The organism is Streptomyces sp. NPDC042100 (assembly GCF_055582325.1).
Genome location: NZ_JBVJDK010000008.1, coordinates 281,671 through 393,807, shown reverse-complemented (window position 1 = coordinate 393,807; position 112,137 = coordinate 281,671). Strand labels below are relative to the sequence as shown.

Annotated in this window: 100 protein-coding genes, 1 tRNA gene and 1 riboswitch (2 of these 102 cut by a window edge); of the genes, 43 read left to right on the top strand and 58 right to left on the bottom strand. The window is 73.2% G+C overall.

Annotated elements, in window-relative coordinates; all coding sequences use genetic code 11:
* From ACZ6J5_RS20765 to ACZ6J5_RS20750, 4 genes are all read left to right on the top strand, one after another.
* Nucleotides 1–1,008 carry the 3' portion of an LCP family protein gene (locus ACZ6J5_RS20765; RefSeq protein ID WP_469393529.1) on the top strand. The gene continues 129 nt to the left of window position 1, outside the view, so only the last 1,008 of its 1,137 coding nucleotides appear in the window; the start codon falls outside the window, past its left edge; the stop codon is at nucleotides 1,006–1,008.
* Nucleotides 1,009–1,264: 256 nt separating this feature from the next.
* Nucleotides 1,265–3,028 (top strand): LCP family protein, encoded by a 1,764-nt coding sequence (locus tag ACZ6J5_RS20760; protein WP_469393527.1) that lies wholly within the window; start codon nucleotides 1,265–1,267, stop codon nucleotides 3,026–3,028.
* A gap of 50 nt (nucleotides 3,029–3,078) precedes the next feature.
* The gene (locus ACZ6J5_RS20755) at nucleotides 3,079–4,872 is read left to right on the top strand and encodes an LCP family protein (protein WP_469393525.1); all 1,794 of its coding nucleotides are present in this window, start codon (nucleotides 3,079–3,081) and stop codon (nucleotides 4,870–4,872) included.
* 263 nt (nucleotides 4,873–5,135) lie between these two features.
* Nucleotides 5,136–6,614, top strand: coding sequence for an LCP family protein (locus ACZ6J5_RS20750; protein WP_469393523.1), 1,479 nt, complete (start codon nucleotides 5,136–5,138; stop codon nucleotides 6,612–6,614).
* Nucleotides 6,615–6,666: 52 nt separating this feature from the next.
* Here the strand turns inward: ACZ6J5_RS20750 and ACZ6J5_RS20745 are convergent, their stop codons facing one another.
* The gene (locus tag ACZ6J5_RS20745) at nucleotides 6,667–7,200 is read right to left on the bottom strand and encodes an acyl-CoA thioesterase (protein ID WP_469393521.1); all 534 of its coding nucleotides are present in this window, start codon (nucleotides 7,198–7,200) and stop codon (nucleotides 6,667–6,669) included.
* 131 nt (nucleotides 7,201–7,331) lie between these two features.
* Here ACZ6J5_RS20745 and ACZ6J5_RS20740 point away from each other — a divergent pair, with 131 nt between their 5' ends.
* On the top strand, nucleotides 7,332–8,651 hold the full coding sequence (locus ACZ6J5_RS20740) for an LCP family protein (protein WP_469393519.1): 1,320 nt from the start codon (nucleotides 7,332–7,334) through the stop codon (nucleotides 8,649–8,651).
* A 74-nt stretch (nucleotides 8,652–8,725) separates the two neighbouring features.
* Nucleotides 8,726–10,063 carry a UDP-glucose dehydrogenase family protein gene (locus tag ACZ6J5_RS20735; RefSeq protein ID WP_469393517.1) on the top strand — a complete coding sequence of 446 codons (1,338 nt, stop codon included), beginning with the start codon at nucleotides 8,726–8,728 and terminating at the stop codon, nucleotides 10,061–10,063.
* Between the two features lie 96 nt (nucleotides 10,064–10,159).
* Here ACZ6J5_RS20735 and ACZ6J5_RS20730 read toward each other — a convergent pair whose 3' ends face one another.
* The 4 genes from ACZ6J5_RS20730 to ACZ6J5_RS20715 form a co-directional block, all read right to left on the bottom strand.
* Entirely contained in the window at nucleotides 10,160–11,083 is a 924-nt protein-coding gene (locus ACZ6J5_RS20730) for a membrane dipeptidase (protein WP_469393515.1), read from the bottom strand.
* A 128-nt stretch (nucleotides 11,084–11,211) separates the two neighbouring features.
* Nucleotides 11,212–12,405, bottom strand: a complete 1,194-nt coding sequence (locus ACZ6J5_RS20725; protein WP_469393513.1) for a dipeptidase — start codon at nucleotides 12,403–12,405, stop codon at nucleotides 11,212–11,214.
* Nucleotides 12,402–12,899, bottom strand: a complete 498-nt coding sequence (gene purE / locus ACZ6J5_RS20720; RefSeq protein WP_469393598.1) for a 5-(carboxyamino)imidazole ribonucleotide mutase — start codon at nucleotides 12,897–12,899, stop codon at nucleotides 12,402–12,404. The genes ACZ6J5_RS20725 and purE overlap by 4 nt, the downstream gene beginning before the upstream one ends.
* A 19-nt stretch (nucleotides 12,900–12,918) precedes the next feature.
* Nucleotides 12,919–14,037, bottom strand: coding sequence for a 5-(carboxyamino)imidazole ribonucleotide synthase (locus tag ACZ6J5_RS20715; protein ID WP_469393596.1), 1,119 nt, complete (start codon nucleotides 14,035–14,037; stop codon nucleotides 12,919–12,921).
* A 208-nt stretch (nucleotides 14,038–14,245) separates the two neighbouring features.
* On the opposite strand from ACZ6J5_RS20715, the gene ACZ6J5_RS20710 reads away from it, so the two are divergent.
* Nucleotides 14,246–14,761 (top strand): GtrA family protein, encoded by a 516-nt coding sequence (locus tag ACZ6J5_RS20710; protein ID WP_469393511.1) that lies wholly within the window; start codon nucleotides 14,246–14,248, stop codon nucleotides 14,759–14,761.
* Nucleotides 14,762–14,823: 62 nt separating this feature from the next.
* On the opposite strand, the gene ACZ6J5_RS20705 is transcribed toward ACZ6J5_RS20710, so the two are convergent.
* Both ACZ6J5_RS20705 and ACZ6J5_RS20700 read right to left on the bottom strand, forming a co-directional pair.
* Nucleotides 14,824–16,095 carry an ATP-binding protein gene (locus ACZ6J5_RS20705; RefSeq protein WP_469393509.1) on the bottom strand — a complete coding sequence of 424 codons (1,272 nt, stop codon included), beginning with the start codon at nucleotides 16,093–16,095 and terminating at the stop codon, nucleotides 14,824–14,826.
* A gap of 52 nt (nucleotides 16,096–16,147) precedes the next feature.
* On the bottom strand, nucleotides 16,148–16,825 hold the full coding sequence (locus ACZ6J5_RS20700; RefSeq protein WP_362477558.1) for a response regulator transcription factor: 678 nt from the start codon (nucleotides 16,823–16,825) through the stop codon (nucleotides 16,148–16,150).
* 424 nt (nucleotides 16,826–17,249) lie between these two features.
* Here ACZ6J5_RS20700 and ACZ6J5_RS20695 point away from each other — a divergent pair, with 424 nt between their 5' ends.
* Nucleotides 17,250–18,767 (top strand): peptide MFS transporter, encoded by a 1,518-nt coding sequence (locus ACZ6J5_RS20695; RefSeq protein WP_469393507.1) that lies wholly within the window; start codon nucleotides 17,250–17,252, stop codon nucleotides 18,765–18,767.
* A 93-nt stretch (nucleotides 18,768–18,860) separates the two neighbouring features.
* On the opposite strand, the gene ACZ6J5_RS20690 is transcribed toward ACZ6J5_RS20695, so the two are convergent.
* The 6 genes from ACZ6J5_RS20690 to ACZ6J5_RS20665 form a co-directional block, all read right to left on the bottom strand.
* On the bottom strand, nucleotides 18,861–20,228 hold the full coding sequence (locus ACZ6J5_RS20690) for a hypothetical protein (protein WP_469393594.1): 1,368 nt from the start codon (nucleotides 20,226–20,228) through the stop codon (nucleotides 18,861–18,863).
* Between the two features lie 47 nt (nucleotides 20,229–20,275).
* Nucleotides 20,276–21,352 (bottom strand): hypothetical protein, encoded by a 1,077-nt coding sequence (locus ACZ6J5_RS20685; RefSeq protein WP_469393505.1) that lies wholly within the window; start codon nucleotides 21,350–21,352, stop codon nucleotides 20,276–20,278.
* A complete protein-coding gene (locus ACZ6J5_RS20680; RefSeq protein WP_469393504.1) occupies nucleotides 21,349–22,131 on the bottom strand; it encodes a COG1470 family protein in 783 nt (260 codons plus the stop codon). Before ACZ6J5_RS20680 ends, ACZ6J5_RS20685 begins: the two co-directional genes overlap by 4 nt.
* A complete protein-coding gene (locus tag ACZ6J5_RS20675) occupies nucleotides 22,131–22,772 on the bottom strand; it encodes a peptidase (RefSeq protein ID WP_469393593.1) in 642 nt (213 codons plus the stop codon). Before ACZ6J5_RS20675 ends, ACZ6J5_RS20680 begins: the two co-directional genes overlap by 1 nt.
* A 142-nt stretch (nucleotides 22,773–22,914) precedes the next feature.
* Nucleotides 22,915–23,346, bottom strand: a complete 432-nt coding sequence (locus ACZ6J5_RS20670; RefSeq protein WP_469393502.1) for an ATP-binding protein — start codon at nucleotides 23,344–23,346, stop codon at nucleotides 22,915–22,917.
* Nucleotides 23,347–23,470: 124 nt separating this feature from the next.
* Nucleotides 23,471–23,836: an STAS domain-containing protein gene (locus ACZ6J5_RS20665; RefSeq protein ID WP_469393500.1), complete on the bottom strand. Its 366-nt coding sequence runs from the start codon at nucleotides 23,834–23,836 to the stop codon at nucleotides 23,471–23,473.
* Between the two features lie 172 nt (nucleotides 23,837–24,008).
* On the opposite strand from ACZ6J5_RS20665, the gene ACZ6J5_RS20660 reads away from it, so the two are divergent.
* Nucleotides 24,009–24,854 (top strand): RNA polymerase sigma factor SigF, encoded by an 846-nt coding sequence (locus ACZ6J5_RS20660; RefSeq protein ID WP_469393498.1) that lies wholly within the window; start codon nucleotides 24,009–24,011, stop codon nucleotides 24,852–24,854.
* Between the two features lie 66 nt (nucleotides 24,855–24,920).
* Here ACZ6J5_RS20660 and hutI read toward each other — a convergent pair whose 3' ends face one another.
* From hutI to hutU, 4 genes are all read right to left on the bottom strand, one after another.
* Nucleotides 24,921–26,096, bottom strand: a complete 1,176-nt coding sequence (hutI, locus tag ACZ6J5_RS20655; RefSeq protein ID WP_469393496.1) for an imidazolonepropionase — start codon at nucleotides 26,094–26,096, stop codon at nucleotides 24,921–24,923.
* Between the two features lie 66 nt (nucleotides 26,097–26,162).
* Complete coding sequence (locus tag ACZ6J5_RS20650) at nucleotides 26,163–27,497, bottom strand: formimidoylglutamate deiminase (RefSeq protein ID WP_469393494.1); 1,335 nt, start codon at nucleotides 27,495–27,497, stop codon at nucleotides 26,163–26,165.
* Nucleotides 27,488–28,687 carry an allantoate amidohydrolase gene (locus tag ACZ6J5_RS20645; protein WP_469393591.1) on the bottom strand — a complete coding sequence of 400 codons (1,200 nt, stop codon included), beginning with the start codon at nucleotides 28,685–28,687 and terminating at the stop codon, nucleotides 27,488–27,490. The genes ACZ6J5_RS20650 and ACZ6J5_RS20645 overlap by 10 nt, the downstream gene beginning before the upstream one ends.
* A gap of 17 nt (nucleotides 28,688–28,704) precedes the next feature.
* Entirely contained in the window at nucleotides 28,705–30,408 is a 1,704-nt protein-coding gene (gene hutU, locus ACZ6J5_RS20640; protein ID WP_469393492.1) for a urocanate hydratase, read from the bottom strand.
* Nucleotides 30,409–30,511: 103 nt separating this feature from the next.
* Here hutU and ACZ6J5_RS20635 point away from each other — a divergent pair, with 103 nt between their 5' ends.
* The 6 genes from ACZ6J5_RS20635 to ACZ6J5_RS20610 all read left to right on the top strand — a co-directional run bounded on the left by ACZ6J5_RS20635 (nucleotide 30,512) and on the right by ACZ6J5_RS20610 (nucleotide 34,662).
* Nucleotides 30,512–31,858: a type III PLP-dependent enzyme domain-containing protein gene (locus tag ACZ6J5_RS20635; RefSeq protein WP_469393490.1), complete on the top strand. Its 1,347-nt coding sequence runs from the start codon at nucleotides 30,512–30,514 to the stop codon at nucleotides 31,856–31,858.
* Entirely contained in the window at nucleotides 31,855–32,334 is a 480-nt protein-coding gene (locus ACZ6J5_RS20630) for an SRPBCC family protein (RefSeq protein ID WP_469393488.1), read from the top strand. The genes ACZ6J5_RS20635 and ACZ6J5_RS20630 overlap by 4 nt, the downstream gene beginning before the upstream one ends.
* Before the next feature lie 269 nt (nucleotides 32,335–32,603).
* Nucleotides 32,604–33,017 carry a hypothetical protein gene (locus ACZ6J5_RS20625; protein ID WP_469393487.1) on the top strand — a complete coding sequence of 138 codons (414 nt, stop codon included), beginning with the start codon at nucleotides 32,604–32,606 and terminating at the stop codon, nucleotides 33,015–33,017.
* Nucleotides 33,014–33,772, top strand: a complete 759-nt coding sequence (locus tag ACZ6J5_RS20620; protein WP_469393485.1) for a transcriptional regulator — start codon at nucleotides 33,014–33,016, stop codon at nucleotides 33,770–33,772. Before ACZ6J5_RS20625 ends, ACZ6J5_RS20620 begins: the two co-directional genes overlap by 4 nt.
* Entirely contained in the window at nucleotides 33,772–34,206 is a 435-nt protein-coding gene (locus ACZ6J5_RS20615; protein WP_469393483.1) for a roadblock/LC7 domain-containing protein, read from the top strand. Before ACZ6J5_RS20620 ends, ACZ6J5_RS20615 begins: the two co-directional genes overlap by 1 nt.
* A gap of 87 nt (nucleotides 34,207–34,293) precedes the next feature.
* Complete coding sequence (locus ACZ6J5_RS20610; RefSeq protein ID WP_469393481.1) at nucleotides 34,294–34,662, top strand: hypothetical protein; 369 nt, start codon at nucleotides 34,294–34,296, stop codon at nucleotides 34,660–34,662.
* A 35-nt stretch (nucleotides 34,663–34,697) separates the two neighbouring features.
* Here the strand turns inward: ACZ6J5_RS20610 and ACZ6J5_RS20605 are convergent, their stop codons facing one another.
* Nucleotides 34,698–35,543 (bottom strand): MurR/RpiR family transcriptional regulator, encoded by an 846-nt coding sequence (locus ACZ6J5_RS20605; RefSeq protein WP_469393479.1) that lies wholly within the window; start codon nucleotides 35,541–35,543, stop codon nucleotides 34,698–34,700.
* Between the two features lie 170 nt (nucleotides 35,544–35,713).
* Entirely contained in the window at nucleotides 35,714–36,577 is an 864-nt protein-coding gene (locus ACZ6J5_RS20600; protein ID WP_469393477.1) for a ketose-bisphosphate aldolase, read from the bottom strand.
* A gap of 156 nt (nucleotides 36,578–36,733) precedes the next feature.
* On the opposite strand from ACZ6J5_RS20600, the gene ACZ6J5_RS20595 reads away from it, so the two are divergent.
* A complete protein-coding gene (locus tag ACZ6J5_RS20595; RefSeq protein WP_469393475.1) occupies nucleotides 36,734–37,576 on the top strand; it encodes a DeoR/GlpR family DNA-binding transcription regulator in 843 nt (280 codons plus the stop codon).
* A gap of 129 nt (nucleotides 37,577–37,705) precedes the next feature.
* Here the strand turns inward: ACZ6J5_RS20595 and ACZ6J5_RS20590 are convergent, their stop codons facing one another.
* The 4 genes from ACZ6J5_RS20590 to ACZ6J5_RS20575 form a co-directional block, all read right to left on the bottom strand.
* Nucleotides 37,706–38,857 (bottom strand): PTS fructose transporter subunit IIC, encoded by a 1,152-nt coding sequence (locus ACZ6J5_RS20590; RefSeq protein ID WP_469393473.1) that lies wholly within the window; start codon nucleotides 38,855–38,857, stop codon nucleotides 37,706–37,708.
* Between the two features lie 5 nt (nucleotides 38,858–38,862).
* Nucleotides 38,863–39,174 (bottom strand): PTS fructose transporter subunit IIB, encoded by a 312-nt coding sequence (locus ACZ6J5_RS20585; RefSeq protein ID WP_469393471.1) that lies wholly within the window; start codon nucleotides 39,172–39,174, stop codon nucleotides 38,863–38,865.
* A 15-nt stretch (nucleotides 39,175–39,189) separates the two neighbouring features.
* The gene (locus ACZ6J5_RS20580) at nucleotides 39,190–39,669 is read right to left on the bottom strand and encodes a PTS sugar transporter subunit IIA (protein ID WP_469393469.1); all 480 of its coding nucleotides are present in this window, start codon (nucleotides 39,667–39,669) and stop codon (nucleotides 39,190–39,192) included.
* Nucleotides 39,670–40,305: 636 nt separating this feature from the next.
* Nucleotides 40,306–41,703 (bottom strand): cystathionine beta-synthase, encoded by a 1,398-nt coding sequence (locus ACZ6J5_RS20575; RefSeq protein ID WP_469393467.1) that lies wholly within the window; start codon nucleotides 41,701–41,703, stop codon nucleotides 40,306–40,308.
* A 162-nt stretch (nucleotides 41,704–41,865) separates the two neighbouring features.
* Here ACZ6J5_RS20575 and ACZ6J5_RS20570 point away from each other — a divergent pair, with 162 nt between their 5' ends.
* The 3 genes from ACZ6J5_RS20570 (at nucleotide 41,866) to ACZ6J5_RS20560 (ending at nucleotide 45,407) form a co-directional block, all read left to right on the top strand.
* Nucleotides 41,866–42,936: an SGNH/GDSL hydrolase family protein gene (locus ACZ6J5_RS20570; RefSeq protein ID WP_469393466.1), complete on the top strand. Its 1,071-nt coding sequence runs from the start codon at nucleotides 41,866–41,868 to the stop codon at nucleotides 42,934–42,936.
* A gap of 157 nt (nucleotides 42,937–43,093) precedes the next feature.
* Nucleotides 43,094–44,314 carry an acetyl-CoA C-acetyltransferase gene (locus ACZ6J5_RS20565; RefSeq protein WP_469393464.1) on the top strand — a complete coding sequence of 407 codons (1,221 nt, stop codon included), beginning with the start codon at nucleotides 43,094–43,096 and terminating at the stop codon, nucleotides 44,312–44,314.
* Between the two features lie 211 nt (nucleotides 44,315–44,525).
* A complete protein-coding gene (locus ACZ6J5_RS20560; protein ID WP_469393462.1) occupies nucleotides 44,526–45,407 on the top strand; it encodes a hypothetical protein in 882 nt (293 codons plus the stop codon).
* A 74-nt stretch (nucleotides 45,408–45,481) separates the two neighbouring features.
* Here ACZ6J5_RS20560 and ACZ6J5_RS20555 read toward each other — a convergent pair whose 3' ends face one another.
* Nucleotides 45,482–45,811, bottom strand: coding sequence for a hypothetical protein (locus ACZ6J5_RS20555; RefSeq protein ID WP_469393460.1), 330 nt, complete (start codon nucleotides 45,809–45,811; stop codon nucleotides 45,482–45,484).
* Between the two features lie 230 nt (nucleotides 45,812–46,041).
* Here ACZ6J5_RS20555 and ACZ6J5_RS20550 point away from each other — a divergent pair, with 230 nt between their 5' ends.
* A complete protein-coding gene (locus tag ACZ6J5_RS20550; protein WP_469393458.1) occupies nucleotides 46,042–46,602 on the top strand; it encodes a TetR/AcrR family transcriptional regulator in 561 nt (186 codons plus the stop codon).
* Nucleotides 46,603–46,678: 76 nt separating this feature from the next.
* On the opposite strand, the gene ACZ6J5_RS20545 is transcribed toward ACZ6J5_RS20550, so the two are convergent.
* Nucleotides 46,679–47,581, bottom strand: a complete 903-nt coding sequence (locus tag ACZ6J5_RS20545) for a Bax inhibitor-1/YccA family protein (RefSeq protein ID WP_469393456.1) — start codon at nucleotides 47,579–47,581, stop codon at nucleotides 46,679–46,681.
* A gap of 277 nt (nucleotides 47,582–47,858) precedes the next feature.
* Nucleotides 47,859–47,940: transfer RNA gene (locus tag ACZ6J5_RS20540), tRNA-Leu, on the bottom strand.
* Nucleotides 47,941–48,306: 366 nt separating this feature from the next.
* Between ACZ6J5_RS20540 and ACZ6J5_RS20535 the strand changes: the two genes are divergently transcribed.
* Together ACZ6J5_RS20535 and ACZ6J5_RS20530 are read left to right on the top strand one after the other, a co-directional pair.
* On the top strand, nucleotides 48,307–49,077 hold the full coding sequence (locus ACZ6J5_RS20535) for an ABC transporter ATP-binding protein (RefSeq protein ID WP_469393454.1): 771 nt from the start codon (nucleotides 48,307–48,309) through the stop codon (nucleotides 49,075–49,077).
* Between the two features lie 57 nt (nucleotides 49,078–49,134).
* Complete coding sequence (locus ACZ6J5_RS20530) at nucleotides 49,135–51,663, top strand: ABC transporter permease (RefSeq protein ID WP_469393453.1); 2,529 nt, start codon at nucleotides 49,135–49,137, stop codon at nucleotides 51,661–51,663.
* 59 nt (nucleotides 51,664–51,722) lie between these two features.
* Here the strand turns inward: ACZ6J5_RS20530 and ACZ6J5_RS20525 are convergent, their stop codons facing one another.
* The 11 genes from ACZ6J5_RS20525 to ACZ6J5_RS20475 all read right to left on the bottom strand — a co-directional run bounded on the left by ACZ6J5_RS20525 (nucleotide 51,723) and on the right by ACZ6J5_RS20475 (nucleotide 67,262).
* A complete protein-coding gene (locus ACZ6J5_RS20525; protein WP_469393451.1) occupies nucleotides 51,723–52,934 on the bottom strand; it encodes a phospholipase D-like domain-containing protein in 1,212 nt (403 codons plus the stop codon).
* Nucleotides 52,935–53,046: 112 nt separating this feature from the next.
* On the bottom strand, nucleotides 53,047–54,390 hold the full coding sequence (locus tag ACZ6J5_RS20520; RefSeq protein ID WP_469393449.1) for a class I SAM-dependent methyltransferase: 1,344 nt from the start codon (nucleotides 54,388–54,390) through the stop codon (nucleotides 53,047–53,049).
* A 167-nt stretch (nucleotides 54,391–54,557) separates the two neighbouring features.
* Nucleotides 54,558–55,943 (bottom strand): NAD(P)/FAD-dependent oxidoreductase, encoded by a 1,386-nt coding sequence (locus ACZ6J5_RS20515; RefSeq protein WP_469393447.1) that lies wholly within the window; start codon nucleotides 55,941–55,943, stop codon nucleotides 54,558–54,560.
* Between the two features lie 380 nt (nucleotides 55,944–56,323).
* Complete coding sequence (locus ACZ6J5_RS20510; RefSeq protein ID WP_469393445.1) at nucleotides 56,324–57,244, bottom strand: Ppx/GppA phosphatase family protein; 921 nt, start codon at nucleotides 57,242–57,244, stop codon at nucleotides 56,324–56,326.
* Nucleotides 57,241–57,780 (bottom strand): DUF501 domain-containing protein, encoded by a 540-nt coding sequence (locus tag ACZ6J5_RS20505; RefSeq protein ID WP_469393443.1) that lies wholly within the window; start codon nucleotides 57,778–57,780, stop codon nucleotides 57,241–57,243. Before ACZ6J5_RS20505 ends, ACZ6J5_RS20510 begins: the two co-directional genes overlap by 4 nt.
* Before the next feature lie 14 nt (nucleotides 57,781–57,794).
* On the bottom strand, nucleotides 57,795–58,265 hold the full coding sequence (locus ACZ6J5_RS20500; RefSeq protein WP_362477668.1) for an FtsB family cell division protein: 471 nt from the start codon (nucleotides 58,263–58,265) through the stop codon (nucleotides 57,795–57,797).
* Between the two features lie 97 nt (nucleotides 58,266–58,362).
* Nucleotides 58,363–59,649 (bottom strand): phosphopyruvate hydratase, encoded by a 1,287-nt coding sequence (eno, locus tag ACZ6J5_RS20495; protein ID WP_469393441.1) that lies wholly within the window; start codon nucleotides 59,647–59,649, stop codon nucleotides 58,363–58,365.
* A 263-nt stretch (nucleotides 59,650–59,912) separates the two neighbouring features.
* Nucleotides 59,913–60,653: a transglycosylase family protein gene (locus ACZ6J5_RS20490; RefSeq protein ID WP_469393439.1), complete on the bottom strand. Its 741-nt coding sequence runs from the start codon at nucleotides 60,651–60,653 to the stop codon at nucleotides 59,913–59,915.
* A 3-nt stretch (nucleotides 60,654–60,656) separates the two neighbouring features.
* Nucleotides 60,657–60,830: riboswitch (cyclic di-AMP (ydaO/yuaA leader) on the bottom strand.
* 257 nt (nucleotides 60,831–61,087) lie between these two features.
* A complete protein-coding gene (locus tag ACZ6J5_RS20485; protein WP_469393437.1) occupies nucleotides 61,088–62,140 on the bottom strand; it encodes a LysM peptidoglycan-binding domain-containing protein in 1,053 nt (350 codons plus the stop codon).
* Between the two features lie 172 nt (nucleotides 62,141–62,312).
* Nucleotides 62,313–63,569 (bottom strand): cytochrome P450 family protein, encoded by a 1,257-nt coding sequence (locus ACZ6J5_RS20480; protein WP_469393435.1) that lies wholly within the window; start codon nucleotides 63,567–63,569, stop codon nucleotides 62,313–62,315.
* 36 nt (nucleotides 63,570–63,605) lie between these two features.
* Nucleotides 63,606–67,262: a LamG-like jellyroll fold domain-containing protein gene (locus ACZ6J5_RS20475; protein WP_469393433.1), complete on the bottom strand. Its 3,657-nt coding sequence runs from the start codon at nucleotides 67,260–67,262 to the stop codon at nucleotides 63,606–63,608.
* 101 nt (nucleotides 67,263–67,363) lie between these two features.
* Between ACZ6J5_RS20475 and ACZ6J5_RS20470 the strand changes: the two genes are divergently transcribed.
* Nucleotides 67,364–68,575 (top strand): globin domain-containing protein, encoded by a 1,212-nt coding sequence (locus ACZ6J5_RS20470; protein ID WP_469393431.1) that lies wholly within the window; start codon nucleotides 67,364–67,366, stop codon nucleotides 68,573–68,575.
* 15 nt (nucleotides 68,576–68,590) lie between these two features.
* Here ACZ6J5_RS20470 and ACZ6J5_RS20465 read toward each other — a convergent pair whose 3' ends face one another.
* The 4 genes from ACZ6J5_RS20465 to ACZ6J5_RS20450 form a co-directional block, all read right to left on the bottom strand.
* Nucleotides 68,591–69,565, bottom strand: a complete 975-nt coding sequence (locus ACZ6J5_RS20465) for a nucleoside triphosphate pyrophosphohydrolase (protein WP_469393429.1) — start codon at nucleotides 69,563–69,565, stop codon at nucleotides 68,591–68,593.
* Between the two features lie 26 nt (nucleotides 69,566–69,591).
* Nucleotides 69,592–70,230, bottom strand: a complete 639-nt coding sequence (locus ACZ6J5_RS20460; RefSeq protein WP_469393427.1) for a SurA N-terminal domain-containing protein — start codon at nucleotides 70,228–70,230, stop codon at nucleotides 69,592–69,594.
* An 81-nt stretch (nucleotides 70,231–70,311) separates the two neighbouring features.
* The gene (locus ACZ6J5_RS20455) at nucleotides 70,312–70,728 is read right to left on the bottom strand and encodes a GtrA family protein (RefSeq protein ID WP_469393425.1); all 417 of its coding nucleotides are present in this window, start codon (nucleotides 70,726–70,728) and stop codon (nucleotides 70,312–70,314) included.
* Nucleotides 70,725–71,711, bottom strand: coding sequence for a glycosyltransferase family 2 protein (locus ACZ6J5_RS20450; protein ID WP_469393423.1), 987 nt, complete (start codon nucleotides 71,709–71,711; stop codon nucleotides 70,725–70,727). The genes ACZ6J5_RS20455 and ACZ6J5_RS20450 overlap by 4 nt, the downstream gene beginning before the upstream one ends.
* Before the next feature lie 136 nt (nucleotides 71,712–71,847).
* On the opposite strand from ACZ6J5_RS20450, the gene ACZ6J5_RS20445 reads away from it, so the two are divergent.
* From ACZ6J5_RS20445 to ACZ6J5_RS20420, 6 genes are all read left to right on the top strand, one after another.
* A complete protein-coding gene (locus ACZ6J5_RS20445) occupies nucleotides 71,848–74,199 on the top strand; it encodes a YfhO family protein (protein WP_469393421.1) in 2,352 nt (783 codons plus the stop codon).
* Between the two features lie 49 nt (nucleotides 74,200–74,248).
* Nucleotides 74,249–74,872: a DUF6232 family protein gene (locus tag ACZ6J5_RS20440; RefSeq protein WP_469393419.1), complete on the top strand. Its 624-nt coding sequence runs from the start codon at nucleotides 74,249–74,251 to the stop codon at nucleotides 74,870–74,872.
* Nucleotides 74,869–75,219 (top strand): hypothetical protein, encoded by a 351-nt coding sequence (locus ACZ6J5_RS20435; RefSeq protein WP_469393417.1) that lies wholly within the window; start codon nucleotides 74,869–74,871, stop codon nucleotides 75,217–75,219. Before ACZ6J5_RS20440 ends, ACZ6J5_RS20435 begins: the two co-directional genes overlap by 4 nt.
* A 231-nt stretch (nucleotides 75,220–75,450) precedes the next feature.
* Complete coding sequence (locus tag ACZ6J5_RS20430; RefSeq protein ID WP_469393415.1) at nucleotides 75,451–76,101, top strand: dihydrofolate reductase family protein; 651 nt, start codon at nucleotides 75,451–75,453, stop codon at nucleotides 76,099–76,101.
* An 87-nt stretch (nucleotides 76,102–76,188) separates the two neighbouring features.
* Nucleotides 76,189–76,683, top strand: a complete 495-nt coding sequence (locus ACZ6J5_RS20425; RefSeq protein WP_469393413.1) for a MarR family winged helix-turn-helix transcriptional regulator — start codon at nucleotides 76,189–76,191, stop codon at nucleotides 76,681–76,683.
* The gene (locus ACZ6J5_RS20420; protein ID WP_469393412.1) at nucleotides 76,680–77,150 is read left to right on the top strand and encodes a MarR family transcriptional regulator; all 471 of its coding nucleotides are present in this window, start codon (nucleotides 76,680–76,682) and stop codon (nucleotides 77,148–77,150) included. The genes ACZ6J5_RS20425 and ACZ6J5_RS20420 overlap by 4 nt, the downstream gene beginning before the upstream one ends.
* Nucleotides 77,151–77,237: 87 nt before the next feature.
* Here the strand turns inward: ACZ6J5_RS20420 and ACZ6J5_RS20415 are convergent, their stop codons facing one another.
* Nucleotides 77,238–77,558, bottom strand: coding sequence for a hypothetical protein (locus ACZ6J5_RS20415; RefSeq protein ID WP_469393410.1), 321 nt, complete (start codon nucleotides 77,556–77,558; stop codon nucleotides 77,238–77,240).
* A gap of 197 nt (nucleotides 77,559–77,755) precedes the next feature.
* Here ACZ6J5_RS20415 and ACZ6J5_RS20410 point away from each other — a divergent pair, with 197 nt between their 5' ends.
* The 4 genes from ACZ6J5_RS20410 to ACZ6J5_RS20395 all read left to right on the top strand — a co-directional run bounded on the left by ACZ6J5_RS20410 (nucleotide 77,756) and on the right by ACZ6J5_RS20395 (nucleotide 79,627).
* Nucleotides 77,756–78,598, top strand: coding sequence for a DUF5753 domain-containing protein (locus ACZ6J5_RS20410; protein WP_469393408.1), 843 nt, complete (start codon nucleotides 77,756–77,758; stop codon nucleotides 78,596–78,598).
* Entirely contained in the window at nucleotides 78,580–78,789 is a 210-nt protein-coding gene (locus ACZ6J5_RS20405) for a DUF397 domain-containing protein (protein WP_469393406.1), read from the top strand. The genes ACZ6J5_RS20410 and ACZ6J5_RS20405 overlap by 19 nt, the downstream gene beginning before the upstream one ends.
* Before the next feature lie 96 nt (nucleotides 78,790–78,885).
* Nucleotides 78,886–79,266, top strand: coding sequence for a glycine cleavage system protein GcvH (gcvH, locus tag ACZ6J5_RS20400; RefSeq protein ID WP_469393404.1), 381 nt, complete (start codon nucleotides 78,886–78,888; stop codon nucleotides 79,264–79,266).
* An 88-nt stretch (nucleotides 79,267–79,354) separates the two neighbouring features.
* Nucleotides 79,355–79,627, top strand: coding sequence for a hypothetical protein (locus ACZ6J5_RS20395; protein ID WP_469393403.1), 273 nt, complete (start codon nucleotides 79,355–79,357; stop codon nucleotides 79,625–79,627).
* A gap of 4 nt (nucleotides 79,628–79,631) precedes the next feature.
* Here ACZ6J5_RS20395 and ACZ6J5_RS20390 read toward each other — a convergent pair whose 3' ends face one another.
* Entirely contained in the window at nucleotides 79,632–80,516 is an 885-nt protein-coding gene (locus tag ACZ6J5_RS20390; protein WP_469393401.1) for a helix-turn-helix domain-containing protein, read from the bottom strand.
* Nucleotides 80,517–80,899: 383 nt separating this feature from the next.
* Here ACZ6J5_RS20390 and ACZ6J5_RS20385 point away from each other — a divergent pair, with 383 nt between their 5' ends.
* Nucleotides 80,900–81,148 carry a hypothetical protein gene (locus ACZ6J5_RS20385; RefSeq protein WP_469393399.1) on the top strand — a complete coding sequence of 83 codons (249 nt, stop codon included), beginning with the start codon at nucleotides 80,900–80,902 and terminating at the stop codon, nucleotides 81,146–81,148.
* A 68-nt stretch (nucleotides 81,149–81,216) separates the two neighbouring features.
* On the opposite strand, the gene ACZ6J5_RS20380 is transcribed toward ACZ6J5_RS20385, so the two are convergent.
* From ACZ6J5_RS20380 to ACZ6J5_RS20365, 4 genes are all read right to left on the bottom strand, one after another.
* Nucleotides 81,217–81,609 carry an LppU/SCO3897 family protein gene (locus ACZ6J5_RS20380; protein WP_469393397.1) on the bottom strand — a complete coding sequence of 131 codons (393 nt, stop codon included), beginning with the start codon at nucleotides 81,607–81,609 and terminating at the stop codon, nucleotides 81,217–81,219.
* 138 nt (nucleotides 81,610–81,747) lie between these two features.
* Nucleotides 81,748–83,286 (bottom strand): protein kinase domain-containing protein, encoded by a 1,539-nt coding sequence (locus ACZ6J5_RS20375; protein WP_469393395.1) that lies wholly within the window; start codon nucleotides 83,284–83,286, stop codon nucleotides 81,748–81,750.
* Entirely contained in the window at nucleotides 83,283–83,921 is a 639-nt protein-coding gene (locus ACZ6J5_RS20370) for a hypothetical protein (protein WP_469393393.1), read from the bottom strand. The genes ACZ6J5_RS20375 and ACZ6J5_RS20370 overlap by 4 nt, the downstream gene beginning before the upstream one ends.
* A 121-nt stretch (nucleotides 83,922–84,042) precedes the next feature.
* Nucleotides 84,043–86,325, bottom strand: a complete 2,283-nt coding sequence (locus ACZ6J5_RS20365; protein ID WP_469393391.1) for an N-6 DNA methylase — start codon at nucleotides 86,323–86,325, stop codon at nucleotides 84,043–84,045.
* Nucleotides 86,326–86,504: 179 nt separating this feature from the next.
* Here ACZ6J5_RS20365 and ACZ6J5_RS20360 point away from each other — a divergent pair, with 179 nt between their 5' ends.
* The gene (locus tag ACZ6J5_RS20360) at nucleotides 86,505–87,311 is read left to right on the top strand and encodes a DUF4352 domain-containing protein (protein ID WP_469393389.1); all 807 of its coding nucleotides are present in this window, start codon (nucleotides 86,505–86,507) and stop codon (nucleotides 87,309–87,311) included.
* Between the two features lie 143 nt (nucleotides 87,312–87,454).
* On the top strand, nucleotides 87,455–88,243 hold the full coding sequence (locus ACZ6J5_RS20355) for a hypothetical protein (RefSeq protein WP_469393387.1): 789 nt from the start codon (nucleotides 87,455–87,457) through the stop codon (nucleotides 88,241–88,243).
* Nucleotides 88,244–88,425: 182 nt separating this feature from the next.
* Here ACZ6J5_RS20355 and ACZ6J5_RS20350 read toward each other — a convergent pair whose 3' ends face one another.
* From ACZ6J5_RS20350 to ACZ6J5_RS20340, 3 genes are all read right to left on the bottom strand, one after another.
* Nucleotides 88,426–89,169 (bottom strand): N-acetyltransferase, encoded by a 744-nt coding sequence (locus tag ACZ6J5_RS20350; RefSeq protein WP_469393385.1) that lies wholly within the window; start codon nucleotides 89,167–89,169, stop codon nucleotides 88,426–88,428.
* 46 nt (nucleotides 89,170–89,215) lie between these two features.
* A complete protein-coding gene (locus tag ACZ6J5_RS20345) occupies nucleotides 89,216–89,929 on the bottom strand; it encodes an HNH endonuclease family protein (RefSeq protein ID WP_469393383.1) in 714 nt (237 codons plus the stop codon).
* Nucleotides 89,930–90,063: 134 nt separating this feature from the next.
* Complete coding sequence (locus ACZ6J5_RS20340) at nucleotides 90,064–90,927, bottom strand: SCO6745 family protein (RefSeq protein ID WP_469393589.1); 864 nt, start codon at nucleotides 90,925–90,927, stop codon at nucleotides 90,064–90,066.
* A 197-nt stretch (nucleotides 90,928–91,124) separates the two neighbouring features.
* Between ACZ6J5_RS20340 and ACZ6J5_RS20335 the strand changes: the two genes are divergently transcribed.
* Complete coding sequence (locus ACZ6J5_RS20335; protein WP_469393381.1) at nucleotides 91,125–91,706, top strand: TetR/AcrR family transcriptional regulator; 582 nt, start codon at nucleotides 91,125–91,127, stop codon at nucleotides 91,704–91,706.
* 73 nt (nucleotides 91,707–91,779) lie between these two features.
* A complete protein-coding gene (locus tag ACZ6J5_RS20330) occupies nucleotides 91,780–93,054 on the top strand; it encodes an SGNH/GDSL hydrolase family protein (RefSeq protein ID WP_469393379.1) in 1,275 nt (424 codons plus the stop codon).
* Nucleotides 93,055–93,123: 69 nt separating this feature from the next.
* On the opposite strand, the gene ACZ6J5_RS20325 is transcribed toward ACZ6J5_RS20330, so the two are convergent.
* Together ACZ6J5_RS20325 and mfd are read right to left on the bottom strand one after the other, a co-directional pair.
* Entirely contained in the window at nucleotides 93,124–95,103 is a 1,980-nt protein-coding gene (locus ACZ6J5_RS20325) for an NACHT domain-containing protein (protein WP_469393377.1), read from the bottom strand.
* Between the two features lie 55 nt (nucleotides 95,104–95,158).
* Nucleotides 95,159–98,689: a transcription-repair coupling factor gene (mfd, locus tag ACZ6J5_RS20320; protein ID WP_469393375.1), complete on the bottom strand. Its 3,531-nt coding sequence runs from the start codon at nucleotides 98,687–98,689 to the stop codon at nucleotides 95,159–95,161.
* 142 nt (nucleotides 98,690–98,831) lie between these two features.
* Between mfd and ACZ6J5_RS20315 the strand changes: the two genes are divergently transcribed.
* Entirely contained in the window at nucleotides 98,832–99,008 is a 177-nt protein-coding gene (locus tag ACZ6J5_RS20315) for a type II toxin-antitoxin system prevent-host-death family antitoxin (protein ID WP_469393373.1), read from the top strand.
* Between the two features lie 79 nt (nucleotides 99,009–99,087).
* Here ACZ6J5_RS20315 and ACZ6J5_RS20310 read toward each other — a convergent pair whose 3' ends face one another.
* A complete protein-coding gene (locus tag ACZ6J5_RS20310; RefSeq protein WP_469393371.1) occupies nucleotides 99,088–101,661 on the bottom strand; it encodes an ABC transporter permease in 2,574 nt (857 codons plus the stop codon).
* On the bottom strand, nucleotides 101,658–102,446 hold the full coding sequence (locus tag ACZ6J5_RS20305; protein WP_469393369.1) for an ABC transporter ATP-binding protein: 789 nt from the start codon (nucleotides 102,444–102,446) through the stop codon (nucleotides 101,658–101,660). Before ACZ6J5_RS20305 ends, ACZ6J5_RS20310 begins: the two co-directional genes overlap by 4 nt.
* Before the next feature lie 257 nt (nucleotides 102,447–102,703).
* Between ACZ6J5_RS20305 and ACZ6J5_RS20300 the strand changes: the two genes are divergently transcribed.
* Together ACZ6J5_RS20300 and ACZ6J5_RS20295 are read left to right on the top strand one after the other, a co-directional pair.
* Complete coding sequence (locus ACZ6J5_RS20300; RefSeq protein WP_469393367.1) at nucleotides 102,704–104,302, top strand: MFS transporter; 1,599 nt, start codon at nucleotides 102,704–102,706, stop codon at nucleotides 104,300–104,302.
* Nucleotides 104,303–104,342: 40 nt separating this feature from the next.
* Nucleotides 104,343–105,065 carry a 2-phosphosulfolactate phosphatase gene (locus tag ACZ6J5_RS20295; protein ID WP_469393365.1) on the top strand — a complete coding sequence of 241 codons (723 nt, stop codon included), beginning with the start codon at nucleotides 104,343–104,345 and terminating at the stop codon, nucleotides 105,063–105,065.
* Here the strand turns inward: ACZ6J5_RS20295 and ACZ6J5_RS20290 are convergent.
* The 3 genes from ACZ6J5_RS20290 to ACZ6J5_RS20280 form a co-directional block, all read right to left on the bottom strand.
* The gene (locus ACZ6J5_RS20290; RefSeq protein WP_469393364.1) at nucleotides 105,062–105,955 is read right to left on the bottom strand and encodes a cellulose-binding protein; all 894 of its coding nucleotides are present in this window, start codon (nucleotides 105,953–105,955) and stop codon (nucleotides 105,062–105,064) included. The genes ACZ6J5_RS20295 and ACZ6J5_RS20290 overlap by 4 nt on opposite strands.
* A 148-nt stretch (nucleotides 105,956–106,103) precedes the next feature.
* Entirely contained in the window at nucleotides 106,104–108,602 is a 2,499-nt protein-coding gene (locus ACZ6J5_RS20285; RefSeq protein WP_469393362.1) for an SUKH-4 family immunity protein, read from the bottom strand.
* 7 nt (nucleotides 108,603–108,609) lie between these two features.
* Complete coding sequence (locus tag ACZ6J5_RS20280) at nucleotides 108,610–109,608, bottom strand: HNH endonuclease (RefSeq protein WP_469393360.1); 999 nt, start codon at nucleotides 109,606–109,608, stop codon at nucleotides 108,610–108,612.
* Between the two features lie 276 nt (nucleotides 109,609–109,884).
* On the opposite strand from ACZ6J5_RS20280, the gene ACZ6J5_RS20275 reads away from it, so the two are divergent.
* Entirely contained in the window at nucleotides 109,885–110,397 is a 513-nt protein-coding gene (locus ACZ6J5_RS20275; protein ID WP_469393358.1) for a YwqJ-related putative deaminase, read from the top strand.
* Nucleotides 110,398–110,462: 65 nt separating this feature from the next.
* Nucleotides 110,463–110,954, top strand: a complete 492-nt coding sequence (locus tag ACZ6J5_RS20270; RefSeq protein WP_469393356.1) for an SUKH-3 domain-containing protein — start codon at nucleotides 110,463–110,465, stop codon at nucleotides 110,952–110,954.
* A 78-nt stretch (nucleotides 110,955–111,032) separates the two neighbouring features.
* Here the strand turns inward: ACZ6J5_RS20270 and ACZ6J5_RS20265 are convergent, their stop codons facing one another.
* On the bottom strand, nucleotides 111,033–112,137 hold the 3' portion of the coding sequence (locus tag ACZ6J5_RS20265; RefSeq protein ID WP_469393354.1) for a sensor histidine kinase. It continues 329 nt past the right edge of the window; 1,105 of the gene's 1,434 nt are visible here — the last part of the coding sequence; its start codon lies beyond the right edge, outside the window — the gene reads right to left on this strand; it ends in the stop codon at nucleotides 111,033–111,035.

Here is a 112,137-nt window from a genome sequence, read left to right as displayed (position 1 = left end):
CTGGACGCCAACATCACCACGGACACGACCGCCGAGGCCGAGCTCCTGAAGTACGAGAAGGAGCGCCCCTCCCCCGCCGTGAACGCGGCGCGGAACATCCTGCTGATCGGCTCCGACACCCGGGCCGGTGCCGGGAACGGGAAGTACGGGCAGGACGAGGGCAGCCAGCGCTCGGACACCACGATCCTGCTGCACCTCTCGGGCGGCGGCTCCTCGGCGACCGCCGTCTCCATCCCGCGCGACCTGATGACGACCGTCCCCAGCTGCGCCAAGCCGGACGGGACCCGGACCAAGGAGCAGTTCGCGCAGTTCAACTGGGCCTTCGAGTTCGGCGGCACGGCCTGCACGATCCGCACCCTGGAGAAGATGACCGGGATCCGGGTCGACCACCACATGGTGATCGACTTCCGGGGCTTCAAGAAGATGGTGGACGCGGTCGACGGGGTCGAGATCTGCCTCAAGGAGCCGATCGACGACGCCGACGCCCACCTGAAGCTGCCCGCCGGGCGCCAGACGCTCCACGGCGAACAGGCGCTCGGCTTCGTCCGGGCCCGCAAGTCGATCGGCAACGGCAGCGACACCGAGCGGATGGACCGCCAGCAGCAGTTCCTCGGCGCGCTGGTCAGCAAGGTGCAGAGCGACGGCGTGCTGCTCAACCCGACCCGGCTCTACCCGGTGCTCGACGCGGCCACCAAGTCGATCACGACCGACCCGGGGCTCGACTCGCTGCGGGACCTCTACGACCTGGCGCGGTCGATGCGGGCGATCCCGACGCAGAAGGTGCAGTTCCTGACGGTGCCCCGGCGCCCGTACACGCACAACGCGAATCGGGACGAACTAGTACAGCCGGACGCCGACCGGCTGTTCGCCGCGCTGCGCGCCGACAAGCCGGTGACCGTACGGCCCGGCGGCAACGAGAAGCCCGACCGGGCGGACGGCGGCCCGAGCCCCTCGGAGACCCCGTCCTTCGCCGGGCGGAACGCCGCGGAGGGGGGTTGCGCGGGATGACCTGGGAGGGCACGGAGTGACACGAATGGCAAAGCGGGACCCAAGGGGAGGGACGCGCAGCATGAGGTTTGAGCAAATTGCCCGGTTGTAAGGGGCGTGGAATTTGTCACGGACGTCGCCCCACGCTGAACTGGGCGGATAGTGTGACGCGATCCGGTGCTACCGACCGCGTGGTCGCGCACTCTTTGGATCGAAGGACCGAGCGCCCATGGGGGAGGCGTCTCGCGTGTGGCACCGACGGAGGACTCGAGTAACCGTGGACGCGCACAGCCGTGGACGGGCGGACGAGATCGACCCCGCCGACCAGTGGGTGCTCAACCCGCAGACCGGCAACTACGAACTGCGACTGGACCGCTCCGCTGGGCAGTCGCCGCAGGCTCCGTCCCACCCGCGCCCGGGTGCCCGCAGCGCCGCCGCGCCCGGCCAGAGAGGCCGCGGCGGCCCCGAGCCGCAGGGCGCCGGGAGCCAGGCCCCGGCGCCGGAGACCATGCCGCCCGTGCCCGGCCAGCGGCGCCGGCGTCCCGTCGACGCGGGCGGTCAGCCGCCCGTCGGCCGGCGCAAGCGCAGACCCGGGACGTCGCGGAAGAAGAAGGTCCTGCTCTGGACCGGCGGCACGATGGCCTTCGTGCTCGTCGGCGGCGCCGCGGGCGCGTACGCGCTCTACAACCACTTCGACGGCAACCTGAAGACCATCGACGTGCCCGGCGCGGGCAGCGGCGGCTTCCGCAAGGACGAGGCCTTCAACATCCTCGTCATCGGCACCGACAAACGGACCGGCGAGGGCAACGCGGGCTACGGCGACAAGGACAGCCCCGGCCACGCGGACACCACGATCCTCTTCCACGTCTCCAAGGACCGGACCAACGCCACGGCGATGTCCATCCCGCGCGACCTGGTGACCACGATCCCCGAGTGCCAGAGCAAGATGCCCGACGGCACCGTCAAGACCATCCCCGGCCAGGCCAAGACCCGCTTCAACGTCAGCCTCGGCCAGTCCGACCGCGACCCCGGCTGCACCATGCGCACGGTCAAGGAGCTCACCGGCCTGACCGTGGACCACTTCATGATGGCCGACTTCAACGCCGTCAAGGAGATGTCCACGGCCGTCGGCGGCGTGAAGGTCTGCCTGGCGAAGCCCGTCAAGGACAAGGACTCCAAGCTGGACCTGCCGGCGGGCGAGTCGACCGTCCAGGGCGAACAGGCCCTCGCCTTCGTCCGCACCCGGCACAGCTTCGGCAACGAGAGCGACCTGGACCGGATCAAGGTCCAGCAGCAGTTCCTCAGCTCGATGATCCGGCAGATGAAGTCGGACGACACCCTCAGCTCCCCGACCAAGATGTACGGGCTGGCCGAGGCGGCGACCAAGGCCCTCACCGTCGACACGGGCATAGGGAGCATCAAGAAGCTCACGTCGCTCGCCGAGGAGCTCGCCAAGATCGACACCAAGAACATCACGTTCCTGACGCTGCCGGTCATCGACAACCCCGACGAGCCCAAGCCGATCACCGTGGTCCCCGACCCGGTGAAGGCCCCGCAGCTCTTCTCGATGCTGCTGTCCGACACCTCGCTCACCGAGGTGAAGAAGAAGCAGCAGGACGCCAAGAACGCCCAGGCGCAGGCCCAGGCGGAACTCCTGAAGGGTGCCCGCTCCACCGCGCGCGACGTCCGCGTCGACGTCTACAACGGCAGCGGGATCCGAGGCGCGGCCCAGTCCACCATCAACTGGCTGCAGAACGAGCACGGCGTGACGAGGTCGACCAACAAGAGCAACGCCCCCGAGAAGGCGGCCGCGACCACGCTCACCTACGCACCGAACCAGGCCGACCAGGCCCGCAAGCTCGCGGACCTGATGGGCCTGCCCGCCACGGCGCTCAAGCCGGGCACGCAGGACGCCGGGGAGCGCGAGCCCATGACGCTCGTCCTCGGCGCGGACTTCAAGGGCGCGGGGGTGCCCCTCACCGGTCCGGCGAAGGCGCCGGAGGGTGCGCAGACGGCAGACAAGCAGGTGTGCGCGAAGTGACCCGGAACGATCGGGCCTCGGGCCGCACCTGAATGACGAGGAGACCTGGGGTGGGACAGAGCAGCGTGCGACGGGAGGGGGCGCGAGAACGCGCCCCGCACGCCCGCGACTTGGGCTGGGACGAGACGCTCTACGAAGGCACCGCCGGCACCGACGGCACCGACGGTGCCGACAGTGCCGAGGGCGCCGAGGACGGCTCCGGGGAGGCCGGCGCGCGCGCCGGCGTGCCCCGGTCCCGGCGCGCGGGCGGCGGCTCCGGCGACGGTGACGGCGGCGACGGCGGCGAGGGCGGCAAACGCTCCGGCCACCGGCGCGGCGGTCCGCGCCGGCGCGCCAAGAAGTCCGGCAAGCGCAAGGTGCTGCGCTGGGTGGCGGCGACGCTGTCGCTGCTGATACTCGGCACGGCCGGCGCCGGATACCTGTACTACGAGCACCTCAACGGAAGCATCCGCAGCGGCGGGCGCGCGGGCGGTGAGAGCGGCGTGAAGAAGGCCGCCCCGAACGCGCTGGGCGACACCCCGCTGAACATCCTGCTGATCGGTTCGGACAGCCGGGCCGACGCCAAGAACGTGGCCCTCGGCGGCGGCAAGGACGACCGCGACCGCGCGGCCCTCGCCGATGTGCAGATGCTGCTGCACGTGTCGGCGGACCGGAAGAACGCCTCGCTGGTCTCCATACCCCGCGACACCATCGTGCCGATCCCCCAGTGCAAGGGCGACGACGGCAAGACCTACGCGGCCACCACCAACGCGCCGATCAACGAGACCCTGGCGCGGGGCGGCCCCGGCTGCACCCTCACCACCTGGGAGAAGCTCACCGGGGTCTACATCGACCACTGGATGATGATCGACTTCGCCGGTGTGGTGTCGATGGCCGACGAGGTCGGCGGCGTGCCGGTCTGCGTGAAGACCGGCGTGTGGGACCGGCCGACCCGGCTGGTGCGCGGCGGCTCCGGCCTCAAGCTCCGGGCCGGCACCAGCGAGGTGCAGGGCGAGCAGGCCCTCCAGTGGCTGCGCACCCGGCACGCCTGGGGCAACGACCAGGGCCGCGCCAAGGCCCAGCACATGTACCTCAACGGCCTGATGAAGAAGCTCCAGGGGCAGAACGCCTGGACCGACACCGGGCGGCTCATCGGGCTCGCCGAGGTCGCGGTCAAGGCCTTCAAGGTCTCGGACGAGATCAGCAGCGTGAAGGAGCTCTTCGACCTGTCGATGCAGCTCAAGAACGTGAAGATGGACCGGCTCACGACGGCGACGGTGCCGACGGCCGAGTGGTCGCAGAACCGCGACAAGCTGGTCCTGGTGCAGAGCTCCGCCGACAAGATGTGGTCGATGCTCCGCGACGACGTGGCCTTCGACAAGAACGGCGACGCGGCCGGCGACAAGCCGAAGTCCACGGCCTCGGCCACCCCGAAGACGGCGGCCGAGGAGCCGGGCTCCTTCGGCGTCACCGTCGTCAACGGCACCGCGGGCGACGGGCAGTCCGCCGCCGGGGGCCGGGCCGGCACGATGGCCGAGCACCTGCGCGGCAAGGGCTTCGCCAAGGCCGAGTCCTCGCGGACCGCACAGCCGCGCAAGGACACCGTGGTCCTCTACCCGAAGGGCGCGGGCGACCAGGGCAAGGCGAACGCGGCCTCCCTGGCCAAGGCGCTGGGCCTGCCGGACTCGGCGGTGCGCGCCGACGCGAAGGCCGAGGGCGTGACGCTGGTGGTCGGCGCGGACTGGCGCGAGGGCACCACATACAAGAAGCCGAAGATCACGGCGGGCGATCTGCCCGAGGGCGCCGACGACAAGGTGACCTGCATGGACGTCTACTCGGTCTACAAGTGGGACGGCAAGAGCTGACGGCCCCGCACCGCCGGTGACGCCGACGGCCGGGCCCCGCGGGGGGTCCGGCCGTCGCGCGCGTTCCGGCGGGGGCCGCCGGGAGTCTCGGGCCGCCGTGGGACGCCGGGCAGCGGCGACGGGGGTGTGGCGTCCATCCGCCGCACGTTACCGCGAACGGGGGACACGGACGCGTGCCAACGGGGGTCTTCCGGGTGGCGCTGATCGTATGGGCCTACGGTGCTACACGGTTCCCCCTTGTCACACCGCGGAGGTGTCCCCCGGTGCCCACACCGCCCCGCACGCCCCGTCCCCGGCCGGCCGCCCCGCCCGTACCTCCCCGCCGGAGGCCGGCGGGCACGCGGAGGAGGCCGAGGCGGCCGAGGTGGGGGATGCGGATGGCGACCACGCTCTCCGTCGTCGTGCTGGCCGCCGGGGGGATCGGGCACGCCGTGGTGACGAGCCTGGACACCGGGATCAGCCGCGTCGACCCCTTCAAGGACATGAAGAACCGGCCGCAGGGCGGGCACGGGATGAACGTGCTGGTCGTCGGCACGGACGGCCGGGACCGGATCACCCCGGAGGAGAAGGCGAAGTACCGCCTGGGCGGCGCCCCCTGCCACTGCACGGACACCGTGATGCTGGTGCACATCTCCGAGGACCGGGAGCGCGCGAGCGTCGTGTCGCTGCCCCGCGACTCGTACGCCGAGATGCCCGAGCACACCGACCTGACCACCGGACGGCACCACCACGGCCACCCGGTGAAGCTGAACGCCGCCTACGCGGAGGGCGGGCCCTCGCTGACCGTGCGGACCGTCGAGTCGATGACCGGGGTGAAGATCGACCACTATCTGGAGGTCGACTTCACCAGCTTCATGAAGACGGTGGACGCGGTCGGCGGGGTGCAGATCTGCACCGCCAAGCCGATGAAGGACTCCTACACCGGGCTCGACCTGCCGGCCGGGACGCACGAGCTCGACGGCGGGCAGGCGCTGCAGTACGTGCGTTCCCGCCATGTCGACGGCGCCGCGGACATCGGGCGGATGCAGCGGCAGCAGAAGTTCCTGGCGGCCCTCATCGACCGGCTCACCAGCGGCGGGGTCCTGCTGAACCCGGTGCGCTTCCGGGAGGTCGCCACGGCCGCGCTGGGCTCGGTCCGGGCCGACCAGGGCTTCGGCTCGGAGCAGATGCTGGCGCTGGCCAAGGCGATGCACGGCTTCACGCCGGCCTCGTCGGAGTTCGTGTCCGTGCCGATCGGCGACATGAGCTTCCCGGTCAAGGGGATCGGCTCCACGGTGAAGTGGGACGCGGCCAAGGCGCAGAAGCTCTTCCAGTCGCTGCGCGAGGACCGGCCGCTGGCCGCGCAGCCGGCCGCCCCCAGGGGACCGAAGCCGGTGGACGTGGACGTGGCGCCGAAGTCGATCCGGGTGCAGGTCTACAACGGGACCCGGACGGACGGGCTCGGCGGGCGGGCGGACGCGGCGCTGCGGGCGGCCGGCTTCGACACCACCCGGGAGCCGCGGACCGGCACGGGGCCGCAGCGGGCGCGGACCCTCGTCGAGTACGACCCGCGCTGGGACCGCTCGGCCCGCTCCCTGGCGGCGGCCCTGCCGGGCGCGGAGCTGCGGCAGGTGCCGGGCCAGGGCGCGACCCTGCGGGTGACGGCGGGCGCGGACTTCAAGGGCGTGACGCCGGTGCGGGCGCGGGAGGCGCAGTCGGGGCAGTTCGAGGCGGTGCGGGGGGACCAGGTGGTGTGCCCGTGAGCACGCCGCGCTCCGGGCCCCCGCCGTTCCCGCCTCCCGAGTCCCCGTACCTCTAGTCCTCGTAGCCCTCCGCCGCGCGGCGCTCCCGCAGCTCCTTGATCGCGCGGCGGCGGGCCAGCCGGTGGGTGCGCCGGATCTGGGCCTCCTGGTAGCGGCGCTCGTCCCGCTCGGTCTCGGGGATGACGGGCGGCACCGGGCGGGGCTTGCCGTCGCCGTCCACGGCGGCGAAGACGAGGTAGGCGGAGCCGACCTGGGTGGCGGGCGTGGACTCGTTCCAGCGCTCGGCCAGGACCCGGACGCCGACCTCCATGGAGGACCGGCCGGTCCAGTTGACCTGGGCCTTCACATGCAGCAGGTCGCCGACCCGGACCGGCTCCAGGAACGCCATCTCGTCCATGGAGGCGGTGACGGCGGGGCCGCCCGAGTGCCGGCCCGCGACGGCGCCCGCGGCGTCGTCCACCAGCTTCATGATCACGCCGCCGTGCACCGTGCCCAGGAGGTTGGTGTCGTGGGCGGTCATGATGTGGCTCAGCGTGGTGCGGGACGCCGAGGTGGGCTTGCCCGGGATGTCGCCCTGATCTGTCATGCCCTCTACCTTATGCCTGGTCCGCCGGCCGGTCCCGACACCGTCCGCTTTGCATCAGCTTGGCAACAGCGCCGACCCGATTCCCCACCCGGCCTGTCGGCGCGACCTGGCCGGACGGCAGACTGGTCCCCATGAATGACTGGCCCGACGCCCAGCCCGAGGGACCCCGCCGGATGCGCCACGTGCAGCGCCCGCAGGTCCCCCCGCAGCAGCCGCAGCAGCCCTCCCGGCAGCGGCAGCAGCAGTACGGCCAGGGGCAGCGGGGCCAGGGGCAGGGCCAGGGCCAGTACGGCGGCCAGGGCTACGACCAGGGCTACAACCCCAGCTTCACCCAGGCGCAGGGCCAGGGCTACGACTCGGGCTACGGCGACGCCCAGGTGTACGGCGCCCCGCAGGGCGGCGGCCGGGGCGGCGGGCACGGCACCGTACCGCCGCAGTACGCGCCCCGCCCGGGCGGGCCCTCGGCGCGGCCCGACTGGCGGCGCCGGATCAAGATCGGTTCGATCGTCCTCGTGGTCGCCGTCGTCGGCTGGAGCGTCGGCACCTACGCCTGGGCCAGCTCCCGGATGCGCAACGAGGTGGACCTGGCCAAGGTCATCGAGCGCCCGGCGGAGGGCGACTGCACCACGTATCTGATCGTCGGCTCGGACTCCCGCGAGGGCATGTCGGCCGAGGAGAAGAAGAAGCTCCACACCGGCTCCGCCGAGGGCAAGCGGACCGACTCGATGATGATCCTCGCGGCCTGCTCCAGCGGGAACACGATGATCTCGCTGCCCCGCGACTCCTGGGTGACCATCCCGTCCTTCGTGGGCTCGGAGTCCGGCAAGAAGTACGGCGAGCGCGGCGGCTCCAAGCTGAACGCCGCGTACGCCATGGACGGCCCCGAGCTGCTGGTGCGCACGGTGGAGTTCAACACCGGGCTGCGCATCGACCACTACGCGGAGATCGGCTTCGCCGGCTTCGCGAACATCGTGGACGCGCTCGGCGGCGTGGACATGAACATCGAGAAGGGCTTCAAGGACAAGAAGTCCGGCGCCGACTTCCAGGCGGGCGAGCAGACCCTCAACGGCGAGCAGGCGCTGGCCTTCGTCCGCACCCGCTACGCCTTCGCCGAGTCGGACCTGGCCCGCACGAAGAACCAGCAGAAGTTCCTGTCGGCGCTCGCCAACCAGGCGGCGACCCCGGGGACGATCATCAACCCGTTCAAGCTGTACCCGACGCTGGGCGCCGGCCTGGACACGCTGATCGTGGACAAGGACATGTCGCTGTACGACCTGGCGAAGATGTTCTTCGCGATGAAGGGCATCAACGGCGGCGACGGCAAGTCCATGAACATGCCGATCAACGGCACGGCCCCGCAGAACTCGCTGCGCTGGGACATGCCGAAGGTGAAGCAGCTCGTCGAGCAGATCCGCAACGACCAGCCGGTCACGGTCACCTCGGAGCGCTGACGCGTACGGGGCTCCCTCGGGGGCCCGACTATGCTCGGGCAGGCATTCACGAGCGTACGCACAGGGAGTCCCGCATGGCCCTCAAGATCACCGTGATCGGCACCGGATACCTCGGGGCCACCCACGCCGCGGCCATGGCTGAGCTCGGCTTCGAGGTGCTCGGGCTCGACGTCGTGCCGGAGAAGGTCGAGCTGCTCGCCTCCGGGCGGGTGCCCATGTACGAGCCGGGGCTGGAGGAGCTGCTGGCGCGGCACGTGGCGGGGATCGAGGGATCCAGCGGGCGGCTGCGGTTCACCACCTCCTGGGAGGAGGTCGGGGCCTTCGGCGACGTCCACTTCGTCTGCGTGAACACCCCGCAGAAGCACGGCGAGTACGCCTGCGACATGTCGTACGTCGACGCCGCCTTCGGCTCGCTGGCCGCCGTGGTGCGCGAGGGCGCCCTCGTCGTCGGCAAGTCGACCGTGCCCGTCGGCTCCGCCGAGCGGCTCGCCGGGCTGCTGCCCGAAGGTGTCGAACTGGCCTGGAACCCCGAGTTCCTGCGCGAGGGCTTCGCCGTCCAGGACACCCTGCGCCCGGACCGGGTCGTGGTCGGCCTCGCCGGGGGCGAGGGCGGCGAGCGGGCCGAGCGGCTGCTCCGCACCGTCTACGCGGTGCCGGTCGCCGAGGGCTCGCCCTTCGTGGTGACCGACTTCCCCACCGCCGAGCTGGTGAAGACCTCCGCCAACTCCTTCCTCGCCACCAAGATCTCCTTCATCAACGCCATGGCCGAGGTCTGCGAGGCGGCCGGCGGCGACGTCGCCAAGCTGGCCGAGGCCATCGGCCACGACGAGCGGATCGGGAACAAGTTCCTGCGGGCCGGCATCGGCTTCGGCGGCGGCTGCCTGCCCAAGGACATCCGCGCCTTCATGGCGCGCGCCGGCGAGCTCGGCGCCGACCAGGCGCTGACCTTCCTGCGCGAGATCGACTCCATCAACATGCGGCGCCGCGCCTCCATGGTCGAGATGGCCCGTGAAGCGCTCGGCGGCGGCTTCCTCGGCAAGCGGGTCGCGGTGCTCGGCGCCGCCTTCAAGCCCGACTCCGACGACGTGCGCGACTCCCCCGCGCTCAACGTGGCCGGCCAGATCCACCTCCAGGGCGGCCAGGTCACCGTCTACGACCCCAAGGGCATGGCCAACGCGCGGCGCCTCTTCCCCACGCTGGGGTACGCGGACTCCGCGATCGAGGCCGCCCGGGGCGCGGACGTGGTGCTCCACCTCACCGAGTGGCGGGAGTTCCGGGACGCGCTCGACCCGAAGGAGCTGGCGGGGGTCGTCTCCTCGCCCGTGATCCTCGACGGGCGCAACGCCCTGGACCCGCGGCGCTGGCGGGAGGCCGGGTGGACGTACCGCGCGATGGGGCGTCCGCGCGCCTGACCCGGAGCCGTACGCGGAAGGGCCCGCACCCGGGTGACCGGGTGCGGGCCCTCTCCTCGTCCGGGGCCTCGCGTCACACGGCCGGGGCCCCTCGCGTCACGCCGCCCTGAGGCGGCTCGTCCGCGCGTGGAACTCCGTCTCGCGCAGCACCCGCGTGGCGTTGCCGTGGGCCAGCGCCACCAGGTCCTGGGCCGGCCAGGCCCTGCGCAGGAGTTCCGCGAAGAGCGGGACGTAGCCGCCGGCCGGCTCGGTCGCGTGGGAGATGCCGGTCGCCCCGGGGCCCGCGAGGGTGCGCAGGCGGTCCAGGGAGTCGGCCGTCGCCGCCGCGTCCGGGGTGACCGGGACCATGCAGACGCCGTCGTTCTCGCCCAGCAGGCGCAGCACGTCGTCCGGCAGGGCGTCGGGCTCCGCGCGGGTCAGCAGGACCGGGGCCCGGCCCACCGCGAGGGTCTGCCGGACGGTGTCCGGGTCGGCTCCCGCGAGGTCCACGGTGAGCCCGAGGCGGTTCATCTCGCGCACCGCCTCGCGGGCGAAGCGGTCGAAGCGGGTGAGGCCGACCGCCCGCGCCCCGAGCGCGTGGTACGCCCGGAGCGCGGCGACCGAGCCGCCGACGGCCTCCCAGCTCACCGGCCCCAGCAGGGCGGCGACCCGGCCGCAGTTGCGGGCGTGGGCCATCTCCGAGGTGGTGTGCGCCAGGCGCAGCTCCTCGGGGAAGGCGGCGACCAGCGCGCGGACCGCGTCGATCCGGCGCAGGGTACCGAGCGCGCCCTCGTCCGCGCCCACGCGCAGCGACCAGAGCTGGGCTCCCGCCTCCGGCGCGCGGACCGGCGGACGGTCGTCCGGGTCGAGCACGCGGGGCGGTTCCGTGTGCCCCTCGACGACCGGCTGCGCCGCGAGCAGGGCGCGCGCACGGGTCGACTCGTCGAGAGGCCGGGGATGTTCGGGGGGATCCTGGTCGCCCTCGGACGCGGCGTGGGCGACGGTGAACGTCAGGGTGGGTTCGTCGAGCAGATCTGCCATGGGTGACTCAACTCCGTACTACTGGGCAGTACGTTCACCGTGTCACCGTCCGCGGCGGCGGGCGCGGTGGGCTGCGCCGTTCGGGTGGCCCCGCCGACGGTGGCGGGGCCCCCGCGTACGGCGGGCCGCTACGCCTCCAGCGAGGCGATCGTCGCGATCGACGGGCCGCGCCGCGCCCGCTGCTCGCGCGCCACGGCCTCCGCGTCGCGCAGCACCCGGACCGTGTTGGACCAGGTCAGCTTGGCCAGGTCGGCGGCCGACCAGCCTCGGCTGAGGAGCTCCGCGACCAGGTTCGGGTAGCCCCCGACGTCGTCGAGGCCGGCCGGGGTGAAGGCGGTGCCGTCGTAGTCGCCGCCGATGCCGATGTGGTCGATGCCCGCGACCTGCCGCATGTGGTCGAGGTGGTCGGCCACGGTGGCGGCCGTCGCGACCGGGCGCGGGGTCCCCGCCTCGAAGGCGCGGTGGATCTCCATCGCCTCCGGGGTGGTGTCGAGGTGGTCGTAGCCGTGGGCGCGCAGGTTGGCGTCGGCCAGGGCGGTCCACTCGACGGCCGCGGGCAGGATGAACTTCGGGACGAAGGTCGCCATCGCCACGCCGCCGTTGCCGGGCAGCCGCTCCAGGACGTCGTCCGGGATGTTGCGCGGGTGGTCGCAGACCGCGCGGGAGGAGGAGTGCGAGAAGATCACCGGCGCCGCGGAGGTGTCCAGCGCGTCGCGCATGGTGGTGGCGGCGACGTGCGAGAGGTCGACCAGCATCCCGGCGCGGTTCATCTCGCGGACGACCTCGCGGCCGAAGGCGGTCAGTCCGCCGTGCCGGGGCACGTCGGTGGCCGAGTCGGCCCAGTCGTTGTTCTCGTTGTGGGTGAGCGTCATGTACCGCACGCCCAGGGTGTGCAGGGCGCGCAGGGTGGCCAGCGAGTTGTTGATCGAGTGGCCGCCCTCGGCGCCCTTGAGGGAGGCGATCCGGCCCTGCGCGCGGGCGGTCTCCAGGTCGTCCGCGACGAGCGCGGGCGCGAGGTCCCCGGGATAGCGGGCGAGGAGCTGGTCGACCACGTCGATCTGCTCCAGGGTGGCGCTGACCGCAGCGTCGCCGGTCAGCCGGCCGGGCACGTACACCGACCAGAACTGGGCGCCCACGCCGCCGGCCCGCATCCGGGCCAGGTCGGTGTGGAGCGAACCCCTCAGGTCGCCGGCGATGTCCAGCTTGTCGAGGTCGTAGCCGCACTGCTCGCGCAGCGCCCAGGGCAGGTCGTTGTGCCCGTCGACGACGGGCGCGGCGGCGAGGAGCTCACGCGCCTCGGCGAGCCGGTCGGCCGCGGTCACCGGGCGAACCCGAAGGACTCGGCGCCCTCGACCTTGGCCCGCAGCCGCTTGCCCTTCTCGGTCGCCTGGTCGTTCAGCTCCCGCTGGAACTCCCGCATCCGGTCGAGGAGCGCGGGGTCGTGCGCGGCGAGCATCCGGACCGCGAGGAGGCCCGCGTTGCGGGCGCCGGCGACCGAGACGGTGGCGACCGGCACGCCCGCCGGCATCTGCACGATGGAGAGCAGCGAGTCCATGCCGTCCAGGTACTTCAGCGGGACGGGGACGCCGATGACGGGCAGCGGGGTCACCGAGGCGAGCATCCCCGGCAGGTGGGCGGCGCCGCCCGCGCCCGCGATGACCGCCTTCAGACCGCGCCCGGCGGCCTGCTCGCCGTACGCGATCATCTCGCGCGGCATCCGGTGCGCGGAGACGACGTCGACCTCGTACGCGATCTCGAACTCGTCCAGGGCCTGCGCCGCGGCCTCCATGACGGGCCAGTCCGAGTCGGACCCCATGACGATGCCAATGAGCGGATTACTCAACGATCGTTCCTCGCAGGTAGTCGGCGGCGTGGCGGGCGCGCTCCAGCACCTCGTCCAGGTCGTCGCCGTAGGTGTTGACGTGGCCCACCTTGCGACCGGGCTTCACGTCCTTGCCGTACATGTGGATCTTCAGCTGCGGGTCCCGGGCCATGCAGTGCAGGTATGCCTGGTACATGTCCGGGAAGTCGCCGCCGAGGACATTGCACATCACGGTCCACTTCGCGCGGGGGCGCGGGTCGCCCAGCGGAAGGTCCAGGACCGCGCGGACGTGGTTGGCGAACTGCGAGGTGACCGCGCCGTCCTGGGTCCAGTGGCCGGAGTTGTGCGGGCGCATGGCGAGCTCGTTGACGAGGATGCGGCCGTCGCGGGTCTCGAACAGCTCGACGGCCAGGTGCCCGACGACGTCGAGCTCCTTGGCGATCCGCAGGGCGAGCTCCTGGGCCTGGCCGGCCAGCTCGCCGGAGAGGCCGGGGGCGGGCGCGATGACCGTGTCGCAGACCCCGTCGACCTGGCGGGACTCCACCACCGGGTAGGCGACGGCCTGCCCGTGCGGGGAGCGGACGATGTTCGCGGCGAGCTCGCGCGCGAAGTCGACCTTCTCCTCGGCGAGGACCGGGACACCCGCCTTGAAGGCGTCGTGGGCGTCCTCGGCGGAGCGCACGAACCAGACGCCCTTGCCGTCGTAGCCGCCGCGCACGGTCTTCAGGATGATCGGGAAGCCCTCGCCCTCGGCGGCGAAGGCCGCCGCGTCGGCCGGGTCCGCGACCAGGCGGTGCCGCGGGCTCGGCGCGCCGATCTCGTCGAGCCGCGCCCGCATCACCCCCTTGTCCTGGGCGTGCGCGAGGGCCGCGCGGCCGGGCCGGACGACGACGCCGTCCGCCTCCAGGGCCGCGAGGTGCTCCGCGGGGACGTGCTCGTGATCGAAGGTGATCACGTCGCAGCCGCGCGCGAAGTCACGCAGCGTGTCCAGGTCGCGATAGTCGCCGAGCACGACCTCGCTCACCACCTGGGCCGCCGAGTCCTGCGGGGTGTCACTGAGCAGCTTGAACTTGATGCCGAGGGGGATGCCCGCCTCGTGGGTCATTCGGGCGAGCTGACCGCCACCGACCATGCCGACTACCGGGAACGTCACCCTCTTAGGGTATCCGCACAAGTTCCGGACACTCGTCCGGCTGTGTTTTGTCACAGCCGGGGTGGCTTCCCCTACAGATCGACCGCAACACAGGCGGGCGACAGGAGGGCTGGTTAGCATGGGTTGGTTGACGCCGTCGGGGCGTCGGCCGGAACGCCTCCGAAACGGACGGGACAGAGCCACCACGATGAGTGAACCCGGCGCGTTGCGCACCCGTGTGGACCAGCTCGTCCGCGAGGTCGCCAAGTTCGGCGTGGTCGGCGGTCTGGGCGTCCTGGTGAACCTGGGCGTCTTCAACCTGGTCCGCCACTTCACCGACCTCCCGGTGGTCCGGGCGAGCATCATCGCCACGGTCGTGGCCATCGCCTTCAACTACGTGGGGTTCCGCTACTTCACGTACCGCGACCGCGAGAAGTCCGGCCGCACGAAGGAACTGACGCTGTTCCTGCTGTTCAGCGCGGTCGGCATGGTGATCGAGAACGGCGTGCTCTACACAGCGACCTACGGCTTCGGCTGGGACACCCCGCTGGCCAGCAACTTCTTCAAGTTCTTCGGCATCGGCGTGGCGACGCTGTTCCGCTTCTGGTCCTACCGGACCTGGGTCTTCAAGGCGCTGCCCGCGAAGGAGGCGGTGCAGACCGCCGAATCGTTCCTGGAGCAGGCGCCCCGGCAGGGCTCCCGCAAGCAGCCCGACCGGGTCTGATCCTCCCCGGTCGCTCCCGGTCGGTCCCGGTCGGTCCCGGTCGCTCCCCGCGCCCGGTCCGCTCAGCGGACCGGGCGTTCGGCTTCCGGCTCCGTGCGGCCGCGCACCTCGCGGCTGAGGAAGAGCGCGAAGACCGGCGGCTGCTGCTGGAGCAGCTCCAGGCGGCCGCCGTCGGCCTCGGCGAGGTCCCGGGCGACGGCGAGGCCGATGCCGGTGGAGCTGCGCCCGCTGACCGCCCGCTCGAAGATCCGGGCGCCGAGGTCGGTGGGGACGCCGGGCCCCTCGTCGGTGACCTCGATCACGGACTGGTTGCCGGTGACCCGGGTGCGCAGGGCGACGGTGCCGCCGCCGTGCATGAGCGAGTTCTCGATGAGCGCGGCGAGGACCTGGGCGACCGCGCCCGGGGTGCCCACGGCCCGCATGTGCTGCTTGCCGGAGTGGACGATGGCCCGGCCGGCGCTGCGGTAGGCGGGGCGCCACTCCGCGATCTGCTGCTTGATGACCTCGTCGAGGTCGAAGGCGACGGCGGAGCCGGTCCGGGGGTCGCGCGAGTTGGTGAGCAGCCGTTCGACGACGTCGGTGAGCCGCTCGACCTGGGTGAGCGCGATCGTCGCCTCCTCGCGGACCGTGTCGAGGTCGTCGGACATGGCGACCTCCTCCAGGCGCATGGAGAGGGCGGTCAGCGGGGTGCGGAGCTGGTGGGAGGCGTCGGCGGCGAGCCGGCGCTCGGCGGTGAGCATCCGGGCGATCCGCTCGGCGGAGGCGTCGAGGACGTCGGCGACCCGGTCGAGCTCGGGGACCCCGTACCGCTTGTGGCGCGGGCGCGGGTCGCCGGAGCCGAGCCGCTCGGCGGTCTCGGCGAGGTCGGTGAGCGGCGAGGCCAGCTTGTTGGCCTGGCGTACGGCGAGGAGGACGGCGGCCACGACGCAGAGCAGCGCCACCCCGGCGATGATCATCAGGGTGCGGGCGACCTCGTCGGTGACGACCGAGCGGGCCTCCTCGACGACGACGGTCTCGCCGCGCTCGCCCTTGGCCACGCCGTGGATGACCTGGCCGCTGGGGCGGGTGCCGATCTCGATCGCGTCGCGGCCGGGGATGCTGATCCGGGCGTAGCGCTTGGCGATGGACTGCTCGGCGAGGATGTCCGGGTTGACCGGCTCCCCGCCGATGAGCCGGCTGTCGACGATCGAGACGATCCGCAGCGCCTCGGAGTCCACGCTCTCCTGGGCGCTGTTGGAGATGGTGCGGGACTCGACGATCACGATGGAGACGCCGAAGACGGCGATGACGACGAGCACCACGGCGAGCGTGGAGTTGATCAGGCGGCGGCGCATGGCGGGGCGGGCTCAGCTCTCTCGGGACGCTCGGCGCGCGGACGGGGCGGGCTCAGCTCTTCTCGAAGCGGAAGCCGACCCCGCGCACGGTGGCGATGTAGCGGGGGTTGGCCGCGTCGTCGCCGAGCTTCTTGCGGAGCCAGGAGATGTGCATGTCGAGGGTCTTGGTGGAGGACCACCAGGTGGTGTCCCAGACCTCGCGCATCAGCTGGTCGCGGGTGACCACCCGGCCCGCGTCGCGGACCAGCACCCGCAGCAGGTCGAACTCCTTCGCGGTGAGCTGGAGCTCCTCGTCGCCCATCCAGGCGCGGTGCGACTCGACGTCGATCCGCACCCCGTGGGTGGTGGGGGCGACGGCGGGCTCGGTGGCGCCGCGCCGGAGCAGGGCCCGGACCCGGGCCAGCAGCTCGGCGAGCCGGAAGGGCTTGGTGACGTAGTCGTCGGCGCCGGCGTCGAGGCCGACGACCGTGTCGACCTCGTCGGCGCGGGCGGTCAGGACCAGGATCGGCACCGTGTGACCCTCGGCGCGCAGCCGGCGGGCGACCTCCAGGCCGTCCATGCCGGGCAGCCCGAGGTCGAGCACGACCAGATCGATCCCGCCCTGGAGTCCGGCGTCGAGGGCGGTGGGACCGTCCTCCCGCACCTCGACCTCGTATCCCTCCCGCCGCAGGGCGCGGGCCAGCGGTTCCGAGATGGAGGCGTCGTCCTCGGCGAGCAGTACACGGGTCATGGGGTGATGGTAGTCCGCGCGGCGGCGGTGCCGGGGCGTGATGGGCGGGCCTTCCGCCATGCCTGTGGATCTTGGCGCGTATTCAGCTCATGACCTTCGATTGACGGAAGTTGGTTCCGTAAAAGCCTGTGATCCATCTCTCAAGTCCTTCCATATCCGGCACTGTCGTGTCGTATGGTGTCGAGAGTTCTGTAGCGGTAATCGGGGACCTTTGGCCGTGTTCGTCAGCCAAGGGTCTCTTTTCTGCACGAGGATCGCTTCGGCAGCCTTGAGAACAGTGAATGACCTGTGGGCCGGGTCCTGGGTGCGATGACGCGTCAGGGCGTGGATCCCGGGGAGGCGCGACCGCTTCTCCCCGGTGCCGGCCTCCCCCACCGGGCGTACGTGCTCACGAAGCGCGCGTCCCGACAGAACAAGGATCGACATGGCGTCCAGCCTGACGACGGCTTCGACCGGAACCCCTGGTTCCGAGAAGACGTTCCTCGGCCACCCCCGTGGTCTGGCCACCCTCTTCTTCACCGAGATGTGGGAGCGCTTCTCCTACTACGGCATGAGGGCCCTTCTCGTCCTTTACCTGGTCTCCGGCGGCACCGACGCGGCCACCGGCAGCCAGGGCGGCGGCCTCGCCATGACGGCCGCCACGGCCACGGCGATCTACTCCGTGTACGTGTCGATGGTCTACCTGATGGCCATGCCCGGTGGCTGGTTCGGCGACCGTGTCTGGGGCGCCCGCAAGACGGTCGCCATCGCCGGCTTCGTGATCATGGCCGGCCACGCCTCGCTGGCGGTCCCCGGCCAGGCGGCCTTCTTCGCGGGTCTCGCGCTCGTCGCCGTCGGCTCCGGTCTGCTCAAGGCCAACATCTCCACGATGGTCGGCCACCTCTACAACGGCCCGGACGACCCGCGCCGTGACGGTGGCTTCACGCTCTTCTACATCGGCATCAACCTGGGCGCCTTCATCGCCCCGTTCGCCGTCGGCACGCTGGGCGAGAAGGTCAACTGGCACCTCGGCTTCGCGCTCGCCGCGGTCGGCATGGGCCTGGGCCTCGCCTGCTTCCTGGCCTTCACCAAGAGCCTGAGCCCGCAGAGCAGCGTCGTCCCGAACCCGCTCTCCGCCGCCGAGCGCAAGAGCATCCTGGTCAAGGTCGTCTCCGTCGTCGTCGTCGCCGCCGTCTTCTACGGCGCCGTGGTCGCGCTCGGCATGTACACCCTGAAGTGGGCCTTGGTCCCGATCACCCTCGCGGGTCTGATCATCCCGGTCGCCGTCCTGGTCCGCATCAAGCGCGACAAGGAGCTCGACAAGACCGAGCAGTCGAAGATGACCGGCTACATCTGGTTCTTCGTCGCCGCCGCCGTCTTCTGGATGATCTACGACCAGGGTGGCTCGACCCTGTCGCTCTTCGCCTCCACCAAGACCGCGGACTCGGTCTTCGGCCTCGGCTTCCCGGCCACCTGGTACCAGTCGCTGAACCCGCTCTTCGTGATGTCGCTGGCTCCGGTCTTCGCCTGGCTGTGGCTGTGGCTGGCCCGCAAGAACCAGGAGCCGAACACCATCGTGAAGTTCTCGATGGGTCTGGTCCTGGTCGGCGCGTCCTTCTTCGTCTTCATCGTCCCGATGAACATGGCGGGCGACGGCAAGGTCTCCCCGATGTGGCTCGTCTCGATCTACATGATCCAGACCATCGGCGAGCTGTGCCTCTCCCCGGTCGGCCTCTCCGTCACCACGAAGATGGCGCCGCGGAAGTACGCCTCCCAGATGATGGGCGTCTGGTTCCTCGCCGTCACCGCCGGTGACTGCACCACCGGCCTGCTCTCGCTGGCGGGGGTGGACCTGAACGGCACCGGGATCATCGCCTTGGAGGCCACGTTGGCGGTCGCCGCGGGCTTCGCGATCTACATGTACCGCAAGAAGGTCCAGGGCCTCATGGGCAGCGTCCACTGACCCTGCCGCCCGGCACCCCGTACGCACGGAGGGCCGCCGCACCGATTCCGGTGCGGCGGCCCTCCGCCGTTTCGTCCGGGCGGCCCGCCGTCGCTAGCGGCGCAGCCTGGCCCACGGGGTGAAGGTGAACACCGCCCCGCCGAGCAGGATCACCGTGCCCGCCACGAGGGCGAGGGCACGCAGGGCGCCCGCGTCGTCGGCGCCGGTGTGCGCGAGGTCGTCACCGCCGCCGGAGCTCCCGGTGCCGCCGGCCACGCCACCCGCCTGCTTGGTGGTGTCGAGCTCCAGAGAGACCGGGGAGGAGCCCTGGACCTTGCAGGGGATGACGATGTCGGCGCCGGCCAGCGTCACCGTGATGGTGAGGTCACCGGGGCTGAGCGTCGCCTTGCCGCTGGCGCCCGGCTTGTAGGTGCCGGTCATGTCGGTCAGCGACACCATCGCGCCGGTCTCCACGGGGGCCGGGTTGGCGGCTCCGGTCACGGTCACCGTGCCCTTGTCGGCGCCCCCGATCCGGACCTTCATCGACGGCTTGAGCGCGCCCTTGGGCAGCGGGGCGGGGCTCGGCATGATGCCCTTGCCGGTCTTCACGGTGAGCTTGTACGAACCGCCGTCCTTGCGGGCGTTGATCGTCACCTGGGAGGTGACGTCGGACGGTCCGGGCGCCTGGCAGGAGAGCTTGACGGCGACCTCCTTGCCGGGGAAGTCGCTCTGCCCGTCGCCGCCGCCGGAGCTCCCGCCGGACGTCGTGGAGGAGCCGCCGGCGCTCCCGGCCGTGGTGGTGCCGGACGTGCCGCCGGTGGTACCGGTGGTGCCGGTTGTTCCCGTCGTGCCTGTGGTGCCTGTGGTGCCTGTGGTGCCGGACGTGCCGCCCGTGGTGGTCGTGGACCCGCCGGAGGTCGTGGTGGAGCCGCCGGTCGTCGTCGTGGAGCCGCCGGACGTGGAGCCGCCCGAGGTCCCGCCGTCCGTGACCTTGATCGTGACGGCGGCCCCGACCGTCTCCTTCGGCGAGCACTTCGTGTCCGTGGACAGCGGCTTGGACACGTTGATCGTGTACTTGTCCGGCGTCAGCGTGATCTCGCCGGCCTTGTCCAGCTTCAGCTTGCCCTTCATGTCCGGCAGGACCATCGGGCTGTTCTTCTTGATCGGCGGGTTCTGCCGCGGCCCCTCCATGGCCAGGGTCCCGCTCCCCGCGCCGCCCAGCTTGACGGTGCCGGTCGGCTTCACGGTGTCCTTGTCCAGGTCGAGCATGTCGGGGTTCTTGGAGGCGGCCGTGACCGTATTCCACACCACCTCGACCTCGTCGCCGACCTTGGCCTGGGCGGGCGCGGTGATCTGGACCGTGGTGGTGCCCTGGACCGCCGGGAGGCCGGAGATCGCGGGCGGGATGCACTCGGTCTTGTAGGAGACCTCGGCGGCCAGTGCCGGGCCCGCGGTCAGCAGGATTCCCGCGCCGCCGAGCATCAGCGCGACGCCCGCCGCGAGCGTCCTCCGGGTCGTGCGTGTCGTGCTCACGACTGTCCCTTCGTCGTCGGACTGTTCTCTGACGGTGCGGAATGGGGGCTGAACCAGGGCAGGACCGCGGTCGGCCGTTCGTCACCGGCGGCGGTCGCCGGCGGTACGGGCCCGGGGGCGCGGTCGGGCGCCCGGTGCGCGTGCTGGTGGGGGTGGGCGGGCCGGTGCGGGTGCGGGTGCGCGCGCCGGCGGGCCGCCGGGCGGACCCGGTCGACGACCGCCATGCCGATCCGGAAGAGGCCCGCCGGGACGACCACCGCGAGCAGCAGCCAGAAGAGCGTGACGCCCCACGGCCGCCCGACGCCCCAGGGCTGTTCGACCAGCACCTTGCCGCCGTAGCGGACGGAGACCTGGTAGTCGCCGTGGGCGCCGGCCGTCAGCTCGACGGGCAGCCGGATCTCGGCCTTGCGGCCGGGCTGGAGGGTGCCGCGCCAGGGGCGTTCCTCGTACTGCGGGGAGAAGACGCCGTGGCTGCTGCCGACCTCGAACACCGGGTCCTTGAGGGGCGTCTGGCCGAGGTTGCCGACGGTGAAGACCACCTCGCGGCGGGCGGGCGCGCCGAACCAGACGAGGACGCCGCTGGAGCCTTCGAGCCGTACGGAGGCGAGGACGGCGAGCCGTCCGGTGCCGGTCGGCTCGGGCAGCGGCGCGGTCGGGTGTCCGGCGACGGTGAAGGCGACGTCCACGGAGTCCTGCTGGCCGGTGACCCCGGCCACGTGCACCACGCAGGGGCAGGGTTTGGGCGGCTCGGCGACCGGCAGCTTCTGGCTGAAGGCGCCCTTGGCGTCCACGGTGGCGGCCCGGCCCTCGGTGTTGGCGCAGGAGTTGGTGCCGCCGATGACTCCCTTGCCGGGCGCGGACTGGCCGCAGACCAGCAGCATGAGCAGGGCGCCCGGTTTCCAGCCGGAGCCGCTGACGGTGAGCTCGCCGCCCTTGCCGCCCTCGGTCTTGGAGAGCGCGACCTCGGGCGCGGGCTCGGCGGCCGCGGCGGCGGCGGCGGGCAGCAGGGCGAACAGCAGCGCGGCGAGCAGGGCGGCGGCCACGCCCGTACGCGCGGGGCTCGTCGGGCTCATCGGGTCCTCCGTATCGCGTACGCGGTGGCGGCGGCCCCGAGGAGGGCGGCGGCTCCGGCGCCGACACCAGCCGCGGAGGCGAAGACGGTGTCGGCGGCGGCCGTCGCGGGGGCCGCGCCCTCGGCGGTGGCCGTGACGCGGACGGTGACCGCGTCCAGGGCGGGCGGATCGGGCCAGGGCTCGGTGCGGGCGGACCGCTCGCCGGGGCGCAGGGTCAGCTCCAGCGGGCGGGCGGGCCGGTCGACGAGCCGGCGCCCGAAGGCGCCCTCGGCGCGGACGGCCAGCCGGGGGGCGAGCAGGGTGTTGCCTCGGTTGACGAGCGTGTAGTGCAGGGTGCCGACGCGGTCGACGCGGACGTCCTCGACGGTGAGCGCGGCGAGCCGGGGTCCGCTGACCCGCAGGCGCAGCGGGACGAGCGCCTCACGCCCCGCCGCGCCGACGCGGACGGTGCCGCGCAGGTCGCCGGGCGGGGTCTCGGCGGTGACGGTCACCGCGAAGGGCACGTCCGCGCGGGTCCGGGCGGGCACGGTGACGGTCCGGGCGGCGAGGGCGACCCGGGCCCCCGGGTCGCCCTCGCCGGTGAGCCGCACGGTGAGCGGGCGGCTGCCCGGGTTGGTGACGGACAGGGTGTCCTGGAGGACGCTGCCGGGGGCGCCCTCCAGATAGACGTACGGGCGTCCCGCGGCGGGCGCCGCCGTCCAGCCGGGCGCGGGTGCCGCCGCGACCGCCCCGAGCAGGGCGAGCGCGGCGGCGCCGGTGCCGGCCCACGCCGTCCGCATCAGCGTGCCGTGCGCCGGGTGAGCCAGAGCACCCCGGCCGTGCCGGTCAGCAGGACGGTGCCGCCGAGGGTGCCGAGGGCGACGGCCGAGTCGAGCGGGCCGGTCTTGGGCAGGGTGTCCGTGCCGCCCGAGCCGCCGGAGTCGCCCGAGCCGCCGCCGGAGCCGCCGGCGGCGGTGACGTCGAGTTCGAGGGAGGGCTTGGGGCTGTTCTTCGGGGTGCAGACGGCGGCGTCCATGCCGAGCGCGTGGACGGTGAGCACCCCGGCGGTGAAGGTGACCTTGCCGCTCTTCTTGGGGGTGTACGTGCCCGTCAGCTTACCGATGGCGATCGGGGTGTTGGGCGGGATGGCGACCGCGTTGGGAACGCCCTTGACCTGGACCTTGCCGCTGTCGGCCCCGCCGACGACGAGCTCGGCGCGCGGGGTCATGACGCCCTTGGGGAGTTCGACCGGGCTGTCGGAGACGCCCTTCTGGAACGACATGGTGATCGTGTACGAGCCGCCGTTCTTGACGGCGGTGATGTCGACGGGCGAGACGGCGCCCTTGGGACCGATCTTCGTCTCGCAGGCGTAGTCGACATCGACGACCGCCGCGTGGGCCGCGGGGGCGGCGAGCAGGGCCGTCGCGCCCGCCGCCGCCATCGCCGCCGTCAGCGCGCCGGCCCTTCTTCTCCGGTTCGGCACCTTGAGCACCCCTCACCGCACAGTAGCTGACGATCTATCAGATTGGCCGTCAAGGTACGCCGGGGGTCTTGCGGAGGGAAGAGAGAGGGAAGTGAAAGTCCTATGCGGGCGCGGCCAGTTCGGCCCAGACCATCTTGCCGGGGGCGCCCGGGATCCGCTCGACGCCCCAGGCCCGGCAGAGCCGCTGCACGATGAACATGCCGTGCCCGCCGGGGCGCCCGGCGCGGTGCGGGGTGCGGGGGGCGGGGCGGCCGGCGCCCCGGTCGGCGACTTCGAGGCGCAGCACCTCGGCGAGGCGCAGCACGCGCAGGCTCTCGGGACCCTCGGCGTGCAGACAGGCGTTGGTGACGAGCTCGGAGACCACCAGCAGGACGTCCTCGGCGGCGGCACGCCGGTCGGCGGTGGCCGCGGGCAGCCAGCCCCAGTCGTGGAGCACCTGCCGGGTGAAGTCACGGGCCAGCGGGACGGTGCCGCTGGCCGCACCGAGGGCGAGGGTACGGACCTCGGGGTCGCCGGAGGCGGTCTCCTTCAACGCTTCACCTCACCGAGTTCAGCCGATGGACGAGGGACAGGACGAGCGGGCGGTGCGGGTGGTGCAGGTGGTGCGGGCGGGACAGTGTGGCGGGCCGGTCCGGGCCCTGGCCGGGGGGCGGGGGTCAGTCGGGCAGGGCCGTCGCGAGCGAGGCGTGGAGGGTGAAGACGGCGTCGGCGCCGGTGATCTCGAACACCCGGGCCACCGTCGGGAGCATCCCGACGAGGTGGACCCCGCCGCCCGCGGCGTCGGCCCGCAGCCGGGCGCCGAGCAGCACGTTCAGCCCGGTGGAGTCGCAGAAGTCGAGCCGCGAGCAGTCGAGCACGAGCCGGGCGCGGCCCTCGTCTAGGGCGCGATCGAGCGGCGCGCGCAACAGTTCGGCGGTGTGGTGATCGAGCTCACCCACCGGGGTGAGCACCTCGCTCGCCCCCACGGTGCGGACCTCGACCCGGAACCGCCCGGGTGCGCTGCCGATGTGTTGGCGGTACATGCGTCGAACCATACAAGCGCGACCCCCCGAACCGCACATGAGGTCCACCGCAAATACACCCAAAGCAGACAATTGCCACTTGCAACCATCGGTGTCGAACCGGTAGGGCTAGAAGGACACATTCCGCATCGCCGGCTTGGAGGCGCCGCACACCGCAGCGAGAGACACAACGATGGAGGAGACCATGTCACCCCGGCTCGACGTCACGGAGCTCCCGGACATCCCGCGGATCCCGCATCCGGACGAGATCGCGCCGCAGGACGCGCGCGCCCTGTCCAAGACCCTCTTCGCCCGCCTCGGCGAGCTGGAGGAGGGCACCCACGAGTACGCGTACGTCCGCAACACCCTGATCGAACTCAACCTGGCGCTGGTCAAGTTCGCCGCCTCGCGCTTCCGCACCCGCAGCGAGCCGATGGAGGACATCGTCCAGGTCGGCACGATCGGCCTGATCAAGGCGATCGACCGCTTCGACCTGGCCCGCGGCGTGGAGTTCCCCACCTTCGCGATGCCGACGATCATCGGCGAGATCAAGCGCTTCTTCCGCGACACCTCCTGGTCCGTGCACGTCCCCCGGCGACTCCAGGAACTGCGCATCGCGCTGGCCAAGGCGGGCGACGAGCTCGCCCAGCGGCTCGACCGCTCCCCCACCGTCGACGAGCTCGCCCGCGAACTGGGCATCAGCGCCGACGAGGTGATCGAGGGCATGACCGCCGCCAACGCGTACACCGCGAGCTCCCTGGACGCCCCGCCCGACGACTCCGCGTCCGAGGCGGCACCGCTGGCGGACCGGCTCGGCTACGAGGACCACGGTCTGGAGGGCATCGAGTACATCGAGTCGCTCAAGCCGATGATCGCCTCCCTGCCGGCCCGCGACCGCCGCATCCTCTCGCTCCGCTTCACCGCGGGCCTCACCCAGTCGGAGATCGGCGAGGAACTGGGCATCTCCCAGATGCACGTCTCCCGCCTCCTCTCCCGCACCCTGGCCCGACTCCGCAGGGGCCTGACGGCGGAGGACTGAACTCCGGCCCGTGGCCGCGCCCGGCAGCGGCCGCCGGGCGCGGCACGGCGCGCTCCGGCCGGTGTGTCAGGCGACCCGGGCCCCCGCCCGCCAGACCTCCGACACCAGCGGGACACCGGGCCGGTAGGCCAGGTGGACGTGGGACGGGGCGTCCAGGAAGGTCAGGTCGGCGCGGGCGCCGGGGGAGAGCCGGCCCACGTCGGTGCGGCGCAGGGCCGCCGCGCCGCCCGCCGTGGCGGACCACAGGGCCTCGTCCGGGGTCATCCGCATGTCGCGGACGGCCAGCGCGACGCAGAACGGCATCGAGGACGTGAACGACGAGCCCGGGTTGCAGTCCGTGGAGACGGCCACCGTCACACCCGCGTCCAGCAGGCGGCGGGCGTCCGGCCATGTGGCGCGGGTGGAGAACTCCGCGCCCGGCAGCAGGGTCGCCACCGTGTTCCCCGAGGCGAGCGCGTCCACGTCCGCGTCGGTCAGGTGGGTGCAGTGGTCCGCGCTCGCCGCGTCCAGCTCCACCGCCAGCTGCACACCGGGCCCGTACGAGAGCTGGTTGGCGTGCACGCGCGGCAGCAGGCCCTTCGCCTTGCCCGCCGTCAGGATCGCCCGCGCCTGGTCGCCGTCGAAGGCGCCCTTCTCGCAGAAGACGTCCACCCAACGGGCGTACGGGGCGCAGGCGTCCAGCATCGCGCCCGTCACCAGCTCCACGTAGGCCGCCGGGTCGTCCGCGTGGTCCGGGGAGACGATGTGGGCGCCCAGGTAGGTGACCTCGTCCGTGTGCTCGGCGGCGATGCGCAGGGCGCGGGCCTCGTCCTCGACGGTCAGGCCGTAGCCGGACTTGGTCTCGAACGTGGTCGTGCCCTGGCGCAGGGCCTCCCCCATGAACCGGGCGACGTTCGCCGACAGTTCGGCGTCCGTGGCCGCGCGGGTCGCCGCGACCGTCGTGCGGATGCCGCCCGCCTTGTACGGCTGCCCGGACATGCGGGCGGCGAACTCGGCGGTGCGGTCGCCCGCGAAGACGAGGTGGGAGTGGGAGTCGACGAAGCCGGGGATGACGGCCCGGCCCCCGGCGTCGATCCGGTGGTCGGCCGCCGGGGCCCCGGCGGCCGGTCCCGCCCAGGCGACCCGGTCGCCGTCCAGGACCAGGGCGGCGTCCCGGATCAGGCCCAGGGGCGAACCGTCGCCGAGGGCCGGGTCGTTGGTGACGAGGCCGGCGATGTTCGTGATGACCGTGGTGGGCGTCATGCGGGGGTCTCCGTGGGGCTCCGTGGGTCTGGGGGGGGGAAGGGCGGGGGCGGCGGTCCCGCCGGGTCAGTCCCGCAGGGCCCCGATCGCGTCCGCCAGGGCGCGGCCGGTGTCCGGGACCGTCGTGTGGACGCCGTCCTCGACGACCGTCCGGCCGCCCACCACCACGTGCCGCACGTCCGCCGCCGTCGCCGCGAACACCGCGGTCTCGGCGCCCAGGCGCGCGGCCGGGCCCGCCGTGCGGACCGAGTCCAGGGCGAGGGTGGTGAAGTCGGCCAGCGCGCCCGGCTCCAGGGCGCCCGCGTCCGCCCAGCCGAGGGCCGCGTGGCCGTCGGCCGTCGCGGCGCGCAGCAGGGCGGCGGCCGTCCAGTGGCCGCGGGTGCGGGTGCGCAGGCGCTCGTTCAGCTCCATGGCCCGCGCCTCCTCCAGGAGGTCGATCACCGCGTGGCTGTCGCTGCCCAGGGAGAGCGGGGAGCCCGCCCGCTGGAGGGCGACCGCCGGGCCGATGCCGTCCGCGAGGTCGCGTTCGGTCGTCGGGCACATGCAGGTGCCGGTCGAGGAGGACCCGATGAGCGCGATGTCGGCGTCCGTCAGGTGGGTGTTGTGGACGCCCGTGGTGCGCGCGCCGAGCACGCCGTGCTCGGCGAGCAGCTGGGTGGGCGTCATCCCGTGGGCGGCCAGGCAGGCCTCGTTCTCCGCGGTCTGCTCGGAGAGGTGGACGTGCAGGGGCGCCGAGCGGTCCTGGGCCCAGCGGGCCACGGTGGACAGCTGCCCGGCCGGGACGGCGCGCACGGAGTGGACCGCGGCCCCGATCCGTACGCCCGCGCGCTCCTTGAGCGCCGAGACCCGCTCGGCCCAGGCGTCCGCCGTGCCGTCGGTGAAGCGGAGCTGGTGCGGCTCGGGGGCCGCGCCGAAGCCGGAGGAGAGGTAGGCGGTGTCCAGCAGGGTGATGCGGATGCCCGCCTCGCCCGCCGCCGCGATGAGGGCCTCGCCCATGGCGTTGGGGTCGGCGTACGGGCCGCCGCCGGGCGCGTGGTGCAGATAGTGGAACTCTCCGACCGAGGTGATCCCGGCCAGCGCCATCTCCGCGTACACCGCGCGGGCCAGCGCGAAGTAGCTGTCGGGGGTGAGCCGCTGGGCGATGGTGTACATCACCTCGCGCCAGGTCCAGAAGGTGCCGGAGCCCACCTGGACGGTGCCGCGCAGGGCCCGGTGGAAGGCGTGCGAGTGCGCGTTGGCCAGGCCGGGGAGGCTCAGTCCGCGCAGCACGACGGCGCCGGGCGGCGGGGTGTCGGCCCCGGTGCGGACGGCCGTGATCCGGCCGTCCGCGACGTCCAGCGCCACGCCCGGCTCGACGTTCGTGCCGAGCCAGGCCTGCTCCAGCCAGTAGGTCACCTGCACGCCAGGTCCTCCAGTACGTCGGCGAGTGCCCGGACGCCGGCCACGCAGTCGTCCTCGGCCGCGGACTCGGCCGGGGAGTGCGAGACGCCCGTGGGGTTGCGCACGAACAGCATGGCGGTCGGGACGGACCCGGAGAGGATTCCGGCGTCGTGTCCCGCGCCCGTGCCGAGGACCGGGACCTTGCCCAGGCTCTCGCCGAGGATCCGGGCCAGCTCGTCGCGGAGCGCGTCCTGGAAGTCGATGACCGGGGTGTACGACTCGCGGGTGAGCGCCAGGTCGACGCCGTGCCGCTCGGCGTACTCCAGAGCGGCGGTGTGGATGCCGCCGAGGGTGGCGTCGAGCGTGGCCTCGTCGGCGGCGCGCAGGTCGAGCCAGCCGCGTACCAGCGAGGGGATCGCGTTGACGCCGTTCGGCTCGACGGCGATCTTGCCGAAGGTGGCGACGGCGCCTTCGAGTTCGGCCGCGCGGCGGGCGGCGAGGACGGTCTCGGCGTACGGCAGCATCGGGTCGCGCCGGTCGACGAGCCGGGTGGTGCCCGCGTGGTTGGCCTCGCCGTGGAAGTCCAGCCGCCAGCGGCCGTGCGGCCAGATCGCGGAGGCGATGCCGACGGGGTCGCCGGACAGGTCGAGGGCGCGGCCCTGCTCGACGTGGAGCTCCACGAAGGCGCCGATACGGGCGAGCCGCTCGGGGTCGGCGCCGATGGACTCGGGGTCGTGGCCGGCGGCCGCCATGGCCTCGGGGAGGCTGGTCCCGTCGGCGTCGCGCAGCTCGAAGGCCTTCTCCTTGGTCAGCTGCCCGGCGGCGAGCCGGGAGCCGACGCAGGCGAGCCCGAAGCGGGCGCCCTCCTCGTCGCCGAAGTTGACGATGGCGAGGGGCCGCCGGAACGAGACGCCCCGGGCGCGCAGTTCGTCGAGGGCGGCGAAGGCGGAGACGACGCCGAGGGGGCCGTCGAAGGCGCCGCCGTCGGGCACGGAGTCCAGGTGGGAGCCGGTGACGACGGCGTCACCGGCGGCGGGGTCGCCGAGCCAGGCCCACTGGTTGCCGTTGCGGTCGGTCTCGACGTCGAGGCGGCGGGCCTCCGCCTGCATCCGGAACCAGAGCCGGCAGTCGGCGTCGGCGCCGGTCCAGGCGTAGCGGCGGTAGCCGCCCGAGGCGTCGCTGCGGCCGATGGGCCGCAGCGAACGCCACATGGCGTGGAAGCTCTCGCTCACGCGGAGGCCCCGGTGCCGGTGCCTTCGGGGCCCGCGGCGCCCTCGGCGCCCTCGCGCATCGGGACGCGCACGCCCTTCTCGTCGGCGACGCGCTCGGCGATGTCGTAGCCGGCGTCGACGTGCCGGATGACGCCCATGCCGGGGTCGTTGGTGAGCACGCGGCGGATCTTCTCGCCGGCCAGCTTGGTGCCGTCGGCGACGGAGACCTGTCCGGCGTGGATGGAGCGGCCCATGCCGACGCCGCCGCCGTGGTGGAGGGAGACCCAGGAGGCGCCGGAGGCGACGTTGACCATGGCGTTGAGGAGCGGCCAGTCGGCGATGGCGTCGGAGCCGTCGAGCATGGCCTCGGTCTCGCGGTACGGGGAGGCCACCGAGCCGCAGTCCAGGTGGTCGCGGCCGATGGCGAGCGGCGCGGCGAGGGTGCCGTCGCCGACCATGTCGTTGAACATGTCGCCGGCCTTGTCGCGCTCGCCCTGGCCGAGCCAGCAGATGCGGGCGGGCAGGCCCTGGAAGTGGACGCGCTCGCCGGCCATCTTGATCCAGCGGTGCAGCGACTCGTTCTCCGGGAAGAGGTCGAGGATCGCCTTGTCCGTCTTGTGGATGTCGGACGCCTCGCCGGACAGCGCGGCCCAGCGGAACGGGCCCTTGCCCTCGCAGAACAGCGGGCGGATGTAGGCGGGGACGAAGCCGGGGAAGTCGAAGGCGCGGTCGTAGCCGGCCAGCTGGGCCTCGCCGCGGATGGAGTTGCCGTAGTCGAAGACCTCGGCGCCGGCGTCCATGAAGCCGACCATGGCCTCGACGTGGCGGGCCATCGACTCGCGGGCGCGGGTGGTGAAGCCGGCCGGGTCCTTGGCGGCCGCGTCGGCCATGTCCTCGAAGGCGATGCCGACGGGGAGGTAGGCGAGCGGGTCGTGGGCGGAGGTCTGGTCCGTCACGATGTCGATCGGGGCGCCCTCGGCCAGCATCTGCGGGACGAGCTCGGCGGCGTTGCCGAGGAGGCCGATGGAGAGCGGGCGGCGGGCGTCGCGGGCCTCGACGGCGAGCTGGAGGGCGTGCGCCAGGCTGTCGGCCTTGACGTCGAGGTAGCGGTGCTCGATGCGGCGCTCGATGGCGCGCGGGTCGACGTCGACGCAGATCGCGACGCCGTCGTTCATCGTCACGGCGAGGGGCTGGGCGCCGCCCATGCCGCCGAGGCCGGCGGTGAGGGTGATGGTGCCGGCCAGGGTGCCGCCGAACTTCTTGGCGGCGACGGCGGCGAAGGTCTCGTAGGTGCCCTGGAGGATGCCCTGGGTGCCGATGTAGATCCAGGAGCCGGCGGTCATCTGGCCGTACATGGTGAGGCCGAGGGCCTCCAGGCGCCGGAACTCCTCCCAGTTGGCCCAGTCGCCGACCAGGTTGGAGTTGGCGATGAGGACGCGCGGGGCCCACTCGTGGGTCTGCATGACGCCGACCGGGCGGCCGGACTGGACCAGCATGGTCTCGTCCTGCTTGAGGGTGCGCAGGGTGCGGACCATGGCGTCGAAGGAGCGCCAGTCGCGGGCGGCCTTGCCGGTGCCGCCGTAGACGACGAGCTTGTCGGGGTGCTCGGCGACCTCGGGGTCGAGGTTGTTCTGGAGCATCCGGAGGGCGGCCTCCTGCTGCCATCCCAGGGCGCTCAGTTCCGTACCGCGCGGGGCCCGTACGGGGCGGGGTCCTGACATGGCGGTGCCTCCTCGCATGTGATTCAGATATTCACATCCTGACCGGCTGAATAGAAGTAGTCAACAGCTGCGCGCCCACCCCGCCCGGTGGTGGGATGGGGAGATGGCTTCCTCACGTCGCGACCAGGCCGTCCGCGCCGCCGTCGAGCAAGGACTCCTCACCCCCTCCGAACCCGTCGCCGCACTCCTCGACACCGAGGGCATCCGCGCCTCCGCCGCCGCCCTGACCAGCGCCTTCGCCGCCGTCACCGACGCCCCCGTGCTGCACGCCTTCGCCGTCAAGGCCGCCCCGCTCGTGCCCGTCCTGCGCCTGCTGTACGAGGCCGGGCTCGGCGTCGAGGTGGCGAGCCCCGGCGAGCTGGCGCTGGCCCGCGCGGCGGGCGTGCCCCCCGCCCGTACCGTCCTGGACTCCCCCGCCAAGACCCCCGCCGAGCTGCGCCAGGCCCTCGCGCTCGGCATCGCCGTCAACGCCGACAACCTCCAGGAGCTGGCCCGGCTCGACGCCCTCGTCGCCTCCGCCCCCACCGCCTCGCCGCTCGGCCTGCGGGTCAACCCGCAGCTCGGGGCCGGGTCCATCGGCGCCCTGTCCACCGCGACCGCCACCTCCAAGTTCGGCGTGGCGCTGCGCGACGAGGGCGCCCGCGAGGGCGTCGTCCGGGCCTTCCTCGACCGCCCCTGGCTCACCCGGCTGCACACCCACACCGGCTCCCAGGGCATCCCGCTCGCCCTGATGGCCGAAGGTGTCGGCGCCGCCTACGCGCTCGCCGAGGAGATCAACGCGAAGGCCGGGCGGCAGCAGATCGACACCGTCGACATCGGCGGCGGACTCCCGGTGAACTTCGCCTCCGACGAGGAGACCCCCACCTTCGCCGAGTACGCCGCCCTGCTCGCCGCCACCGTCCCCGGACTGCTCGACGGGCGCTACGCCCTGGTCACCGAGTTCGGCCGGGCCCTGCTCGCCAAGCACGGCACGGTGCTGGCCCGGGTCGAGTACACCAAGGCCTCCGGCGGACGCCCCATCGCCGTCACCCACGCGGGCGTCCAGGTCGCCACCCGCACCGTGTACGCGCCGGACTCCTGGCCGCTGCGGATCCTCGCCTACGACGCCGAGGGCCGCCCCCGGACCGGCGAGGAGACCGTCCAGGACGTGGCCGGACCCGCCTGCTTCGCCGGGGACCTGCTGGCCACCGGGCGGAGCCTGCCGCCGCTGCGCCCCGGCGACGTGGTGGCGGTGCCGGACACCGGCGCGTACTACTTCGCCCACCACTACGCGTACAACAGCCTGCCCCGGCCGGCGGTCCACGGGTTCACCCCGACGGCCGACGGCTCCCTCGCCTTCCGCACCGTCCGCCGGGCCCAGACCCTCGACGAGATCGTGGCCGAGGCGGGCGGCGACCGGCCCGGCGCGCTCCTGCGGGACGGGGCGTCCGGTGGTCCCATGAGGCCATGACAGGAACCACCTCCGTGGTCGTCGAGCGCCGGGTCGCCGCCTCCCCCGGGCGGGTCTGGGAGTCGATCACCGACCTGCCGGACCTGCCCCGGGTGCTCAGCGGCGTCGAGCGGGTCGAGGTGCTCACCCCGGGCGGTTTCGCCGTGGGCACCCGCTGGCGCGAGACCCGGCGCATGATGGGCAGGGCGGCCACGGAGGAGATGACCGTGACCGCCTGCGAACCGCCCGAGCGCTACGTCACCGTGGCCGACTCGCACGGGATGCACTACGTCAACGAGATCACCCTGCTCCCCGAGGGCCCCGCGGTCTCCGCCGGGGCGACCACCCTGCGGATGACCTTCAGCGCCCGCCCCGCCCACGACCGCAGGCCGGGACTGGCCACCCGGCTGCTCAGCCGCTTCGGCGCCAGGGCCGTCGCGCGGGCGCTCGCCAAGGACCTGGCCGAGATCGCGGCGGCGGTCGAGAGCCGGGGCTGAGCGGGGCGCGGGGCTTGGGCCGGGCGCGGAGCGGGGCGGGCGCGGAGCCGGGCGGGGCGGAGGAGGGGCCGGGCGGGGCGCGGGGCGAACGCGCCGGGCGTGCGCTCCGGCGCCTGGGGCGCGCGCTCCGGCGGCCGCCCCCCTCTCCCTTACCACCGGTCTGACAAATTCCATTGGAAAATGCCAGAACCCCTCCCCCACGCCGCGACGTTGAGTAGCGTCACCGTCACTGCCGTACGTCCGCACGCCTCATCGGGAGGGGATCTCGCGTGCCCGGAATCGACGAGTGCCTACTGGAGGCCATGGGCCTGCCCGGGGCACGCGGCGCCTGGCTGGTCGACTGGACCAGTGGGCTGGCCCTCGGCTCCGCGGGCGAGTCCCCGGTCGGCGACCACGAGACCACGGCGGCCGAGACCGCCGAACTGGCCCGCGCGGCGGCCGAGTTCGAATCCCCACCCGGGGGGCCCGGCGGACCCGGCGGACCCGGGGGCTCCATATCCTCCGGCATCCCCGTCGAGGACCTGATCCTCACCACCCGCACCGGCTACCACCTGCTCCGCTTCGTCGAGACCGCCTTCGACAGCAGCGTCTTCCTCCACCTCTGGCTCGACCGCGACGCCGGCAACCTCGCCCTCGCCCGCCTCCGGCTCGGCGACCTCGCGGAGAGGCTGGTCCTCGGATGACCGTCTCCCCCATGCTCACCCGCCTCGCCGCCGAGCGCGCCACCGGCGCCCTGCTCCGCGACCACGGCACCCTCTACCTCGTCGACGGCCGGATCGTGCACGCCGAGAGCCCCTCCGCGCCCGGCCTCGACGTCCTGCTCACGGCGGGCGGCCGGCTCCCCCGCGAAGGCTGGGACGAGGCCGTGGACCGGGCCGGGGCGCACCGCGCGGTCGGCCGCTTCCTCGTCGACAGCGGCCGGCTGCACGACGGGGAGCTGGAGATCTGCCACCTCGGGGCCGTCTTCGACGCCGCCTTCTTCGCGCTCGCCCCCACCAGCGCGCCGAGCCGCTTCCGGTACGGGGTGGGGCACTGGTTCGGCGCGGTGCGGCCGGTCGACGCCGAGGCCGTCGAGCGCGAGACCGTGCGCCGCCGCGAGCTCCTGGACAGCGTCTGGCCCTACCCGGCCGTGGACACCGCCCCCGTGGTGCCCCGCCCCGCCGCCCCCGGCCAGCCGGTCGGCGCCCGGCAGCGCGCGCTGCTCGCGGCGGCCGACGGGACGCGGACCCCGGCGGAGATCGCCCGGGTGCTGGGCCGGCCCGCCTTCCACACCCTGCTCGACGTGCGCCGGCTCGCGGCGGCCGGCCTGGTCGAGACCCCGAGCGAACCGCCGCCGCCCGCCGCGCCCGCCGTCCCCGCCTGGGTCGGCGAGGTCGCCGACGACCCGGACATCGCCCTGCTCCGCCGGCTCCGCGACGCCCTGGAGGCAGCACTGTGATGAGGCGTGCCCTGCGCCTGCGCGCCGAGAGGAGACAACTGATGACCGCAGAAGCCGAGGTGCTCGGCGAGCTGAGACGGCTGCGGGCCCGCCTGCCGCAGCTCACCGGTGCGCTCGCGGCCAGCGCCGACGGTCTGGTGCTCGCCCAGGACACCGTCGACGGCGAGGCCGAGAGCGTGGCGGCGCTGACGGCCGCGGCCCTCGGCGTGGGACAGCGGCTCACCGACACCACCGGGCAGGGCGGCTTCCGCGAACTCCTGGTGCGCGGCGAGCACGGCTATGTGGCGACGTACGCGGCGGGGAGCTCGGCCGTCCTGACCCTGCTCGCGGAGCCGCGGATCAACGTGGGCCGCCTCCACCTGGAGGCCCGCCGTTCCAGCGCCCGGATAGGCGAGCTGGTGGACGGCGCGCTGGAACGCAGAGACCTCACCTGACCTGACCTGAACCCGACCCGACCTGACCCGAGACCCGAGACGACCCCACACGCACGCCCCTCTCTCACGTAAGGAAGTACGACAGCCATGGCGAACACCGAGACCTCCCTCAAGGAAGCCGCGCAGATCGAAGGCGCGATCGGCGCCGCCCTCGTCGACTACACGAGCGGCATGGCGCTCGGCACCATCGGCGGCGGCAAGGACTTCGACCTCAACATGGCCGCGGCGGGCAACACCGACGTGGTCCGCGCGAAGGTCCGCACGATGGAGATGCTGGGCCTCAAGGACGGCATCGAGGACATCCTGATCACCCTCGGCGGGCAGTACCACCTGATCCGGCTGCTCTCCCGGGACGCCAACGGCCTCTTCCTCTACCTCGCCCTCGACAAGGGCCGCGCCAACCTGGCGATGGCCCGCCACCAGCTGAAGAAGATCGGGGACGAGCTCCAGGTCTGAGCCCCGCGGGGCCCGGCCCCCGACCCCCTGCCCGGCTACTCGACGAACAGCCCGCGCGCGGCCGCCTTGGTGTCGAACTCCTCCAGGCGGGCCTGCGCGTCCGGCAGCCCGTCCGCCATCGCCTCCAGCAGCACCCGCCCGAGCAGCATCGGCGCGCAGGCGGTGTCGAAGGCGAGCCCGGTGCCGACGGCGGCCGGGATGAGCAGGTCGCTGTGGGCGGCGACGGGCGCGAACGCGGACTCGGCGACGGTCACCACGGTGAGCCCCGCCGAACGCGCGTACTCCAGGGCCTCGACGACCTCGCGCGGGTGCCGGGGCAGCGCGAAGCAGAGCAGCGCCGTGGCCCCGGCGCGTACGGCCGCGTCGACGCGGTCGGTGAGCATGGAGCCGCCCTCGTCGAGCAGCCGGACGTCCGGGTGCACCTTGGCGGCGAAGTACGCGAAGCCGCGCGCCTGCGAGGAGGCGGCCCGCAGTCCGAGCACGAGCAGCGGCCGGGAGCCGGCCAGCAGCCGGCCCGCGCGCTCGACCGGCACCGGGTCGGCGAGGAGCTCGGCGAGGTGGCGCAGGTTCTCGATCTCGGCGAGGACGGCCTGCTGGTACTCGTTGTGCCCGGCCTCCGCCCGCTCCTCCCGCTCGGCCGCCGCGGGCGCGCTCTCGCGCAGGTGGCGGCGGAGTGCCGGGTAGCCGTCGAAGCCGAGGGCGACGGCGAAGCGGGTGACGGACGGCTGGCTGACGCCGGCCAGCTCGGCCAGCTCCACGCTGGAGAGGAAGGGCACGTCGGCGGCGCGCCGGACCATGCAGTGGGCGATCCGCCGCTGGGTCGGTGTCAGCCGCTGCCCCTCGAAGAGCGCCTGCAGCCGTCCGGCCGGGCTGTCGCTCATGCCGTCCCCCTTCCACCTATTCACTCACCTGGAACTCTGCATGAGGATATGCAGGCAGGCAAGGGAGCGGATACCGGAGACCCCCGCGCAGGCCCCTGCGCGGGGGCCTGCACGGGGGCCTGCACGGGGGCCTGCACGCGGGCCCGCACGGGGGCCTCCGCCCGCGCGGCTCAGTACAGGCGGGCCTTCCCGTCCGCCTTGAAGAGCCGGATCTTCTCCGCGGCGACCTTCTTCATGGCCGGGACGCAGAGCGGCTGGATGACGTTGGGCTCGCGCAGGGAGGGGTCGGCGGCCAGCACCTCGCGCATGGCCTGGTGGTAGGCGACCTTGATGTCGCTGGAGATATTGATCTTGTTGATGCCCCGGTCGACGGCTCCGGCGATCTCCGCGTCGGGGTTGTTCGACCCGCCGTGCAGCACCAGGGGCACGTCCACGGCCTCCTTGATCAGGTCCAGGAGGTCGAGGCGGAGCTCGGGCTTCATCGTCGAGGGGTAGAGGCCGTGGCTGGTGCCGATGGCGATGGCGAGGGAGTCCACGCCGGTCTCCTCGACGAAGCGCCGGGCGTCGGCGGGGTCGGTGTAGATGATCTCGGAGGCACCGGCCTCGGCCTGCTCGTCCAGCTTGCCGATGGTGCCCAGTTCGCCCTCGACGGAGACGCCGACGGCATGGGCGACCCGGGTGACCTTCCGGGTGAGGGCGACGTTCTCGGCGAAGGGCAGGAGGGAGCCGTCGATCATGACGGAGGTGAAGCCCGTCCGGATCGCGAGGAGGACCTGGTCGAGCGAGGCCCCGTGATCGAGGTGGACGGCCACCGGCACGGAGGCGCCGCGGGCCCAGGCCACGGCGGCGGGGAGGAAGTCCACCCCCAGGTGCGCGAGCTCGTCGGGGTGGATGGCGACGATCAGCGGAGCCTCAAGCTCCTCGCTGACCTCGATGAGGCCCTTGAGCATCGCGTAGTCACTGACGTTGAACGCGGGGACCGCGAACGCGTGCTCACCGGCCGGCTTCAGGATGTCCTGGCCACTCGTCAGCATCTCTTGACAGCTCCTTCAGTGCAGAGTTTTGCTGGTTCAGCGCGAGCCTTCGCGCTTTTTCCTGCCTGTAGTTGCGAGATTATGCGTTTATTTGAGAGCCGAGTAGGGACTAATGTACTTATTGCGCGCTCTCGCATACCTAAGGACGGACTTCGTATGACCGCACGTGGTTCACGCTCCACCGGAGCCAGGAACGGGCGCCTTCCGGCCGGCCGCAAGGCCGACCTCGTCGCCTACGTCACCGAGCACGGACAGGTGTCGGTGGCCGCGCTGTCCGAGCGCTTCGGGGTCTCCGCGGACACCGTCCGCCGGGACCTGGACGAGCTCGACGCCCAGGGCGCCCTGATCAGGACCCACGGCGGCGCGGTGAGCACCACGCTCATCCCCGACCCCGAGACCGGCACCGAGGTCCGGACCCGGCTGCACGCCGAGGACAAGCGGTCCATCGCGGCGGCAGCGGCCGCCTGCGTACGGGACGGGGCCTCGCTCTTCGTCAACGGCGGCAGCACGACGCTGGCGGTGATGCAGCAGCTCCGGGCCCGCAAGCGGCTGCGGGTCGTCACCAACAGCCTGCTGCTGCCGGACGCCGTCACCGATTCCAGCGTGGAGGAGCTCTTCCTGGTGGGCGGCCGGATCCGGCCCAGCGCGCGGACCACGAGCGGCCCGCTGTCCTCCGCGTTCGAGCGGGAGGGCAGGTCCGGGGTGGAGTTCCGGTGCGACATCGCGCTCCTCGGGGTCGGAGCCGTCTCCGCCGAGAGCGGCTACTCCACCAGCCACCTCCCGGACGCGGTCCTCATCGCGGACATGGCGCGGCTCGCGACCACGGTCATCGTGGTGGCCGACTCCTCCAAGTTCGGCCGGACCCTCTTCGCCCGGATCGGCGGTCTGGAGATGGCGGACGTCCTGATCAGCGACGCCCCGCCCCCGCCGGACCTGGCCGCCGCCCTCGCCGCGGCGGAGGTCACGGTGAACGTCGCCGACCCTGTCCCGGCCGACTGACCCCGGCGGCGGGCCGAGCCCGTCGGCCCGTGGCCACGTCAACGGCCACGGGCACGGCCGAAGGCCCCCTGTGCGGACCGTGATCCGCACAGGGGGCCTTCGGCCGTGCCCGGTCGCCCGGGCCGGGACTCAGACGAAGATGATCTCCGAGGCGTCGATGTCCCGCTCCGCCGCGACACCGGCGGACTCCGCCTCCGCCCGCGCCGCCTCCCGCTCGGCGGGGCCGCCATCACCCTCCTCGCCGTCTTCGTCCGGCAGCCGCGGCTTCCAGAGGAAGAGGATGAGCGCGGTCACCACCGAGCCGATCACCAGCGCCAGGAGGAACAGGAACGGGCTGGTCATCGCCGGCACGATGAAGAGGCCGCCGGACGGGACCGGGCTCCCCACGTTCCACATCATCGACAGACCGCCGCCGACCGCCGCACCGCCGGAACAGGCGACCACCACGCGCAGCAGGTCGACGGCGGCCACCGGGATCACCCCCTCGGTGATCATGCAGGCGCCCATCGGGAGGGCGACCTTGATGTTGTCCTTGTCGCGCCTGCCGTAGATGGGGCGCCGGAAGAGGACGCTGAGCGCCCAGGAGAGGCCGACGCCGAAGGGCGGGACCATCGCCGCGAGGACCTTGACCGCCTCGGGTTCGAGGATCCCCTCCAGCAGCAGTCCGTCCGCGAAGAGGGAGGCGGTCTTGCTGATGGGACCGCCGAAGTCGAAGGCGGCCATCGCGCCCAGGATCGCGCCGAAGACGAACCGCATCGAGCCCTGCATGGAGGTGAGGAACTCCGTCATCCACTCGGTCGCCCAGACGATCGGCACCCCGATGACGAAGTACATCAGCAGGCCCACGACGAGGGTGCTGAGCAGCGGCAGGATCATCATCGGCATCAGCCCCTCGGCCCACCGGGGGACCTTGATGACCTTGCGCAACCACAGGATGAACCAGCCGGCGCAGAAGCCGCCGAGCATCCCGCCGAGGAAGCCGGCGCCGATGGAGCCCGCGACGGCACCGACGAGCAGACCGGGGGCGATGCCCGGGCGGTCCGCGATCGAGTACGCGATGGCGGCGGCGATCACGGAGGGCAGCATGCCCATGCCGAGGGTGCCGAGCGAGACCAGGGCGGACGCCCAGCCGTAGGGCCGGGAGTAGTCGGTGATGGTCTCGCCCCCGGCGAGGTTGCCGATCGCGATCAGCAGTCCCGAGGCCACGACGACCGGCAGCAGGTACGAGATCGCGGTCAGGGCGTGTTTCTTCAGGCCGAGCTTCGGCCGTGGCAAGGCCATGGCCGCTACCCGCCGATCTTGGCTTCGATGGCCTGGAGCAGCTTGGTCGGGGAGTGGATCGCCGTGCTCGTGCCGACCTCGACGATCCGCTTGCCCTCGAAGCGCTCCCGGCCGCCGATCTGGATGTCCACCGCGAGGAGGACGAAGTCGGAGGCGTCGATGTCCTCGGGCCGGAGCCTGTCCTCCGTGCCGATGGTCCCCTGGGTCTCCACGGCCGCGCTCCAGCCCAGCGAGGCGGCGGCGTTGAGGATCTTCTCCTTGGCGATGTACGTGTGGGCGATACCGGACGTGCAGGCGGCCACCGCGACGAACTTCATTTTCCTGTCTCCCTGTTACTTCGCGCCGTCCCGGAAGAGAGCGACGAGCTCCCCCGGGGTCTCGGCCTGGTGCAGGCGGGCGATGAAGGCGTCCGAGGCCAGCAGGCGCGCCACCCGCTGAAGCAGCCGCAGGTGCGTGGTGCCCGCGTCGTCCTCGCGGACCGCGAAGAGGATGACGACGTCGACGTCCCCGCCGTCGAGCGAGGGCCAGGCCAGCGGGGTGCGGCAGCGGCCGACGGCGAGGGAGGTGGTGACGACGGCGCGGGACTTGCCGTGCGGGATCGCGACGCCCTGCCCGAGGCCCGTGGGCCCCTCGGCCTCCCGGGCCTGCACGTCCGCCACGAAGAGCGCGGCGTCCTTCACGCGCCCCTCGGCGACCAGCAGGTCCGTGAGTTCGCCGACCGCCTCCGCCCGGGTCGTGGCGGCCAGGTCCAGCTGGACCAGGCGCTCTCCGAAGACGTGATCGAGGTCGAGATCGGGTACCTCGGTGGTCATCGCTCCACACTCCTTCACTACGGCATCCGCCGCGCCGCAGAATTCGGCATCGTTCCCAGGTGAAGGGGCGAGAGGTTGCAGCTTTATGCGTACTCGACCCCTTCTATTGCGACATTCTGCGCTTTTTTGAGAGTTCGGAGGAAGAGTCGAAGGCCATGGACCAAGGTCCGGAGAGCCCCCCGCCGACCGGCGCCCATCGGCGGCGCCCCGGGTGACTTCGGGCTCTTGCCCGGAACGGACCCGCCCGGTCGGCCGGGGGTGAGGGGCCGGAGAAAGGCCGGGCAAGGGCCGGGAAGAGGCTGGGAAGAGGCCGGGCAGGGGCCGGGAAGAGGCCGGGAAGAGGCCGGAAAGAGGCCGGAAAGGGGCCGGGAAGGGGCCGGAAACGACTGTCGCGGGGACCGCCGCACCCCCGTTGCCGGGGGGCGGGACGACGGCGGTCCCCGCGAGGGACACGGGCCCGGGTCAGGGCCGGTCCGCGTCCGGGGCGTCAGGAGTCCGGGAGCCGCTCCGGAGGTCCGTGACGCCGATGAGCCCAATCTGCCGGACGCGTGTTAAGCGGGTGCTGCGGGCACGTGTCGCGCTCGTACCGGTTGCGCGAACGCACCCGCCGTCACCGCCCGGACACGGTCACCGGGCTCAGTGCTGCTTCTTGGTGCCCCCGTTGGCGGCGAGGAAGGCCAGCAGGTCCTGGCGGCTGACCACGTCGGTCGGCTTGCCCTCGACCAGCACGATCGCCGCGTCCGCGTCACCGAGGACGGACATCAGGTCGGCGACCGGCTCGCCCGAGCCGACCTGCGGCAGCGGGTCGCACATGTGGTGCTCCAGCGGGTCCTCCAGGGCGGCCTTCTGGTTGAAGAGCGCGCTCAGCAGCTCGCGCTCGACGACCGAGCCGACGACCTCGGCGGCCATCACGTCGGGGTGGCCGGCGCCCGGCTTCACGATCGGCATCTGGGAGACGCCGTACTCGCGCAGCACCTCGATGGCCTGGCCGACGGTCTCGTCCGGGTGCATGTGGACGAGCGAGGGCAGGCCGTGCGACTTGTGGCGGAGCACGTCGGCGACGGTGGCGGAGGTGGTGTCCTCCAGGAAGCCGTAGTCGGCCATCCACTCGTCGTTGAAGATCTTGGAGAGGTAGCCGCGGCCGGAGTCCGGCAGGATCACCACGACGACGTCGTCCGGGCCGAGCTCCTTGGCGACCTCCAGCGCGGCCACGACCGCCATGCCGCAGGAGCCGCCCACCAGGAGGCCCTCCTCCTTGGCGAGGCGGCGGGTCATCTGGAACGAGTCCTTGTCGGAGACGGCCACGATCCGGTCGGTGCCGGTCCGGTCGTACGCGGTCGGCCAGAAGTCCTCGCCGACGCCCTCGACCAGGTACGGGCGCCCGGAGCCGCCGGAGTAGACCGAGCCCTCCGGGTCGGCGCCGACGATCTGGACCGCGCCGCCGCTGATCTCCTTCAGGTACTTGCCGGTGCCGGAGATCGTGCCGCCGGTGCCGATGCCCGCGACGAAGTGGGTGATCTTCCCCTCCGTCTGCGCCCACAGCTCCGGGCCGGTGCTCTCGTAGTGCGAGCGGGGGTTGTTCGGGTTCGAGTACTGGTCCGGCTTCCACGCGCCCGGCGTCTCACGGACGAGCCGGTCCGACACGTTGTAGTACGAGTCGGGGTGCTCGGGGTCGACGGCGGTCGGGCAGACGACGACCTCGGCGCCGTAGGCCCGCAGCACGTTGATCTTGTCCGTGGACACCTTGTCGGGGCAGACGAAGATGCACTTGTAGCCCTTCTGCTGGGCCACGATCGCGAGTCCGACGCCGGTGTTGCCGGACGTGGGCTCGACGATGGTGCCGCCGGGCTTGAGCGCACCGCTCTCCTCGGCCGCCTCGATCATGCGCAGGGCGATGCGGTCCTTGACCGAGCCGCCGGGGTTGAAGTACTCGACCTTGGCCAGGACCGTGGCCTGGATGCCCGCCGTGACGTTGTTGAGCTTCACCAGCGGGGTGTTGCCGACGAGGCTGATCATCGAGTCGTGGAATTGCACCGTAATCTCCGGGGTCTCCGTAATGGTGTGGCCAGCGTATTGCGTGCGATGCGTAGACGGAGGCGCTTACGGGGCAGTGAGTAACCACGAGGCGGCCGGAAGGCCCGCCAGGACCCGTGGGACCCGAAGGACCCTGAGAACCCGGAGGAGGTGGCGGCCCCGATGTCCAGCGCGAGGGTGGCACGGCGGATCGCGGCGGGTGCGGCGTACGGCGGCGGGAGCATCGGACTGCTCGGCGTGGCCGCCGTCGGGGTCCTGCTCGCCGAGGTGCAGCTGGCCAAGCGCTCGGTGGGGGGCGGGGTGGCCCCGCTGCCGCCGGGCGCGGACGGCCGCTACGGGCACGCGTACGGCGCCGAGCCCCCGCTCCGGCTGGCCCTTCTGGGTGATTCCACGGCGGCCGGGCAGGGCGTGCGCCGCACCGGCCAGACGCCCGGGGCGCTGCTCGCCTCCGGGCTCGCGGCGGTGGCCGAGCGCCCGGTGGACCTGCGGAACGTGGCGCTGCCCGGGGCCCGCTCGGACGACCTGGAGCGGCAGGTCTCGCTGCTGCTCTCGGCACCGGCCGGGGCGCCGGACGTGTGCGTGATCATGATCGGCGCGAACGACGTCACCCACCGGATGCCGGCGACCCAGTCGGTGCGCGCCATGGCCGCGGCGGTCCGGCGGCTGCGCACGGCGGGCGCCGAGGTGGTGGTCGGGACCTGCCCGGACCTCGGCACCATCGAGCCGGTCTACCAGCCGCTGCGCTGGCTGGCCCGGCGGGCCTCGCGGCAGCTCGCGGCGGCGCAGACGATCGTGGTGGTGGAGCAGGGCGGGCGGACGGTGTCGCTGGGCGACCTGCTGGGCCCGGAGTTCGCGGCGAACCCGCGCGAGATGTTCGGGGTGGACAACTTCCATCCCTCGGCCGAGGGGTACGCGACGGCGGCGATGGCGCTGCTGCCGACGGTCTGCGCGGCGCTCGCGCTGTGGCCGGAGGCGGACCGGATCGAGGAGGCCCGGCACGAGAACATGCTGCCGGTGGCGAAGGCGGCGGCCGAGGCGGCGAAGGAGGCGGGCACGGAGGTCACCGGCGCCCGCGCGCCGTGGGCGCTGCTCAAGCACCGCAGGCGCCGGCGGCTGCCGGTGCCGGGCGCGGGGGCGGCCGAGTCCCCCGCCCCGGATGGCGTCGAGGGGCCGCACCGGGGTCCGCGCGAGGGCGGCCCGGAGGCCCGCGACGCCTCCGTACGGCAGGAGTGAGCGTCCTCGCGCCCGCCTCGCGCCCGCCCGGCGCGACACTGCTGAGCGTACGCTTAGAAAAGAGGTCCGCATCACATGCCGAGGCCGGTGACCCCATGCGGTACGTACGGGTAACTTCCCTTTCAGTCCGCCCACCCAGCACCCTCCTGGAGCCGTGATGCCCGAAGCCGTGATCGTCTCGACCGCCCGCTCCCCCATCGGCCGGGCCTTCAAGGGCTCCCTGAAGGACCTGCGGCCCGACGACCTCACCGCCACGATCATCCAGGCCGCCCTCGCCAAGGTCCCCGAGCTGGACCCGCGCGACATCGACGACCTGATGCTCGGCTGCGGCCTGCCCGGCGGCGAGCAGGGCAACAACCTGGGCCGGATCGTGGCCGTGCAGATGGGCATGGACCACCTCCCGGGCTGCACGATCACCCGCTACTGCTCCTCCTCGCTGCAGACCTCGCGGATGGCGCTGCACGCGATCAAGGCGGGCGAGGGCGACGTCTTCATCTCGGCCGGCGTCGAGATGGTCTCGCGCTTCGCCAAGGGCAACTCGGACTCCTGGCCCGACACCCACAACCCGCTCTTCGCCGAGGCCGAGGCCCGCACCAAGGCCGTCGCCGAGTCCGAGGGCTCCACCTGGCACGACCCGCGCGAGGACGGCCTGGTCCCCGACGCGTACATCGCCATGGGCCAGACCGCCGAGAACCTGGCCCGCTGGAAGGGCGTCACCCGCCAGGAGATGGACGAGTTCGGCGTACGGTCGCAGAACCTCACCGAGCAGGCCATCAAGAACGGCTTCTGGGAGCGCGAGATCACCCCGGTGACGCTGCCCGACGGCACCGTCGTCTCCGCCGACGACGGCCCGCGCGCTGGTGTCACCCTGGAGGGCGTCTCCGGCCTCAAGCCGGTCTTCCGCCCCGACGGCCTGGTCACCGCCGGCAACTGCTGCCCGCTGAACGACGGCGCCGCCGCGCTCGTGATCATGTCCGACACCAAGGCGCGCGAGCTGGGCCTGACCCCGCTGGCCCGGATCGTCTCCACCGGCGTCTCCGGCCTCTCCCCCGAGATCATGGGCCTCGGCCCGGTCGAGGCCTCCAAGCAGGCCCTCGGCCGCGCCGGCCTGTCCGCCTCGGACATCGACCTGGTCGAGATCAACGAGGCCTTCGCCGCGCAGGTGATCCCCTCCTACCGCGACCTCGGCTTCGACCTGGACAAGGTCAACGTCAACGGCGGCGCCATCGCCGTCGGCCACCCCTTCGGCATGACGGGCGCCCGGATCACCGGCACGCTCATCAACAGCCTCCAGTTCCACGACAAGCAGTTCGGCCTGGAGACCATGTGCGTGGGCGGCGGCCAGGGCATGGCGATGGTCATCGAGCGCCTCTCCTAACCACCCCGCGTCCAAGCCGTGACCGAATCTCCCCCAGGATGTGACCTACGTCCCGGGGGAGAGCCGTTTGCGCAGGTCACAGCCACATCAGGACTAAACACCCAGCCGAAATACCTGTCCATTTCGTGACGTAATGCACTGACAGGGAGCACCACCCCGCGCCAAGCTGAGGTAGGAAGTCGGGGGATCGACTCGAATCGGGAGTACGTCAGTGAGCGCACTGTCTCTTGCCCTGCTGGTGACCACGGCCGCTGCCACGGCCGTGGGCGTCGCCGCTCTGCACTCCGCCCACGCTCTCCGTAAGCAGGTCACCGCGCTGCGTGGCGAACTCGCCGCCGCCAACGGCCCGTCCGTCCCGCACGCCCGCCAGACGCCGGCCGCCGAGATACGAGCCGCGGTCGCCGAGGCGCTGGCCGAGGAGCGCGAGCGCGAGCTGGCCGAGGCGCGCGCCTTCTGGGCCGCGCAGGAGGCCAGAGACGCCGCCGACGCCCCCTCCCTGCTCGGCGGGCCGCTCGGCCCGGCCGACGAGACCGGCCCGTACTTCGTGCCCCGCCAGGCCGATTTCGTGGGCCTGGAGGCAATGGCGCTGGAGGCCATGGAGGCCGAGGCCGCCGCGCTCGACGGCGCCGACCCGCTGGACGCCTTCGACACCTTCGACGCCTTCGACGAGTTCCCGGAGCCGGCCGGCGCCGCCGAGTACCCGGACGACTCCCCCGAGCTCGCCGCGGCCCGCCGCCGGCACCCCTCGCACCCCGACTTCGTGCCGGTCCAGACCCCCGTGGTCACCGACCACGAGCGCACGGTGGCGCGCCTGGAGGAGCTGGCGGACACCCGCACGGCGCTGACCGACGTCCGCCCCGGCCCGCTGGGCACCCTGGACGTGTACGTCTTCGCCGACGGCACCACGCTCTGTATGACCCCCGGCCACCGGGAGACCGCCGAGCGGCTCGCCGAGGCGCTGCGTTCCGGCCACACCCCGGTCCTGCTGGGCGGCTCGGGCGTCTCCGGCGCCTACGCCCTGACCTTCTCCTGCGGCGAGGCCGCGGAGGACAACGTCTACATCCTCGCGGACCGCGTGATCGCGAGCCTCTGACCGCCCCGCGACCCCACCGCCTCCCGCCCGCACCGGGGCGCCGGGGATCGCTCCTCCCGCGCCCTCCGAGGCGTCTAGAGGCCCGAGCGGGCCTCCGCCTCCCGCACCAGCCCCACGGCCTCGTCCAGGTCCCCTCCGGGGGACTCCGCCGGGGCCGTTCGCAGTGCCTCGGCCAGGTCCGCGGCGGCGACCGCCAGCTGGTCGGCGACGACGAAGACCCCGGCGTCCGGCAGCTCGGCCGGCTCCCGGTCCGGGAACTCGACGCGCTGCGCCCGGCACGCCAACTCCCTCGCCAGCGCCAGCCCTTCGGCGGCGGCACCGCGCTGGAGGCGGCTCTGCGGAGCGGCCCGCAGCCGGTCGGCGAACCGCTCTGCGGCGGCGGTCAGTCCACTCGTATCACGCACGGTGCGAGCCTATGCGCCGCCCGGGCGCCAGGGCCAACGGGCCGGGACGGGTCGCCGGCCTCCCGGTAGAGGACCTCCAGGCCGTCGATGGTCTCGGTGCGGCCGCGCAGCGCGAAAACGGACACGGGATGCCCCCTCCTCCGAGAGAGAACGATCGTTCTCTCAATGCCTTGTAGAGTGAGGAGAACGATGGTTCTCAACGTAAGCGCGAGCGCGGAGGAGTGAGCGGGATGGACGCGGAGACCGCCGAACTGAAGCTCCTGGAGACGGCCGAGGCGCTGTTCGACGAGCGGGGGGTGCAGGCCGTGGGAATGGACGCCATCCGAGGCGCCTCGGGCGTCTCCCTGAAGCGCGTCTACCAGCTCTACCCCTCCAAGGACCACCTCGTCTGGGCGGTCCTCAAGCGGCGCGACGGGGCCGTCCGGGAGGCCATCGCCGCCCATGGCGCCACCCACGCCACCACCCCGTACGGGCGCTGCCTGGCGGTCTTCGACTACCTCGGCGGCTGGTTCGCCGACCCCGGCTTCCGGGGCTGCGCCTTCATCAACACCTTCGGTGAGATGGGCGGCATCTCCCCGGACATCGCCGAGATCGCCCGAGGGCACAAGCAGGCCCTGCGGGACTACTTCGCCGAGCAGACCACCGCGCTGAACGCCCCGCCCGCCCTCGCCGACCAGCTCGCCCTGCTGGCGAACGGGGCCATGGCCGTGGCGGGCATCAACGGCACCTCGGAGCCCGCCGCGCAGGCCAAGGACGCGGCGAGGGTCCTGCTCGACGCCGCGGTCTCCTGAGCCCGCCCCCCCCCGGACACGCGGAAGGGCCCGCCCGGCTGACGCCGGACGGGCCCTTCGCTCACCCGCTGACGGGTCAGTCGTCGCCCTGCAGGATCGACAGGAGACGCAGCGCCTCCAGGTAGATCCACACCAGGGTCATGGTGAGGCCGAAGGCCGCCAGCCAGGACTCCTCGCGCGGAGCGCCGTACGTGATGCCGTCCTCGACCTGCTTGAAGTCGAGGGCGAGGAAGCAGGCGCCGAGGACGATGCCGATGACACCGAAGAGGATGCCGAGGCCGCCGCTGCGGAAGCCGAGGCCGTCACCGCCCGCGAAGACCGCGAACAGCAGGTTGACCACCATGAGCAGCATGAAGCCCATCGCGGCGGCCATCACGAAGCCGTAGAAGCGGCGGGTGACGCGGATCCAGCGCATCTTGTACGCGATCAGCACACCGGCGAAGACCGCCATGGTGCCGAGCACGGCCTGGATGACCACGCCGTCGGCGATGTACGTCGAGACGGCGGCGGAGATCACACCGAGGAAGACGCCCTCGAAGGCCGCGTAGCCCAGGATCAGCGCCGGCGACGGCTTCCGCTTGAACGACTGGACCAGCGACAGCACCAGCGCCACCAGGGCGGCGCCGATCGCGATGCCGTAGGACTTGCCCAGGTTCGCCGGGTCGACCGGCAGCAGCAGCCAGGCCAGCACGGCGGTGAGCACGACCGTACCGAGCGTCATGGCCGTGCGGCTCACCACGTCGTCGATCGTCATCACGTTGCCGCGCGCCTGCTGCGGCGCACCGAGCGCGGTGTCCTGCGGCGCGTACGGGTTGGTCGCGTACGGGTTGGCCGTGCCCTCGGTGTACGGGGTGCCGGTGGCGTACGGGTTTGTTCCGACGGCGGGGCCCCCGGCCTGCGGCTGCTGCGCGTTGAAGCCGGCGTAGCCGTTGTCGCGGCTGAACCCCCGTCGCGAGAAGACCGGGTTGCTGCTCCTCATCTCACTCCTCCATGGCCGCACTGCGCGGCGTCCCCTCAAGAGTAATAGGGAAGCAAAAGAAACTCCCTAGTGCTCGGGGAGGATCTTTGGAACGTAAGGGGAGGAGAAGGAGACGGGAAGGAAGACGAGCGCGCCGGAGGCCGGTCCTGGCGGCTTCGTCGCCCCAGGGGATCGCGAGGGGCACCCCAGGGCGACCCCGAATCCCGCCGAAAGCGACGAAAGCGACTAATGCGCCAAAAACCCCTCATCTTCACAGGCGAGGGGCGGGAGGAGGCAGTGCCCGGAACCGGATTCGAACCGGTACGGCCTGGAGGCCAGCGAGGTTTAAGCTCGCCGTGTCTGCATTCCACCATCCGGGCGTTCGCGAAGCTCCGCGTTGGCACATGAGCCTATCCGGGCGGGTCGCTCGTTCAGCGGAACGCTCTTCCCGATGTTGTCTTATTTTATTGACACCTGAGGGACTGTCAGTGCAGGTGAGGCCCCTTCGGGAAAGGGTCCTGGGGATCGCGGGGGCGAAGCGCGGGGCGCCGGATTGACGAAAACTCGCCGACAGTCCGCACAGAGTCCGTCAAGATCAGGGTCGCTGTCATACCTCAGGAGGAGAGCCGGGACCCCCGGTCCGACTCCAGGCTGCCCCTGGAACGGGCACGTGGAGGGACGCTGCGGCCCAGAACGTTCGAAACGATGGAGTGGTTCCCGAACAGTCGCAGTGACAGGAGTCCGTCGTGACCACCACTCCCACCGTGCCCCGCTCGACCGCGGTGGCCGCCCGCGCCACCGACCTCTCCAAGGTCTACGGACAGGGCGAGACCCAGGTGGTCGCCCTCGACCATGTCACCGTGGACTTCCGGCAGGGCGAGTTCACCGCGATCATGGGGCCCTCCGGCTCCGGCAAGTCCACGCTCATGCACTGCGTCGCCGGGCTCGACTCCTTCAGCTCCGGCTCGGTGCGGATCGGTGACACCGAGCTCGGCAGCCTCAAGGACAAGCAGCTCACGCAGCTCCGCCGGGACAAGATCGGCTTCATCTTCCAGGCGTTCAACCTGCTGCCGACCCTGACGGCGCTGGAGAACATCACGCTGCCGATGGACATCGCGGGCCGCAAGCCCGACAAGCAGTGGGTGCAGAACGTCATCGACATGATCGGCCTCTCCGGCCGGCTCAGCCACCGCCCCGCCCAGCTCTCCGGCGGCCAGCAGCAGCGCGTGGCCGTGGCCCGCGCGCTGGCCTCCAAGCCCGAGATCATCTTCGGTGACGAGCCGACCGGAAACCTGGACTCGCGCTCCGGCGCCGAGGTGCTGGGCTTCCTGCGCAACTCGGTCCGCGAGCTCGGCCAGACCGTGGTGATGGTGACCCACGACCCGGTCGCCGCCTCCTACGCGGACCGCGTGATCTTCCTGGCGGACGGCCGGATCGTCGACGAGATGCTCCACCCCACGGCGGACGGCGTGCTCGACCGCATGAAGGCCTTCGACGCCAAGGGCCGCACGAGCTGACGCGGCCCCGCGCCGCACCCCGTCCTCCCGCCCCTGCTTCCGTTCAGGACCCCACCCATGTTCCGTACCGCCCTGCGCAACGTGCTCGCGCACAAGGCCAGGCTGCTGATGACCGTCCTCGCCGTCATGCTCGGCGTGGCCTTCGTCTCCGGCACCCTGGTCTTCACCGACACCCTCTCCAACGCCTTCCGCAACCAGTCGGCCAAGAGCTACGACGACGTCGCCGTCGCCGTCAGCGCCGCGCCGAACCAGCACGACCCGAACCAGACGCCGGGCCTCACCGAGCAGACCCGGCAGAAGATCGCCGGGCTCGACGGCGTCGCCGGGGCGACCGGCCGGGTCAACGGCTTCGCGGGCGTCCCGGACAAGAACGGCAAGCTGATCGGCGTCGGCTGGTCCAACAAGGGCACCAACTTCGCCCCCGGCCAGGACGGCAAGGACGCGGCGTACGCCTTCACCAGCGGCACCGGCCCCGTCGCGGACGACCAGATCGCGCTCGACAAGGAGTCGGCCGACAAGGGCGGCTACAAGGTCGGCGACCCGGTCCGGGTGGCCACCAACGGCCCGGTCGAGACGTACACCCTCTCCGGTGTCTTCACCACCGAGGACGGCGCCGTGAACGCCGGCGGCAGCCTGGTGCTGTTCGACACCGTCACCGCGCAGAAGCTCTACCTCAAGCCCGGCCACTTCTTCGACATCACCGTGACGGCCAAGCTCGGCGCCGACGACGCGAAGATCCTCGCCGACGTGGAGAAGGTCGTCGGCGACACCGCCCAGGCCCAGACCGGCAAGGCGCTCGCCGACCAGCAGGCCAAGCAGATCGAGGACGGCCTCGGCGCGCTCAACCAGATGCTGCTCGGCTTCGCCGGCATCGCGCTCTTCGTCGGCATCTTCCTGATCTCCAACACCTTCACCATGCTGGTCGCCCAGCGCACCAAGGAACTCGCGCTGATGCGCGCCGTCGGCGCCTCCCGCAAGCAGATCACCCGCTCCGTCCTCGCCGAGGCCGGTCTGGTCGGCGTGGTCGCCTCCGTGGTCGGCTTCGTCCTCGGCATCGGTCTCGCGGCCGGTCTGCGCTCCGCGATGAGCTCCTTCGGCATGAAGGTCCCGGCCGGTGACCTCGTCATCGGCTCGACCCCGCTGCTCTCCGCGCTCGGCGTCGGCATCCTGGTCACCATGCTGGCCGCCTGGCTGCCGGGCCGCCGCGCCGCCAAGATCCCGCCGGTCGCCGCCATGAGCAGCGTCCACGCGGTGGCCTCCACCAAGTCCCTGGTGCTGCGCAACACCCTCGGCGCGATCATCACCGCCATCGGCGCGGTCTGCATCGTCGGCGGCGCCGGCTCCGGCGGCGAGTCCGGCCGGATGCTGATCGCCGGCGGCGCGTTCCTCGCGCTCATCGGCGTCATCGTGCTGATCCCGCTGCTGTCCCGCCCGGTGATCGCGCTGGCCCGCCCGCTCCTGAAGACCTTCGGCGTGGCCGGTGCGCTGGCCGGTCAGAACGCGGTCCGCAACCCGCGCCGCACCGGTGCCACGGCCTCCGCGCTGGCCATCGGCCTCACCCTGGTCACCGGCCTCTCGGTGCTCGGCGCCACGGTCGGCTCGGCCCTGGACCGGATGACGACCGACCAGGTCAAGGCCGACTACATGATCTCCATGGCGAGCGGGGACGGCCTCAACCAGGCCGCCCTGGACGCCGTGAGCAAGACCCCCGGCCTGACCGCCGTCTCGCCCCAGCAGGCCGGCTACCTCCAGGTGAAGGGCGACTTCAAGTCCGCCTCCGGTGTCACCCCGGGCGCCGTCGAGAAGGTCCTCAACCTGAAGGTGGTCGACGGCTCGCTGGGCTCGCTCGCCCAGGGCCAGATCGCCGTCGACGACAAGACGGCCGAGAAGCAGGGCTGGAAGGTCGGCCAGACGCTGCCGGTCGAGTTCTCGGACAAGAAGAAGGGCTCGCTGACGGTCGGCGCGGTCTACGAGGCCAGCGAGTTCGTCTCGCCGCTGGTCCTGGACGCGAAGATCCTCAACGCGCACGACCCCAAGCCGTACATCCCGCAGATCCTCGTCAAGATGGACGCCGGGGCCTCCGCCTCGGCCGAGAAGTCCCTGATGAAGGCCCTGGGCGACAACCCGGCCATCACGGTGATGGACCAGAAGGACATCAAGGACAACTTCGGCGGCGCCATCAACATGATGCTGAACATCATGTACGGCCTGCTGGCGATGGCCCTGATCATCGCGGTCCTCGGTGTCGTCAACACGCTGGCCATGTCGGTCTTCGAGCGTCAGCAGGAGATCGGGATGCTGCGGGCGATCGGTCTCGACCGGCGCCGGGTGAAGCGGATGGTCCGCCTGGAGGCCGTGGTCATCTCGCTGTTCGGCGCGGTCGTCGGCATCGGCCTCGGCTCCTTCCTCGGCTGGGCGATCGGCGAGACGCTGAAGAGCAGCCTGCCGGACTACGCGCTGGTGCTGCCGTGGGGCCGGATCGGGATCTTCCTGCTCCTCGCCGGACTGGTCGGCGTGCTGGCCTCGCTCTGGCCCGCCCGCAGCGCGGCGAAGCTGAACATGCTGGCCGCGATCAAGGCCGAGTAACACCCCGTACGCGCCGGAGGGCCGGGTTCCCCTGGGGAGCCCGGCCCTCCGGCGTACGGTCAGCTGCCCGCGCAGTACGTCATCAGGTACTGGTGGTTGGCCTTGAACTGGGCGTAGAGCGCCGGGTCGTCGATCTTGAGCAGGGTCTCGTCGTTGGCCCGCAGCGCCGGGTAGGTGTAGTTGTGGCTGCCGGTCCACACCAGCTTGCGCCCGGCCACCCCGTCGTACGTGCCCTCGATCAGCAGGTACTTGGAGTGCAGGCCCGCCTTGGCCACACCAGCGCCCCGGTTCTCGGCGCACTCGACGCGCTGGGTGAGCTTGCCGGAGACGATCGACTCGACGGTGGCGCCCATGGAGCCGGCGGCGCCGTCGTGGGCGAGGACCACCGAGCAGCCGGCGTTCTTGAGGGCGACCAGCTTGGTGGCGACCTCCTTGCGGGTGAAGAGGTTGGCGGCCATCCGGACCTGGGTGCCGCCCGCGCAGGAGACGTTGTCCAGGATCAGCTTCACGGTGTCGGTCGAGGCGTCGTTGTCGTACGTGGTCCCGGCGGCCTCCTTGCGCGGGAAGAAGTACGCCTTGTACGGGCCGCTGGCCGGGGTCTTGTAGTAGTGGGACAGGCCGCTGGTGGAGCTGCCGTGGGTCAGCAGGTCGGCGAAGTAGTCCTGGTAGATGCCGTAGAGGCCGCTGTCGACGATGGTGACGGCGTTGTTGAAGAGGTCGGTGCGCTGGACGCCGGTCATGTTGGCGGAGGTCTGCACGACGACGTCGTTCGCGCCGCCGGTGTTCGAGAACAGCCAGAACTTGTTGTGGTTGATGGCGCCGTCGGGGTCGCCGGGGAGCTGCCGGGAGCCGATGCAGCCTCGGCCGGCGGGGCAGGCGAAGACCCAGGAGCCCTGGGCGCGGTCGGTGCCGAGGCGGGCGACGAGGCGGGTGTACTCGCCGCCGGTCATGGTGACGGAGGTGTGGTCGACGACGACCTTGACGTTCACGCCGCGGTCCTTGGCGGCGCCGAGCGCGTCGGTGACGGTGTCGTCGGTGAAGGTGTAGAGCCCGGCGGTGATGGTGGCGCCCGCCGGGGTCTGGCCGATGAGGCCGACGATGTGGTCGCGGACCCGGTCCTGGGCGGCGGCGTCGCCGGAGGGGTCGTTGAAGGTGGCGGTCGTGGTGACGGCGGCCGGGGCGGCGGTCGCGGCGCCGGCCGGGGCCGGGGAGGCCGCGAGCAGGCCCGCGGCACAGGCCACGGCGAGGGTGAGTCGGGCGAGACGGCGCAAAGGGGCCCCCTGGGGTGCAGTAACGGCATATGCATGACAATCCGGACAGGAAAGTACGGGGTGCCGGTCCGTACCGGCACCCCGCCTTCCGGATCCCGAAGGTCCGAACGTATCAGCGCCCCTCGGCCGCCCCGGCGGAGTCGGCCGCCCCCACCGTCCCGGCGGACTCGCTCCACACCCTCGGCCGCAGCGCCACGCGCGAGGCGCCCGAGCCCGGCGTCCGCACCGCCAGGAACTGGTTCACCCCGATCCGGTTGCGCTCGAAGGAGACCGCCGAGGCCGCCATGTACAGGCGCCAGATCCGCGCCCGGCCCGGCGAGGTCAGCCGCACCGCCCGGTCCCACTCCGCCTCCAGGTTCGCCACCCAGCGGCGCAGCGTCAGCGCGTAGTGCTCGCGGATCGCCTCCACGTCCCGCACCTCGAAGCCCGCGTCCTCAAGGGTCGTCAGGGTGCGGCCCATCGGCGCCAGTTCGCCGTCCGGGAAGACGTACGCGTCGATGAACTCGTCCACCTCGTACGCCTCCTCGTCCGGCTCCGGGCGGCGCGAGATCTGGTGGTTCAGCAGCCGCCCGCCGGGCTTCAGGAGGCCGTACAGCGCGTCCGCGTACTCCCGGTACTTCACCGTGCCCACGTGCTCGGCCATGCCGATCGAGGAGATCGCGTCGAACGGGCCGTCCGCCACGTCCCGGTAGTCCTGCACCCGGATCTCGATCCGGTCGGTCAGCCCCTCCTCCGCGATCCGCTTGCGGGCGAACGCCGCCTGCTCCCGGGAGAGGGTGACCCCGACGACCCGGGCGCCGTACTCACGGGCCGCGTGGATCGCCATCGAGCCCCAGCCGCAGCCGACGTCGAGCAGCCGGTCGCCCTCCTTCAGGGCCAGCTTGCGGGCGATCAGGTCGAGCTTGTCCCGCTGGGCCTCCTCCAGCGAGCCGCCCTCGGTCCAGTACGCGCACGAGTAGACCATCGACGGGCCCAGCACCAGCGCGTAGAAGTCGTTGCCCACGTCGTAGTGGTGGCTGATCGCCTGCTTGTCGCGGCGCCGGGTATGCCGGGCCCCGCTGCGCCCGCGCATCTCCTCCACCGGCGGCTTCGGCGGCGGGAAGGGCCCGGCCAGCTTCAGCAGCGCCGCCACGGCGGCCCGCGCCTTCGGGTCCCGGGCGCTCTCCAGCAGCCCGCGCGACTCCCCGCCGCGCTCCCAGAGCACGCCGGCGAGCCGGTCGAGGACCGTGTACAGGTCCCCCTCGACGTCGATCTCCCCCGCCACCCAGGCCCGCGCGAGCCCGAGCTCCCCCGGCTTCCACAGCAGCCGGCGCAGGGCGCGGCGGTCGCGGATGATCAGTACGGGGCCGTCCGCGGGTCCTGCTTCGCCACCGTCCCAGGTGCGCAGCCGCACGGGGAACGGGACTCCCAGCACGTCCTCGGCGAGGGCGGTCAGCCGCGTCGCGGCGTCGGCCATGATGAAACACCTCCGTGATCTCGTGCCCCAGAAATGCCTGTCACCATGGGAACACCGCCGGTAGGCGTTCCAGTCCCGTTCGAGCACGACCGGTCCGGAAAAACACGCGAAAGGGCCGTCCGCACCACGGATGGCGGACGGCCCTTTCGGGGGGAACGGGGTGGAGCCTAGGAAGCCTTGGCCTTCTCCTGCACCGGGGCGGCCGGCGCCGGAGCGGGCTTGGCCGCCTCGTAGAACTCCTCGCGCGGGGTCTCCATGGCGCCCAGGGAGACGACCTCGCGCTTCAGGAACATGGCGAGGGTCCAGTCGGCGAAGACACGGATCTTGCGGTTCCAGGTCGGCATGGCCATGCCGTGGTAGCCACGGTGCATGTACCAGGCGAGACGGCCCTTGAGCTTGATCTTCGTCTTGCCCAGGACGATCATCGCGACGCCCTTGTGCAGGCCGAGACCCGCGACGGCGCCCTTGTTGGAGTGGGAGTACTCCTTCTGCGGGAAGCCGCGCATCCCGGACACCACGTTGTCGCCGAGGACCTTGGCCTGGCGCAGCGCGTGCTGGGCGTTCGGCGGGCACCAGGCGCGCTCGGCCGGGACGCCGGCCTTGATCGCGGCCAGGTCCGGGACCTGGGCGTTGTCGCCCGCGGCCCACACGTAGTCCAGGCCGTTGACCTGGAGCTTCTCGTTGCAGTCCACGTGGCCGCGGGGGCCGAGCGGCAGACCGAAGCGGGAGAGCGCCGGGTTCGGCTTCACGCCGGCGGTCCAGACGATCGTGTTGGAGTCGACCTCAAGGCCGTTCTTCAGCACGACGTGGCCGTCGACGCAGGAGTCCATCGAGGTCTGGAGGTAGATCTCGATGCCACGGCCCTCAAGGTGCTCCTTGCCGTACTGGCCGAGCTTCGGGCCGACCTCGGGAAGGATCTTGTCGGCGGCGTCGACCAGGATGAAGCGCATGTCCTCGCGCTTCACGTTCTGGTAGTACTTCGACGCGTCGCGGGCCATGTCCTCGACCTCGCCGATGGTCTCCGCGCCGGCGAAGCCGCCGCCCACGAAGACGAAGGTCAGCGCCTTGCGGCGGACCTCCTCATCGGTCGTCGAGTCGGCCTTGTCGAGCTGCTCAAGCACGTGGTTGCGCAGGCCGATGGCCTCCTCGATGCCCTTCATGCCGATGCCCTGCTCGGCGAGGCCGGGGATCGGGAAGGTGCGGGAGACGGCACCCATCGCGATGACCAGGTAGTCGAAGGGCAGCTCGTAGGCCTCGCCGACGAGCGGCGAGACCGTGGCGACCTTGCGGTCCTGGTCGATGGTGGTGACCCGGCCGGTGAGCACCTCCGCTCCGCGCACGACGCGTCGCAGCGGGACGACGACGTGGCGCGGCGAGATGCTGCCGGCGGCGGCTTCGGGGAGGAAGGGCTGGTAGGTCATGTACGACCGCGGGTCGACGACCGTGACGGTCGCCTCCGCGTAGCGCATCTTCTTGAGGATGCGCCGAGCTGCGTACAGGCCTACGTACCCGCCGCCTACTACGAGGATCCTGGGACGCTCCGTGGTGCTCATGCATCCGAGTATCCACCCCTGCCTGGGGGGTTGCTCGTGCGCCCCTTCACAAGCGTGCCGGGGTCCTCTGCTACACTCCGCCGCCCACGTGACCCAGGTCATGGTCCAGCAAAGGAACCACGGGGTGCCGGTGGACGTTGTTCACCCCCTGTGAACTGGCCCGGAGAGCCTTACGCAACGCAGAACCATGGGGTGCGTTCACACGATGGAAACATCGAGCGAAGTGGCCTCCAGACCTGCGAAAGGGCCCTGGGAACCCCCCTGGAGGGACCAAAGGGCCTCCAGGGGCTCCAACAGGGCCCTTTCTCTTGTGAAGAACTTCACGAACTTTTCCGACGGCGTGTCGCGGAGAGGCCCCTGTCAGGGCTCATAGGCGCCCACTATGCGACGGATAGCGCGATCCCATCGAGGATGTCGTGCTCGCTGACGACCACCTCGGCGGCGCCGGTGCGCTCCATGATCTCGACGAGGACCAGGGTCCCGGCGATGATCACGTCCACCCGCCCCGGGTGGATCACCGGGATCGCGGCGCGCTCGTCGTGGGTGGAGGCGAGCAGCCGGGCCAGCACCTCGTCGACCCGCGCGCGGGAGATCCGGGCGTGGTGGATCTTCGTGGAGTCGTACTCCGGGAGACCCAGCGCGACGGCGGCGACCGTGGTGACCGAGCCGGCCAGGCCGACCAGGGTCTCGGCCGCGCCGAGCGGCACGGTCTCGGCGGCCAGGTCGAGCGCGGCGCGCACGTCGGCGCGGATCGCGGCGACCTCGTCGGCGGTCGGCGGGTCGTGCCGGACGTGCCGCTCGGTGAGGCGTACGCAGCCGATGTCGACCGAGCGGGCGGCCTCGACGTGCCGGTTGCCGACGACGAACTCGGTGGAGCCGCCGCCGATGTCCACGACCAGCCGGCGGTCGTCGCCGGTCAGCTCGCCGGTGGCGCCGGTGAAGGAGAACGCGGCCTCCTGGTCACCGGTGATCACCTCGGGCTCGACGCCCAGGATGCCGACGACCCCGGCCACGAAGTCGGCCCGGTTCTCGGCGTCGCGGGAGGCGGAGGTCGCGACGAAGCGCAGCCGGTCGGCGCCGACCCCGTACTCCGCGATGACGGCCGCGTACTCCCGGCAGGCCGCGAAGGTGCGCTCCAGTGCCTCGGGGGCGAGGCGGCCGGTCCGGTCGACGTCCTGGCCGAGCCGGACGATCGTCATCCGGCGGTCGAGCTCGATCAGCTCGCCGGTCTCCGGGTGCACGTCGGCGACGAGCAGGCGGATGGAGTTGGTGCCGCAGTCGATTCCGGCGACCCGGGTCACTCGCCGCCCTCCTTCTCGTCGCCGCACGGCGACACACAGGGGCCCTTCGCCCACCACTCGGGCAGCATGGCCAGGGCCTCGTCGCCGAAGGGGTTCACGCCGGGGCCGGCGACCAGCGAGTGGCCGACGAGCACGTGCAGGCACTTGACCCGGTCCGGCATCCCGCCGGCGCTCGGGAAGCCCTCCAGGACCTCGATGGCGTCGCGGCGGCGCAGGTAGTCCTCGTGGGCGGCGCGGTAGGCGGCGGCGAGCTCCGGGTCGGTGGCGAGCCGGGCCTGCATCTCCTTCATGACCCCGTTGGCCTCCAGGGTCCCGATCGCCGAGGCCGCCCGGGGGCAGGTCAGGTAGTACGTGGTCGGGAACGGCGTGCCGTCGGGCAGCCGGGGCGCGGTCTCGACGACGTCGGGGTTGCCGCACGGGCAGCGGTGCGCGATGGCGCGCAGACCACGAGGCGGCCGGCCGAGCTGCTGCTCGAACGCGGCGACGTCCGCGTCGGTCGGCTCGGTGGGGGCGGTCTGCGGAGGGGGCGTTTCCATGGTGGGTCCTGGGTTCAGTGGCGGTCGGCGCTGTCCACGCCGTCCCACAGGTTGTCGTACCAGGGGCGGTCCGTCGCGCCCTGGTCGGTGCGGGGCCGGTGCTCCGCGTCCGGGTCGGTCACGGTGAAGCCGGTCTCCCCGGGCATCACGTAGTGCAGGTGCTCACGGGCCAGCCGGCGCACATAGGCGGGGTCCTGGAGGCGGGCCTTCTCGTCCCGCAGCTCCTCCACCCGCCGGGCGGCCTCGGCGGCCTTGCGCTGCTGGTCGGCGATCTCGCCCTGCTGGGAGACGTACTGCCGCATCGGGTAGGCGAGGGCCACCACCAGCGAGCAGACGACCAGCGCGAGGAAGGCCGCGCGGCCGGTGAGCCGGGAGCGGCGGGCCTGGCGGCGGGTCTGGGAGCGGTAGACACGGGCGGCGGTCTGCTCGCCGAGCAGCCTGATCCGGGTCGCGGTCGAGAACCGGTCCCGGTCCTTCACAGCCATCCCGCACGCCTCCCCTGTAGCTTCCGACCCTCTTCACACGCACGTCCCCGCACACGGTACGGGACCGGGTGCGGGGACGTGCGGAGCGGAGCGGGTGTCAGCCCTTGAAGCGCGGGAAGGCGCTGCGGCCGGCGTAGACCGCGGCGTCGTCGAGGATCTCCTCGATGCGCAGCAGCTGGTTGTACTTGGCGACGCGCTCGGAGCGGGCCGGGGCGCCGGTCTTGATCTGGCCGCAGTTGGTGGCGACGGCCAGGTCGGCGATGGTGACGTCCTCGGTCTCGCCGGAGCGGTGGGACATCATGCACTTGAAGCCGCTGCGCTGGGCGAGCTCGACGGCGTCGAGGGTCTCGGTCAGCGAGCCGATCTGGTTGACCTTGACCAGGAGGGCGTTCGCGGAGCCCTCCTCGATGCCGCGGGCGAGGCGCTCGGGGTTGGTGACGAAGAGGTCGTCGCCGACGAGCTGCACCTTGGCGCCGAGCTTGTCGGTGATGACCTTCCAGCCGGCCCAGTCGTCCTCGAACAGCGGGTCCTCGATGGAGACCAGCGGGTACGCGGAGACGAGCTCCTCGTAGTACTCGGTCATCTCGGCGGCCGAGCGGGACTTGCCCTCGAACTCGTACTTGCCGTCCTTGTAGAACTCGGAGGCGGCGCAGTCGAGCGCGAGCGCGATGTCCTTGCCCGGGACGTAGCCGGCCTGCTTGATGGCCTCGACGATGAGGTCGAGGGCGGCGCGGTTGGAGTCCAGGTTCGGGGCGAAGCCGCCCTCGTCGCCGAGACCGGTGGAGAGGCCCTTGGTCTTCAGGACGGACTTGAGGGTGTGGTAGACCTCGGTGCCCCAGCGCAGCGCCTCGGAGAAGGACTCCGCGCCGATGGGGGCGATCATGAACTCCTGGATGTCCACGTTGGAGTCGGCGTGCGACCCACCGTTGAGGATGTTCATCATCGGAACGGGCAGCAGGTGCGCGTTCGGGCCGCCCAGGTAGCGGAAGAGCGGCAGGTCGGAGGCCTCGGAGGCGGCGTGCGCGACGGCGAGGGAGACGCCGAGGATGGCGTTGGCGCCGAGCGAGGACTTGTCCGGGGTGGCGTCCAGGTCGAACATCGCCTGGTCGATCAGGCGCTGCTCGGTGGCGTCGTAGCCGACGAGCTCCGGGCCGATCTGCTCGATGACCGCGAGGACGGCCTTCTCGACGCCCTTGCCCTGGTAACGGTTGGGGTCACCGTCACGGAGCTCAAGGGCCTCGAAGGCACCGGTGGAGGCACCGGACGGAACGGCAGCACGGCCGGTGCTGCCGTCGTCGAGGCCGACCTCGACCTCGACCGTGGGGTTGCCTCGGGAGTCCAGGATTTCCCGGGCTACGACGACGTCGATGGACGGCACGAGCATCTCCTTCTGGGATGTGACGCTGGGTGTGACGCGGTGGTGCAAGGTCTCGTTTCGCCTTGCGACAAGAGCCTAACCGGCTCTGGCGCTCCGGCCAGCCGGACGCCCGCCCCCTGGGACGAAAAAGGACCCAACGGCACCCATCTAGGGACGAAAGGCCCCTTACTACTCACCGGTAAGGGCCTGGAACGGGGAAACCCCGGTCCGGAGCGCACGGGGGAAGGGCACTCCGGACCGGGGTGGTCACCGCGGGTGGGTCGTCAGGCTCACTTCAGGTGGAGCTGCTGGCCCGGGTAGATCAGGTCGGCGTTCTCGACGACGTCCTTGTTGAGCTCGAAGAGCTTGGCCCAGCCGCCCTTGACGCCGTGCGCCTGGGCGATCTTGCTCAGGGTGTCGCCGGCGGCGACCTTGTACTCGCCGTCGCCCTTCTTGACCGTCTTGCCGGTGGGGGTGGTGACGGTCTTCTTGGAGACGGTCTTCTTCGGCGTGGTCTTCGGCGCCTGGCGCTGCTCGCTTCGGGTCGTCGGCCGCTCGGCGGAGCGCTTCGACGAAGAAGAGGAAGACGACGAAGAAGAGGAAGAAGAGGAGGAGGACGAGCTGGAGCCCGTCGACGCGGAGCCGCCGTTGTACGAGGCGCCGGAGAGGCCCACGCCGCAGCTCGGCCACGCGCCCTTGCCCTGGCCCGCGAGGACCTTCTCGGCGATGGCGATCTGCTGGGACTTCGACGCCTGGTTGGCGGTCGGGGCGTAGGCGGTGCCGCCGTACGCGGCCCAGGTGGAGGCCGAGAACTGCAGGCCGCCGTAGTAACCGTTGCCGGTGTTGATGGACCAGTTACCGCCGGACTCGCACTGGGCGACGCGGTCCCACTCGGAGGCGGTGGCGGCCGAGGCGGTGCCCGCGGTCATCAGCGGGGCGGCGACGGCGACACCGGTGACGCCGACGAGCGTGGCGACGCGGGTGGCCTTGGAGGGACGACGGTGCTTGCCCTTGTTGCCGGAAAACAGCATGGGAATTCTCCTCACCGACGCCTACGAGGTGAGCTGTCGGGTTCGGGCGAGTGAGTTGCCCGGCCGCGTGTCCTTGCACGCGGCTTCACCCCAAGCCGATCGTCGGCCGTCTGTCTCAACGGCCGGGGCCGGCACTTACCTTGGGTCCCCCGCTCCTGCCTTCGGCGCTTGACAGCGACGACTTCCCGTCGGTCGGCGGCAGGATTCGGCGTACCGGTCGACGGGGCCCGCGGTGGCGAGCGGTGATGACCGTAGACATAGACCCGGCGGAAGTTCAAAGACCATCAACCCGGTGAAATCGCCCCTACTTGCTCCCCGATGCGGGGCGTTTCCGCAGGTGAGGGGCGACCTCAGCAAAGTTTGCGGACGTGACACGCCAGTTCGGCAAGAGAGACCCATGCCTCACTTACTCATAACGGACATTCAGGTACGGACTACTCCGCCGCCGCCGTCTTTCCTGACGTCAACTCAAGGCTCTGACCAGGGAGGATGAGGTCGGGGTCGGCGCCGACCGTCTTCTTGTTGGCGTCGTAGAGCGCGGTCCAGCCGCCAGGCAGCGCGTTCTCCTGTGCGATGTCCGACAGACTGTCACCCGGCCTGACGGTGTATTCGTCAGCCTTGACCGCATTGCCGGAGTTGTCCGTCTTGCTCCCCGCGACGGCGCTCTCGGCGCCCTGGCCGCCGTCCGCCGCACCGTCCGCCGACCCGTCACCCGGGGCCGCGTGGCGCCCGGATTCGGGCGTGGTGTCCGGATTGCCCGCTTCTTCCGATGCGGCGTCACCCCGGTGCTTGCCGGAACCGGGGGTGGCCGGATCCGTCGGGTCGGCCGTGCCCGGCGCGCCCGGGGTCCCGGGCGTGCCGGTCGGGTCCGGGGCCCCGGGCGTGCCGGTCGGGTCCGGGGCCGTCGAGCCGTCAGGGGTGCCCGGGGTCGCGGGCGGGGTCGTGGTGCCGCCCGAGGGCGTGGCCGGGGTGGCCGGGGTCACCGGGGTGGCCGGGGTGGTGGTGGTCCCCCCGGAGCCGGCCGGGGTGCCGTCGGTCCGGTTGGACTCGGCGACCGGGCCGGTGGAGGTCTTCGGCCGCACGGCGGGCCCGGGGTTCACGGCGGGCGCGCGGCCGTCCTTCGTCAGGCCCGCGATCGGCGCGCAGGTGGCCCACTGGGTGTCCCCCGCGGCGAAGGCGTGGTCCGCGATCGCGATCTGCTGCGCGCGGCTGGCGAGGTCGGCGCTCGGCGCGTACGCCAGGCCGCCGTGGCGCTCCCAGCCCTCCTGGGTGAACTGGAGACCGCCGTAGAGCCCGTTGCCGAAGTTGGCGCTCCACGCGCCGCCCGACTCGCACTCCGCGACCCGGTCCCAGGTCGGTGCGTCCGCCGCGGCGGCGGAGCCTGCCGCGAGCAGCGGCAGGGCGATGGCCGAGCCTGTGACACCCGCCGCGACGACGATGGCGGGGGCCTGACGGGGTCTGCGGTGTCGTCCGTTCCCGGAGCGCATACGGACTGCCTTTCGCGTGACTGCTGAGACTGCCGGTGAACGTAGCGGCATTCGAACGTGAGTCACAAGTCGATGCAGCGGAGATCACGCGAAGATCACATTCCTGACGACCCGTCAGAAAGCTTGCCGGGAAGCCCCTCGGAAAGCCCGTCGGAAGACGCTGCCCCGGAGCTCAGCCGCGCGCGGCCTTGTGGGAAGCGCTGAACTCCACCGGAAGCGTGCGCAGGCCACGCATGATCAGGCCCCCGCGCCACCGCAGTTCCGCCGGATCGGCCCCAAGTCGCAGGTCCGGCAGGCGAGTCAGCAGGGTCGCCAGCGCCGTCTGCCCTTCGAGGCGGGCCAGCGGCGCCCCCAGGCAGTAGTGGATGCCGTGCCCGTAGCCGAGGTGCTGGTTGTCGCGGCGCGCCAGATCCAGCGTGTCCGGCTCCTCGAAGCGCGCCGGGTCGCGGTCGGCGGCGGCCAGCACCACCAGGACCGGGTCGCCCGCCGGGATCTCCTGGCCGCCCAGCGTGAGCGCCTCGGTGGCGAACCGCCAGGTCGCCATCTCGACCGGACCGTCGTACCGCAGCAGCTCCTCGACGCCCGTCTCCAGGAGCCCGGTCTCGCCCGCCGCGAGCGACTCCTGGAGCCGCGCCCGCTGCTCCGGCTCGCGCAGCAGCGCGTACACGCCGTTGCCGATCAGGTTGACGGTGGTCTCGAAGCCCGCGAAGAGAAGGATGAAGGCCATCGCGGCGGCCTCGTTCTCGGTGAGGTGCTCGCCGTGGTCGGACGCCTTGATGAGCCCCGAGATCAGGTCGTCGCCCGGGTCGGCGCGCTTCTTGTGGATGAGCTCCAGCAGATAGCCGCGCATCTTCTTCACCGAGCGGGCCACCCCGCCGCGCGGCCCGCCGCCGTGCCGGATCATCATCCCGGCCCAGTCGCGGAAGTCGTCCTGGTCCTCCTCGGGCACGCCGAGCAGGTCGCAGATCGCGTAGATGGGGAGCGGGAAGGCGAACTCGTGGATGAGGTCCGCGCTCCCCTTCTCCGCGAAGCCGTCGATGAGCCGGTCGGTGAGCTCCTGCACCCGGGGCGCGAACTCCGCGACCCGGCGCGGGGTGAACGCCTTCGACACCAGCCGCCGCAGCCGGGTGTGGTCCGGCGGGTCGATGTTGAGCAGGTGGGTCATCAGCTCGGCCTTGCGCTCGCCGGGGATGCCCGTCTTGCCCTTGGCGTGGGCCGGCTCGTCGTGGTGCGCCGGGTTCTTCGAGAGCCGCTGGTCGGCCAGCGCCTGCCGGGCGTCGGCGTACCGGGTCACCAGCCAGGCCTCCACCCCGCTGGGCAGCGTCGCCCGGTGCACCGGCGCGTGCGCGCGCAGCCAGGCGTACGCGGGGTACGGATCGGTGGCGAACTCCCAGGTGAAGAGCTCGGGGGCGGCGGGTCGGTCGGACATGGTCCCGACATTAACCCGCCGCCCCCGGGGCTCCGGTCACAGCCGGGCGTACACCCCCTTCGCGGTCAGCCGGTCGAAGGCGAGCCGGACCGCCGTGGCGCCGTCGTCCGGCAGCGGCCCGGTCACGGTGGTGATCTCCGCGTCCGACAGGGCCCGCCGGACCAGCGTGAACTCGTCCAGTGCGCCGGTCAGCCGGTCCTTGTCCGCCCCGGTGCTGTCGGGGCGCGCGCCGAGCCGGAAGCCGCGCACGTCGAAGCCGTCCTCGACGGTCAGCGAGCCCGCGACGGTGCCGCTCGCCACGGCGGTCGGGGCGCCGCCGTCGCCGACCGACAGGGTCAGCGTCCCGCCCTGGCGGCGCAGCACGACGTGCCGCCAGGTGTCGTCGCCGAACACCGTCCCGGCCGGGGCGACGGCCTCCAGGGTGGTGATCCCCCGGTCGGTCTGGACGTGGGCGACGACCTTGTTCTCCTGGGACAGGGCGCGGATCCACAGCTGGCGTTCGGCGGTGCCCACCCCGTACGCCCAGGCGAGCACCGGGCTGGTGTTGGCGGACTGCCGGAAGCGCACCCAGGTGGCCAGGGTGAAGTCGCCGGCGCCGAGCGCGCGGTCCTCGCCGTACGGGAGGTCGACGGCGCCGGTCGTCCCGTCGAGGACGAGGGAGCGGCCGAACTTGGCGCCGGTGTCGGTGACGGTGCCTCCCGCCCGGACGACGCCGTGGCCGCAGTGGCGGGAGGCGTCGGGGGTGGCGCGGGCGGCCGGGTCGTCGGCGGGGCGGGCCACCAGGTGCTGCTCGGTGTGGCCGCCCTCCATGGTCCACCAGACGTGCGGGTCGCGCGGGGCGCTCGATCCGCCGACGGCCGTGTTGTAGAGCCCGGTCTCCTCGGTGGCGCTCAGGGCCCGCTTGTAGAAGCGGAAGTCGTCGAGCTCGCCGGTGAGGACGTCGGTGCCGGTGGACTTCGAGCCGATCCGCAGCCCCTCGGGGGCGGCGACGCCGTCGGTGAAGGAGCCGGTCAGGCCCTCGGCGGTGGTGGGGGTGCCGTTGTCGACGCGGAGGCTGACGACGGTCGCCTCGGTGTCCGTCGGCTGCTTCTTCCGCCGGGTCAGCGTGAGCAGGTGCCAGGCGTTGTCGCCGAAGGCGGACCGGCCGGCCTGGGTGTCGACCACGTCCAGCGGGACCGAGGCCCCGGGCGTCTCCAGGCGCGCGGTCAGCCGGTCGGCGGACGGCTTGGCCCGCACCCACAGCGAGGGCTTGCCGGAGGTGGAGCCGTAGGCCCAGATCAGCGCCGCGTCCTGGGGGCCGGCCGTGGCGTCGTAGCGGAACCAGAGGGCGAAGGTGAACTCTCCGGCGCCGTTGTCGACGGCGGGGACGTAGGGCACCTCGACACCGGGGAGGTCCGGGCCGACCTTGAGGGCGCCCGCGCCGACGCGGCCCTTGACGACCGCCGCCTCGGTGCTGGTGGTGCCGAGGACGGTGCCGTCGGCGCAGTGGCCGGAGACGTCGTCCTGGATCCGGGTGTTCACCAGGGGCACCGGGTCGGCGGTGTCGATCACCTCGAAGGGCAGGTGGGCCCGGAGCGCGGCCGGGGCCACGTCCTCGGGCCGCGCCCCGCGCAGCGCGTCCCGCTCCCCGGCGGTCAGCGCCGTCCCGTACAGCCGGAACTCGTCGAGGGTGCCGGTGAAGCCGTCGTTGGGATCGGTGCCGGGCTTGTCGCCGAGCCGGACGGCGTCGGGGCCGTCGGTACGGGCCGGGGCGAGGCGTCCGAGGTCGGTGCCGGTCGCCTGGGCGGCGAGTCCGTCGACCGCGAGGGTGACGGCGCCGCCCTGCCGGGTGAGCGTGAGGTGGTGCCACTGGCCGTCCCCGAAGGCCCGCGCGGTCGGGTGCGCGGGCGCTTTGAGGGTGAGCGTGACGTGCCGTCCGCTGTCGCCCTCGACCCGGGCCATGACCTGGTCGTCCTTGGGCTGGACCCGGACCCACACCTGCGGCCGGGGGTCGCCGACCCCGTAGGCCCACAGCAGGGTCTGCTGCGGGGTGGCGGCGGTGGCGTCGTAGCGGAAGAAGAGGGAGTACGTGACGTCCCCGGCGCCCGGGTCGAGCCCCGGCGCGTACGGCAGGTCGGCGGAGCCGGCGACGGAGCCGTCCAGGGCGAGGCCCTGCCCGAAGCCCCGGCCGCCGAAGCGGGCGCCGGTGCCGAGCGCGGCGCCGGAGCCGAGGAGGGCGTCGTGGGCGTCGGGGGTGGTGTCGGGGCTGGTGCGCCCGGCGTCCGGGGAGGCCGCCGGGAGCGCGGAGCCCTTGGCGGCGAAGGTGCCGGGCAGGCCGAGCCCGGCGACGGCGAAGCGGGTGAAGTAGACGTGCTCGGCGGAGAAGGACTGGCCGCCCTCGTGGACCATGCCTATCTCGCCCGCCGACAGCTCGGCCAGGTCGGAGTAGCCGGCCCGGTCGCCGACCGCCGCGGCGACCTGCCCGCCGGGGGCGTCCTGCCAGGTCTCGCCCCGGTCGTCGGACCAGCGGATCCGCATCCCCTGGCGCTGGGTCATGTGCGAGGGCGTGGACATGAGGAGCAGGTCGCCGGGGCGGCTCCGGTAGGTCTGGCGCGGCGCGAGCAGGCCCACCTGCACGTCCGGCCCCTTGAAGCCCCGGGTGAATCCGAGCCTCGGCACCTTCGGGGCGCCGGTGGCGGGGTCGTCCACGGCGACGGCGTGGGTGCGGTGGCCCTCGACCTGGGTGGCGTCGGTGGCGCTGACCCGCACGTCGTAGGGGCTGCGGGCGCTCACGTACACCTGGCCGCCGGGGAGTTCGGCCACGACCGGCTCGCCGGGCTTGGCGACCGGGGTGGCCGCCGTGGTGCCGGGCGGCAGGGCGGGCAGGTCCCCGGCGCGCAGGAAGGAGTTCTCGGTGCCGCCCGCGGCCCAGGTCTCGCCCTTGTCGTCGCTGTAGAGGAAGCCGGCCCGCTGGTCCTCGGCTCCGGCCGCGTCGTCGGCGGTCTCGTAGGCGCCGACGACCAGCCGTCCGGCGTGCGGGCCCTCCTGGAGCTGGATGCCGTGCGAGGGGCCGGTGCCGAACCATTTCCGGCCGTTCGCGGTCAGCCTCGGGATGGCCTTGGGGGCGCCGAAGCTGAGCCCGTCGTCATCGCTGCGCTGCACCCAGGAAAGGCGGGTGCTGACCGGGGTGGCGGTCTCGGAGTTGGAGAGGAGGAGGACGGCCCCGTCCATCTCGGCCACCGGTGAGGCGTTGCCGCGCAGGTACGGTGCGTCGGGGTCGCTCGCGGTGCCGGTCAGCACGGTCCTGATCGGGGACCAGGTGCGGCCGTCGTTGGTGGAGCGGCGCATCACGATGTCGATGGGCCCGCGGTCCGCGCAGGAGGGCGAGGTGCGGCCCTCGGCGAAGGCGAGCAGGGTGCCCTTGGCGGTCCTGACCAGGGTCGGGATGCGGAAGCAGCCGTAGCCGGCGGTGCCGGAGCGGAAGAGGACCTGCTGGGTGCCGAGCCGCCCGTCGGCGGAGAGCCGGGTGCCGCTCGCGGCGGCGGGCGCGGCGGCGGCGAGGCCGAGCGCGGGGGCGGTGGGGAGGAGGACGGCGAGGGCGGCGAGGGAGACCCGCCAGGCCCCGGGGCGGCGCCCGGGGCCCGGCGAGGGGCGGCGCCCGCCGCTATGTCGGCCGGAGCCGCGATTGCCATGCTCATTGCGGAATAGGTTCATGATCCAGAACCTAGGTGCCGCCTGCCGTGGGAAGCGTGGATTCCGCCGCCGTCTCCGAGGTTGTGATCGTCACGTGACGCCCCGTGGCCTAGATTCACCCCGTGGATGCCCAGTTGCTCAGAAGCACGTTCGCCGTCGTCGAGAGACGGGCCGAGCACGCCGTCACCTTCTTCTACTCGCACCTCTTCTGGCACAACCCGGCCATGCGCGAGCTCTTTCCCGAGGACCTGGGCCCCCAGCGCGACCGTCTCTTCGCCGCCCTCACCCATGTGGTGACCCACCTGGAGGAGCCGAAGCTCGCCCGCTACCTGGGGGAACTCGGGCGCGACCACCGCAAGTTCCTCGCCTCGCCCGCCCTCTACACCGCCGTCGGCACCAGCCTGCTCGCCGCCTTCGCCTTCGCCTCCGGCGCCGCCTGGACCGTCGAGGCCGAGAAGGCGTGGACCGAGGCGTACGGGCGGGTCGCCGAGCTCATGCTGGACGGCGCCACCGCCGCCGAGCGCGCGGGCCAGCCCGCCTGGTGGGACGCCGACGTCGTCGGCCACGAGCGCCGGGGCGAGGACCTGGCCCTGCTGACGCTGCGGCCCCGCCGCCCCTACGCGTACCAGGCCGGGCAGTACGCCAGCCTCAGCACGCTCCATCTGCCCCGGGTCTGGCGCACCTACTCCCTCGCCAACGCGCCCCGCCCCGACGGCACCCTCGACCTGCACGTCAGCCGGGTGGCCGGCGGGCTGATGAGCACCGCGCTCACCGAGCGCCTGCGGGTCGGCGAGACCGTCCGGCTCAGCGTCCCCGGCGGCGCGCTCACCGCCCGCACCCCGCCCGGCAAGCCCCGCACCTACATAGCCGCCGGCACCGGCTGGGCCCCCGTCCGGGCCCTCCTGGAGGAGGCCGCCGAGGACGAACCCGAGCTGGCGGGGCGCCTGTTCGTCGTCGCCCGCGCCAAGGAGTACCTGTACGCCAAGCCCGAGGCGGAACGCTTCCGCGAGCTCATACCGGGCCTGTCCGTCACCTACATCACCGCCGCCCCCCGCCGCCCCCGCGACCAGGCCACCGAGCGCTGCGTCCAGGCCCTGCGGGCGGCCGTCCACTGGCCCGCCCACGACGTCTACCTCGCGGGCCCGCCCGGCTTCGTCGCCGAGGCCGCCGAGGAGCTGACGGAGCTGGGCGCCGACCCGGACCGCGTCTTCCACGACACGCTCCCGGCCGTCGGCCGCTTCACCACCCGCCCCAACAGCCACGCGGAGTGGCTCATCGAACCGCCCCCGCTGCGCTGGCACAACCCGGAGTCCCGCGCCCCGCGCGAGCCCTGAGCCACCCGCACCGCCCTACGCCCCCGGCACGCCCTCCGCGGCGCGGATCGCGTCCCGGTAGAGCCGCCCCGCCGCCCGCAGCGCCGCCTCCGGGTCCACCCCGGCGGCCTCCGCCCGTACGGCCAGCGCCAGCAGTTCGTAGCCGATGCCGTCCCCCGAGGGCGGGGCCACGTCGAGCCCGGCCGAGCGCACCCGGCCCGCGAGCTTCGCGGCCAGCGCGAGCCCCGGCTGCCCGAGCGGCACCCCGTCGGTCACGGACGCCCGCCGCTTCTCGGCGGCCTTGGTCCGCAGCCAGTGCGCCTCGACCTCCTCCGGCGTCGCGGCGGTCTCGTCGCCGAAGACATGCGGATGCCGGTGGATCAGCTTGGCCACGAGCGCCCCGGCCACGTCGTCCACGGAGAACGGCTCCTCCGGGTCCTCCTCCGCGATCCGGGCGTGGAAGACCACCTGGAGCAGCACGTCGCCGAGCTCCTCGCGCAGCGCCTCCCGGTCGCCGTCCTCGATCGCCTCGACGAGCTCGTACGCCTCCTCGATCGCGTACTTCACCAGCCCCTCGTGCGTCTGCCGCGAGGTCCACGGGCACTCCCGCCGCACCCGGTCCATGACCTGCACGAGGTCCAGCAGCCGGGCGCCCGGCAGGTCGTACGAGCCGGGCAGCAGCTCCAGGTCCGGCATCTCGACCCGGCCGGAGCCCGCCAGCCGCGCGAGACCGTCGGTCAGCGCCGCGTCCCCCTCGCCCGACGGCAGCACCAGCACCGTCCGGCCGCCGGCGCACGCCGCCACCAGCTCCTCGGCGCTCGGGCGCACCGTCTCGGCCTCGACCCCCGCCTCGCGCAGATACGGCAGCTGGGGGTGGCCGGCGTCGGGGCACAGCACCCGGTCGGCCGCCCGCAGCGCCTGCCAGGCGGGCCAGGACAGCAGTCCGGGCGCGACGCGGTGGCTGGCGGTGAGCAGGACGATGCGGCCGGGGTCAGGCTTCGGGGCGTTCACCCCTCGAACCTACCCCGGCCCGCGGCTCACTGGGCCGGCTCGGGCGCCTTGCTGATCTGCCGCACCCAGGGCGCGGCGTAGGTGCCGAGCTGGATCTTCTCGTCGTCCCAGCTCCCGAAGCGCGGGTTGACGTCGATCTTCAGCGCCTTGGACGCCCGCACGAAGGCGTCGCCGAGCTTCTTCTGGCCCTCGGGGCTGTTGGTGATCCCCAGCTTCTCGGCGATCTTGTTCATGAGGACCGAGCGGCGGGCCACGTCGTCGATCTGGCCGGGCGCCACGCCCTGCTGCTGGAGCAGCACGGCCGCCATCTGCTGCTCGCCGCCGCTCTGCCGGGCGAAGTCGTTCCGGGCGCGCTGGACCTCGCCTCGGCTGGCGCTCACCCCGCTGTCGGCGGCGACCCGGTCCACGACCCGGTCGAAGATCATGCCCTGGAGCTTGCGCCGGCTGAGGTCGCCGCTCTCCCTGATCAGCTGCGCGGTCTCCGGCGCGGCCTGCTGGGCGGCCCGCACGTCCTCGACCTGCGCCTGGAGACTGGAGACCTCGATCCGCTGGCCGCCGACGACGGCCGCCGCCCCGGGATGGGCGTCGCTGCCGCAGGCGGTCAGCAGGGGGGCCGCGGCGAGCAGGGCGACGGCGGAGACGGAGAGCGCGGTGCGGCGGTGCAAAGGAGCCTCCCGGCGTGGGTCGTGCGTCAGTGGGACGACCGTGCGGTGATCGATGTTAGGCAGTCGCCGTGGCCCGGGCCACTACTTGGAGGCGACTGTTTCGGTCAACGACTCACGCGTTCGGGTGGTGTCGGCCCCCAGCATGATCGTCCGGGAGAGCAGGAAGGTGACGGGGATGGCCGCCGCCGCCGCGAGGAGCGGGGCGTAGACGCTGTTCACCGAGAGCAGGTCCACGAGGACGTAGACGCCGGCGGTCGTGATGACGAAGTTGGCGGCGTTGGTGAGCGGGAAGAGCAGGAACTTCCGCCAGGTGGGGCGGGTGCGGTAGGTGACGTACGAGGTGAGGAAGAAGGAGCCGACCATGGACAGCGCGAAGGCCAGGACGTGCGCGGCCAGGTACGGCAGCCGCAGCCCGAGGAGCAGGTAGAGGCCGTAGTAGGTGCCGGTGTTGACGGCGCCGACCAGCGCGAAGCGCACGACCTGCCAGGTCGTCGTCATCGCGGCAGGAGCTCCTCGTCGCGCCGCCCGTCCCGCCGCCCGTCCCGCCGCCGCTGGGCCGGGACGGCGGCGTTGGTGGCCTTGACCAGGAAGTGCGGGCGCCGCTTCACCTCGTAGTAGATGCGCCCCACGTACTCGCCGACCAGCCCCAGCATCACCATCTGCACCCCCGCCAGCGCCGTCACGGTCACCAGCAGCGTGACATAGCCGGGGGTCTCCACCCCGTTCACCAAGGCGACACCGACGATCCAGGCGGCGTACGCGAAGGCCACCGCGACCAGCGCCATTCCGAGATAGACGGCGGCCCGCAGCGGCTTGTTGTTGAAGGAGATCAGACCGTCGAGGCCGTAGTTGAGGAGCTTTCCGAAGGTCCATTTCGAACGCCCCTCCTCCCGCACCGCATTCTCGTACGCGAAGGTCGTCGTCCGGAATCCGACCCAGGCGAAGATCCCCTTCGAGAAACGGTTGTATTCGGTCAGTTCGAGAATCGAGTCGACCGTGCGGCGGGAAAGCAGCCGGAAGTCCCCGACGCCGTCCACCAGCTCGACGTCCACCAGCCGGTTGATCGCCCAGTAGTAGGCGCGGGCGGTCAGCGTGCGGGTGACCCGGTCGCCGGTGCGGGTGCGCCGGGCGATGACCTGGTCGTACCCCTCCGCATGCAGTGCCACCATGCGGTGCACGAGCTCCGGCGGGTGCTGGAGGTCCGCGTCCATGATCACGACGGCGTCGCCGCCCGCGTGCTGGAGCCCGGCCAGCATCGCCGCCTCCTTGCCGAAGTTGCGGCTGAAGGAGACGTAGCGCGCCCGGGGGTCGCGGGCGGCGACCTCCTCCAGGAGTGGCAGCGTACGGTCATGGCTTCCGTCGTCCACGTAGACGATCTCGAATTCACCGGCGAAACCGGAGAGTTCCTTCGTCACATGGTCGTGGAAGCGACCGATGATCTCTTCTTCGTTGAAGCACGGGACCACGATCGAGAGCAGCACGCAGGCCACGACAACGGGTGCGGATGTCGCCGCCGGATTCGAGCGGTGACCGGGAGGCGACCATTGAATGAACTGACCTCCCCGTAAGCCGATTTCACACCTTCGCGCCCGTTCTCGCTGCCATATTCGAAACACGATGAAGATCAGGATCCCGCGGGCCGCCGGACTCGCCGCCCTGCTCACCGTGGCCGCCGTCTGCGCGGGGGACGCGGTCGCGAGCACCTTCCCGTTCGGCTGGCACCGGCGCGCCGTCAACGACCTGGCCAACCAGTTCCTGCCGTTCCACGCGCAGCTGTGGGACCTGCTGCACGGCCGCGCGGACGGCGGGCCGCTGCTGAACTGGCGGTCCGGCTGGGGCAGCAGCCTGCTGCCCGACCTCGCCACCTACGTCAGCAGCCCCTTCGCCCCGCTCGTCGCCCTCTTCCCGCGCGCGGACCTGGCCTACGCGCTCTACGGGATCACCGTCCTGAAGACGGCGTGCGCGGCGGCGGCGATGGCCTGGACGCTGCGGCGGCTGCGCCCCGGCCCCTGGTGGGCGGCGGGCCTGCTGGGCGCCGCGTACGCGCTGTGCGGCTGGGCCCTGCTCGAAGCCGTCTACAACCCCATGTGGATGGACGGTCTGATCGCCTTCCCGCTGCTGTGTCTGGTGGGCGTGTGGGTACGGGAGGGGCGCCGGCCGCTGCTCGGCGTCCTGGTCGTCGCCGTCTGCTGGACGGCGAACTTCTACACCGCGTACATGGCGACGCTCGGCGCCGCCCTCGTCCTGCTGGTCACCGCCCCGCCCTGGCGCGTCCTGCTGCGCGGCGCGGCGACCGTCCTGCTGGGCGCCGGCCTGACCGCCCCGCTGGTGCTGCCGGTCTTCCTCGGCACCCGGTACGCCTACCCGGGCGTCGTCCGGGACTTCGCGGCGGCGGACGGCGCCGACCTGGCCGCGCGGCTGCTGCCGGCCACGTACTCCTTCTCGACCCCGGCCCTGTTCGTCTTCACCGCCGTCCCGGTCCTGGCCGCCGTCCCGCTGTTCCGCGCGGGGCGCCGCGACCGGCGCTGGCCGCTGCTCGCGGCGGGCGTCCTGCTCTCCTTCCAGTGGGCCCCGACCCATCTGGTGTGGCACGCCTTCGCCACCCCGAACGGCAGCCCGTACCGGCAGACCTTCGTGCTGACCGGGATCCTGGTGATCGCCGCCTGGCACGCCGTCGCCGACGGCTTCCCGGGGCGCCGCGCCCTGCTGGGCGGGACGGCGCTCGTCGGGGCCCTCGCCCTGCCCGCGCTGGGCAGCGCGCAGGCGACCGGCTGGGGCTGGGCGCTGTTCGCGGCGGGGCTGGCGGCGCCCTTCGTGCCGCGCCGGGGGCGGTACGCCGTCCCCGTCCTGGCCGCCGCGCTGGCGGCCGTCCTCGTCGCGCAGGGCGCCGCGACCACGGCGTGGGGCGACAAGGAGCGGCTGGCCCGGCTCGACGACTACCCGGCGTGGAGCGCGGCCGACACCCGCCGGGCGGCTGCGCTCGCGGAGGCCGACGGCTGGCCCGCGTACCGCACCGACTCGGGCCGCCCGCAGGTCACCGGGAACGAGCCGATGCTGCTCGGCGGCCAAGGCGCCGCCTACTACAGCAGTCTCACCTCGTACACCCTCACGGAGACCCTGCGGGCCCTCGGCGGCGGCTGGACCTCCCGGGGCCGCAACCTCCAGAGCCTGGACAACCCGGTGACGGACGCCCTGTTCGCGGTCGGCGCGCGCTGGCGGGACGGCGTCGTGGTCCGTACGGGCCCGGCGGCGCCGCTCGTGACGGTGCGGCCCCCGGGCCCGCCGCCCCGCTACGGCGCCTCCCCCTTCCGCAACCAGGAACTCCTCCTCGGCGCCCGCGTCTACGAGCCGCCGGGCCCCGGCGGGGCCTGCCGCGCGGGCACCGAGACCTTCGTGTGGGCCCCGGACTTCACCGGCACGGCCCGGCTCGGCGCCCGGACGGTGAAGCTGCGCGGACAGCTCCCCAAGTGGCGGGCCGCGCTGGCCTCCCTGGGCACCCCCGAGCGCCCCGCCGCGCCGGTCCTGACGGGCCGGGGGCACCGGGGCGAGGCCGCCTGCCTGGACCACGCCCGCCTGGACGCGGCCGTGGCCGCCCTCCGGTCCGCCGCCCCGGCGACGACCACGGTCACCCCCGACGGCTTCCGCGTCACCCTGGCCCCCGGCACCCGGGGCACCGTCGTCCTGGCCGCGCCGCGCATCCCCGGCTGGCACTGCGCGGGCCGCCCGGCCGACGCGTACGGCGGCCTGGTCGCCACCCCCGCCACCGGCCGCACCTCCGTGACCTGTGCCTTCCGCCCCCCGGGCCTCCGCGCGGGCCTGGCGGCGGGCGGGGCGGCGGCGCTGCTGCTGGCGCTGTGGACGGCGTGGGAGGCGGCGCGGGCGAGGCGGCGGGCGGGGCGGACGGCGCCGCCGGACCCGTACGGGAATGGCCGGTTCGAGACTGCCCCCCGGAGCCTGACGGGCGCTTAATGGGGCTCCCGCGCGAGGCGGGGTGAGTGACGAGTGCACGGGGGAGCACATGGACACCACGGGAAACAGGGGCCTGCCGCCACCGCCGCCGGGACCGCCGCCGTCCGGGCCGTCGGGACCGCCGTCGGGCGGGGACGAGGCGGCGCACCCCTTCCCGCCGCCGCCGAGGCCGGGCGGCCTCCTGGAGATAGCGGTCAGGCGCCGGATGCTGTGGGTGGGCTCGGCCGCCTTCCCGCTGCACAACCTGAGCCGGGTGGAGGCGTTCACGCTCCAGCCGGACCGGACCGCGGCCCTCCTCCGCTTCCTGAAGTGGCTGCTGATCGCCGCCGTCGTCTACGGGGTGATCAACGCGATGCGGGACGGCCGCGGACTGAGCGGGAGCCCGCTGTTCGTGGCGATCGTGATCGGCCTGGCCGTCGCCATCCTGAAGGACCTGTTCGAACCCGCGAAGCCGATCCTGGCCGTGGAGACGGCCGGTGGCTCCCTGGCGATCGTGACCCTGCCGAACGTGGACGAGCTGCGGACGATCGCCGGACAGATCGTGTACGCGATCGACCATCCGGAGGCGGAGTTCACGGCGTACGTCCACCAGGTGACCACCAACAACTACAACGGCAACGGCCCGGTCATCAACCAGATCGGCGGGCGGGGGAACACGGTGAACAGGCTGTGAGCGAAGGCACCTACCACGCGAACTACTACGGCGACGGACCGGTCGTCAACCAGATCGGCGGCTCGGGGAACACGGTCAACATCGGGCGCGAGAACGCCGGGGACGACGACTTCCGGGCCGCCGTGGAGGAGCTGACCGCCCGGCTGCGGGAGCTCACCGCGCACCTGAGCCCGGCGCAGGCGAGCACCGTCGCGGCGACCCTGCCGGTGCTGTCGCTGGACCGCGCGGAGATGGCCCGCACCGGCTTCGGCCCGCTCGGGCAGCTCGTACAGCTCGCGGCCTCCGTCGGGGCGGTGGCGCTGCCGGTCACGGAGGCGCTGGGCCGGCTGCTGAGCCTGCTCGGCTGACACCGCCGACTCCGGCGGCCGATTCCGGCTGCGGACTCCGGCGGCCGACTCCGCCCGTCGATTCCAGCTGTCGGTTCCGTCTGTCGGTTCCGTCTGTCGATTCCGTCTGTCGATTCCGGCGCGTCCCGTTCGACGTCCTGGTGTGGGGCACCGCCCCGCACCAGGATGCGACGGGATCCGGGAAGCCTCCGGACCCGACGGGATCGACGGGATCGACGGAGGTAGAGGCACATGGGACAGCTGCTGCGCGTGATGAACTTCAACGTGTCGAGGGACGGGATCGGGGCGGGCCCGGACGAGCTCCAGTCCCTGGAGGCCCCCTTCGGCCTCCCCCACCCCGAGCGCCTGTTCTCCTGGGCCGGCGCCACGGCGAGCTGGCCGATGCGGGCGGACGCGGGCGGGACGCGGGGGCTCGACGACTACTTCACCCGCGACTTCGCCCGGAACATCGGCGCCGAGATCATGGGCCGCAACAAGTTCGGCCCCCAGCGCGGGCCGTGGCAGGACCACGAGTGGCAGGGCTGGTGGGGCGAGGAGCCGCCGTTCCACACGCCGGTGTTCGTGCTGACCCACCACGAGCGCCCCGCGATCACGCTCGGCGAGACCACGTTCCACTTCGTCGGCGGGGACCCGGCCGACGTCCTCGACCAGGCCCGGAAGGCCGCCGACGGCAAGGACGTACGGCTCGGCGGCGGGGTGTCGACGGTCCGGCAGTTCCTCGACGCGGACCTGGTCGACACCCTGCACATCGCGGTGGCGCCGCTGGAACTCGGCTCCGGCATCCGCCTGTGGGAGTCCCCGGAGGAGCTGACGGACCGCTTCCACCTGGAGGTCGTGCCGAGCGTGAGCGGCGTGGTGCACCACCTGTTCTGGCGCCGCTGACCAGCCCGGCGGGTGGGCGCGGAGAACTCCGCGCCCGCTCCACCCATACAGTAGCCATGTACATAATAGCTATGTACGCTATCTGTCATGAGCGACGCAGCACCCTCCGAGAACGCGACCGCCGGCTTCCTGGTCTGGCGCCTGTCCATGAAGTGGCGGGTCGCCGTCGACCGCGCGCTCGCGCCGCTGGGGATGACCCACGCGCAGTACGCGGTGATGGCCTCACTGCACGGCATGGGCCGCTCCGGACGGCGCCCCAGCCAGCGCGAGCTGGCCGACCACACGGGCCTGGAGGCCCTGTACGTGTCGAAGCTGGTCCGCGCGCTGGAGTCGGCCGGCTCGGTCGCCCGCACCCGCGACCCGGCCGACCCGCGCGCGATCCGCCTGGAGCTCACGGACCAGGGGCGGGACGTGACCCGGCGCGCGATCCGGATCATCCAGGGCCTCCTGGAGCAGTTCCTGGAGCCGCTGGGCGGACAGCGCGACCCGCGCGCGGCGGAGTTCACGCGCACGCTCACCACTTTGCTCGACGTACCGCTCGATCCGGCCCGCATCGACGAGAACGAGAAGGAGCAGCCATGACCACCACCCCTGCCGCCACCACCAGCGGCCGCGTCATAGCCCTCGCCCACCACGCCGCCCGCGCGGCCCTCGAAACGGTCCTGACCAGGCACGGCATCACGTTTCAGCAGAGCGTCACGCTGCGGTCCGTCGTCCTCGCGGGCGGCGCGACGACCCCGGACGCACTCGTCGCCGACGTCATCAACTCGTTGAAGACGGAGGAGGCGCCGATCCGGGAGGCCGTGCACACCCTGACGACGGCGGGCCTCCTGGAACAGGACCCCACCACCCCGGCCCGCGTACGCCTCTCCCCCGCCGGCCAGGCCCTGTACGACACGACGACCGAGGAGACGGCCACCGTCTCCGCCCGCCTCTACGCCGGCATCCCCACGGAGGACCTGGCGGTCACGGGCCGCGTCCTGACCCTCCTGACGGACCGGGCGAACGCGGAGCTGGCGGCGTCGGCGCCCGGCCCCCGGATCGGGTGACACCCCCGCCTTGACCACGCGCGCCGCCACGGCGAACCGCTACCGTCCGCGTCCACGAGCCGTAGACGGGTGGCGGGTGGCGTTGGCCTAGTGCGCCTCCGCCAGGTGCCCGCGCAGCAGCACGTTCGCGTCCGCCTCCGCGCTCCCGTCGTAGCGCAGCCGCGCGTCCCGGCGGCGGTCGGCGAGCCGGTCACACTCCGCACACCCCGGCACGGGCCGGGGCGGCGGCGGGACCTCCGCGTCCAGGAGCGCGACGGCCGCCGCGCGCGCCCGCTCGTTGACGAAGCGCACGCCCGCGCTGTGCTGTTCGTCCTGTGTGGCGGGCCGCACCCGCGCCGGATCGGCCTGCCACTCGCGCCCGCCCCCGAGGGGCCGCAGCATCACGTAGGGGCCCGCGTGACCCCGCAACTCCCCTACCACACACGCCACTTCGTCGTACAAAAAAGCACCGCAATCCATGACAACCACTCCCGTCCGTGGACTACCCTCCGTGATGGGGCATGTCGAGGATGGACCCGGGGCGGGACGGCGAGGCCGGATAGGCGGCTGTTGATCCCGTCTCCGTTCCGGTAATTCCACACCTTCCAGGAGAGGTGCGTGGTGCGATGCCACCGCGAAAGGTGATCACAGGCCGCAGCCAGGAGCCGAGGAAACGCTTCGCGGAGGAGCTGCGAAGGCTCCGGCTGGAACGCAAGCTGAGCTACCGGATGCTGGGCGCGGCCCTGGGCTGGGACGCGACGCTGTTCTCCAAGATGGAGAAGGGCGAGACGATCGGCGGGCCGGAAGTCGTCCAGGACCTGGACACGTATTACGGCACGCCGAACCTGTTCCTGACGCTGTGGGAGCTGGCGGCCGGCGACAAGTCGCACTTCAGGGCGCGGTATCAGCAGTACATGGCGCTGGAGGCCGAAGCGCGGAGCCTGTGGCACTACGCGGTCAGCGCGCTGCCGGGCTTGCTGCAGTCCAGTGCCTACGCCCACGACCTGCTCAGCGAGGGCGGCCTGGAGAGCGAGGAGCTGGCCAAGCAGGTGGAGGCCCGCATAGGGCGCCGAGATCTCCTGATGGGGGACGACGCCCCCTCGTTCCGCTCGATCCTGTCGGAGGCGGTGCTGCGCACTCCGCTACCCGTCCGGGAGCAGTGGCAGGAGCAGCTGAACCACCTGCTGACGATGGGCGAGCGGCGCAACGTGACCATCCAGGTGCTTCCGTTCTCGGCCGGACTGCACGCGTTGGGGAACACCGACACCATGTTCCTCCAGCCCTGGGAGGGGAGCACGGCGGCCTGGGTGGAGACAGGCTACGCGGGCGAGCTGGTCGCGGATTCGGCCGCCGTCGCGAGGCTCCAGCTCCGTTACGATCAAGTTCGCGATCGCGCCCATTCCCCCGCCGATTCGCGGAAGTTCATCCTGCAGATGTTGGAGGAAGCGTCGTGCGGTCCGTCAATCTGAGCAACGTCACCTGGCGGAAGAGCTCGTACAGCAACCAGGACGGGGGCCAGTGCGTGGAAGTCTCCGAAGGACTCCGCCTCCCCCTCGTCCCCGTCCGCGACAGCAAGCGGCCCGCCGGCCCCGCCCTCGTCTTCGAGGCCGCCGCCTGGTCCGCTTTCGTGGCCGGTGTGAAGGATTCCGCCACCCGTTGAGGTGACTCTCCGGCGGCCCGGACCCGCGAAGCGGGCCCGGGCCGGGAGGATGGCCCCGTCGACCGTCCCCCACCCCCGCCAGAGCCGGAGCCCCACATGGCGAACGTCCCCACCGACCTGCTCTACACCGACGAGCACGAGTGGATCCGCAAGGAAGCCGACGGCACCTGCACCGTGGGCATCACGGACCACGCGCAGAAGACGCTCGGCGACCTCGTCTTCCTCGAACTGCCGGCGGTCGGCAGGCAGGTCGAGGCCGGTGAGGCCGTCGGTGTCGTGGAGTCGGTGAAGGCCGCGTCCGACCTCTACTCACCGCTGACCGGCGAGGTCGTCGCGTTCAACATGGACGCCGCCGACACCCCCGAGGACGTCAACATGGACCCCTACGAGACCTGGCTGTTCAGGATCAAGCTGCGCAAGGGCGCCACGACCGGCGACCTGCTCTCGGCCGCCGACTACGGCAAGCTGATCGGCTAGGCCGCAGGCGGCGTACGTCGCGCGTGTCCTGCGCCGGGGCGCCTCGTTGGCACGGTGGTCTTTTCCGCCCCGGTCCTTCGGAGGTCCCGTGAGCCCCCCGTTCGTCCGTTTCGCGATGTGCGTCGCGCTGCTGCTGGCCAGCTTCGTCATCCTCGCCATCGGGCAGGTCACGGTGGCCGCCTCCATCGCGAGGGCGGCCGGCAGCCGCACCGAGGAGGGCCGCCGCCTCCCGCACGAGGCCGACTTCGCGACGTTCTACGGGTGCCACGACCAGGGCGGCGCCCCGCTGCGGGCCGACGCCGACTGCCCGCCCGGCCACTGCGACCACCCGTGGGCCTTCGGCCCCGACCACCCGGCCTGAGCGGTCACGCCGCCGTACGGGCGTCGCGGCACTCGCGGCACCGGCCCGGCTCCGGGGCTCTGAACGCCCGGTCGCAGTCGTCGCAGGTCTGGAACGGGTCCGGCGGCGGAGGCCCCGCCGGCGCGGTCGGCAGGGGCGGCGGGATCAAGCTGGTCAGGCGGTAGTCGAGGATGCCCGCCGGGTGTTTCAGGGGGTCGGGCAGGGACGCCGTGAGGGTGCGGCGTACGGCGTCGGGGGTGGCGCCCCGCGCGAACCAGGCGTCCACACCGGGCGCCAGGCGCGCGACGTCACGCGACGAGAGGGTGAGGCGGGGGTCGTCGGCGCGCAGGCCGAGGAGCAGTTCGGCGGCCGGTCCCTCCGGGGGCGGAGCGGGGGCCCTGGGAGGCTTCGGCAGCCTCGGCGGCGCCGCTTCCCGTACGGGAGAGGGAGCCGGGGGCGGAGACGGCGCCGGGGGCGGCGGGGGCGGGGGCGTGCCTCCGCCCGACGGCGGGGGCGGGTCCGGAGTCGGGTCCACCGGCGGGTCCGGGGTCGGGTCCACCGGCGGGTCCGTCAGCGGTAGGCGCTTCGGGACCGTGTACGCCATCGTCCTCGTGATCACCCGCCCGTTCGGCAGCCGTACCCGCAGGCGCTCCAGGTAGCCGTGGCGCTCCAGTTCGCGCAGGGCGGCGGCGATGCGGACCTCGCCCTCCGGGAAGTGCGCGGCGAGGGAGCGGATGGAGACGCCGGTGCCCTCGGGCAGCGACTGGATGTGGCAGGAGAGCGCGATCGCCGTGAGGCTCATCCCGCTGTGCTGGAGGAGGCCGTTGTCGATGACGGTGAAGCCGCTCGACAGGCGCGTGGTGACGTGGCCGACACCGGATCGGGTGGCAGTCGGGGCGTTCGCGGGCAACGAGCGCGCGGGAACGCTAGGGTTCTTCACATCCATCAGGAAGGGTCTGACTTCCTCGGTGGTCAGGCCCTCGATCGGGATCGCTAGTCCCGGCCGGGGGCCGAACTGTTTTCAGTGCGGTCGGCGTGAGCATATGCCAGGCAACCGGCATGGAATCCAGTCCAGTTGGCGCAGTTCCCTCGTGTGGGTGACGAGCCCGGATTCGCGCTGACGCGCCCCGAAACGGGGAGGTGGGAGGGGTGGGGTTGGTTCTTTCCCTGGGTTCTTTTTCTTTTGTCTCGCGCGCCGCCGCCCGGCGGGGCACCGCCTCGTGTCCGTCCACGGCGCGGTGTCGTTGGGCACGCCGAACCAGTCTCCTCACCCTCCTCCCGGAAGGCGGACCCATGAAGTCCAGGATCATCGGCGGCGTGCTGTTGGCGGGGGCCATGGCCCTCGGCTGTGCCGGAGTCGCGGCGGCCGACGGCCCCGTCGACCCCGACGCCCAGACCACGGCGCCCGACACCGCCGCGCCCGAAACGGCCGCGCCTGACGCCACCGCACCCGGCTCGGTGGCGCAGAGCACGCCCGCCGTGGGCGAGATCCCGCTGTCGGGCAACCAGCTCTCGCCGCTGGGGACGCTGCTCGGCGCCTGACCGGGCGCGCGGAACGCGAGAGGGGCCGGTCCACCAGGACCGGCCCCTCTCGCGTCGTACGCCCGCGGTTACTTCTTGGCGACCGGCTCGAAGCAGAGCACGAACTTGTCGCTGTCGAGCTGCTGCGCGAGCCCGCCGAGCTCGTCGCCGCACTTGCTCAGGTCGAACGTGTCGTCGTAGACCTTCACGACCTTGAACAGGTCGGCCTTGCCCGAGTCGCAGGGCTGCGAGTCGACCTCGGGCTTGTTCTCCGGGCCGGACACGGTGATGCAGTCCCCCGCCTTCGCGTGCACCGGCGCGTCGCCGGTCAGGTACGGGAAGCCCAGCTTCACCGCGAGGAGAACCACGACGGCGACCACGATGCCGCCGATCTTCTTCAGCGCGCCGCCCTTCTTCTCGGGGGCGGACTCCGCCGGCGCGGGGGTGGCGGCGAACGGGTCGGACGGCGGAGGCGTGGTCATCGTGAATCCTTGGGCGACGTGAGCATGGACGTGGACATGATCGAACGCGCACGTTACACATCACGAAAGCGACAAAAGGGATCTGCTCCCTCCATTGTCCAATCGGATACGGAGTCGTGATCCTGCCGCCCCGTCAGGTCACAGCCGGGGGTCCACCGCCTGCTGCCGCTCCAGCGCGCGCCGCAGCTCGGCCGTGAGCGGGTGGTAGGACCCGTATGCCCGCTCCGCGTCGAAGAGGAGGCTCTGGAGCTGGGAACGGCCTCCCGCGCGGTCGCCGAGGGCGAGCAGCAGCAGGCCGGTCCGGTGCCGGATGTCGAAGGCGCGGGCCTGCGGCTCGGGGGCGGTGGCGTGCTCGAAGTACGGGAGGAGGGCGCGGTACTCGGCCAGCGCGCCCGCCGGGTCGCCGAGCTGCTCCAGGCACTGGGCCGCGTCATAACGGAATTGAAGGGTCTGTCCGTCCGCCGGGCCCGCCTCCGCCGCGCGGTCCTCCGCGAGGCGGCGCAGCTCGGGCAGGGCGCGCCGGTACTGACCGTCGTCCATCAGGGTCGACGCGTACTGCTTGCGCAGGATGCGGACGACCGGCGAGTGCTCGCCGTGCTCGGCGGCGGCGGCCGGGAGGATGCCGCCGAGCAGGTCCACGGCCCGGGTCAGCGAGCCCTCGCCGAGGAGGCGCTTCACCTCGTCCACGGCGGCGGCCACGTCGGGCTTGGCCGGGGCGGGCGGCACGGCGGGCGGCGGGGGCGGCGCGGCCGCCTGTACGGCCTGGTCGGGCCAGGGGGCGTGCGGGCGGCGGAACGGGCGGGTCGGATCGAGCGGGCCGCCAGGACCCGGCGCCCCGCGCGGGGGCAGCAGCGGCAGCAGGTGCTCGTAGACCTCCTGCGCGCCCGAGGGCCGGGCCAGCGGGTCCTTCGCCAGGAGCCGCAGCACCAGGGCCTCCAGGGCCTCGGGCACCTCGGGGCGGAGGCGGCGGACAGGGACGGGCGCCTCGTACAGGTGCCGGTGCAGCACGCCGAGGGCGGTGGAGCCGGCGAAGGGGACGTTCCCGCTGAGGAGTTCGTGGAGCAGCACGCCGAGCGCGTACAGGTCGGTGTACGGGCCGACGGCGCCGCCCATCGCCTGCTCGGGCGCCATGTAGGCGGGGCTGCCGATCGGCGAGCCGGTGTGGGTGAGGCGGGTGGTGTCGGAGTCGAGGACGGAGGCGACGCCCAGGTCGAGCACGATGACGGTGCCGTCGGGGCGGACCATCACGTTCCGGGGCTTGAGGTCGCGGTGCACGATCGGCACCGCGTGCACGGCGGCCAGCACCGCGCAGAGCTGCGCGGCGACGGACACCGCCCACGGCCAGGGGTACGGGTCCTGCTCGGCCAGGTGGTCGGCGAGGTCGGCGCCCTCCACGTACTGCATGACCAGGTACAGGTCGTCGCCGTCGCTGCCCGCGTCGTGGACCGTGACCAGCCCGGGGTGGCCGACCTGGGCGGTGACCCGGCACTCGCGCACGAAGCGGCGGCGCAGCTCCTCGGCGGCGGTGGCGGGGCCGCTGATGGCGACCGGGTTCAGCAGCTTCACCGCGACGCGGCGGTCCAGGCGGCCGTCGTACGCCGTCCAGACCTGGCCCATGCCGCCCTGGCCGATCAGGGTGGACAGCTCGTAGCGCCCGCCGATGACCCGCCCGTTCACCGCCCGCCTTCCCGGGGGTCCTTGTCCTTGCGGAGCAGGTCGCTGAGCTCGTCGAGCTCGGCGCGGACCTGGTCGATGCGGGGGGTGGGGTGAGGCTGGTGGGGCTGGTGGGGCTGGTGGGGTTGCTGGGACTGATGAGGCTGCTGGGGCTGTTGGGGCGGGGTCGGCAGCTGTTGCGGCTGGGGCTGGTGCGGGTAGCCGTACGCCTGGGGCTGCTGCGGGTAGCCGTAGCCCTGGTGCCGCGGGACCGTCGCCGCGTACGGGCTGTACGGATCCGGCTGGGGCCGCCCGGCCGAACGCGCGCCGTCGCGGAGGATGTCCACCACGAGGAAGTACGCCGCGAACGCCGCCGCCGTGAGCAGGAACACCCCGATGGCCACGTCGGCGGCGGGGCTGTTCGCCTTCTCGTCCTCCGGCACGAGCACGACGAGGACGACGAGGACGGCCAGCGAGACCGCCAGCAGGATCCAGTCCACGATCCGACGGGTCATCAGCGCGATCCGCAAGGCCGTCACCCAGGTCAGGAAGCCCATGCTGAGCAGCGGGAGCGCCGTGAAGAGCACCCTCAGCACGATGACCGACGCCGGAACACCGCGCTGCGGCGGCGCGGGCTGCGGATAGCCGTGGCCGTACATTCCTGCTCCTGGTCACCTGAATGGCTCTGTTGCTGACGGGGTCGAGCGTATACAAGCGCGACCCCGCACGTCAGCGCACTTCCTGGAGCCGCCAGGGGCTTTCAGGAGCTCTCAGGAGCTCTCAGGGCGCCACGGTGCCGTCCGCGAGGCCGTCGTACATCCCCTGCACCAGTTGCTCGCCGAGGCGGCCCGCGAGCCGCAGCGCCTCCTCGAACTCCGCGAGGGCCCGGAACCGGTCCCCGTACCGCCGCTGCTCCGTCAGCGGCAGCCGGGGCAGCTGGAGGCGGCGGACGTCGAGCCGGGTGGCCGTCGAGGCGTACGAGCTGGCCTGGCGGTTGTTGGCGGTGGCGCGCAGGAAGCCGGCCAGGAACCAGGGGTCGAGGGCGGCGGGGTCGGGGCGCAGCAGGTGCACGTTGCGCCCGAGGGCGGCGCCCTCGGTGGCCTCGTCGACGACCCGGGTGACGGAGCCGCCGCCGAGGACGGGCACGACGACGTCGCCCACGGCGAGGAGGACGGGCTCCTCCCCCGGGCCCTCGGCCGGTGCCTCGGGCAGCGTCCCGGAGGGTGCCTGGCCCGCGAGGACGTCGGTGTCGGTGAGGACGGCGACGGGGCTGCCGGGGGCGGCCGTCCCGGCGCCGCCCGCGCGGAGCGTCAGCGCGCCCGCGCGGGCGAGTTCGCCGATCGTCGTCGCGGGGCGGCCGGGTCCGCCGGGAGCGGGGCTCGTGGCGGGCGGCGGGGTCAGTTCGCGGGTGCGGACCAGCGTCTCGGCCAGCCGCTCGCGCACCCCGGCGAGCTGCGCGGCGCCCTCGGCGGCGGCGGGCGGCGGGAGGTGGCGGGCGGGGGTGAGGTCGACGTCGTCGTCGAGGAGGGCGACCACGGGGACGCCCCGGCTCTCGCCGGGGGTCTCGGCCAGGGCGCCGTCGCGGTCGAAGGGGCGCCAGGCGTCGAGGACGCGGGCCTCCACGGCGGGCCAGTCGAGCCGGTCGCGGCCCGCCGGGGCGGCGCCCGGGGTGTGGTCGGGGGCGGTGTCGACGAGGAGCAGTTCGGCGGGGGGCCGCTCGCCGGGCGCGGGCTTGCGCAGCACCCACAGGTGGAGCGGGATGCCGTACGGGGGCGCCGCGCCGGCCGGGAGGGCGATGACGGCCCGCAGGGCGCCGCGGCGCAGCAGGTCGGCGCGGACGCGGCGGCCGGAGCGGCGGGAGGCGGCGGCGGGCGGCATGAGGAGGACGGCGGTGCCGCCGGGGCGCAGGCGCGCGAGGGCGTGCTGGACCCACGCCAGCTCGGACTCCGTGCGGGCCGGGAAGCCGTACTCCCAGCGGGGGTCGTAGGCCAGCTCGTCGTGGCCCCAGTTGCGCTCGTTGAACGGCGGGTGGCAGAGGACGGCGTCGGCGGTGAGCGCCGGGTGGGCGTCGGCGCGCAGGGTGTCGCCCGCGAGGACGCGCACGTCGGCGTCGCCGGAGAGCGCGAGCCGCAGGGCGGTCAGGGCGGCGAGGTCGGGGTCGGCGTCCTGGCCGTACAGCGCGCGGGGCGCGGGGGCGGGGCCCGCGGCGGCGGAGGCTCCGGCGGCGGGCCCGGCGAGGGCGGCGGCGAGCAGGGCGCCGGTGCCGCAGGCGGGGTCGAGGACCTCGGCGGCGGGCCCGGCGAGGGCCGCCATGAGGGCGGCGGGGCCGGGCGGGGTGAGCGTGAACTGGCGGGGGTTGGCGTCCAGGTGCCGGCCGAGGAGGAACTCGTAGGTGTCGCGGGCATCTTGGTCGGCGGAAGCGCCCTGGGCGCCGTGAGCGCCTTGGGCGGCGTCAAGTCCTCGGGCGCCGTGGGCCCCTTGGACGCCGTGGGCCCCTTGGGCGCCGTGGGCGCCGTGGGCGCCGTGGGCGCCGTGGGCTCTCTGGGCCGGGGTGCCGGGGGTGGCCTGGGCCTGGGCCTGGGCCTGGGCGGCCAGTTCCACGACGCCGCGCAGGAGGGGGACGGACGGGGCGAGTGCGCGGGCGGAGGGGGTGTGAACGGCGCGCTCCGGGCCGAGGCGCTCGGTCAGCACCTCCTCCAGCGGCCCGGGCAGCACCTCCGCGAGGCGCTCGTCGGGCACGGCCGCCAGCGCGGGCCAGGCGGCCCGGCGGTCGCGGACGAGGAGCAGCGCGCAGCCCGCGTGGACGAGGGCGGTGACGGCGCCGGCGGGGTGGCCCGCGACGAGCTGCCAGACGCGCTCGCGCAGCGGGACCTCGGCCAGCTTGCCCTGGGCGCGCAGCCACTCCTCCACGTCGGCGAGGGCGAAGGAGGGGCTGGTCTCCGTGCCGCCGACGGGCTTGGGGAAGTCGGTGTGACGGCGCCGCCAGTTGCTGACGGCCGCCCGGCCGACTCCCGCGAGGCGGGCGATGCCCGCGGCGGTCACCTCTGCTGCGCTGTCCGGCACCTGCCCCAACTCCCCTGATCGGCGTGCGTGAGACCCCCGATCTTACTGACGAACCCCCTCGACAGCACTTCACAGCGTGAGCAGATCTGTTTTTTGCGAACCGTGTTGACTCGGTTCACAGCTCATGTTGTTATTGATCCATCGCGCCAGACGAAATCACTGTCCGGGAGGACACACCCATGTCGTACGACACGCAGCTCCCGCACGCCCCGTCCCCGGTGGCCATGCGCAACGGGCTGGGCACCGCGGCCCTGATCCTCGGCATCATCGGCACCCTGTCCGGCCTCATCCCCCTGTTCTTCTGGCTGGCCGGCATCCTCGGCCTGATCGCGCTGATCCTCGGCCTGGTCGGCCGGGGCCGGGTGAAGCGCGGCGAGGCGAACAACAAGGGTGTGACCCTGACCGGCGCGATCCTGGGCCTCGCGGCCCTGGTCCTCTCGGTGGTCGGCGCGGTCATCACCTTCACCGCCGTCAGCGACGCGGTGGACGAGATCGACAAGGCGATCAAGGACTCCGCCCCGAAGGACCCGGCGGCGAAGAGCCCGGCGGGCCAGGGCGACGCGGGCGCCAAGCCCGGCAAGGCCGACAAGGACAAGGCCCTCGCCGCCGGCGACACCGTGGTCTACGACGACAACCTGAAGGTCACCGTGTCGGAGGCGAAGACGTACGCGCCCTCCGAGTTCGCGGTCGGCCACACCAAGGGCAACAAGGCGTACCAGGTGACCGTCACCATCGAGAACGGCGCCAAGCAGAAGATCGACACCACCCTGACGACCCTCCAGGCCCGCGCGGGCAAGGACGGCGCCACGGCCGAGCAGATCTTCGACGAGAAGGTCGGCAGCGGCTTCAGCGGCTCGGTCCTGCCCGGCAAGAAGGTCACCGCCACCTTCGCCTTCGACGCCCCCGCCGCCGCCAAGGACCTCACCGTCGAGGTCAACCCCGGCCTGGACTACAACGCCTCGCAGTGGGACCTGAAGATCGGCTGACCTCCGCACCGCCCGCCGGCCGCGCCCGCCGGGCCCCACCCCGGGGCCCGGGCCCCGGCACCCCGGGTGACACACTCACCCCGCCCCCACCTCGTACGACACATGCCGCACGACGCACGCCCGATCCCCCTCGGAGAACCACCATGCCCGCCACCGTCCGCCTCCGCCGCGCCGCCCTCGCCGCGAGCCTCTGCGCCGCCGTCGCACTCGGCGCCTCCGCCTGCGGCCCGAACGACGCCGCTCCGGCCGCGAAGCCGGCCCAGCCGACGACGCCCCCGAAGCCCGCCGGCCCCTTCGAGGGCCTGAGCGGACCCCAGATCGTGAACAAGGCGATAGCCGCGACCAAGACGGCGGACTCCCTCACCCTCGACCTCGCCCTCAAGACGACCGAAGGCCCGGTCAAGGCCGTCCTGTCGACCGACGTCCGGGGCCGCTGCGCCGGCACGCTGTCGATGGGCACCACGGGCACCGCCGAGCTGCGCAAGCCGGGTGCCGACACGGTCTACATGCGCTTCGACGACGCGCTCATCAAGGAGCAGGTGAAGGGCGAGTCCGCCGCCGTACAGAAGGAGGTCGTCCGGCAGCTCAAGGGCCGCTGGGTGAAGTCCGACACCAAGGACCCCGACACCAAGGACAGCCTGGCGCTGTGCGACCTGAAGTCGCTGCTGTCGGAGTTCGAGCAGGGCGCCAACACGGCGGTCCGGGGCCAGGAGACCGTCGTCGACGGTAAGAAGGCCCTGATGCTCACCCAGGCCGACACGACCGAGCGGACCACGGTCTACGTGGCCACGGAGGGCAAGACGTACCTCCTGAAGGTGGTCGGGACGGGCGGCAAGGAGCCGGGCACCATGACCTTCAAGGACTACGACAAGCCGGTCGACGCGAAGACCCCGCCGACCAAGGACATCGTGGACATGAACCAGTTCGGCTGACCGGGCTGACCGGGCCAGTTCGACGGACCGGCCCGGTCCGGTCCGTCCGGCCCGGGTCCCCGGGGGGGGGGACACAGAGAAGGCGTGAAGGCCGCCGCGAGGGGAGCGGCCTTCACGCCTTTTCCTTGTTCCTTGTTCCTTGTTCCTGTTGCTGTTGCTGTGCTTCCGGGCTTCCCGGGGGCTCAGAGCGTGTGCCGGACCCATACGTTGGGCTCGACGTACACCGCGTAGCCCCGGGACGCCTCGCAGTGGACCGGCACCAGGGCGCCCTCCACCTCGACCGGGCCGTCGGTGTCGAAGGGCAGGCCCGTCCACCGCCGCCACTCCTCCACGGCGGCACCGATCGTCATCGACGCGGGGGCGACCTTCGCCACCGTGCCGCCCGCGCGGACGTGGACGCGCAGCCAGGGGTCGACCGGCAGCCCGTCCTCGCGGGTGCGGAAGGCGTACTCGTGCATCGACGACTCCGCCTCCAGGTGCTTGCCGTTGGGGCGGACGGGGGCGACCAGTTCGGCGAAGCCCAGCCGGCGGGCGTTGTCGCGCATGGCGGCCAGCATCCGGTGCGAGAGGCCGTTGCCGAGCGCGCTGGTGGCCACGGTGACCTCGATCGCGCTGACCGTGTCCGGCGCGTGCCCGTGCCGGCGGTCGGAGAACGCCCAGAGCAGGACCTGGTCCCAGCCGGTGCCGGGCAGTTCGCCGCGGCCCGGCCCGTCGAGCCGGAACGGCACGCTGAAGGCGCGGGCCACGACCTCGCCGTCGGAGTCGGTGGCGACGAGGACGTACTCGGGGAACGCGGTGACGATCTGCCCCATGTTCGCCCAGCCGACCGGGTCGTACATCATGAACTCCGGCCAGAGGTCCTTCATCCGCCAGAGCGCGCCCTCCAGTTCGGGGCGTTCGGCGAGGGTCGTGATGTGCGGGTCCATGCCGGGGACGTTAGTCGGCGCAGCCACCCACGCGGAAACGATTTATCTAGGGAAGCCGCTGCTCAGGGCAGGTTTCCAGGACCCGCCGCATCGCGTCCCGCTCCCCGGAGGTGATCCACACCCCGTACTTCCTCTTCACGGCGACCTGCCGGGCCACGTACGGACAGCGGTACGCCTTGTACGGCGGCAGCCAGGTCGCCGCGTCGCCGTCCGACTTGCGGCGGTTGGTCGCGGAGTCGACCGCGAGCAGGTTGAGCGGGTCGTTCGCGAAGCGCAGCCGGGTGCCGGAGTCCCACTTCTGCGCGCCCTTCTGCCAGGCGTCCGACAGGGCCACGACGTGGTCGATGTCCACCTTGCTGCGGCCCCGGACGTAGTCGATGGAGCCGCCGGTGTACGGGTCCTTCGCCAGCGTCCCGGAGGCGACCTTGCACCGGCCGTCGGTGAAGCGGACGCCGGTCAGGTCGCGGCGGAGTATGTCGTCGCGGGTACTGCAGCCGTTGCGGTCGACGGAGGCCCAGCCGTGCCCGAACTTCTCCCGCTCGTAGCCGGTCCTGGGCGCGCGCCCCTTCACCGTGAGCGCGTCCACGGCGGCGAGGGCGGTGCCGGCGGCCGGACGTTCGCGCGGGGCGCCGTTTCCGCTCGCGCTCCCGCTCCCGCCGCCGGACGCGTCGCCTCCGGTGAGGGGCGCGCAGGCGGCGTTGGCGAACAGGGCGAGGAGCGCGAAGGCCGAGGCGATGAGGGTCTTTTGATACGTCAGCACCGAAAGATCCTATTTGATACGTGATCAGGTGGTGCGGGAGCACGCCGCCGGGCCCCGCCCGCTCCTCAGACCTCCGCAGACCCCCTCGGGTCTCCTCGGGCTCCTCAGGTCTCCTCGGGCCTCCTCAGGCCCCCTCAGACCTTGCCGATCCCGAGCGTGTTCTCGGCGGGCAGCAGCCCCGATCCGATGACGGTGAGCCAGGGCCCGCCCAGGAGGTCCGCGAGGCGGGCCGTGCCTTCGGGGCCGAGGGCGGCCCAGGGGGCGGCGGCCAGCTCGTCCGTGCACAGCTCGACCTCGGCGCGCAGGGCGCGGCCCGCCTCGGTGGCGGTGCCGTCCGGGCCGACGAGGCCGCGCGCGGCGAGGCGCGCGCGGGCGGCGGCCCACTCCGCGCCGCTCCAGCCCCGGCTCGCGAAGACGGCCTCGGGGGCGGCGCCGACGGCGGCGAAGGAGACCAGGGCCTCGACCGGGTCGAGGCCGGCGGCCAGCAGGGCCGCGAGGTGCCCGTCGCCGCGGTGCTCGCGCAGGATCGTGGCGGCCTGCCACAGGACCAGGTGCGGGGCGTCGGGCCAGGGCAGCGCGGCGTTGGCGGCGGCGAGCGGACGCCCGGCGGCCGAGGCGGCCTCCGCGGCGCGCCGGGCGAGCGCGGCGGCCTCGGCGATCGCGGGGCCCTCGGCCTCCTCGGGGCCGAGCAGCGCCCGCCAGGTCCGGTCGACGGCCCGGAGCCGGGCGGCCAGCACCTCGGCCGGGTCGGCGACCTCCCAGGCGGCGGGCACGTACCGGGCGACCATGGCGGGCGCGAAGCTGTAGAAGGCGGCGGCGACCCGGACGCTCCCGGCGGGGCCGAGGGGCGCGGCGCGCCAGGCGAAGTAGGAGGGCCAGCGCTCGTCGACGCCGTAGCCGAGGGCGGCGGCCTCGTCGAAGGCCTCGGGGGCGTAGTAGAGCACGGCGTGCAGGGGCTCCAGCAGATGCCAGAGCTGACGCACGCGGGCGGGTTCCACGGAGGGGCGGCTCTCGGTCCCGGCCTCCGCCGCCACCTTGGTGTCGGCGGCGGTGTCGATCCCGGTCTGGGTCTGGGGCTGCACGTTCACGGCGTCTCTCCCGTCCGCACACATCATCTTGTCACTGACTAGATTCCCCCCGTCCGCCGAACTTGTCAATGACTAGATACCGCCCCGGTTCCGCGTACGCTGCTGCCATGACCAGTCGGCGCACCTACCACCACGGCGACCTGCGGCAGGCCGTGCTCGCCGCCGCCCTCGACGCCATCGCCGCCGAGGGCCCCGGCGCGCTCAGCCTGCGCGACCTCGCGCGCCGCGCGGGCGTCTCGCACGCCGCCCCGGCCCACCACTTCAAGGACCGCACCGGCCTGCTCACCGCGATCGCCGCGCAGGGCTACGGCCTCCTCGCCGACGCCCTCGCCGGCGCGCCCGACCTGCGCGAACGAGGGGTGCGCTACGTCCGCTTCGCCGTCGCCCACCCGGCGCACTTCCAGGTGATGTTCCAGCCCGCCCTGCACCGCGCCGACGACCCGGAGCTGCTCGCCGCCAAGGAGCGGGCCGCCGCCGGACTGCGGGCCGGCGTCACCGGGCTCCCCGCCACCGTCGACGCCCCCCGCGACACGGGGATGGCCGCCTGGTCGCTGGCGCACGGCTTCGCGACCCTGCTGCTCACCGGCAACCTCGACGGCCCGCTGGGCGGGCGGGACCCGGGAGAGGCGTTCCGCGCGCTCACCGGACTCCTCGGTTCCGCTCAACTGGGCGTCGGGGACGGGGAATAGCCGCAGTCGATCACGGCTTGTCCCTCGTCGTGCGCACAGGAAAGACCACCGCACACGACAACGGGGAGACCACATGAAGACCGGCAGCACCCTCCGGCGCGCGGGCACGGCCCTGCTCGCCACCCTCACCCTCTCCGCACTGCCCGCGCTCCCCGCGAGCGCCGCGAACGGCGCGAACGGCGCGGGCGGCGCCGGCTGGCACGGCGCCTGGGCCGCCTCCCCGCAGGCCGCGACCGCGCCCTTCGAGCCCAACTGGTCGCAGCGGGGCTTCGCCGACCAGACCGTCCGGCAGACGGTCCGCGTCACGACCGGCGGCACCCGGGCCCGTATCGAACTGTCCAACCGCTACGGCACCGGCCCGCTGCGGATCACCGGCGCGACCGTCGCCCGCGCGGCCGGCGGCGGCGCGGTGGAGCCCGGTTCGGTGCGGGCGCTCACCTTCGGCGGGCGCGGCTCCGTCACCGTCCCGGCGGGCGGCACCCTCGTCAGCGACGGCGTGCCGTTCCGGACGGCCGCGCTCGACACGCTCACCGTGACGCTGTACCTGGCGGACCCGACCGGCCCCGCCACCTTCCACCACATCGCGGGCGCCACCAGCTACCGGGCGGCGGGCGACCACCGCGCGGACACGGCCGGCACGGCGTTCACGGAGACCTCCTCGTCCTGGTACTACCTCTCCGGCGTCGAGGTCTCCGGCGGCCCCGGCGCGGCCCGCCGCGACGGCATCGTCACCTTCGGCGACTCCATCACCGACGGCGCCGGCGCCACCCGGGACGCGGACGACCGCTACCCCGACGAGCTCGCCGAGCGCCTCACGGCGGCCGGCACCCCGCGCGCCGTCCTCAACCACGGCATCAGCGGCAACCAGGTCACCAACGACGTGTCCTGGGCGGGCGAGAAGGGCATCGCCCGCTTCAAGAAGGACGTGCTGTCCGAGAAGGGCGTCGGCACGGTCATCCTCCTCGAAGGCATCAACGACATCGGCGGCAGCGGCCCCTCCTACCCGGGCGGCCCGACCCCCGAGGTCTCCGTGAACCGCCTCGTCGAGGGCCACCGGAGCCTCATCCGGCAGGCGCACGCCCGGGGCATCAAGGTGATCGGCGCGACGCTGACCCCGGTCAAGGGCTCCTCCTACTTCACGCCCGAGAACGAGGCCAAGCGCGAGGCGTTCAACGCGTGGGTGCGCACCTCCGGCGCGTACGACGGGATCGCCGACTTCGACCGCGCGGTCGCCGACCCGGCCGACCCGGACCGCATCCTCCCGGCGTACGACTCCGGCGACCACCTCCACCCGGGCGACGCGGGGTACCGCGCGATGGCCGGGGCGCTGGACCTCGACGCGCTGTAGCCGCCCCTGCGGCGACCCCCGGCACCCCGCGCCCCGGCCCCCGTCGGCCCCGGGCCCCGGCACCCCGCGTCACGGCGCGGGGTGCCGCACCAGCCACTCCTGGAACTCGCGGTGCCGGAACTGGTAGGCGGCGCCGGAGGTGCGGAGCAGTCCGGCCGCGACGGACCAGTCGAGGAAGCGGGCCAGGCGGAGCGGGAGGCGGCGCAGGGAGAACAGCCGGAACAGGCCGTACTCCAGAAGGCCGGTGAGCAGTTCGATCAGGACCACCGAACCGACCATCGCCACGACCGGCGCGGGCACCCTCACGGCCTCGCCGCCGTAGAACGCCGCCGGCACCGCCGCCGCGAGCACCCCGGCGAGGACCAGCTGGCCCCGGACCTGACCCGCGGGCCCCGTCGCCGCCGCGTCGACCTCCGACGCGGCGGCGAACAGCAGGTAGAGGACGCAAACCAGGCCCACCACCGGCGCCAGGGAGGTCCGCCCCTGGCCGCCCCACTCCTGCGGCAGGGCCTGCCAGACGCCGAACAGCAGCGTGCCCGCGACCATCAGCCCGGACCAGCTCCGGGGCGTCCTCCGCAACGCCCGGCGCAGCCCCACCCGCCACAGCGCGCTGCCGGCCGGGGGCATCGAGGCCACCGGCGCCGACGGCCCGGCCGGCCGCCACCGCGACGGCAGCCGCGCCCTCAGGCTCCGGACCAGGATCCCCGTCATCACGACCAGCGCCAGCAGGGCCGGGAACGCCGGCTGGAGCCTCTCCCCCTGGTCCAGCAGCACGCCCGCCGCCACGACCCACAGCACCACCCCGAGCTGGCCCAGCGTCAGCACCGTGACCGCCCAGCGCGGCGCGAACCGGCCCAGCCCCAGCAGCGCCAGATCGGTCTCCGGCCCCAGGAGCAGGGCCAGTGTCCGCAGCCGCCGGTGCACCCGGCCCGCCCCGTAACGCCCGCTGTCCACCGTCGTGTTCGCCGCCGACGCACCGATGAACCGCGCCAGCAGCAGGTCCGCCACCGCCCCCTCCGTCGGTGCCGCCACCAGCTCCGCCGGGTCGCCGTCCCGTTCGTACGCCACCGCCGCCAGGGTCAGCCGCCACGGCGTGGACAGGGCGCGGGCCAGGACGCCGTGCGGGTGGGCGCGGAGCGCGTCGAGGACGGGTTCCCAGCGGTGCGGGCGGCGGGCGCCGCGCAGGGCCAGGAAGGCGCGGGCCCGGTCCGCCGTCACCGGGTCGATGCCGATGCGGGCCGCGTCGAGGATGTGGACGCCGCCCGCCTCCAGCTCGTCGTACGCGCGGGAGCGGCAGGTCAGGACGAGCGGTGCCGGTTCGGTGCCGTCCTGGTAGCGGGAGAGCGCCTCCAGGGCGCGGCCCGCGCGGGAGGCCGCGGCGGGGGTGCCCGCCGGGTCCATCTCGTCGAGGCCGTCGAGGACGGGCAGCACCCTGCGGGCGGCGACGACCCGGCGGGCGGAGGCCGCCGGGAGGCCGTAGTCCCGCTCCAGGTGGCGGGTCAGCCAGTCGCGGAAGGGCTCCCCCGCGTCCCAGTCGGCGAGGGCGACGAGCACCGGGACGGGTTCGTCCTCGGCCCGGACCCGGTTGAGCTCCATGACGAACGCCCGGGCCAGCAGCGTCTTCCCGGCCCCCGGCTCGCCCGTGATGACCAGCCGCCGGGGCCGCAGCCCCCGGTAGTCCTCGACGACCTTCTCCAGCCGCCCCTCGGGCGACGCCGGGAGTTCGGCGGCGCGGGCCCCGGCGTACGGGCGGAAGGCGAAGGTGACGTCGATGGCCTTCAGGTCGCCGCCCAGCGAGCTCATCCACTGGGGCTCGCCGATCGCCCTCACCTCGCGCGCGAGGCGGGCCGTGGCGGCCGTCTCGTCCTCGTCGGCGCGCCGCCAGAACGTGGCGGCGAGCCCGACCACGCCGACCGCGCCGCACGCGAAGGCCATGAGATCGGTCCGCTGGGACAGGTCGAGCGCGCCGGACCGCCCCGCCAGGGCCCACAGCAGCCCGCCGATCACCAGGGCGCAGCCGGCCAGGCCGATCACCCCTCTGCGTACCACCCGCGTCCCCCGTCCCGTTCCGGCTCATCCTGCCGGAACGGGACGGGGTCCGGGGTCAGGAGCCCAGGATCTCCGCCAGGAACTCCCCGGTCCACGCGAGCAGTTCGCGGCCCACGACCGGCTTGCCGCCGATCTTGCCGGTGGTCGGGCGGGGCACCAGGATCTGGTGGACGGCCGGCTTGATGACCGTGCGGGGGTAGAGCCGCTTGAGGCGCAGCTCCTGGGACTCGCGGAGCTCCACCGGGGCGAAGCGGATGTTGGGGCCCTGGAGGACGATCTCGCCGACGCCGCAGGCGCGGGCCAGCATCCGCAGGCCGGCCACCAGGAGGAGGTTCTCGACCGGCTCGGGCAGCTTGCCGTAGCGGTCGGTGAGCTCCTCGCGCACGGCCTTGATGTCCGCCTCCGAGTTCGCCGAGGCGATCGCCCGGTACGCCTGGAGGCGCAGCCGCTCGCCGGGGGCGTAGTCGTGCGGGACGTGGGCGTCGACCGGGAGCTCGATCTTGACCTCCAGCGGCGGCTCCTCCTCCGCGCCGCCCTCCATCTGCGCCCGGTAGTCGGCGACGGCCTCCCCGACCATGCGGACGTACAGGTCGAAGCCGACCCCCGCGATGTGGCCGGACTGCTCGCCGCCGAGCAGGTTGCCCGCGCCACGGATCTCCAGGTCCTTCATGGCCACGTACATGCCCGCGCCCATCTCGGTGTGCTGGGCGATCGTCGCGAGGCGCTCGTGGGCGGTCTCCGTGAGCGGCTTCTCCGGCGGGTACAGGAAGTAGGCGTAGCCGCGCTCGCGGCCACGGCCGACGCGGCCGCGGAGCTGGTGGAGCTGGCTCAGGCCGAAGTTGTCGCCGCGCTCGACGATCAGGGTGTTGGCGTTGGAGATGTCGATGCCGGACTCGACGATCGTGGTCGAGACGAGGACGTCGAACTTCTTCTCCCAGAAGTCCACCACGACCTGCTCCAGGGCCTGTTCGGACATCTGGCCGTGGGCCGTCGCGATCCGCGCCTCGGGGACGATCTCGCGGAGCCGGGCCGCCGCGCGGTCGATGGACTCGACGCGGTTGTGGATGTAGAAGACCTGGCCCTCGCGCAGCAGTTCGCGGCGGACGGCGGCGCCGATCTGCTTCTCCTCGTACGGGCCGACGAAGGTGAGGACCGGGTGCCGCTCCTCGGGCGGGGTGGTGATCGTCGACATCTCGCGGATGCCGGTCACCGCCATCTCCAGGGTGCGGGGGATGGGGGTGGCGGACATGGTGAGGACGTCGACGTTGGCACGGAGCTTCTTCAGCTGCTCCTTGTGCTCGACGCCGAAGCGCTGCTCCTCGTCGACGATGACGAGGCCCAGGTCCTTGAACTTCGTCTCGGAGGAGAACAGGCGGTGGGTGCCGATGACGACGTCGACGGAGCCGTCCCGCAGGCCCTCCATCGTCGCCTTCGACTCGGTGTCCGTCTGGAAGCGGGACAGCGCGCGGACGTTGACGGGGAACTGCGAGTAGCGCTCGGAGAACGTGCCGAAGTGCTGCTGCACGAGCAGCGTGGTGGGGACGAGGACGGCGACCTGCTTGCCGTCCTGGACGGCCTTGAAGGCGGCGCGGACGGCGATCTCCGTCTTGCCGTAGCCGACGTCGCCGCAGATCAGGCGGTCCATGGGGACCGTCTTCTCCATGTCCTCCTTCACCTCGGCGATGGTGGAGAGCTGGTCGGGCGTCTCCGCGTACGGGAAGGCGTCCTCCAGCTCGCGCTGCCAGGGGGTGTCGGGGGCGAAGGCGTGGCCGGGGGCGGCCATGCGGGCCGAGTACAGCCTGATGAGGTCGGCGGCGATCTCCTTGACCGCCTTCTTGGCGCGCGCCTTGGTCTTGGTCCAGTCGGCGCCGCCGAGGCGGTGCAGGGTCGGGGCCTCGCCGCCCACGTACTTGGTGACCTGTTCGAGCTGGTCGGTGGGGATGTAGAGGCGGTCGCCGGGCTGGCCGCGCTTGGCGGGCGCGTACTCGACGAGGAGGTACTCGCGGGTGGCGCCCTGCACGGTCCGCTGGACCATCTCGACGTAGCGGCCGACGCCGTGCTGTTCGTGGACGATGTAGTCGCCGACCTCCAGGGTCAGCGGGTCGATCGTCTTGCGGCGCTTGGCGGGCATCCGCTGCCCGTCCTTGCCGGCGGCCTTCTGCCCGGACAGGTCGGTCTCGGTGAGGACGGCCAGCCGCAGGGCCTCGTCGACGAAGCCGTAGTCGATGGAGCCGCAGGACACGTGCACGACGGACGGGGAGATGTCCGCGAGGTCGGCGTCGAGGCGGGCGGCGATGCCCTCGCCGCCGAGGACCTCGACGGTGCGGGAGGCGGGGCCGTGGGCCTCCGTCACGTACACCGCGCGCCAGCCCTCGGCCAGCCAGCCCTTGGTGTCGGCGAGCGCCCGGGCGGTGTCGCCCCGGTAGGTCTCGGGGGCGCGCATCCCCAGCTTGAGGGTGTCGGCGCCGACGGTCTCGTCGGCGGCGAACGGGGACACCGACCACCACATCACGTCGAGCTCGCGGGCCCGGTCGCGGACGTCCGCGATCCCCCACAGCGAGGCGGCGCCGACGTCGATCGGGGCCTCGCCGCCGCCGGCGGTGGCCGCCCAGGACGCCTGGAGGAACTCCTGGCTGGTCGCCACCAGGTCGGCGGCCCGGGTGCGGACCCGCTCCGGGTCGCAGACCACGGCCATCGAGCCCTTCGGGAGGACGTCGATCAGCAGCTCCATGTCGTCGACGAGGACGGGGGCGAGGGACTCCATGCCCTCGACCGCGATGCCCTCGGCGATCTTGTTGAGGAGCTCGCCGAGCTCGGGGTGGGCCTCGGCGAGGGCGGCGGCCCGGGTGCGGACCTCGTCGGTGAGGAGCAGCTCGCGGCAGGGCGGGGCCCACAGGCCGTGCTCGGCGACTTCGAGGGACCGCTGGTCGGCGACCTTGAAGTAGCGGATCTCCTCGACGTCGTCGCCCCAGAACTCGATGCGGAGCGGGTGCTCCTCGGTGGGCGGGAAGACGTCCAGGATGCCGCCTCGGACGGCGAACTCGCCGCGCTTCTCGACGAGCTCCACGCGGGAGTACGCGGCGGCGGCCAGGCCCTCGACGATCTCGTTCAGGTCGGCGCTCTGGCCGCTCCTGAGCGAGACGGGCTCCAGGTCTCCCAGGCCCTTGACCTGCGGCTGGAGTACGGAGCGGATGGGGGCGACGACGACGCTGACGGGGCCGGCGGCCGGGTCGTCGTCGCGCGGGTGGGCGAGCCGGCGCAGCACGGCGAGGCGGCGGCCGACGGTGTCGGAGCGGGGGCTCAGCCGCTCGTGCGGGAGCGTCTCCCAGGACGGGTAGTCGACGACCGTGTCGGGGTCGAGGAGCGAGCGCAGCGCGGCGGCCAGGTCCTCGGCCTCGCGGCCGGTGGCGGTGACGGCGAGCACGGTGCGCCGGGCCTCGCGGGCGAGCGCGGCGATGGCGAAGGGGCGGGCGGCGGGCGGGCCGACCAGGTCGACGTGGTGGCGGTTGCCGTCTCGGGCGGCCGTCACCGCTTCGGTGAGTGCGGCGTCCTTGACGACGGCGTCCAGCAGACCGTGCAGGCTCATGGAGGGTCCATCCCGGCGGAGAGGGGCAACGCGAACGGCCCGACACGTCTCACGGGCCGGGGCCTCCAGCCTACGACGACGCGGCGACAGCCACCCGTTCGCGGGATCGCGGGGCGCTGTACGCATCCGTACATTCGATTACATGAGTGCCACGTTCCCCCTCACCGAGGCACGCGCCCAGTTCGGCACCCTCATCCGCCGGACGGCCCACGCCCGGGAGCGCATCACCCTCACGGACCACGGGCGGGCCGCGGCCGTCTTCTGGCCCGACGAGGGCACGATCACCCTCGCCGTCCCGCACATCGGACGCGCGCCCTAGCCACGACCGGGGCCCGGTCCCGGCGGAGGACTCCGCCGGGACCGGGCCCCTTGGCCGTGTTCCGTCGCCCGTCCCGCCCTCAGTCCGTCGCGATGGCGTTCAGGACGTTCATGCGGCCCGCGCGGAAGGCCGGGACCAGGGCGGCGAAGAGGCCGACGAAGGCCGAGCCCACGAAGACGGTGAGGATCGTCGGCCAGGGGATCTCCAGGACACCCAGGCCCTCCAGGGCCAGGAGGCGCTGGGCGGCGGTGCCCCAGCCGAGGCCGAGGCCCAGGCCGAGGAGGGCGCCGAAGAGGGCGATGACCACCGACTCCAGGCGGATCATGCGGCGCAGCTGGCGGCGGGAGAGGCCGATGGCGCGCATGAGGCCGATCTCCCGGGTCCGCTCGACGACCGAGAGGGCGAGGGTGTTCACCACGCCGAGGACGGCGACGACGATCGCGAGGGCGAGCAGCCCGTAGACCATGTTGAGGAGCTGCCCGACCTGGTCCTGGAGCTGCTTCTTGTAGTCGGCCTGGTCGGCGACCCGGTACTGCGGGTAGGGGGCGAGGGCCTTCTTCAGGCCCTCGTACGCTGCGGCCGCCCGCCCGTCCTCCGCCGAGGCGAAGAGCATCATGGTCTGCGGCATCCGGTCGGCCGGCAGGTACCTCGCGGCGGTCGCGATGCTCGTGGACATCAGGCCCTTGTCGATGTTGGCGTCGTCGGAGGTGATCGCCGCGACCCGCAGCCGCGCCTTCCCGCCGTCCTTGAACGCGACCGTGAGCGTGTCGCCGGGCTTCACCCCGTGCTGGGCGGCGTACTCCGCGCCGACGGCCATCGCGCCGGGACCGTACGCGGCGGACAGCTCGCCCGCCGTCGTCTCGCGCCGCACGTCCCGCGCGTACGTCGGGTCGGCGGCGGCCACGCCCAGCTCGGTCGCCTTCCCGCGCGGGTCGGTGACGACGGCCTCGATGCGCTTGTACTCGGTGACGTGGGCGATCCCCGGCGTCCGCGCGACGGCGTCCCGGGCCTGCGGCACCACCGGCTGCCCGTTGCCGGGCTCCACGATGAAGTCGGCGCCGACGGACCGGTCGAGCTCCGCCGTGGCGGAGGCGACCATCGAGGAGCCGACGACCGCGAGGCAGGCGACGAGCGCGAGGCCGATCATCAGGGCCGCGCCGGTGGCGCCGGTGCGGCGCGGGTTGCGCAGCGCGTTGCGCTCGGCCATCCGGCCGACCGGCCCGAAGACCCGCAGCACGACGACGCCGAGGGCGCGGACGACACCGCCGGACAGCAGCGGGCCGATCACCACGAAGCCGAGCAGGGACAGCACGACGCCGAGGCCGAGCCAGAGCGAGCCCGCGCGGGCCTTCTCGGCCTGGGCCGCGGCCCACAGCGCGGCGCCGCCCGCCGCCGTGAGGAGCAGGCCGAGCCCGGCCCGTACCGCCCCCGCCGTGCCGTCGGCGGGGGTGCCCGCCTCGCGCAGGGCGGCCATCGGGGAGACCTTCGAGGCCCGGCGGGCGGGCACGAAGGCGGCGAGGACGGTGACGACGACGCCGAGGGCGATCCCGACGACGGGCGTGGTCCAGCGGACGGTGAGGTCCTCGGTGGACAGCTCCATGCCCATCGAGGACATCAGCGACATCAGGCCGACGGCGAGCCCCACGCCCGCCGCGACGCCCGCGACCGAGCCGACGAAGCCGAGGAGCAGGGCCTCGACGAGGACGGAGTGGTTGATCTGGCGCCGGGAGGAGCCGATGGCCCGCAGCAGGCCGATCTCCCGGGTGCGCTGGGCGACCAGCATGGAGAAGGTGTTGACGATGAGGAAGACGCCGACGAGGAAGGCGATCCCGGCGAAGCCGAGCATCGCGTACTTCATGACGTCGAGGAACCCGGCGACGTCCTCGCGCCCGGCGTCGGCCGCCTCGGCGGCGGTCCGCAGCGTGTAGCCGGGGCCGACGGCCGCCGCGATGTCCGCCTTGAGGGCCGCGTCCTCGACGCCATCCGCCGCTTCGACCGTGACCTGCGTGAACAGGCCCTCCTTGCCGAGGAGTTCGCGCTGGGCGGTGGCGGTGTCGAAGTAGACGAGGGTGGCGCCCGGGTTGGTGACCTTGAAGTCGACGATCCCGGTGATCCGCGTGGTGAAGTCGCCGGTGACGGCGATGGTGCGCAGCTCGTCGCCGATCTTCAGGTGGTGCTTCTCGGCGGTGCCGCCGTCGACCACGACCTCGGTGGGGCCGCGCGGCTCGTGGCCGGAGGCGATCTCCATCGAACGCAGCGCGTCGGAGGACCAGGCGCCGGCGATGGTCGGGGCGCCGCTGGTGGGGCCGATGTTCTCGTTGCGGGAGTCGACGACGGTGACGCTGGTGGAGACGACCTGCCCCCGCGCCGTCTTGACGCCCTCGACGCCCTCGACGGTGGCGACGAGCGCGGCGGGCAGCGTCGCGGGGCGCCCGCTCCCCGGAGCCTCGTCGCCTCCGGCCGCGCGGCCGGGACTGACGCTCACGTCGGAGGCGGTGGAGGCGAAGAGCTTGTCGAAGGTGGCGGTGGTCGTGTCGCTGAACACCAGGGTGCCGCAGACGAAGGCGACGGAGAGGAGGACGGCGACGGCGGAGAGCGCCATGCGGCCCTTGTGCGCGAGGAAGCCGCGCAGGGAGGTCCTGAGGACGGTCATGACGTCCGCCCGCGCGCGTCGAAGTCCTTCATCCGGTCGAGGACGGCCTCGGCGGTGGGCCGGCGCATCTCGTCGACGATCCGCCCGTCGGCGAGGTAGAGCACCCGGTCCGCGTAGGAGGCGGCGACGGGGTCGTGGGTGACCATGACGATGGTCTGGCCGAGCTCGTCCACCGACTGGCGCAGGAAGCCGAGGACTTCGGCGCCGGCCCGCGAGTCGAGGTTTCCGGTCGGCTCGTCGCCGAAGATGATCTCGGGCCGGGCGGCGAGCGCGCGGGCCACGGCGACGCGCTGCTGCTGCCCGCCGGAGAGCTGGGCGGGCCGGTGCGTGAGCCGCTCGCCGAGGCCGACGGTCCCGACGACCCGGCGCAGCCACTCCTGGTCGGGCTTGCGGCCGGCGATGTCCATGGGCAGCGTGATGTTCTCCAGCGCGTTCAGCGTGGGGAGCAGGTTGAACGCCTGGAAGATGAAGCCGACGCGGTCGCGCCGCAGCCGCGTGAGCTTCTTGTCCTTGAGACCGGTGATCTCGGTCTCGTCGAGGAAGATCTCGCCGCTCGTGACGGTGTCGAGGCCGGCCAGGCAGTGCATGAGCGTGGACTTGCCGGAGCCCGAGGGCCCCATGATCGCGGTGAACTCGCCCCGGGCGATGTCCACGTCGACGTGGTCGAGCGCGACGACCCGGGTCTCCCCGGACCCGTACGCCTTGAGGACCTGTCGCGCCCGCGCGGCTACGGCCGTCCGCCCTCCAGTACCCCCGTGCCTGAGGGTGGTCACAGCCGAAGTCACGGTAAGTCTCCTAGATGCGTGAGGTGTTCGTACCCGTGCGGGGTCCCGTACGGGATTCCGTACGAGACCCCGCACGGGAGGACGTAAGAACAAGCTAAGGACGGGCGGGGCCTTCGCTCCTCCTCCGCCGGGACGAACGGCCCCTGGGCTGGACGGGGGAGGAGCCCCTAGGGGTTCTCCATCGAACGATCGAGTGAGAGGCTGACCCGGCGCACTTAGATGTACGAAGCATCCGTCGGCGGGGGAGAGGGGACGGCGTGTCCGAGGCGACCACGAGGCAGACGGCACCGCCCCCGGCGGACGCCACCCGGCGCGGGCCGGTCGTCGCCGCGCTGATGCTGGGCATGGCGCTCGCCGCGCTCGACGGCACCATCGTCGCCACCGCCGTCCCGCAGATCGTCGGCGACCTCGGCGGACTCTCCGTCTTCTCCTGGCTGTTCTCCGGCTATCTGCTCGCCGTCACCGTCACCCTGCCCGTGTACGGGAAGCTCAGCGACACCTTCGGCCGCAAACCCGTCCTGATCTCGGGCATCGTCCTCTTCCTCATCGGCTCCCTGCTGTGCGCCGCCGCCTGGAACATGTACGCGCTGATCGCGTTCCGCGTCGTCCAGGGGCTGGGCGGCGGGGCCCTCCAGGGCACCGTGCAGACGATCGCCGCCGACCTCTACCCGCTGAAGGAGCGCCCCCGCATCCAGGCCCGGCTCTCCTCCGTGTGGGCGACCGCCGCGGTGGCCGGCCCGACGGCGGGCGGACTGCTCGCCGGATACGCGGACTGGCGCTGGATCTTCCTCATCAACCTGCCGGTCGGCGCGGCCGCCCTCTGGCTCGTCGCCCGCTACCTGGTGGAGCCGGGCCGTCCCCTAGGGGACGGCACCGGCGGCACCCCCGACGCGCCGGACGGCCGCGCCCGCTCCGGCTCCCGCCCCTCCGTCGACTGGGCCGGCGCCCTCGCCGTCTTCGCCGCCGGCACCCTGCTGCTGACCGCGCTCGTCCAGGGCGGCGTCGCCTGGCCGTGGCTCTCGGCCCCGTCGCTGGGCCTGTTCGGCGGGGCGGCGGCGCTGGGCGCGCTCACCGTGCTCATCGAACGCCGGGCCGCCTCGCCGATCATCCCCGGCTGGGTGTGGCGCCGCCGCACCATCGCCGCCGTCAACCTGGCGCTCGGCGCCCTCGGCCTGCTGATGGTCGCCCCGACCGTCTTCCTGCCCACCTACGCGCAGGCGGTCCTCGGCCTCGGCCCGATCGCCGCCGGCTTCGTGCTGTCCGCGATGACCCTCAGCTGGCCCGTCACCGCCGCGCTCTCCAACCGGGTCTACGGCCGGATCGGCTTCCGGCTGACCGCCGTCCTCGGCATGACCGGCGCCCTGCTGGTCCTGCTCGCCTTCCCGCTGCTGCCGTTCCCCGGCGAGCCCTGGCAGCCCGCGCTGCTGATGCTGCTGCTCGGCGGTGCCCTCGGCTTCTTCCAGCTCCCGCTGATCGTCGGCGTCCAGTCGACCGTCCCGTACGAGGAGCGCGGGACGACCACCGCGTCCGTCCTCTTCGTACGCCAGGTCGGGCAGAGCGTCGGCGCCGCCCTGTTCGGCGCCGTCGCCAACGGCGTGCTGGCCGCGCGGCTCGGCGGCGCGAGCGGGGACCTGGACGGGCTGGTGCGCGCCCTGGAGAATCCGGGCGCGCTCACCGGGCAGACCGCCGACCACCTGCGGCGGGCGGTCGACGCGGCCGTCGACTACGTCTACCTGGGCGCGGCGGGCGCCGCCGCGCTCGCCCTGCTGGTCCTGCTCACCCTGGCGCCGCGCCGCTTCCCCGTACTGAAGGAACACGGGGGCGAGGCCACCGGGACGGACGGCACCGCCCGGTAATTCCCGGCCCGCCGGGCACCCGGCGGGGAAGAATGCCCCGATGAGCCATCACCTCGTCGGCATACCGGAGTTGACCGGAGTCCCCCGCGTCGCCGTCGTCATCGACGTCATGCGCGCCTTCACCGTCGCCGCCTGGGTCTTCGCGCGCGGCGCCGAGCGGATCGTCCTGGCCGGGTCGGAGCGCGAGGCGCTCGCCCTCAAGGAGCGCGAGCCGGACTGGCTGGCCCTGAAGGACGGCGCCCCGGCGCCCGGCTTCGACGCGGTCAACTCCCCCGCCCTGCTCCGCTCCCTGGACCTCACCGGCCGCACGGTGGTGCAGAAGACGACGGCGGGCACGGTCGGCGCGCTGGCCGTCGCGGACGCCCCGCTGGTGCTGTGCGCGAGCTTCGCGGTGGCGGGGCCGACCGCCCGGTTCCTGCGGGCGGCGGGCGGCGGCCCCGTCACGTTCGTCGTCACCGGCGAGGACGGGCGGGCGGAGGAGGACCGGGCCTGCGCCGAGTACATCGCCCGCGCCCTCGACGGCGGGGGCGCGGAGCCCGGCCCCGCCCCGTACGCCGAGCGCGCCCGCGCCTCCCGTGCCGCCGCCGAACTCACCGCCGGGCTGCGCGCGGGCGCCCACCCGGACGACGTCGCCCTGTGCCTGGAGGTGGACCGCTTCCCCTTCGCGATGCGGGCCCGCCGGGAGGACGACCTGACGGTGCTGCGCGCGGTCGCGCCGGGGGAACCCCTCGCGGGCCCCCTCGCGAGGGAGCGCCCCGCCTAGGGCCTGTCGTTGTCCGGCCCCGCCGTCCCCGCCGGCCCCGCCCGGCCCGTCAGGGCCGCCAGGGACGCTCGGATGTGCTCCATGTGGGAGTGGATCTCCTCCCGGGCCTCGTCGTGGTCGCGGCGCACCCGGTCCGTCTCGCGCTCGGTCCGCTCCTGGACCAGCCGCGCCTCCGCCAGGATCTCCGCCGCCCTCGCCTCCGCGTCCTCCTGACCGTGCCGGGCGGCCTCCTTCGACTCGGCGAGGGAGCGCCGGGCCTCGTCCAGCTTCGCCTCCGCGTACGCGACGAGCTCCTCGTGCCGGGCCTCCAGCTCGGTCACCCGCCGGGCCGCCGCCCGGTCGGCGTCCTCGCGGAGCGTCTGGTGCTCCTCGCGCTGCGCGGCCCGCACGGCCTCGGCCTCCCGCCGGACCCCGTCGAAGGCGGTCCGGGCCTCGTTGCGCGTCTGCTCGGCGTCGCGCTGCGCGGCGGCGCGTAGCGCGTCGGACTGGAGGGCGGCCTCCTTGTCCGTCGCGCGGCCCGCCGACTCGGCCGCCGCGCGGACCCCCGCCGCGTACACCCTCGCCGCCTCGGCCGCCTCGCGGGCCGCCGCCTCCGCCGCCGCGGACAGCTCCTGCGCCTCGGACTCGGCGTCCCGCAGCAGCGTCTCGTCCTCGGCCTCGGCGAGCGCCAGGATCCGCCGGGCCCGCTCGCTCAGGGAGTCGTAGCGCTGCGGGGCGAGGGTGGCGACGGCCTCGCGCAGCCGGGCCGCCTCCGCCTCCATCTCCTTGGCGAGGACGGTCAGCCGCGCCGCGCGCTCCCACGCGCCGTCGCGTTCCTCGGACAGCGCGGCGAGGTAGCGCTCGACCTGCTCCGGGCGGTAACCGCGTCCGCGTCCGACGGCGAAACTCATCCCTGACGCCCCTTCGTCTCCCTTATGTCCGACAAAAAACAAGGATGCGTCATGGGAACGGACCAAAGGCGCCCGATGTGAACACACATCGAGCGCCTTTCGTCACATCCCGCTCACGAGCGGATCCGCACGGCGGGGCAGGGACGGTCTACAGCAGGCCGTCCCACATCTGCTCCAGCAGCACCGACCACCAGTTCTCCGGCGAGGACAGCGCCGCCGGGTCCAGCATCGCCAGCTGGGCCTGGAAGTCCGTCGTCCAGCGACCCGCCTGCTCCGGGTTCAGCCCGTACCGCAGCCGCCACATCCGCCCCAGCAGCGCCAGGGAGCGCACGAACTCCGGCAGCCCCGTGTTGACGAACTGCGGCGGCACCGACTGCCCGCCCGGACCCGCCTCCACCGGTACGGCCACGATGTGCGCCGTCCCGTACTGGACGCAGATCGCCCGCCCGAAGTCCGAACCCAGCACCAGGTACGAACCGGCGTCCGGCGCCGCCTGCACCTGCCGCTGCGCCGCCAGCTCGCCGAGCGTCGGCACCACCGGCATCGCGGGCTGCGCCCAGAAGAACGGCCCGAAGTCGGCCGGCAGCCCCGCCCACACGAGCGTCACCGCCACCAGCTCCGGCACACCCTGCCGGGACACCGCGCGCTGGTCGAAGCGCAGGATGCCGGGACCGAACGCCCCGGCCAGCTCCTGCGCCACCGCGTCCGGCGGGACCGGCGGCGCCGGCGGCACCTGCGGCAGCGGGGCCCGCACCGGCGCGGGGCGCGCCGGACCGTCCGCGACCTGGTGCAACTCGCCCTGGTGGGTGATCAGTTGCCGCATCCCCTGCTGACGGCCCGCGTGATCACGCCCGTACGGCGCGATGTTGGTGATCCGGGCCTGCGGCCAGGTCTCCCGGATCATGCGCGCGCAGTAGCCGCCCGGCAGCTCGCAGGACTCCAGCTCCGTGTGCAGCTCCAGGACCTGCTGCGGCGGCACGTTCATCGCGCGCAGCTCGTGCAGGATCTGCCACTCCGGGTGCGGCGTGCCGGGCGCGGAGCGGCGGATGAGCTGCTGCTCCGAACCGTCGGGCGCGCGGTAGCGCAGCACGGCCTGGTAGCCGGGGCCCACGGTCGGCGGCCCGGCGGGCGGCTGCTGCGGGTACCCGTACGCGGGCGCGCCACCGGGCGCCGGGGCCGGCGCCGGGGCGTTCATCGGCGCGGGCACGGGACCCGGCGGCGGGGGCGGGCCCGCCGGACCGGACGGGCCGGGCTGCGCCAGCATCGTGGCGGCCTGCGCGATCCCACCCGGCGGCGTCCCGGGCACACCCGGCACCCCCGGCGGCGGGGGCGGCGGCGGAGGCGCCCCGGGCCCGCCCTGGTTCGGGTGCGCCAGCATCGTCGCGGCGTGCGCGACCCCGCCCGGCGGCGTCCCGGGCACACCCGGCACCCCCGGCGGCGGGGGCGGCGGCGCCCCGGGACCGCCCTGATTCGGGTGCGCCAGCATCGTGGCCGCGTGGTGCACGGCGGGCGGCGGGGTCGCACCGGGCGGGACGGGCGGCGCGGGCGGACCCGGCGGGGTCGCAGGGACACCCGGCTGACCGGGCTGACCGGGCGGCGCGGGCGGCTGCGGCCCCTCGGGCCCGAGCTGCGAGACCAGCTGCGTCCGCACGTAGCCGCCGGGCGGCGGCGTCGGCGCCTTGCTCGTCGCCGCGTCCGCGAGGTCGGCGGCACCGGGCGCGCCGGGCGGACCCGGCGGGGTCGCCGGGGCGGGCGGGCCGGGCGGGGTCGCCGGGGCGGCGGGCAGCTGCGGGGCGGCCGGGCCGCCCGTCTCCAGACGCGGCGCGATGGCGGTGGGCGGCAGCGCGCTGCCGCCCTTCATCAGCGCGGTGGGAGCGTCGGCACCCACCACCGGCGGCGGGGTGTCGTCGTCGTCCGCGCCGGAGAGCGGCGGCGCGAACACCGTCGCGGGCAGCGGTACGGCCCCGTCGGCACCCCCCGCGCTCGCGTTCGCGTCCGCCCACGGGCTGGACGGCGCGGGCGGGGCGGGCGTCGGCTCCACGGGCGCGGGCGCGGGCGGCGCGACGTGCGCGTCCGGCACGACCACGGGCGCTTCCGGCGCGACGGGCGCGGGCACCGGCGGCGCCACGGGCGCCGGCGCGGCGGCGTCGGAGGCGGGCGCGGCGGCGTCGGAGGCGGGCGCGGGCGAGGCGGCAGGGCCCGGCTCCGCCGAGCCGTCCTCCGCCGACGCGCCGGCGCTCGCCTGCGAGGCGTTGGACGCCACCGGCGGCAGCCCGATCTTGTCGGCCGCCTCCTGGAGCCACTCCGGCGGACTCAGCAGGAAGGACGTCTGGTTCAGGTCGATCCGGGCGGACGCCTGCGCCGGCACCGCGGCGGCCGGCTCCTCGACGGCGCCGTACTCCTCCTCGTACCGCCGGATCACCTCGCCCACCGGCAGCCCCGGCCACAGCGTCGCCTCGCCGCTGTCGCGCGCGATGACCAGCCGCTGCCGGCCCGCGTCCGGGGTCGGCGCCTCCTCGCGGTCCTCGGCCCACACGACGAAGCCCAGCCCGAACTCCCGCACCCGCACCTCACGGTGCAGATACGCCGGCACATCGCCGTTGATCCACTCCTCGGCGCGCTCCTGCGCCTGCGCGAACGTCACCACAGCCAGCTCACTCCCCCACCGGAACCACGGGAACGGCCCGCGCGAAGCCGCCGTCCACCATCAGGTTCGCCACCGTCTCCAGCTCCGGCGGATTGCCCGCCAGCCGCCCGAGGAACTCGTCGAAGTCCGCGCCGCAGGGCAGCAGCAGCCGCTCCACGCGCTCCGCGACCGACCAGCCCGCCGCGAGCTCGCCCGCGTCCCGGGCGTCGTCATAGGCGCAGAACCACACCGAGCCGACCGCCTCGCCCCGCACCTTCACGGCGAGCAGCCCGCCCTGCACGAAGGCCACGCCCAGGTAGTCCTTCGTCAGATGGTCGCGGAGGCACTTGTTCACGTACACCAGGTCGTTGACCCCCGCCTCCTCCCGCACCGTGAAGAAGGGCTGGTCCACCAGCACGCCCCGCTCCGCGTCGAGCGCCGCGCCCACCGGGGCACAGCCGCCCGCCGCCTTCAGGAACGAGCGGTACGCGCCCGGCAGCCGGTACCCGAGGTCCTCCTCGACCCCCTGCACCTGCTGCTCCGACACCGGCATCGCCCGCTTCGGCAGCCCGAAGTGCGCCGGCCGGGTCTCCCGCAGCGGGCGGGTGCCCCGCTTCGCGTGGTCCACCGCCGCCGTCGTCACCCCGCCGTGGTGCCGCAGCAGCGCCTTCACCTCGACCGGGACCAGTTCGAGGCGCCGGGTGTGCGCCACGTGGTGCCAGGTCCAGCCGTGCGGCGTCGCCACCGCCGGGATCGCCTCCCACAGCTCGTGACCGGTCGCGGCCAGCGCCGCGTTCGCCGACACGTAGTCCGTCAGGCGCAGTTCGTCGACGCCGAAGCCCTCCGGCGGATCGGCGATCTCCGCCGCCGCCCGCGCGTACGGCGAGAAGTCCGGGTAGCCGCGCTCGTCCACCCGCACCCCACGGGGGTGCCGGGAGGCCCGGACCGGGTCCGGGAAGTGCACGACCTGCCCGGCGTACGCCGCGTTCGGCGGCACGGTGTCCTGGCCGAGCCGACCTGTCGTCATGGCGGATGCCCCCTGTGACTGCCGGCGGCGGCTGCCGCCGCCTGCTGCTGGTTGGTCCGCACAGCCTAAGCGGTGCCGCCCGCACCCGACCCGGCCCGGCCCGACGTCCCCGCCCCGCCCCGTCCTTGGTGACCGGGTGTCACGACGGCATGACAGGACCGCCATGATTCCGACACACCGAAAGCACGTTTCCGCGCCCCAGCTTCCACATCCGGCACCGCGTTTGGCAGGCTGTTCCAGCAACTCGGGGGATTGCAGGAGGGGAAGAACAGCACCATGCACGCAAGCACCACACCGGCACCATCGCCCACTCAGGGTGACCCACGCCTCAGTTGGGGCAGCGACGCCGACCACCAGCGCGCTCCGTTACTGCGTCACCGCCGCGACGGAATCCTGCCCGCCGTCGGCGCGGCCCTGTCCGTCCGAGGCGAGACCCTCACCTGCACCGCCGCCCGAGGCGAGCAGGCACCCGCGCTGCACCCGCTCGTCCAGGACTTCCTCGACACGCTCACCAGCGGGCAGCGCGAGCGCTTCACCGGACGCTGCCCCGAGGCGATCCTGCTCTCCCGGCACCTCACCGCCGCCGAGGGCACCCGCTCGAAACGGGCCCAGCGCAGACCGCTCACCCAGAGCGAGGCACGCCGGTCCCTCAAGCACGCGAAGCTCACCGCCCGGCGCATCCGCGAGGACGGCGACCCGCTGCACGGCAGCTACGCCACCCCCTGCCGCTCCTGTACGGCGATGCTCGCGCACTTCGGCGTCCGCGCCGTCGACCCCGCCGACGCCTGAGCCGCGCCCCGCACCAGGGCGTCCCCCGTCGGGGACGCCCCGCCCAGAACGGCAGAACCGCACCCATGCCCGACCTGAACAGCACCCGATTCCCGGTCAACGTCGACGCCGCCCTCCGCGAGGCCGGCTGGCAGCCGGGCCGCTGGGACATCAAGCTCGCCGAGGAGTGGGCGGACACCCTGCGCGCCCACGTCACACCCGCCGGACACCGGCACAGCGTCTTCCCCGCCGCCGTCGAGGCGTGGGCCGAGTTCGGCGGGCTGCGCGTCACGGCCCCCGGGCACGGGCGCCAGATAGCGCCCGCCGCCCTCCGCTTCGACCCCCTCGCGGGCATCCACCTCGCCCGCACGCTGGGCGACCTCGGCCGCGCGCTCGACACCGAGCTCGCGCCGCTGGGCGAGGAGGGCGACAGCCACGCGGTCCTCGCGATGGACGTCGAAGGGCGCGTCTACAGCATCGACCACACCGGTGACTGGTACCTGGGCCGCGACATCGACACAGCCCTGTCCACCCTCATCACGGGTACCCAGCCGACCCGGCTGGTCGCGGGCCCGTAACAGCGTCCGGCGGAGCCGCCACCGGCACCCCGCCCCGGATCCGGCACGGGCCCGGCACGGGCCGCGCGGGGGCCCGGCTCAGGCGGCCCCGGCCGCCTCGGCGGACCCGACCACCCCGGTGACCTCCGTCACGGCCCCGGCAGCTCCGGCCTCGGCCTCTCCGGCCTCGGCAGCCCCGGCAGCCCCGGCCTCCGCCTCGGCCACCGGCAGCACCGCGCTCACCCGGAAACCGCCCGCGTCCGTCGGGCCCGACACGAACACGCCGCCCAGCCCGGACACCCGCTCCCGCATCCCCACCAGCCCGTTGCCGCCGCTCGGCAGATGGGCGTCGGCCGCGGTCGCGTCCGAAGGGCCGTTCTCGACCTGCATCGCGACCTCGGCCGCCCGGTGCGCGAGCCGGACCACGACCTCGGCGCCCGCCGCGTGCTTGTGCACGTTGGTCAGCGCCTCCTGGACGACCCGGTACGCCGTCTGCTCCACCTCGGCGCCGTACGCGCGAGGCTCGCCCAGCACCACCAGCTCCACCACGGCACCCGCCTGCCGCGACTGCTCCACCAGCGCCTCCAGCGCCTCCAGACAAGGCCCGCCGTCACCGGCGGCCGCCTCGGCCGCCGCCGCGGCGGCGCGCGCCACGGCGGCCAGCGGCGGGGCCGGGGAGGAGGCGGGCACCTCCTCGCGGAGCACCCCCAGCATCTCGCGGAGCTCCGTGAGCGCCTGGCGCCCCATGTCACCGACCAGTGCCGCGTTCTTCACCGCCTTCTGCGGGTCCTTCAACGCGACCGCCTGGAGCGCCGCCGCGTGCACCACCATCAGCGAGACCCGGTGCGCGACGACGTCGTGCATCTCGCGCGCGATGCGCGTCCGCTCCTCCTGCCGCGCCCACTGGGCCCGCTGCTCCGCGCGGTCGGCGAGCAGCGAGAGCTCCTGCTCCAGGCTGTCGGCGCGCTCGCGCAGCGACTCCATGAGACGGCGCCGGGCGCCTATGTACAGGCCGAAGAGGACCGGCGGGGCGTTGAGGCCCAGGGTCATCAGGAGCGAGACGACGGGGACGTACCAGCCGCTGGGGTCGAAGTCCTGCTGGTTCACCTCGGCGTGGACGACGTCCTTGCGGAGCTCGACCATCGTGACCAGGTAGGCCGCGACGGTGGACATGCCGGCGAGCGCGGCGGTGAGCCGGCGGGGC

Coding starts and splice junctions, on each gene's coding strand:
- ACZ6J5_RS20745 (WP_469393521.1), bottom strand. CDS start 7,200: ATGACAGATCAGGGCGACATCCCGGGCAAGCCCACCTCGGCGTCCCGC.
- ACZ6J5_RS20740 (WP_469393519.1), top strand. CDS start 7,332: ATGAATGACTGGCCCGACGCCCAGCCCGAGGGACCCCGCCGGATGCGC.
- ACZ6J5_RS20735 (WP_469393517.1), top strand. CDS start 8,726: ATGGCCCTCAAGATCACCGTGATCGGCACCGGATACCTCGGGGCCACC.
- ACZ6J5_RS20730 (WP_469393515.1), bottom strand. CDS start 11,083: ATGGCAGATCTGCTCGACGAACCCACCCTGACGTTCACCGTCGCCCAC.
- purE (WP_469393598.1), bottom strand. CDS start 12,899: ATGGGGTCCGACTCGGACTGGCCCGTCATGGAGGCCGCGGCGCAGGCC.
- ACZ6J5_RS20715 (WP_469393596.1), bottom strand. CDS start 14,037: ATGGTCGGTGGCGGTCAGCTCGCCCGAATGACCCACGAGGCGGGCATC.
- ACZ6J5_RS20710 (WP_469393511.1), top strand. CDS start 14,246: ATGAGTGAACCCGGCGCGTTGCGCACCCGTGTGGACCAGCTCGTCCGC.
- ACZ6J5_RS20705 (WP_469393509.1), bottom strand. CDS start 16,095: ATGCGCCGCCGCCTGATCAACTCCACGCTCGCCGTGGTGCTCGTCGTC.
- ACZ6J5_RS20700 (WP_362477558.1), bottom strand. CDS start 16,825: ATGACCCGTGTACTGCTCGCCGAGGACGACGCCTCCATCTCGGAACCG.
- ACZ6J5_RS20695 (WP_469393507.1), top strand. CDS start 17,250: ATGGCGTCCAGCCTGACGACGGCTTCGACCGGAACCCCTGGTTCCGAG.
- ACZ6J5_RS20690 (WP_469393594.1), bottom strand. CDS start 20,228: ATGCTCGGCGGCGCGGGAATCCTGCTGACCGCGGGCCCGGCACTGGCC.
- ACZ6J5_RS20685 (WP_469393505.1), bottom strand. CDS start 21,352: ATGAGCCCGACGAGCCCCGCGCGTACGGGCGTGGCCGCCGCCCTGCTC.
- ACZ6J5_RS20680 (WP_469393504.1), bottom strand. CDS start 22,131: ATGCGGACGGCGTGGGCCGGCACCGGCGCCGCCGCGCTCGCCCTGCTC.
- ACZ6J5_RS20675 (WP_469393593.1), bottom strand. CDS start 22,772: ATGGCGGCGGCGGGCGCGACGGCCCTGCTCGCCGCCCCCGCGGCCCAC.
- ACZ6J5_RS20665 (WP_469393500.1), bottom strand. CDS start 23,836: ATGTACCGCCAACACATCGGCAGCGCACCCGGGCGGTTCCGGGTCGAG.
- ACZ6J5_RS20660 (WP_469393498.1), top strand. CDS start 24,009: ATGGAGGAGACCATGTCACCCCGGCTCGACGTCACGGAGCTCCCGGAC.
- hutI (WP_469393496.1), bottom strand. CDS start 26,096: ATGACGCCCACCACGGTCATCACGAACATCGCCGGCCTCGTCACCAAC.
- ACZ6J5_RS20645 (WP_469393591.1), bottom strand. CDS start 28,687: ATGTGGCGTTCGCTGCGGCCCATCGGCCGCAGCGACGCCTCGGGCGGC.
- hutU (WP_469393492.1), bottom strand. CDS start 30,408: ATGTCAGGACCCCGCCCCGTACGGGCCCCGCGCGGTACGGAACTGAGC.
- ACZ6J5_RS20635 (WP_469393490.1), top strand. CDS start 30,512: ATGGCTTCCTCACGTCGCGACCAGGCCGTCCGCGCCGCCGTCGAGCAA.
- ACZ6J5_RS20630 (WP_469393488.1), top strand. CDS start 31,855: ATGACAGGAACCACCTCCGTGGTCGTCGAGCGCCGGGTCGCCGCCTCC.
- ACZ6J5_RS20620 (WP_469393485.1), top strand. CDS start 33,014: ATGACCGTCTCCCCCATGCTCACCCGCCTCGCCGCCGAGCGCGCCACC.
- ACZ6J5_RS20615 (WP_469393483.1), top strand. CDS start 33,772: ATGAGGCGTGCCCTGCGCCTGCGCGCCGAGAGGAGACAACTGATGACC.
- ACZ6J5_RS20610 (WP_469393481.1), top strand. CDS start 34,294: ATGGCGAACACCGAGACCTCCCTCAAGGAAGCCGCGCAGATCGAAGGC.
- ACZ6J5_RS20605 (WP_469393479.1), bottom strand. CDS start 35,543: ATGAGCGACAGCCCGGCCGGACGGCTGCAGGCGCTCTTCGAGGGGCAG.
- ACZ6J5_RS20600 (WP_469393477.1), bottom strand. CDS start 36,577: ATGCTGACGAGTGGCCAGGACATCCTGAAGCCGGCCGGTGAGCACGCG.
- ACZ6J5_RS20595 (WP_469393475.1), top strand. CDS start 36,734: ATGACCGCACGTGGTTCACGCTCCACCGGAGCCAGGAACGGGCGCCTT.
- ACZ6J5_RS20590 (WP_469393473.1), bottom strand. CDS start 38,857: ATGGCCTTGCCACGGCCGAAGCTCGGCCTGAAGAAACACGCCCTGACC.
- ACZ6J5_RS20585 (WP_469393471.1), bottom strand. CDS start 39,174: ATGAAGTTCGTCGCGGTGGCCGCCTGCACGTCCGGTATCGCCCACACG.
- ACZ6J5_RS20580 (WP_469393469.1), bottom strand. CDS start 39,669: ATGACCACCGAGGTACCCGATCTCGACCTCGATCACGTCTTCGGAGAG.
- ACZ6J5_RS20570 (WP_469393466.1), top strand. CDS start 41,866: ATGTCCAGCGCGAGGGTGGCACGGCGGATCGCGGCGGGTGCGGCGTAC.
- ACZ6J5_RS20565 (WP_469393464.1), top strand. CDS start 43,094: ATGCCCGAAGCCGTGATCGTCTCGACCGCCCGCTCCCCCATCGGCCGG.
- ACZ6J5_RS20550 (WP_469393458.1), top strand. CDS start 46,042: ATGGACGCGGAGACCGCCGAACTGAAGCTCCTGGAGACGGCCGAGGCG.
- ACZ6J5_RS20545 (WP_469393456.1), bottom strand. CDS start 47,581: ATGAGGAGCAGCAACCCGGTCTTCTCGCGACGGGGGTTCAGCCGCGAC.
- ACZ6J5_RS20530 (WP_469393453.1), top strand. CDS start 49,135: ATGTTCCGTACCGCCCTGCGCAACGTGCTCGCGCACAAGGCCAGGCTG.
- ACZ6J5_RS20520 (WP_469393449.1), bottom strand. CDS start 54,390: ATGGCCGACGCCGCGACGCGGCTGACCGCCCTCGCCGAGGACGTGCTG.
- ACZ6J5_RS20515 (WP_469393447.1), bottom strand. CDS start 55,943: ATGAGCACCACGGAGCGTCCCAGGATCCTCGTAGTAGGCGGCGGGTAC.
- ACZ6J5_RS20505 (WP_469393443.1), bottom strand. CDS start 57,780: ATGGAAACGCCCCCTCCGCAGACCGCCCCCACCGAGCCGACCGACGCG.
- ACZ6J5_RS20500 (WP_362477668.1), bottom strand. CDS start 58,265: ATGGCTGTGAAGGACCGGGACCGGTTCTCGACCGCGACCCGGATCAGG.
- eno (WP_469393441.1), bottom strand. CDS start 59,649: ATGCTCGTGCCGTCCATCGACGTCGTCGTAGCCCGGGAAATCCTGGAC.
- ACZ6J5_RS20490 (WP_469393439.1), bottom strand. CDS start 60,653: ATGCTGTTTTCCGGCAACAAGGGCAAGCACCGTCGTCCCTCCAAGGCC.
- ACZ6J5_RS20485 (WP_469393437.1), bottom strand. CDS start 62,140: ATGCGCTCCGGGAACGGACGACACCGCAGACCCCGTCAGGCCCCCGCC.
- ACZ6J5_RS20480 (WP_469393435.1), bottom strand. CDS start 63,569: ATGTCCGACCGACCCGCCGCCCCCGAGCTCTTCACCTGGGAGTTCGCC.
- ACZ6J5_RS20475 (WP_469393433.1), bottom strand. CDS start 67,262: ATGAACCTATTCCGCAATGAGCATGGCAATCGCGGCTCCGGCCGACAT.
- ACZ6J5_RS20455 (WP_469393425.1), bottom strand. CDS start 70,728: ATGACGACGACCTGGCAGGTCGTGCGCTTCGCGCTGGTCGGCGCCGTC.
- ACZ6J5_RS20445 (WP_469393421.1), top strand. CDS start 71,848: ATGAAGATCAGGATCCCGCGGGCCGCCGGACTCGCCGCCCTGCTCACC.
- ACZ6J5_RS20440 (WP_469393419.1), top strand. CDS start 74,249: ATGGACACCACGGGAAACAGGGGCCTGCCGCCACCGCCGCCGGGACCG.
- ACZ6J5_RS20430 (WP_469393415.1), top strand. CDS start 75,451: ATGGGACAGCTGCTGCGCGTGATGAACTTCAACGTGTCGAGGGACGGG.
- ACZ6J5_RS20425 (WP_469393413.1), top strand. CDS start 76,189: ATGAGCGACGCAGCACCCTCCGAGAACGCGACCGCCGGCTTCCTGGTC.
- ACZ6J5_RS20420 (WP_469393412.1), top strand. CDS start 76,680: ATGACCACCACCCCTGCCGCCACCACCAGCGGCCGCGTCATAGCCCTC.
- ACZ6J5_RS20410 (WP_469393408.1), top strand. CDS start 77,756: ATGCCACCGCGAAAGGTGATCACAGGCCGCAGCCAGGAGCCGAGGAAA.
- gcvH (WP_469393404.1), top strand. CDS start 78,886: ATGGCGAACGTCCCCACCGACCTGCTCTACACCGACGAGCACGAGTGG.
- ACZ6J5_RS20385 (WP_469393399.1), top strand. CDS start 80,900: ATGAAGTCCAGGATCATCGGCGGCGTGCTGTTGGCGGGGGCCATGGCC.
- ACZ6J5_RS20380 (WP_469393397.1), bottom strand. CDS start 81,609: ATGACCACGCCTCCGCCGTCCGACCCGTTCGCCGCCACCCCCGCGCCG.
- ACZ6J5_RS20370 (WP_469393393.1), bottom strand. CDS start 83,921: ATGTACGGCCACGGCTATCCGCAGCCCGCGCCGCCGCAGCGCGGTGTT.
- ACZ6J5_RS20360 (WP_469393389.1), top strand. CDS start 86,505: ATGTCGTACGACACGCAGCTCCCGCACGCCCCGTCCCCGGTGGCCATG.
- ACZ6J5_RS20355 (WP_469393387.1), top strand. CDS start 87,455: ATGCCCGCCACCGTCCGCCTCCGCCGCGCCGCCCTCGCCGCGAGCCTC.
- ACZ6J5_RS20350 (WP_469393385.1), bottom strand. CDS start 89,169: ATGGACCCGCACATCACGACCCTCGCCGAACGCCCCGAACTGGAGGGC.
- ACZ6J5_RS20335 (WP_469393381.1), top strand. CDS start 91,125: ATGACCAGTCGGCGCACCTACCACCACGGCGACCTGCGGCAGGCCGTG.
- ACZ6J5_RS20330 (WP_469393379.1), top strand. CDS start 91,780: ATGAAGACCGGCAGCACCCTCCGGCGCGCGGGCACGGCCCTGCTCGCC.
- mfd (WP_469393375.1), bottom strand. CDS start 98,689: ATGAGCCTGCACGGTCTGCTGGACGCCGTCGTCAAGGACGCCGCACTC.
- ACZ6J5_RS20315 (WP_469393373.1), top strand. CDS start 98,832: ATGAGTGCCACGTTCCCCCTCACCGAGGCACGCGCCCAGTTCGGCACC.
- ACZ6J5_RS20310 (WP_469393371.1), bottom strand. CDS start 101,661: ATGACCGTCCTCAGGACCTCCCTGCGCGGCTTCCTCGCGCACAAGGGC.
- ACZ6J5_RS20295 (WP_469393365.1), top strand. CDS start 104,343: ATGAGCCATCACCTCGTCGGCATACCGGAGTTGACCGGAGTCCCCCGC.
- ACZ6J5_RS20290 (WP_469393364.1), bottom strand. CDS start 105,955: ATGAGTTTCGCCGTCGGACGCGGACGCGGTTACCGCCCGGAGCAGGTC.
- ACZ6J5_RS20280 (WP_469393360.1), bottom strand. CDS start 109,608: ATGACGACAGGTCGGCTCGGCCAGGACACCGTGCCGCCGAACGCGGCG.
- ACZ6J5_RS20275 (WP_469393358.1), top strand. CDS start 109,885: ATGCACGCAAGCACCACACCGGCACCATCGCCCACTCAGGGTGACCCA.
- ACZ6J5_RS20270 (WP_469393356.1), top strand. CDS start 110,463: ATGCCCGACCTGAACAGCACCCGATTCCCGGTCAACGTCGACGCCGCC.